This is a genomic window from Micromonospora sp. SD19 (genome assembly GCF_054462275.1).
This window is the reverse complement of record NZ_JBTLMN010000008.1, coordinates 229,714-317,659: the sequence shown is the minus strand read 5'-3', so window position 1 is coordinate 317,659 and position 87,946 is coordinate 229,714. Positions and strand designations below refer to the sequence as shown.

Below are 87,946 nucleotides of genomic sequence, written 5' to 3'. Positions count from 1 at the left end.
GACGACAACCTCTGCCCCGGCATGACCCCTCATCCTGACGAGAATCCACCCCGTTGCAACAACCACTTGAGCCCAAGGTGCGGGAAGCCACTGGATCCAGGATCGAGGGCGATCTTGACGTGCGGAGGCGCGCGACACTCGCGACTGTCTTGTGGTATCGCGATGTATCGCGTTACATTCTTCTCCTGTTCGGCGTGCGTCCGCGCGTCGGCGAGAGGGGGACGCCATGGCCGGATGGACGATTGAGAGCCCGCAGCGGCTCACCGTGGACGATCCCGTCGTCAGGCTGGACGTGCGACTGATCAGTGGGCGGCTCAACGTGGTCGCCACCGACGGACCGACCCGGATCGACGTGACCCAGGTCGGCCGTCGGGCGGTCCTGATCGACCACGTCGACGGCCGGCTCAGCATCCGCCAGGAGCGCGGTCGGGGCTGGTCGGACGTCCTGCGGTGGTTCCGGATGATCCACCGCTATCCCCGGGTGGACGTCTCCATCGCCGTGCCCGCCGACGTCCTCGCCGATCTGGGTCTGGTCGCGGGCTCACTCGTCGCCTCCGGCCTGCGCCGGCAGACCACCGTCGACGTCGTCGCCGGCCAGATCACCCTGATGGGGCTTCGCGGCAGCACCTCCGCGAAGATCACCTCCGGGCCGGTGGAAGCGCTCGGCGTCCGGGGCGACCTCACCCTGGAGACGGTTTCCGGAGAGGTGATCCTCGCCGACAGCGCCGCCGACCGGGTGCGGGCGCAGACCGTCTCCGGCGCGATCACCTGCGATCTGGACAACCCTCGGCGCAGCGAGATCCGGCTGACCACCATCTCGGGCAGCATCACCGTCCGGGTCCGCGAGGACAGCGACCTCGCCGTCCGGCTGAACACCGCTTCCGGCCGCATCACCAGCGGCTTTCCGCAGCTGAGCACCTCGACCTTCCCACTTCCCAGCAGCGAGGGGGTGCTCGGCGCCGGCGACGGTAAGCTCTGGGCTTCCGCGACCTCGGGGAGCATCGCCCTGCTCGCCCGAGCGGTCGACGACGACGGGGAGGAGCAGCCGTGACCGCCGTGTTCAGCCACGGTCGGCTCCGGCTCTACCTGCTCAAGCTGCTCGACGACGGCCCGAAGCACGGCTACGAGCTGATCCGACTGTTGGAGGACCGGTTCCTCGGGCTGTACGCCCCCAGCGCCGGCACCATCTACCCCCGGCTGCAACGGCTGGAGGCCGAAGGGCTGGTCAGCCACACCGCGGCCGGTGGCCGCAAGACGTACGAGATCACCGACGCCGGGCGTGCCGAGCTGCGCCAGCGGGCCGGCGAGCTGACCGCGCTGGAGACGGACATCGCCGCCTCCGTGGCGGACCTCTCCAGCCTGGCCGGCGAGATCCGCAGCGAGGTACGCGGATCGGTGCGCGACCTCAAACGGGAGCTGAGTGAGGCCACCCGGCAGACCCGGCGAGCCCGGTGGGAGGCGCCCGCGCCGCCGCCCCGCCCGACGTCGACCACCGGCCCGCAGGCCGAGCTGTTCGACGAACTCGACCAGCGGTTGACCGCGTTCACCGCCGAGGTGGGCCGGCTGATGCGTGCCCGGCAGTTCAGCGACACCCAGCTGCGCACCGCGATCCGGCTGCTCGACGGCGCCCTCGACGGGCTGCGTCGCCTGCTGCGCTGACCGACGGCGACTCACAGCCTTTTTGCAGGAAGCGTCCAGCGCTGGCGCAGTGACGTCACCGATGATTGGCACATGCCCGCTACCCAGACCGAGGCGCGACTGCTTGTCGTCGAGGACGACCCCAACATCCTCGAACTGCTCTCCGCGAGCCTGCGGTTCGCGGGCTTCGACGTGGCCACCGCGACAAGCGGGAGCGCGGCGCTCAACGCCGCCAAGGACCACCGGCCCGACCTGGTGGTGCTCGACGTGATGCTCCCCGACCTGGATGGTTTCGAGGTCATCCGGATGCTCCGCGAGGGCGGCACGCGTACCCCGGTGGTGTTCCTGACCGCCCGGGACGCCACCGACGACAAGATCCGTGGGCTGACCCTGGGCGGGGACGACTACGTCACGAAGCCGTTCAGCCTGGAGGAGTTGACCGCCCGGATCCGCGCCGTGCTGCGCCGCACCACGACCGGCGAGCAGGCCCCGTCCCGGCTCACCTTCGCCGACCTGGAGTTGGACGAGGAGACCCACGAGGTGCACCGGGCAGGCCAGCGCGTGCAGCTCTCGCCGACCGAGTTCAAGCTGCTGCGGTACCTGATGCTCAACGCCAACCGGGTGCTGTCCAAGGCGCAGATCCTCGACCACGTCTGGAACTACGACTTCCGGGGCGACGACAACATCGTCGAGTCCTACATCTCGTACCTGCGGCGCAAGGTCGACACCACCCAGCCCCGGCTGATCCACACTCTCCGCGGTGTGGGGTACGTGCTGCGCAAGCCGGCGGCGTGAACGCGGTCCAGCAGGCGAAGGGTCGGGTACGCAGCGTCCCGCTGCGGGTGAAGCTGGTCACCTCGGTGCTCGCGCTGGTCGCCGTCGCGCTGCTGGTGATCAGCTCGCTGACCGCCTACTTCCTGCGCAACTACCTGCAGGGGCAGGTCGACGGGCAGGTCAGGTCGACCGCCCAGGGCCTGGGTCAGCTGCTCCCGAAGCTGCGCAGCGGGCAGGTCAACGCCATGCTGCCCAGCGACTACGTGGTGTCGGTGGCTGACGAGCAGCAGGTCTACCCGGCGATCTACGACGACATCAGTCTCGACCCCGCGCAGCTGCCCACCTTCCCCACCAGCCGGGACGGCTTCGAGGACCTGGAGGGGGAGCCGCGGACCGTCGTGTCCCATGACGGCTTCACCAGATGGCGGGTCTACTACGCGGCCCAGCCGGACGGCTCGGTGCTCGCCGTGGGTCAGCCGCTCACCGAGGTGGACCGGGCGGTGAAGCAGCTCGTCTGGATAGACCTACTGGTCGGCGGTGCGGTGTTGATCATGCTGGCCTCGGTCGGTGCGGCGATCGTCCGGACCAGCCTCAAACCGTTGGTGGAGATCGAACGCACCGCCGCCGCGATCGCCGGCGGTGACCTGTCCCGCCGGGTGCCCGACCCGGAGGAGGGGCAGGAGTATCCGACCTCTGAGCTGGGCCGGCTCTCCCGTGCGCTGAACGCGATGCTCACCCAGATCGAGGTGGCGTTCACCGCCCGAGCCGCCTCGGAAACCTCGGCCCGTTGGGCGGAGAGCGCCGCCCGCGACGCCGCCGCGGCCGCTCAGGCGTCCGAGTTGCGGGCCATCCGCTCCGAGGAGCGGATGCGGCAGTTCGTCGCCGACGCCTCCCACGAGTTGCGTACCCCGCTCACCACCATTCGTGGCTTCGCCGAGCTGTACCGGCAGGGTGCGGCCCGCGCGCCGGAGCAGACCGCCGGTCTGCTGCGCCGGATCGAGGACGAGGCGGCCCGGATGGGGCTGCTGGTGGAGGACCTGCTGCTGCTCGCCCGGTTGGACCGGGAACGACCCCTCGCGCTGACCCCGGTGGAGCTGCCGGTGCTCGCCTCTGACGCCGTGCAGGCCGCGCGGGCGATGGCACCGGACCGGCGGATCGAGCTGGAGATCGAGCCCGAATCGGGCCCGCTGGTCGTCTCCGCCGACGACGCGCGGTTGCGGCAGGTGATCGGCAACCTGGTCACCAACGCGCTGACCCACACCCCGCCGGAGGCCGAGATCCGGGTACGGCTGCGCGCCGAGCCGGGTGGCTTCGCCGTCGTGGAGGTGGCCGACACCGGCCCCGGTCTCTCGCCTGAGCAGGCGGAACGGGTCTTCGAGCGGTTCTACCGGGCCGACGCGGCCCGTACCCGGCGGGCCGACGGCAACACCGGCACCGGTCTCGGCCTGGCCATCGTGGCCGCCCTGGTCGCCGCCCACCACGGCTCGGTCGAGGTGACCGAGACACCCGGCGGTGGGGCCACCTTCCGGGTCCGGCTGCCGTTGCTGCCACAGGTCGACGACGCGGCCGAGTGACTTTCAGCCAACTTCCAGGACGGTTCCAGCTTGATTGCAGTGCTGGGGGAGAAGGTAGTGCCATGACCGAGTTCGAGTCCGACCCGCAGCGCCGGCCGGCCCCCACCGACGCCGAGCCGTCGCACCCCACCGCCGAGCTGCCGCGCGACGAGCGCGTGCAGTCCGACTCCCCGACCACCCCCATGCAGGCCGTGTCGACCGACGGTGACCCGACGGTCGTCTCGACCGCCGCTGACCCGGAGACCACGGCCGCCACCCCGGCCGCCGCGCCCGCCGCCACCCCGGCCGCCGCCCCGTCGACCGGGTACGAGCCGTCGACCGGCTACGAGCGCCCGGCCGCCACCCCGTCCGCGCCGCCGTACCCGGTCTCCGGTCACCCGGCGCCCGGCCAGCCCGGCTACCCACAGCCGGCCGCCGGTCACTACCCCGGTGCCCCCTGGTACGCGGGCCAGCAGTCCGGCTGGGCCGGCGGGGGCCAGCCGGGCATGGCGTACGGCCAGCACCAGCAGCACCAGCAGCACCCTCAGCACCAGCAGCACCCCGGTCTGCACGCTCAACACCCGGGCCAGCCGGTCCCGCCGTGGGGCCCGCAGGTCGCGCCGCCCGGCAGCGGTCCCCGACCGGGGCGAATCGCCAAGTTCGCCGGTGCCGGCGTCGCGGTGTTCGCGCTGATGCTCGGTTCCGGCGTGGCCGGTGGGGCGCTCGCGCTCGCCCTCGACGGCGACAGCGGCGGCATCACCCGCACCTACTCCGCGGCCCCCGTGATCAATGGCGCGGACCTGCCGAAGATCGCCGCGTCGGTGCAGGACAGTGTCGTCTCGATCACCACCGACAGCGGTGAGGGCTCCGGAGTGGTGCTCAGCGCCGACGGGTACGTGCTGACCAACAACCACGTTGTCGCGTCCGCCGCCGGTGACGCCGTGCGGGTGGTCTTCGCCGACGGCAAGACCGCCGACGCGAAGATCATCGGCACCGATCCGAAGACCGACCTGGCCGTGGTGAAGGCCAGCGGGGTGAGCGACCTCAAGCCGGCGAAGTTCGGTGACAGCGACGCCATGCAGGTCGGCGACCAGGTGCTCGCCCTGGGCAGTCCGCTCGGCCTGCAGGGTTCGGTGACCTCGGGCATCCTCAGCGCCCGCGACCGCACCATCCGCGCCGGTGAGGGCCAGCCGCAGGACCCGCGCCAGCAGCAGAGCCAGACCGTCAGCTCGATCTCCGGCCTGCTCCAGACCGACGCGCCGATCAACCCCGGCAACTCCGGCGGCGCGCTGGTCAACACCCGGGGCGAGGTGATCGGCGTCAACACCGCCATCGCGACCTCCGGGCAGAGCACCGGCAACATCGGCGTCGGGTTCGCCATCCCCAGCAACAAGGCCAAGGACGTCGCCGGCAAGCTCCAGCGTGGCGAGAAGGTCAGCCACCCGTCGCTCGGGGTCGGCGTCAACCAGGCCGAGGGCGGCGGCGCGCTCGTCGCGTCGGTCACCCCGGGCAGCCCGGCGGAGAAGGCCGGCCTCCAGCGCGGCGACGTCGTCACCCGGTTCGGCGACAAGCCGGTCAACGACTCGGACGACCTGGTCGGCGCGGTGCAGGCCGGCAAGGTCGGCGACCGGGTCGAGGTGCAGTTCAAGCGCAACGGCGCCGAGAAGTCGGTGACCGTCACGCTCGCCGAGACGTCCTGACCACCACCTGAACCTGCTTCCTCCCTCTGGCGGCGGGTGGCGGGGCCGAGGGGGTCGGCTCCGTCACCCGCCGCTTCTTCCGCCGGACGGCGGTTCACCCGGATCGGGTGAACCGCCGTCACCCGTCTGCCCGGCAGATTCAGTGCGCGAGTCTCGGCGACCGGAACCGGGGGTGGGTGCCATGACCGACGTGGTGGGTGTGCGTGACGACCAGCGGATCCAACGCGACGTCCTGGCCGAGCTGGCCTGGGACGCCCAGCTGCAACCGAACGAGATCGGGGTGACCGTCGACCAGGGCGTGGTGACCCTGACCGGATTCGTGGACGGTGCCGCTCGCGGTTGGGCCGCGACCCGCTGTGTGCAGCGGGTTCGCGGCGTACGGGCGGTGGCCGACCAGATGGAGGTGCGGCTGCCCGGCACCACCGGGCGTACCGACGCCGAGGTCGCCATCGCCGCCACCCGCGCCCTGGAGTGGGACAGCTTCGTGCCCGCCGAGCGGCTGGACGTGACAGTGGCCAACGGCTGGCTGATGCTGCGCGGCGAGGTCGAGTTCGGGTGGCAGCGGCGGGCCGCCGAGGGCGAGGTGCGTCGCCTCGACGGCATCCGGGGCATCACCAACCTGATCGAGGTACGACCCCCGGCGCCGCCGGCCGGCGAGCGGCTGCGGCAGGACGTCCAGCGGGCGTTGGCGCGCACCCTCGGCGGCGAGCGGGTGACCGTCGAGGTGGACGGCGACACGCTGGTCCTCGCCGGAGTGGTCCGGTCCTGGTGGGAACGCGACCAGGTGGAGCGGGTGGCGTGGTCCGCCCCCGGGGTGCGCTCGGTCCACGACCAGCTTCTGGTGGGCGGGTGATCGTCCGCCGTGTCCGGTTTACCGGGGACACCACGGGGGAACCCGCCGCCGACCGGCCCGACCGGCTTGACCGGCGGTGCCACCGCACCGGGGACCAACGGGAGGATTCGTGACCGTGAACCACCCGCCTGCGGGCCGCCCCGAGGAGCGGTCGCTGCGCATCGCGATGGTGGTTCCGCCGTGGTTGTCCGTACCTCCGCCCGGTTACGGCGGCCTTGAGCAGGTAGTCGCCGCCCTGGTGGACGCGCTCTGCCGGCAGGGGCACGCGGTGACCCTCTTCGGTGCCGGCGATGACCACGGCACGGCAGCCCGCGGCTTCGTCTCCACCGTCGCCGAGGTCCAGTACGAGCGGCTCGGCGAGTCACTGCCGGAGCTGGCTCACCTGGCCCGGGTGAAACGGCTGATCAGCGCTGCCGACTTCGACGTGATCCACGACCACACCACCATCGGCCCGCTGGTCGCCGGCCGCCGGGCCGTGCCGACGGTCGCGACAGTGCACGGAAACCCCGTGGGGGAGTACGGCGACGTGCTGAGCGACGTCGACGCGGGGGTCGCCCTGGTGGCGATCTCGCACGCCCAGCGCCGGCTGAACCCGAACCTGCAGTGGGCCGGGACGGTGCACAACGCGCTGGACATCCGCGGCTTTCCGCGTAAGCACACACCCGGCGCGGGGCCGGTGCTGTGGCTGGCCCGGTTCAGCCCGGACAAGGGCCCGGACACCGCCATCCAGGCGTGCCGGGCCGCCGGGTTGCCGCTGCTACTGGCCGGCAAGTGCAACGAGCCGGCCGAGCGCCGCTACTACGAGCAGGTCGTCGCGCCGATGGTCGGCGACGATGTGACAGTCGTGCTCAACGCGGACCGCGCGACAACGCTGCGGATGCTGGTCGACGCCCGCTCCCTGATCATGCCGATTCAGTGGGACGAGCCGTTCGGCATGGTGATGCTGGAGGCGATGGCCACCGGCACACCGGTGGTCGCGCTCAACCGGGGTGCGGTGCCGGAGCTGGTCCGGCCGGGGCTGACCGGGCTCGTCGTCGAGCGGTCGGAGGAGCTGCCCGCGGCGTTGCTCGCGGCGGAGCGACTCGACCCGGAGGACTGCGTGGCGCACGTCGCGCAGAACTTCTCGGTCGAGCGGATGGCGAGCGGCTACGCCGAGGTCTATCGGCGCTTCGCCCTCGGTCGGCACGACGTCCGCGCACCGCTCCGGGTGCCGGTGCGCTGACCCGGCCGGGCCGCCCGGTCAGGCCCCGGTCGCGCCCAGCTCGGCGATGGCCGCGTCGAGCCGACCCGCGTACGTCGGACTGATGCCGCCCTCACCGACGCGGACGGTGACCTTCGTGCGCAGCCGGGCCACCGGTGGGGCCAGCTCTTCTCGGCCGGAGCTGACCGCCGCGGTCAGGTTGCGCAGCTCGTTGCGCAGGTCGAGGGCCACGTCCTCGCGGATCTCCCCGGCGCTCAACCCGGCGGTGATCAACCCGTCGACCCGGTTGGCGACCTCGGCCAGGGTGCCCGGGTTCGAGGTGGGCGCACCGGTCGTCGGCTTCGCCGACGGTGGCGCGGTCGGCGGGGTCGGTGTGATCGGCGCGGACGACCCGGGGGCCGGCGGGTCGGCCGACGGGGTCGCCACCGGCGCGGCGGAGGGTTGCGCCCGGCGGGTCGGCTGCTGTTCGGGCAGCAGAGCCACCCCGGCCAGCGTCACCCCGACGGCCAGCACCAGCAACAACACCAGCCGCCGCCGGGACCAGCCGGCCCCGGTCTCCGGCTCGCCCGGGGCGGCGGAGGCTCCGCCGTCCGCTGCCCCGCCGTCCGTTGCCATCCCGGCCTTTGCCACGGCCGGCGTCGCCACGGCGGGAGACGGCGGTGGCGGGGGCTCGGTGGGCACTCGGATGGTCGCGGTCGGAGGCTCGGCCGGCAGCGCGTGGTCGCGGAGCGCGGTGGCGACCTGCCGGGCGGTCGGCCGATCGGCTGGGTTCCGGGCGAGACTGCGCAGACAGATCTGGGCCACTGTCGGGGGCAGGTCCGGCAGGTCGGCCAGCGTCGGCGCAGGACCGCTGGCCAGGGCGGAACTGAGCTGCTCCCAGGTGTCCGCCGGGTACGGAACCCGGCCGGTGAGCGCCTCGTGCAGCAGTACGCCCAGCGAGTAGACGTCGGTGGACGGCTGGGCCGGCGCGCCGTCGAGGCGTTCCGGGGCGACGTACGCGGGGGTGCCGAAGGTCTCGCCGTCCTCATCCTCGTCGGGTGCGCCGATCCGGGTGGCGATGCCGAAGTCGAGCACCTTGGCGCCCGTCCCGGTCATCATCACGTTGGCCGGGGTGATGTCCCGGTGCACGATGCCGAGGCGGTGCGCGGCGGCCAGCGCGTCCGCGACCTGCGCGCCCACCTGGACGGCCTCGGTCCACGGCAACGGCCCCTCGGTGAGCCGGAGCTTCAACTCCTCGCCGCTGAGCAGCTCCATCACCACGAACGAGGTGATCGAGCCGTCCGGGTCGACAGTCTCGCCGTAGTCGTGCACGGAGGTCAGGTGCGGGTGCACCAACTGGGCGGCGGCCCGCGCCTCGTCGCGCACCATGCCCCGGAACCGCGCGTCGGCGGCGAGTGACGGGGCGAGCACCTTGAGCGCCACCACCCGGTCCAGCACCTCGTCCCGGGCACGCCAGATGACCGACATGCCGCCGGCGCCGATCTGGTCCAGAAGTCGGTATCTGCGAGCCAGCAATCGGCCCGGATGCAGTGCTGCCTTCACAGATCGCACCTGCCTCAGGGGTGGGAGCGGTATCAGGTTGCGCGAATGTGTCCGGCCTGTCAACGCCGTCGCCGCCGGCCGTCGGCGGACGGTCCCTGCCGTGCGGTGACCGTCGGCTGACCACGCCCCACCGGGCGGGCGGCGGGCCCGTGCCAGGATGGGAGACATGGCGGGGGGACCGGTGGCGTTCGTGCTCGGCGGCGGGGGAGTGCTCGGCGCGGTCGAGGTCGGCATGTTGCGCGCGCTGTTCCGTGCCGGCATCCAACCCGACATGGTGCTCGGCACCTCGATCGGCGCGGTGAACGGTGCGCTGGTCGCCGCCGACCCGTCGGAGGCGGTGACCGACCGGCTGGTCCGGCTGTGGGCCTCGCCGGAGGCGAGCGAGGTGTACGGCGACTCGGTCGCCCGGCAACTGCGCCGCTTCGCCGCCCGGACCCACCTGCACTCACCCCGGCCGCTGCGCCGCCTGCTCGAAACCGAGCTGGGGGTGGACACCACCTTCGCCGACCTGCGGGTGCCGTTCCGCTGCTGCGCCGCCCACATCGAGCGGGCCGCCGAGCACTGGTTCGACAGCGGTCCGGTGGTCCCGGCGGTGATGGCGTCGGCGTCGGTGCCGGGGCTGCTTCCGCCGATGCAGATCGACGGCGCGCACTACGTGGACGGCGGGATCGTCAACTCCATCCCGATCGGCGAGGCGGTGGCCGTCGGCGCCCGCCGGATCTACGTCCTCCAGGTGGGCCGGATCGAACGGGAGCTGACCCCGCCCCGCCGGCCGTGGGAGATCGCGCAGGTCGCGTTCGAGATCTCCCGCCGGCACCGGTTCTTCCGGGAGATGGCGGCGCTGCCCGAGGGGGTGGAGGTGCACGTCCTGCCGACCGGCGGGCTGAACCCACGCGACGACACGCCGTGGGCGTACCGGGACATGGCGGCGGTGGGACGGCGGATCAGCCGCGCGTACACCGCCTCCCGGCGCTACCTCGCCATCCACGCGGAGCGGTGATGCCGCTGCCTCCCCGGTGGCTGCGTCGGCTGTTGCTGGCCCCCGCCGTCGTGCTGCTCGCCTTTTTCGTGGTCACCACGCTGCCGGTCTGGGCGCTGCTCGCCGCGGCCGCGTCCCCGCTGGTCCCGGGCCGGTTGCGCCCGCTGCGGCTGCTCTGGATCGGCTGCTTCTACCTGGTCTGGGACGCTGCGGCGCTCCTCGCGCTCTTCGTGCTCTGGGCCGTCTCCGGCTTCGGCTGGCGCACCAGGTCGCCGGCCTTCCAGCGCGCCCACTACGTGCTGGCCGGCTGGTTCCTGCGGGTGCTGTTCTGGCAGGCACGTTGGACACTGCGGTTGAGCATCGACGTGGTGGGCACGGACCCGGACACCGCGCTGCCCGGCCGACCCGAGCTGGTGCTCTGTCGGCACGCCGGGCCGGGTGACTCGTTCATCCTGATCCACGGGCTGGTCAACTGGTTCCACCGGGAGCCACGCATCGTCCTCAAGGACAGCCTCCAGTGGGATCCGGCGGTCGACGTGCTGCTCAACCGGCTGCCCAACCGGTTCATCGCACCGACCCCGGAGCGCGGCGAGGAGACGGTCCGTCAGGTCGGTCACCTGGCCAGCGGCCTGGACGACAACGACGCGTTCGTGATCTTCCCCGAGGGTGGCAACTTCACCCCCAAGCGGCGGTTGCGCGCCATCGCCCGACTGCGCTCACTCGGCCTGGAACGAATGGCGCTGCGCGCCGAGCGGATGCGCCACGTGCTCGCCCCGCAGCCCGGTGGGATGCTCGCCGCGCTGGACGCCGCACCGGACGCCGGGGTCATCTTCGTCGCCCACACCGGACTGGACCGGATGCTCACCGTCGCCGACGTGTGGCGGGAACTGCCGATGGACAAGCGGATCGTGATGCGGTTCTGGTCGGTGCCGCCGGAGGAGGTTCCGACCGGGCGGCAGCAGCGCATCGACTGGCTCTTCGACTGGTGGGCGCAGATCGACTCCTGGATCGCCGCAAACCGGTGAGCGCGAGGAGTGCAGCGAAGCGGAGCCCCGCAGTCGCGAGGTAAAGCGGGCTCCGGTGAGCGCGAGGAGTGCAGCGAAGCGGAGCCCCGCAGTCGCGAGGTAAAGCGGGCTCCGGTGAGCGCGAGGAGTGCAGCGAAGCGGAGCCCCGCAGTCGCGAGGTAAAGCGGGCTCCGGTGAGCGCGAGGAGTGCAGCGAAGCGGAGCCCCGCAGTCGCGAGGTAAAGCGGGCTCCGGTAAGCGCGGCGATGCGCAGCGTAGCGGTCGCGGGCGATTGACGGGCTCAGCGGCGTATGGCCGCGTAGGGTGCGGGCGTGGACGAGATCTGCGTGGTGACAACTGTGGTTGACGCGCGTTCGGTCGCCGATGTGCTGGCGGCCGCCGCCGTCGCCGGCAGGCTCGCCGCCTGCGCCCAGGTGGGTGGTCAGGTGGACAGCACCTACTGGTGGCGGTCCGGAATGGAGACGAGCACCGAATGGTCGGTGCAGTTCAAGACCGCACCGGACCGGCTCGCCGCGTTGCTGGACCAGATCCGGGTCAGTCACCCGTACGAGGTGCCGGAGATCCTGGTGTCCAGGGTGGAGAGCGGCAACCCCGACTACGCCACCTGGGTGTACGAGCACACCCGTTCCTGAGTACGCGCACTCTGGGGCGTACCCCGGTGGGCTGTCGATGATGACCGGGTGGACGACACCCGTTACCCCTGCCCCGCCTGCGGTGCGCCGGCCGATCTGAGTGCCGGTTGCTCCGGCTGCCGGCGCGCGCCCGACCCGATCGCCGCCGAGGTGGTCCGGCTGAGCCGGGAGGTCGCCGAGCTGGAGCCGCAGGTGGAGCGGGCCCGCCGCGCGTACACCGAGCTGGCCGGACGCCTGACGGCCGTGTCGCGGCGGCGGGCCGAACTGGCGGCGGTCGTCCGTGCCGGGTTGGCTGCCTCGGTCGTGGCGCGCCCGCCGTCGCTCGTCGGGCCGGCGCCGGCCATCGGCCCGGGCCCTGGCGTCGCGGCGGATTCGCGGCCGGGTGCGGCGGAGACCTCGACGCGGACGGTCCAGGGTCTGCTCTTCGTCCTCGGTGGACTCCTGCTGGGCACCGCGGCGGTGGTGTTCACGGCTGTCGCCTGGGCGGCGGTGGGGGTTGGCGGGCGGGCGTTGATCCTGACCGCGTTCACCGCGCTCGCCCTGGGCGTGCCACTGCTGGCGGTCCGCCGGGGGCTGCGCGGTACGGCGGAGACGTTCGCCGCGGTGGGGTTGCTGCTGGTGGTGCTGGACGGTTACGCGGCCTGGTCGGTGAACCTGGCCGGCGTGGCCGGCTGGCCGGGCAGCCGGTACGCCGCGCTGGTCGGGGGGGCCAGCGCGGCGGTTGCCGTGGCGTACGGCAGGTGGAGCGGGTTGACGGGGCCGTGGTTCGCCGCCCTGGTGGCCGCTCAGCCGGCGTTGCCGCTGCTCGCCGCCGAGACCGGGGCGGGGGCGGCCGGGTGGGCGCTGATCCTGCTCGGGGTGGCGTTGCTGAACCTGGCCGTGCTTGCCGCGCTGCGCGGCCGGGAAGGGGCGGCGCAGCTCGTCGGTCGGGTGCTGGCCGGCATCGCCCATGTCGCCGCGCTGCTGAATGCTGCGGCGTGCGCGCTGGTGCCGCTGGTCAGCGGGCGGGCGGGGGGCTCCGCACTGCTGGCCGGTGTGCCGCTGTTGCTGGTCGCGCTGGTCGGGCTCGGTGCGGCCTGGCTCGTCGGGGGGCGGGCGCTGCGGGCGGTGGCGGCGGGGCTGCTGGTGCCGGTCCTCGCCGGCGCAGTGCTGCGTCCGGTGGCCGAGCTGCGGCCGTCAATGCTGCTGCTCGCCACGGCGGCGGTGGCGCTCGGGTTGGCCGCTGCCGTGCGGCTACTGCCGGCGGCGCGCGGTGGCGATGGTTGGCGGGCCGGTGCGCGGGCCGGTGCGCTGTTCGTCGCGGCGGGCACGGCACAGGTGACAGTGCTGATCACCATCGGGCTGGCGGCCGCCGCCGTCGGCCGGTCACTGCCGCCGTGGGGTGGGGCTGGGCTGGGATCGGACCTGCGCTGGGGTTGGCAGTTGGCGCCCGCCGTGGCGCTGGCGGTCGGCGCGGCGGTGCTCCTGCTGCCCCGCAACGCGTGGGCGGTGCTCGGCACGGCCGGTGCGGTGGCCGTGCTGTTGGCCGTGCCCGCCGGTTGGACGGCCTCCTGGGCTCAGGTGGTCGCCGTCGACCTGGCCGGCGGGGTCGCGCTGCTGCTCGCCGTGCTGGCCCGCCCGGCCACCCCGCCGGTCGCCCTGCTCACCCGTGCGCTCGGCGGTGCCGTCCTGCTCGGGCACGGGCTGCTTGTCGCACTGGCCGCCCCGACCGGCGCCCTGGTGGCGCTCGGCGTTCTCGCCGCGCTCGGGCTGGCACTGGGCGTACGACGGTGGGTCGGGGCGTACCGCGAGGTGGCCGGTGCGGGTCTGCTGGTCGGGCAGCTCACGCTGCCCGCGATCGCGGCGGTGGCGCTGTTCGCCGCGGGCGCCCCGCCGTGGTGGCAGGCCCGGCTCGCGCTGGCGGGGGCCGGGCTGTCGCTGGTCGCGGCGCTCGCGGCGCGTCGTCACCGGGTGGAGCTGATCGGGTACGCGGAGACCGGCGCCGTCGTCGCGGTGGCCGTGCCCGCCCTCGCGCCGCTGGTCGGGGCGGGTGACGAACCGCTCGCGTTGTACGCCGCCCTGGCGGCGCTGGGCGTCGCGGTCGTCGCCTGCTGGGTGCCGTCGGTGAGCGACTCCGGTCAGGCGGCCCTCGGGGACCGGCCTTCGGCAGCCGAGCGCGAGCCGGCCCGGTCGGCGCTGTTGCTGGCTGCGGGCGGAACGCTGGCGGCGGTGGCCGTGCTGGTGGTCCTGCCGACGGTGCTGACCGCGCTCGGGTCGCCGCGCGGCGGGCGGGGCCGGGTGTGGTCGGGGGTTCCGACTGTCGTCGCCGACCCGACGGTGCTCCCCGTGGGGTTCGCGCTGGTCGTGCTGGCGGTGGCCGGGGCGCTGGCCGGTCGGCGGGTGGGGCTGCCGGTGCCGGCCGCCCTGCCGTTCGTCGCGGCGGCGCTGCCGGTGCTGCTCATCGCGATCGGGGCGCCCTGGCCGGTGCTGCCGACCGCCGTTCTGCTCGCCGGGATGGCCGCGCTGCTGTTCACCGCGCTGGCCCCGCCCCGCCCGGTGCTCGCCCCGGTCGCCGTACCGGTGGGCGTGGTGCTGGTGGCATCCGGTGTGGCGGGTCTGCTGGCCACCCGGGCGGCGACGCTCGCGGCCGAGGCGGTGCTGCTGGTGGCGGCGGTCGCGGTCGCCGTCGCGGCGCGCAGGTCCGCGGTACGGGTCGTCGGTTGTCTCGCCGCCGTGGGTGCGGCGTCCGCGTTGGCGGTGACCGCCCCGCTCGCCGGCGGGCTGCCGTTGCGGGCGGCCGCGTACCCACTGTTGGGGGTGGCCGCGGTGGCGCTGGCCGCTGCGGCGCTCACCCCGGCGCGGGCCCGGCTGGCACGGGTGCTGGACGCCGCCGCGCAGGCTGTCGCGCTGGTGGCGGCGGTGTTCGCCGTCGAGGTGGCACGGCATCTCGCCACCGTCTGCGTGCTCTGGGGTGTCGCCGTCGCGCTGCGGCTGCTGCGCCGGGGTGAACCGGCCGGTCGACGGTGGGCGTTCGCCGGGATCGCCGCCGGCAGCGAGTTGCTCGGGGCCTGGGTGCTGCTGGCCGCCGGTGGGGTGACGGTGCTGGAGGCGTACACACTGCCGGCTGCGGCGCTCGCCGTCGGCGCGGGTCTGCTGGCGCTGCGCACCCGGCCGGGGCTGACCAGCTGGCCGGCTCTCGGCCCGGGGCTGGTGGCGGCGTTGCTGCCCAGTCTCGTGTCGGTGCTGGCCGGGCCGGACCCGCAGCCGTGGCGGCGACTGCTCCTCGGCGCGGCGGCGGTCGGCGTGGTGCTCGCCGGCGCGACCCGCCGGTGGCAGGCGCCGGTGCTGCTCGGCGGCGGGGTGCTGACGCTGTTGGCACTGCACGAGGTGGCCCGGGGGTGGGATCTGCTGCCCCGGTGGATCTATCTGGGGGTCGGCGGGCTGGCGCTGGTCGGGCTCGCCGCCACCTACGAGCGACGTCGACGTGACCTGGCTCGACTGCGCGCGGCAGTTGGGCGGCTGAGTTGAGTTTGAAGTCAGGAAGGTAGGGCCTGCCCTACCCCCTATTCGGGGGTTGTCGGGGTTACTCAGCGCTACCGCGATCGGGAGACTTGACATTAAGCCCGAACCACCCTGGTACGGGCGCAAGCGGAACGGGAGCAGCGATGGCGCTCGGAGCGGTGGCGGAACCGCCGGTACGACGGCGAGGCAGTGACTACGCACAGTTGTCCCGACGGATCAGCCAGGCGGGCCTGCTGGAGCGGCGTCCCGGCTGGTATGTCACCCGCATCGTGCTCACCCTCGGTGCCTTCGTGGCCGGCTGGGTGGCCGTGTTCCTGCTCGGCGACTCCTGGTGGCAGCTTCCGCTCGCGGCACTGATGGCGGTGGCCACCACCCAGGTCGCGTTCCTCGGTCACGATGCCGGGCACCGCCAGATGTTCCGTCGGCGGGGCCCCAGCGAGTTGGTGGGGTTGTTCGCCGGCAACGTGGCGGTGGGGATCAGCTACGGCTGGTGGGTCGACAAGCACAACCGGCACCACGCCAACCCGAACCACGAGGACGAGGACCCGGACGTCGGCGCGGGTGCCCTGGTGTGGACCCCCGAGCAGGCGTTGGAGACCCGTGGGATCGGTCGCTGGATGGCCAAGCGGCAGGCGTACCTCTTCTTCCCGATGCTGCTGCTGGAGGGCCTGAACCTGCACGTGGCGAGCATCCGGGCGATCATCGGCCGGGAGTCGAACGGCGGGTACACCGTCCCGATGCGGCACCGGGCGGTCGAGGCGGCGCTGCTCCTCGCGCACACCGTCGGCTACGTCGCGCTGCTGCTGGCTGTCATGTCACCGGTCAAGGCGCTGCTCTTCGCCGTCGTGCACCAGGCGTTGTGGGGCCTCTACATGGGCTGCGCGTTCGCGCCGAACCACAAGGGCATGCCGATGCCGACCGCCGAGGACGAGTTGGACTTCCTGCGTAAGCAGGTGCTGACCTCCCGCAACGTGCGGGGCAGCCGGCTGGTGGACACCGCGCTCGGCGGTCTCAACTACCAGATCGAGCACCACCTGTTCCCGAACATGCCGCGCGCCAACCTGCGCCGGGCCCAGCCGATCGTCCGTGCCTACTGCGTCGAGCAGGGCATCCCGTACGCCGAGACCGGGTTGGTCGAGTCGTACCGGCAGGCACTCGGTCATCTGCACGAGGTGGGGCGGCCGCTGCGCGGCTGAACACACCAGGGGGAAGGCGGGGGCGGTGCCGGGCGGCACCGCCCCCGCCTGCGTACCGGGTCGATCGACACCCTGCTACCGCTGGTCGATGCCGCCCGTCGTCCCCGGTAGGGTCGGCGCATGGCAGACCTGCTCACCGCGGGAGCGGTGCGAGATGAGCTGGGCGGGCTGACGGGCTGGTCCCCGACCCGGCGGATCGACGACATCGTCGGGAGCGTGGCATGAGATTCGAGATCAGCAAGGTGCTGGACGCCATCGAGGGGCGGGTCTGCACCGACCCGTCGCTGGCCCGGGCCGTGGTCGACCTGGCCGAGGTGATCCGCTACCAGGACATTGATGGTGGTCGGCCGGCCAGCCTGCTGCGCCTCGGCATGGTCATCGACGCGCTCTCCCGCGAGTTGGAGGAGGACAGCGTCCAGGTCTACGCGGTGGTGCACCGGGCGTTGCTCTCCGACGCCGACCTCACCTCCAACGAGCGGATGGTGGTCCGCCGCTGGGCCGACGACGGGCTCGTCGAGGTGCTCGACAACCCGGGTGACCGGATGTTGGAGGTCGCCGACCTGCTCGGTCTGCCGGTGCTCAGCCGGGTCCGCTTCGACGGGTTGCGCGGTCGGTTCCCGTGGCTGGTCGAGCAGCCCGGTCGGGTGGTCGCTCCGGTCCCCGGCGCCGGTGGGCCGGTGTTCATCGCGCACGTCGGCGGGGGTCACGCGCCGGTGGCCGGCAAGCGTTCGCCGACCGGCGTGAAGCTGCTGGCCCGCCAGTGGCGCTGCCCGGAGTCGGGCTGCGCGTTGTTCGGCGGCGGTGGTGGGGGCGGCGCGTTCGCCGACCTGGCCGGCGGTGCCGACCGCAGCCCCGCGGCGCAGCCGCCGCCCGCGCTGCGCAACGGCGTGCCGACCTGCCCCCGGCACGGCGCGCGGCTCGGCGACGCCGGGCCGCGCCCGCGTACCGAGGTGCTCGCGGTGCGCGTCGGCGGCCTCGTCCGGCGGCGGTTCGTGCTCAGCGAGGAGCAGCCGGTGGTGGCTGGCCGGGCCCCCGAGCAGGACGGCGGGATCATGCTCGGGCAGTGGCTCAACGACGAGGCCCGACGCTGGATCAGCCGTGGTCACGTCCGCTTCGAGCTGCGCGTCGGCGAGGTCATCGTGACCGACGTCAGCACCAACGGTTCGGGCATCCGCCCGGCCGGTTCGATGGCCGAGTCGGACCGGATCCCGCTGGCCCCGCAGCAGTCCCGGGTGCTCGGTGAGAACGACATGGTGGAGCTGTACCCGGGCGTGCAGATCGGCCGCGCCGAGGAGTTGCCCACCGGCGCTCCGTTCACCCCCACCTCGGTGATGGCCGAGGCCCCGACGATGGCCATGCGCCTACCCCGCCCATAACGCCCCCCAACCGGGTCGGCGCCCCGCGTGAGCGGGGCGCCGACCCGGTTGATCATGAGGTTGTTGCCCGCGGCTCGGCGTGTCGTGGCAACAACTTCATGATCAACGCGGGGTTACCCGGCCAGCACCTCGGCCAGGGCGTTCACCGCCAGGTCGATCTCCTCTTCGGTGATCACCAGCGGTGGGGCGAGCCGGATGGTGGAGCCGTGGGTGTCCTTGGCCAGCACCCCGCGCGCGGCGAGCCGCTCGCACGCCTCCCGGCCGCTCATCAGCGCCGGGTCGATGTCCAGACCGGCCCACAGGCCACGGACGCGTACCCCGACCAGGCCCTTGCCGACCAGCCCTTCCAGGCCGGCCCGCAACCGCTCACCCAGCTCGGCCGAGCGGCGCTGGAACTCGCCGGTGGCCAGCAGCCGGACCACCTCGACCGCCACCGCGCAGGCGAGCGGGTTGCCGCCGAAGGTGGAGCCGTGCTGGCCCGGCTTGAGCACGCCGAGCACGTCCGCGTTCGCGGCCACCGCGGACACCGGCACGATGCCGCCGCCCAGCGCCTTGCCCAGCAGGTACATGTCGGGCACGACGCCCTCGTGGTCACAGGCGAAGGTCGCGCCGGTACGCCCCAGACCGGACTGGATCTCGTCGGCGATGAACAGCACGTCGCGCTCGGTGCAGACCTGCCGTACGCCGGGCAGGTAGCCCTCCGGCGGCACCACCACACCCTGCTCACCCTGGATCGGCTCCAGTAGCACTGCCACCGTGTTCTCGTCGATCGCGGCGGCCAGCGCGTCCAGGTCGCCGTACGGCACGACAGTGAAGCCCGGGGTGTACGGCCCGAAGTCGGCGCGGGCGTCCTCGTCAGTGGAGAAGCTGACGATGGTGGTGGTCCGCCCATGGAAGTTGCCCTCGGCGACCACGATGTTGGCCTGCCCGGGGGCCACGCCCTTGACCTGGTAGCCCCACTTGCGGGCCACCTTGATGCCGGTCTCCACCGCCTCGGCGCCGGTGTTCATCGGCAGCACGAGGTCCTTGCCGCACAGCTCGGCCAGCTCCCGGCAGAAGTCGGCGAACTGGTCGTGGATGAACGCCCGACTGGTCAGCGTGAGCCGGTCCAGCTGGGCGTGCGCGGCGGCGATCAGCTGCGGGTGCCGGTGACCGAAGTTCAGCGCGGAGTAGCCGGCCAGGCAGTCCAGGTAGCGGCGGCCGTCCACATCGGTGAGCCAGGCGCCCTCGGCGGACGAGATCACCACCGGCAGCGGGTGGTAGTTGTGCGCCGTCCAGCGCTCGGCGTCCCGGACCGCTCCCGGCGTCCGCAGGATGTCATCCACGATCACTTGCTTGCCTTTCCCTGACGGAGTCGCAGCGTGCAGCACTTCGGTCCGCCGCCGGCCTTACGCAGCTCGGACAGATCGACACCGATGGTTTCGTAGCCCCGGTCGCGCAGCTTGGCGGCGAGGTCGGTGGCCTGCGCGGGCAGCACCACGTGCCGCCCGTCGCTGACCGCGTTCAGCCCCAGCACCTCAGCGTCGGCCATGGTGGCGTGCACCGCGTCGGGGAAGAGCCGGCGCAGCACCGCCCGGCTGCCCGGGGAGAACGCCTCGGGCAGGTACGCCACGGTCCGCTCGTCGAGCACTGTCAGCGCGGTGTCCAGGTGGTAGAAGCGCGGGTCGACCAGTTGCATGGTGATCACCGGGTAGCCGAAGACCTCCTGCAACTGGGCGTGTGCGGCGTGTGCCGTGCGGAAGCCGGTGCCGGCGAGCAGGTGATCACCGGCCAGCAGGACGTCGCCCTCGCCCTCGTTGACGTGCTTCGGGTCGTACATCTCGAAGCCGGCGGCCTCGAACCAGGCCCGGTACGCCGGCGCCTCGTCGGCGCGCTGCGGGTCACGGAACTGCACCGCCATCGCCTTGCCGTCGATCACGGTGCCGCCGTTGGCGGCGAAGACCATGTCGGGCAGGCCGGGCACCGGAGTGATCTCCTCGACGGTGTGGCCCAGGTCACGGTACGTCTGGCGCAGCTGCTCCCACTGCCGGACGGCCAGCGCGGCGTCGACCGACGCGCTCGGGTCCATCCAGGGGTTGATGGCGTAGTCGACGGCGAAGTACGTCGGCCGGCACATCAACAGGCGCTGGCTGGTGGCGTCCATCGTCATTGTCCTGCTCCCAGGGGTCGGGCGCGCCCGGCCACCGTGGCCCACGGGCTGGCGCCGTGACTCAACGTTATGCGGCGTCAGCGGCAGGATCCACCACCGAGAGTTGCGCAGACCGAAGATTCGTTGCGTCTGGGCGGTTCCCGGATGTGATTCGTTGCGTCACGACGGCGTCCGTCGGAAATCGCGCTTCCGGCCACCCGCCGCCGGGCCGCTCACGCATCCGGCGGCGTCGCTGCGCCGGGGAAGTCGTCGTCGTCCCTGCCGAGGGGACTGCCACCCCCCGGACACACTTCAGGGGCGGCGAACCGCCGCCCCTGAAAGGGTGTCGCCCGGCCGGTGAACCACCGGACTGGTCGGGCTGCCGGCGAACCGCCGGCTGTGCGCCGGTGCATCACCGGCGAGCGGAACAGTGCCCGCTAGAAACGATCGACAAACTGTGAGTCAAGCCACTCGCGGAAGCGCTGCACCCAGTCGCCGTCCGTGGTGGGCCAGTCGAACTGGCCGGTCATCGCGAGCACCCCGATCACGACCGCGGCCAACCCGATCAGCACGCCGAAGAGCGCGTCGGTAGTGCCGGCGACGTGCCGACGGCGGGTGGCCATCAGGCCGAGCACCGCGAGCACCGCACCGAACGCGCCGAGGCCGATGCCGTACCCGGCCAGGGTGCCGGTCAGGACGAACATCGCGCCGGCGACCGAGACGATCAGGCCGAGGGTGGCGAGCAGGCTGGCCCGCGGCTTCGGGCCCCGCGTCGCCGGCGGCTCGGGCGTGGTGACGCCCGGGGCCGGGTCGACGGGGCGGTCCGTGGTGACCCGGTCGGTGGTGTCGGACCGCCGGGTGACGCTGTCGCGCTCGGCGGTGCGTGCCGTGCTCGGGGCGACGGTGGGCCGGGCGTCGGTCTCCGCAGTCTCTGCGGTGCCGGTGCGGACCTCGGAGGCGCCCGGGTGGGTCGTGCCGGACACGGGCTCGGGTGCGACGGGACGGGTGGCCCCGTTCGACGGTTCGGGCGCGACCGGGCGGGCGGTGCCGGCCCGGGGCTCGGGCTCCACCGGCCGCACGGTGGCGGCGCGGGCAACCGCCGCCCGCTCGTTGGCCCGCCGCTCGGCCTCGCTGGTCTGGCCGTCGGTGGCGCCCGCGCTGCGGTACGTCGTCTGGTCGGCGTCGCGGTCGGTGACCACCGGCCGGCCGGCGTTCTCACCGGTCGGGCCGGTCTCGGTGACCGTGGTGTCGCGGCCGTCCACGCGGCCGTCGAGGTTTTCGTCCCGCGTCGGTGCCGGCTCGGACCGGCGGGACAGCGAAGGAATCCTGACCACTACACACCTCCTGATGAATGCGTGGTGGCCGACGGAAAGGGTGGCACCCACGCGGTGTCGCACCTCAAATACCCACCTGGGCGTTTCCTGACACCAATCCTGGGTACGAGCCCCGAGCCCGGCTGATGCGGGCCCTGATCGGCGCGCGGCCCGGTCGGGCGGGACTGGCTATCCTTGGCACCCGTGCCAGAGGGACACACGAACCGCAGGGCAAGGGCTAGCGGGGTGGCCCGCATCTCGGCCGCTACCTGCTCTGATGTCCTCGCCGGCTGATCTTTGACGACGGTCGGACCAACCCGGGGCCAACCACGTCAGCCGTAGTCGCGGCGTGCAGGGCTAGTCCGGTGTGATGTTGTGGGCTCGGAGGATCTGGCGCACACGCTCGCGGGTGTAGCCGGTAACTCGCACGATGTCGACCTGGCGCATACCGTCCCGGGCAGCGTCCACGATGGCGGCGGCGAGCTGATCCCGGGCGGCTGTGATCTTCTCCCGGTCCTCGGCCGCGCGCTGCGCGGAGGCAGCGGCCGTCGCCTGCGCCATGTGAAACGCACGCACAGCATCCGCTAGTCGGTTGGCCACATGGCAGATGATCTCACTAGCCAAAGAGGGGCTCAGCTTCGCGATCACCATTTGGCCTAGCCGCCGTGCGCGATCTCTTGCTTCCGTAGGCCAACTGCGGTTTGCTGATTTGGCCCGCATTCAGGCGGCCCCCGGTCAGCGCAGCCACGCGGACCAGGGGCCTTGATCGCCCCGGGAGGCGACCCATGCGCACCCTACCCACACCGCCCGCCTGCGGAGAACCTGCGACGGTACGGATCGAGCTGTACACAGCAGACTCCCTGGACGCCTGCGCGTACACCTGCCCCGCGCACACGATCCACGTGACCGCCGTGGTGGCCAAGGCCGGGATGAACGCCCACCCGGTCGGCATGGCACCGGACGTAGACCGACCCTGCGGCTATGTGCACGTCTTCCCGACCGGCACCCTTGCCGACCCCGACGACCAGGGCTACCACCCGCGCTGGTGCGACAAGGACGACTGCAAGCGCCGGAGCCAGCACCGCAGCCACGCCCGACACCTGGAAACCAACCGGCAGGAGGCGTTCATCGTGGACGTAGCGCTCGTGCAAGCCCTGCACCCGGCCGCTGAACCGATGGTGGCCCTGACCAGCGCGGCCGGCAGCGCCGCAGGCAGCCTCGTGCTGAGCGTGGGGCAAGCGCGGCTATTGCGGTACCGCCTGGCGCACCTGCTCGACATAGCCAAGGCAACCCGCAACGGCGGGCGCTGGACGTAGCCGCTACACGCAAGCCGGAGCGGGCCGCCTGCCTTGCTGGTGGGCGGCTCGACGCCCGGCAAGCCATAGCGGCCTTACGCCGACTCGCTCTCCTCCGCTTGCTGCCCGGTAGTGGCGCGGCGGCGCGAGAGAGGCAGCCTGGATGGCGCGGGAGAGGATGCGTCCAGCAGTCGCTGAAGATCGGTGGCGGGAACCTTCCAGCGGATCCTGGCCACCAAGGCGATGACGAACAGCAGCAGTCGAAGCGCCGCGTAGACCACGAGCACGCTTGCGCCAACGCCGAGCAGGTTTTCGGGCATGGTTGGACAGACCCCTTCGGGAGCCTGCACCGTGCCCAATCGGCTAGCAGGAAGGCTTCGGCCGCAACGGCTCGGGCGCTTATCGATTTCTCGCCTAGATGGTAGCAGGCATCAACCGTTGTAGACGGCTGTGAGATGGCTGTCTCCCCGCGCCACCGCCGCGTAGACGTCCGCAGACGCCACCACCTGCTGACCGCACCTACAGAGCAGGAAGAACGCGGGGCGGCCCCAGCCCTGTTGCTCCGCCTCCTCTTCCAACTGCCTGTGCCACTCTTCGTTCAAGACAGACAGTCCGCGGATCTCGTAGAAGAAGCCGCCGTCGTCATCGTCGAACGTCTCGATCCAGGGGTCACGGCTGGCCGCCAGCGCCCAGGGGAAGTGCTCGCGCGCTGACGCGAGCGATCTGTTTGATCTGGCCCTGGTCTCGGCGGAAGAGTTGGCGGGCAAGGTCCGCACCGACGGGACGAACACGGGGAAGGCGCAGGTCGGGTACACCAGCCCGAGGACATGCCCCTTGGCTGCGCACCGGACAGTGAGGCTCACCCGCCCGCAGAACCGCCGCTCTTGGTCCGGGTCCAGGCCGCGCCGTATCAGGTCCCAGAGTGACAGCGTCTCGGCCGCCTGCTTCTCCCAGATATCTGCGAAGTGCTTCCAGGTGCTCGTCCCACGGTGCCGCTCCACGCGCCGTCGGTGGCGGGCCACCTCCTTCTCTAACTGTGCTGCCCAGTTATGGACGGCATTCTCCAGCTCGCGGCGTCGGAGGAGGGAGACCACGTGCGGGTCCATCTTCTTGGGCATTCACCGATTGTCCCGCTGCTGTCCAACATGGGCAGCGGGCAGCATTCGAGGCCGCCCACCGGCTAGGCAGACGGCCCCGATACCTGCGGTTCGCGGGCGAGCGGCACCTGTCGCACCGCCTGGATACGGTGTCGGTCATGGTGAATCCAACGTGGGAGGAACGAGACCTCCCGGTGCTCCGGGCGGCCCTCGCGATCATTGAGGAGAGCGACCACGGCCAAGCCCGCATAGAGGAGATCCAGCGGCAGACTGGCTTTGACGAAAAGACAGCCCAGAAGTCCCTTCAAGCGCTGGTCGATGGCGTCTTCTTCACCAGCGTGATCGAGACCGACTGGGGTATTCACGGCGTCGGCAGGCCGACACCTCCGGCTCGGCAGGCTGTCGGGCTGTGGCCTACCCCCGAGGGACTGGCAGACCGCCTGGTGCAGGCGATGTCAGCAGCGGCCGACCGGGAACCAGACGAGGAGAAGCGCGGGTGGTTGAGGCGAACCGCTGATTGGCTCGGTACAGCGGGGCGTGACGTGGCCGTTGACGTTACTGCTGCGGTCATCAATCGTCAGATCAGCGGCGCGGCGTAAAGGCATCCCGTGGACGTCTCAACCTGGGGTGGCTCCGAGTGGCAGGCAGTAGCCGCGTTCATTGCTGTCTTCGTCGCTGGGCCGATCGCACTATGGCAGGTCCTGGAAGCCCGCAGAGTCCGCTTGGAACAGTCTCGTCCCTACGTCATCGTTGATTTCGAGTTCCGTGGCATCGCGATCTACCTGACGATCCGAAACATTGGGATGACCATGGCTCGCGATGTGCGAATCAAGTTCGACTGTCCGCTGGTGTCGACCTTTGCTAACTCCGCCGTGGGAGAATCTCGGGTTTTCCGCGAGCCGATACCGATGGTGGCGCCTGGCCGAACTATTAGCTTTCTCTTCGATTCCTTCCCAGATCGGTATGCCAAGAGGGAAGAATTTCCGATGGAGTATGCGGTCACGATCGAATACGAGGACGCTGAAGGCAAGCCCTACACGGATCCGCCGTATCCACTCGACCTTGGCACCTATGACCAGTCGGCCGTCAGCCCCAAAGGGCTTCCCGAACTGATTCGGGAAGTCGAAAAGATCCGAAAGGAGATGGCGAAGTGGCGCGTCGGAACCCGAGGACTCCTCGTCCATTCCGTTGACCACGAGAAGGAAACGCGCCGCTCTCATCGTCCAGCCTTTCGGAGAAGTGCGGCTCAGATACGTAAGGACAAGGGATTCGCGGCCTACGCGCGATGGCAGATTGATCGCCAACTCCGTAGATATGGTTGGAGGCGTTGAGTGCACCTGGCCGCATGACAGATGACATGCGGCCAGGTGCTCACCAACCCCCGCTTGACCCGTAAACCGGCGGTTCGGGGTCGCCGGCCGCTCGGCTTGCTTCGCGTTCGGCCCTGGCCTGCCGCTCGTAGGGCGTGGGCACGCAGGGGTCGTACTCGCTGGCGTACAGCCGGCCGGACCGTTGCGCGGCGGCTGCGGATAGCTCCTGGTCGCGCTGCGGCTTGATGAGCGCCTCGTACCGTTCGGGGTCGCTGGTCTTGAGGGCTTCCAGTTCCTCCGGGCTCACGACCGGGCCGCCCATCGGCCCTGCTGACCGGCCGTGCCTTGCGGCACGTTCTGGATGAAGTGGTTGGCGGTGCCTCGGAGCTGCACCCGCAGGTCCACCACGTTGCCGCCGTACTCGAACAGGACGACCGCCGGGAGTTTGTCGCCGGCCTTCGGCAGGACGCCGGGCACCTGGCCGCGCGCCCCTCCCGGGTTCCTCAGGCTGACCCAATGCGCCTGAGTCTCGTCGAAGGTGTAGTGCACGATGTCGCCGACCACGGCTTCCTCCTATGTCCTTGTGCTTAGTGCCCCTTATGCGGCACACATAGAAGGCTATGGATGAAGCAGGCCGAGGCGGTGGTCTTTCTGTCCGCAGTGGGTGGCCGTGCTCAAGCCCAGATGTCAGCGGCTCGCCAATACTGCTCGGGGATGCTTCGCACCCAGAGCACTTCCAAGTCGTGATAGATCACGTGGTGGGCCGACCGCATGACGCCCCGAACCCTCTTGAGCGACACATCGAACTGCGTGTACTTGCCGCGCCGCTGCGTGTGACGGCTGAACACCCAATCGTCCCCGTCACGATCTGGCAGCCCGAACTCGCCATACGAGTGCGCGAGGCTGTTCCGCACCTCGAACAACTTCCGCAAGACGGGCAGCACAAAAGGGAAGTCGTCATGCCAGCCCTCGTCCGACATGATCTCGTCTAGATACCGAAGGCGCTGGTTCACAGACTGCGGGCCGATCACCGACCCTGCCAGGTAGGCCACGTCCTTTACTCGACGCCCGAGGTAGGCGGCGACGACATCCGTCAGGAACTGCTCCGCGTGGAATGCCGTGTCCAGAACGGCGCTGCGAGCCATCGCGAACTCGCCTTTCGCCGTCTTCCTGAGAATCGGCTCCAGCATCTCGCGCGTCACGACCGTCGGCTCAGCCACGATTCATGAGTGTGGCAGCTTCGCTGGTCGGCGTCACCCGGGTTGCCTGCCGCTGCACAGCAAGAAGGCCGCCCACCAGCGGCGGAACGGCCTCGATGCCAACCCTTCGGGCGCTACCCGCGCGTCACGGGAAGCCTTCTGCCCCGCTTCTTGAGCGGCGCGATCTCGTCCCAGGACTGTGGGTAGTGCAGAGACCACTCTCCGCCAACCTCTTTCGGCGTGAGCGTCTCTTCCTCCAGCGCATCCAGCGCCGCCTGCCGCACCTTCTCGACCACCCGCCGCATCCGCGCCTCGTTCGCGTGCCCACCGCCTGTCAGGTCAATCCACAGCCGGATGTCCAGGGTCTTCTGCACCGCGTCGTTCGCCATGAGCCCTCCTCCAAAGTTCTGCGAAGAGTCTCACAAACTTCTAAAGTTTTGTCCACAAAAACTTTAGACCGCCCTGCGCCTGCGCCGCTCGGCGGCCAGGTCGACCAGGGCACCCGCAATCGGCCCCGTAGTCGACGCTGCTGGCTGAACGGGTGTCGGCTCGGCGGTGGCTGCCTGTTGGCGACCCTCGGCCCGCAGCGCGGCGAACGCGGCCGACACGTCACGCTTGGCGTGGTCGAGCACGTGGCCGTACACATCAAGCGTGATCGACGGCCGGCTGTGCCCTAGCCGCTTGCTGACGTACTGCACGTCGCCCTTCGTGATGAGCAGCATGGCGGACGCGTGGTAGTGCCGCAGGTCGTGGAACCGCACGCCGACCGTCCCGAGGGAGCGCATCAGGGGCCGCCACACCCGCTCGTTGAAGTCGTTCACCCGGTACGGCTGGCCGCCTACCCCAAAGACGAAGTCGTCCGGGTCCATGCCCTCGACGTGGGCGGCGAGGCGGCGGCACAGGTCCGGGTTCAGGTCATCCACCACGCGCACACCCGCCTTACTCTTCGGCGTGCCAGCCGTCAGCTTGCCGCTGATCTCCTGGCTCGTCTCCTCCACGGAAAGCAGCCGCGCGCTGGTGTCCAATCGACGCACGCGCAGCCCGGCAAGCTCGCCGGCTCGGCAGCCGCTCTCCACGGCCAACTCCACCAACAGCCGCCAGCGGTCGGGCCGGTCGCCAGGCGCATCGGGCACCGCAGCCACAATCCGCTCCACGTCCGGCGGCTGTAGGACGACCTCTGACCGCCTGCTCGTGAGCTTCGGCTTGGCCACCTGGCGGGCCGGGTTCGCCTTGATGTAACCACTCTTCACGGCATGGCCGAACACGCAACGCAGCACGTGCACCGCGTGCCGGACCGTGCTCGGCGAGTGCGTGGCCATCAGCTCACCCACCAGGCGGGCGACTTCGGCGTAGCCGATGCGACCGATGTGCACGTGGTGCAGCGGCGCGCAGTGCTTGCCGTAGATGACGCGGTAGCTGTACTGCGTGCTCGGCTTCAGTCCAAGAACGTGCGGGCTGTTGAGCCACGCGGCGGCCACGTCGGCAAACCGCACCTCACCGGCGCTCTTGGCTACGTACGCCCCGGCTTGCACGTCGGCTCTGGCGGCGACGCTGGCGCGGCGGGCTTCCTCCTTGCTCGGGTAGGTGCCGACCGCCCGCAGCTTGCCTAGCGCGTCCTTGACCTGTACGGCGTACGTGATGACCCTGCGCCCGTCGCCGTACGTGCGGGTCACCTTGCGGACACCCGGTATCTCGGTCCCTTCGCGGGACACCTTCGGTCGTACCATCACTTCTCCTTCGAACGCGATCGGCCACCCGAACGCGATTGGCTGGCTTCGAGGGCGGCTGCGGTGGCCAGGTCGATGGCGTAGCTGTTCAGCAGGCGACGGACGGTGCTGTGCCGCCACGGCCCACCGCCTACGGTCGGCACAGCGCGCCTAGACAGCTCGGCGGCTGCCCGGCGGTGGCTTAGCCCCTCTACGCCCACCAGATCGGCTACCAGGGCCACCACCTCGGCCGGGTACTGCCGGGGCCGCCCCAGCCGTACGCCGTTGGCCCGTGCTGCGGCCAGGGCCTCGCGGGTGCGCTGGGCAATGATCTCCCGCTCCCACTCCGCGATCTGGGCCATCAGGCCGGCGACGAGCTTGCCGTTGGGCGTGCTGGTGTCCACGCCTAGGTCGAGCAGCACCACCGACCAGCCCTGCTTCTTGGCGGTGGCCAGGGTGTCCGCGAAGTCCACGACGCTGCGGCTCAGTCGATCCAGCTTGGCCACGGCGAGCCCGGCGTGGGTGTGGGCGGCGAGCAGGGCCAGGGACTCCCGCAGCGCAGGCCGGTCGAGGGAGGCCGCGGAATAGCCGTCGTCCACCATCCAGGTCAGCGACCAGCCGTGCCGGTCGCCGTGGTCCTATATGCGGTTGCGCTGCGCGTCGAGGCCAAGGCCGCTGTCGGCCTGGCGGTCGGTGCTCACCCGCAGGTAGCCGATCATCGGGAGGCCGCTCACGCGTCGTCCCCGTCCCCGGCGCCGAACACGATCTCGGTCACGTCCTCCGCGTACAGGTCGTCGTGCAGGCCGTCCGTGATCTCGTCCATGAGCGCCAGGGTGGCCAGCGCGCGGCGGACCGTGGCCTTACTGGTCTCGCACTGCTCGGCCACCTGCCGCACGGTCGCGCCCTGGTCGCAGCGCAGCCGGTACCACTCGGCCGCCTCCAGCGCCTCACCGGTCAGCCACGGCAGGCGGCGGGTCGTGCCGGTGCCCCGCAGGCGGAACAGACGGACGGTGCCAGCCGCGCAGGCGGCGGCAAGCGGGCTCGGCTGCTCGTCGTGCCAGGCGTCGATGGCCTCCGCCATCTCCTCGGCCGTGGGCAGGGGCAGGGGCTCGGTGTCCTCGGGCACGGCCACGTCGACGCCGTACGTCGGGTCACCCGGAAGCAGGGCCGCAGCGGGCTCGGCGGGTGCTGGGGTAGCCGTGGGCGCAGCCGGGGCCGGTTCGGGCGTCTGGGTCGGGCTGGGGTCGGTTGCCTCGGTAGCCGGGGCGGTGGTGTGGTCGGTGCTGGTGGACATGCTGGGCTCCTTGGCCTCCGGTGGCGCTTGGTCAGCGCCGTGCATGACCAGTCAATAGACAGTCGTCGATGAAGTTCAGCGTTCGCCGGAGGTTTCTCGCTGGCGCTGCCTGCGGCTGCGGGCGCTTTCAATCCGGCACACCCGGCAGCGAACGCGGCCGGTGGTGGGGCTCCGGTAGACGTTCTCCGCGCGGTACGTGCGTGCCCTCTGCCACAGCTAGCGGTCGTCAGGTCCGGGGCGACGGGAGCCGGCTTGGTCGTGGTCGCCTTCGGCTTGGTCGGGGTGGGGTCAGCTGGCTTCCGCTCGGAGCTGACGTGCCTGTAGTCGAAGCAGGTCCAGCACCACATACGCTCGCCCGCCCGGGGCTTGACCTCCGCGACGAAGTCATGACCGCAGACGAGCGGCGTGGTGCTCATGACCCGGGCCATGCCCCTCCTTACGCTGCGTGTGCGCCCGACCGAACGCGATACGTCCGTCTCGTGGGCGTGGGGTGCAGGGGCGGGCCAGGGATCCACTCGTAACCCGCCCCCGCACGCAGCGTATGGAGGTCAGCCCTAGTCCTCCGGGTCTTCTTCTTCGGGCTGCGCGTAGCGGTTCTTGCGCCAGGCGGGCGGCGCGTCGCCGGGCTCGTTGACGATCGACACTTCTTCGATCACGTCCTCCCACCGCTTCGCTTCAACCTCGACCTTGGAGCTAGGCCCGAGGCCAGCCCGGTCGAGGATGGCGGTAGCCGCCCGGGTGCGGTCGGAGTCTTTGGGCGTGTCCTTGACGACCTTGGCCAGCGCATCGATGGCGGGGTCGGCCAGGGCGAGCAGTCGGAGGGCCGCTGCCTTGCGGGCGTGGGCTGCGCTGCCGCCGTGACTCAGGCAGACACCGCCACCAGGGACCGGCCAGCGGCGGCACGGGTCGGCGGTCTGGGAGCTGTGCGCGTGGCAGCGGCGGCAGGTCGGGCACGGCGTCTCCTTGCTCACCTTGCGGTGGTCGGTGCACATCTCCCGGCCCTTGCTGTCCAAGGGCGGCCCTGACTCATGGGTGTCGTCCACAGTGGCCGATGGATTCTGGGGCGGCGGCACGGCGGCGAGGCGCGTACGCCGCTTCCTTCGTTCGGTGGTCATCTCATCTCTCCTCTATCCGTTTCCCCAGCACGCCCCGCAGCCTGTCTGTGTATAGACACAGACAGACAGGCTTGCGGTGGCTTGTCTGTCTGGTGGGCAGACAGGCCCAGACAGACCAGACAAGCTAGGGGTAGATGCGCGTCTGTCCCGGCTTCAGATCCACCGGATAGTGATGCTTGCTGTTGTTCTTGCCCGGCTCCACGCGGATCAGTTCAAGATCGATTGCCTTCTGGATGGCCTCGTTCCTGTACTTGGTGTCACCGGGCAACCGCTGCCGGAGTTGGCTGCTGTTGATGCCCGGCTCGGCCTCCACGACATTGACCACACTGGACACCAGGCCGTTAGAGCGGCCTTGTGAACGGCTGACCATCGCGGAGACGTGTAGGGAGTTGTCCTCCTGGGAGAACCCGATCTGACGCTCAGCCAGCGCCACGCCCCGGCCGTCCGCCCGCAGGTATCGCTGCCCGTACCTTCGGCCGTCCCCCTGAACCTCGAACTGCTTCGTGTACAGCCATCGCACGTCGGCCCAGTCATCCACCGCGCTAGCGCCCCGGACGTGCTCGCCGCCCTCCTCAGCCTCGCCGCGCCCGGTGTGGGCGGGCAGCCACAGGTCCACGACGCCGGACTCGGCCTTGAGCGTGTCCACGCAGTCCAGCAACCACAGGCGGGCCTCGGAGTTGTCGTTCTCGTTGCGCAGCCGGGCCGCCGCGCCGAACGGGTCCAGGATCAGCCCCGTGCAGTCCCGCTCCGCCAGCCAGTCGGCCGCCCACTCGTGCGTCTTCGGGCTGCGCAGGTCGAACCGCTTGCCGCGCAGGTGCAGCACGCTGATCCGCTCGGGGTGCCGGATGCCCAACGGCCGGGCGTAGTCCAGGAACTGCTGCTCGGTCAGCTCGTAGTTGAAGATGGCCAGGTTGCCGCCGTCCGTGCTCACCTCGAACTCGTCAAGGAACGGTTCGTCATCAGCCCAACTGCGGGCCAGGTTGAGGATCAGCGTGGTCTTGCCGACCTTGTACTGCGCCGCGATCAGCCCGCTACCGCCGCGCGGGTGCAGCTCCTTGATCGTGTACTGCAAGGGCTCCTGCGGCTTGGCCAGCATCTCGGCCAGGGTGCCGCCTGCGTCCGGCGGGGTGAACTCCGCGTCGGCCCGCTTCTCCTCGTGCTTCCGCCGCGCCCACTCCCGCGTCTCCAGTTGCTCCAGAGCGGCCTGCCGCATCTTCCGAACGTGCGCCCGGCGGTCGGTCTTCGGAGTGATGGGCCGGGTCACAGCGCACCGAACCAGCCGTAGCCGTGCTGCGCCGCGACCTGCGCGCTGTGCTGGGCTGCCTGCTCGCGGAGCCACTGCTCGTTGACCACGCGCCAGTCCCGCCGCCCGAGCCCGGCTGCGTAGTGGTCGGCCAGGTCGTTACCGGCAGGGCTTCGCAGGACCTTGACCTGTTCCCGGGCAAGCCCGGCGTACTGCATCAGCCCGTCGAGCCGGCAGGCCGCGTCGTAGTAACCCGGCACGTCTCGGTCCGCCACCACGTACACGCAAGCCGCGCCCGTAAGCCAACGGCACTGCTCGGGGTAGACCTTGCCCGCCCCGCCGTGATGGCTGGTGGCGATGAGCCCGTGCTGGCGCGCTACCTCGGCGTCCTTCTCGCCCTCCACCCACCAGACCGCCCGGCCCTGCCGGACCGCACGCAGCACGTCGGAGAGCCGGTACAGGTAGGCGTCGGCGTTCCACGGCTTGCGCGGCGACCACGAGTACTCCCCGCGCGGCTGCCGGTAGAACAGTTCCTTGTCCCGGCCGTCGCCTTCGACCAGGCGGTACCGCAACTTCTGAAAGATCAGCTCGCCGTGTTCGTTGTGGAAGTCGTAGGCGCAGACGAACTCCAGTAGCCGCCCGCGTCGCTTCATCCTCTGGGGAGGAGCGAGGCGGGGAATTGGACCAGAGCCGCGCCACTCGGCGGCGCTATGCTGTGTCACGGAGAACCTTCTTTCCTGCCAGGGTCGGCTTGTGGCGAGCCGGCCCTGACGCTTACTCGTCGCGGTCTGATGGCGTAGAGCGGTGAGCCCAGCGCGCGGCCTGAGCAGCGCGCATCCGTTCCGCCTGTCGAGCCCGGTCTTCCGGCGTGGCGTTGTCCCAGCGCTTACGCGCCAATGCCCGCGCGGCCTCACTTGCAGCCGAATCAGCGTCACTCTTTTCACGCATGATTGATGCCCTTCTACCAGTTGCGCAACTAACCATAACTGCGCCGCAGCCCCGCTCTTCCGTCTTTCTTTCTGACTACTATTCGCGGGGTTCGTATTCAGATGGCCATTCGGGTTCACTACCCGGTTACGCTGCACCTGCACCTGCACGGCACGCACACCTCCTTCCCTTCCTGCCGTCGAGTCAGGGCGCGGTTTGCTCACAAGCATTCCGCGCCCTGATGACGATTAGCCGCAGGTGCCGCAGCGCTCGACCGGCACTACGACCAGGCCGTTACGCGGGTTGTTCAGGACGTCGCAGATGGAGGCGTCGACCACTTCCCAGCGCCGGTCGTTGTGGCGGGGCAGCTCATCGAAGATGCGCCAGGCGACCTTGAGCCGCAGGCTGTGGAAGGTGAGCACTCGACCCCATCCCTTGCTGCGCTGGTCGTTGATCCAGCGCTGAATGGTCCGGCCGTGGCGGCAGGCGCGGTCGGCCGTGGTGTTTACCGCCACGCCCCACTCGTGCTGCTCGGTGCGGAACTGCTCTGGGATCCATTCCTTCCGGTTGGTGGCCGGGCTCAGGGCTACAATGGACATTGCGTATCTCCTTGGGTGAGAGTCGTGCCGGAAAGGCGGAGGGAGTCGGGTGAGCCAGTCCCGGCCCTCTCCGCCTTTCTGATGTCAGCGGCGACCGCGCACGCGGGGCACTCGCTGTTGCGCCTGCTCTTCGGTCAGCTTGGTAAACCCAGTGGGTGCGGTGGGACCGAAGCCGGTCGCCACCGGCTCGATCTGCATTCCGAACCCCTCGAAGTTCTGGAGCAGACTCGGATAGCGGTCGTACAGCGCGTCGACGAAGGCGATCGGCAGTTCCTTGACCTGCTCGGCCTGTACCCGCACCGCCTCGTGCTGGCTGGCCAGGCGTTCCAGGTTCAACTCCTCGCGGTGCATCCGGTGCAGCTCATCCCGCAGCGCCCGCAGCCGCCCGGGGTCGTCCTCGCCGGCGATCGCCATGCTGATCTCCTTGAGCCGGCCCTCGATGCCCTCGTACCGCTCCACCAGGGACGCCTCGAAGTCCTCGGCCTCCTGGAGCTGCTCGTCGGCGGAGGCTCGCACCAGGTCCTCGTACGGCTTGGCCCGCTCCTTGACCTGGTCCACCAGTTGCTTGTACTGCCGGTCGTTGATGTCGCCGTGCTCGTACGCCGTCTCGATGCGGGCCAGGTGGTCCGCGAAAGGAGTGGCCATGTCAGATCCCCCTCTTCGTGTACCGAGCGGTGAGCCGCTCCGTCTGCTCCGCTTCCGCCGCGCCGTGCAGCAGCCTCTGCCGCCGGTCCGCTGCCTCCAGGGCGTCCATCAGTTCCTGCTCGACCTTCTGCCGCCTGCGCTTCAGGCTGGTCTTGGCGCTGTCGATGTTGCTGCGCCTTAGCGCCCGCCCGTTCTCGTTCAGCATTCCTTCACCTCTGTATCCGTCAATCCCAGCGTTTTCCAGAACAGCGAGAAGATGTCCGCCAGGACGGCCGACTCGGACTTGCCGGTGAGCCGCGTCAGCATCCGCAGCCTGGCTTTCTGCTCGATGGTCAACCGCACCTTTACGGTGTGGTCCACTTCCCTCAACCCACCGCGTCCGGGTCGTGTCCTCACTGTTTCCTCCTTTGGCCGCATGGCCCGTTTGCCTGGGGCCACGTAAACAGCTTGCAGAAGTTGGCGGCCTCTAGCGCATCTTTCTTTCCGGGCCGGAATTGGGCGTGCGTCATCGTCGCCCCACGGCCAATTAGTGACCGTGGGGACGGCGGAGTGGGAATGGGCTACGCGGGCAGTTCTACGGCGCAGAACGGCTAGCACCAAGGCCAGGGGCCGGGCGGCTATCTAGCCCGGTGGCCACGGCCTCACGCGGCCCGTTGGTGGGACACAGACCCGGCGGGTGGCTGGTCTGCCGGTGGCTCGCAGAAGCAGCACGGGTCACCGCTGGCCCGGTGGGTGCAGTGCGCCGGGGCGACCGAGCACTCGGACGCCTGCATCACCTGCGCCCGTTGCTGAAGGATGTAGGCGTCCAGGTCCTCGCGGGCGACTCGGATCTGATAGCCGACCTTGCAGCCGGCCAGGTCCCCGCGCCGGACGAGCCGGCGCACGGTGGAAATGCTGACGTTAAGCTCGTCGGCCACCTGGCCGAGCCTGAGCAGGTTCTGACGCATGATTCTCCTCGCGTGGAGGAGTCCCGGCCACAGAGACACAAAAACACCGAGCACAGGACGCCTCCGTCTAGGTACGACGGATTGGTCCCCGCTCAGTGCTCGCCGCATAAGTTCCGGAGCGGCCCATACCGAGAGGACTCTGACTTCCGTTGCCCTCATGCCGCCGGTGTCGTCCCGCGTGGCGGGTCGGTCAGCGCGCCGAGGGCAGTCACAGAGCCTCGGGGGTGTTGCCCCACGAGGTTAGCCGGGGCCACGGGTGCCGAGCAAGCGAAACCACCAGAGTGGACGCACGCAGGTCACGGGGCCAACCCGGGGCCAACCCGTGTCATTGATAGCCAAGAACGTCAGGGATGGTCAACTACGCCGTTCGAGCAGGTCAGATGGCAGATGTGAGTACGGCTGACTACGCTTGGCACCCGTGCCAGAGGGACACACGATCCACCGCCTGGCGGCCCGGCACGCCGAGCTGTTCGCCGGGGACAAGCTGCACGCCGCGAGCCCGCAGGGTCGTTTCGCCGAGGGTGCGGCCCGGCTCTCCGGGACCATGCTGGACGGCACCGAGGCGTACGGCAAGCACCTGCTGCACCACTACGCCGGCGAGCTGACCCTGCACGTACACCTCGGGCTGTACGGCAAGTTCGCCGACGGGCCGGGGGAGCCGCTGGAGCCGGTCGGCCAGGTGCGGCTGCGGCTGGCCAGCGACCGGCACTGGCTCGACCTGCGTGGCCCCACGGCCTGTGAGCTGCTCACCCCGCCCGAGGTGGCGGCACTGCGGGACCGCCTCGGGCCGGATCCGTTACGCGGCGACGCCGACCCGCAGCGGGCGTACGCCCGGATCTCGCGCAGCGCCACACCCCTCGCCGCGCTGCTGCTGGACCAGTCGGTGGTGGCCGGCACCGGCTTGATCTTCGTGACCGAGGCGCTGTTCCGGGCCGGGCTGCCGCCCACGATGCCCGGCCGACAGCTGACCGCAGCCGGGTGGGACGCGCTCTGGGCGGACCTGGTCGGGCTGATGCGGCTCGCCGTGGAGCACGGCCGCATCGACACGGTCCGCGACGCGCACCTGCCGAAGGCGATGGGCCGCCCGGCCCGGGTGGACCGGCACGGTGGCGAGGTGTACGTCTACCGCCGCCCCGGGGCGCCCTGCCACATCTGCGGCACCGAGATCAGCCGTGGTGAGCTTGCCGGGCGCAACCTCTACTGGTGTCGTACCTGTCAGGTGGGTTGAGCCGCTCGCCGCCGGCGCTGGGCGGCTTCAGTCGGCGTCGAGCAGCCAGCGGACCACCTCGATCGTCTGCGGAAAGACGACGTCGTCGGCGACGCTCCAGGCCAGCGTGTGCCCGATCGTCCAACCCCGGACCCGCTCCCGGTCCAGCCCCAGTTCGGCGCTGAGCCGGTCCAGCCGGTGCCGGACGGCGGCCGGCGAGTGCCCCAACTCCGGGCCGCGCACCATCGGCACCACCGAGAACTCCCGTTCCCCGGTCAGCGGTTTCGGGTCGATCGCCAGCCACGGCCCCCGGTCGCCGGGGAGCGCGTCGGCGGCGAGCACGTTGCCGGCGTGCAGGTCCTGGTTGACCAGCACCTGCTCACCCTGGCTCGACGCCAGGTCGCCGAGCAGGTCGAGCGCCGCGTCGAGCAGCCGCCGCTGGTACGGCCGGCCGGTCCGTTCCCAGGCCCGGGGCATCCGGTCGATCCAGCCGGCGGCCTCCTGCGCCAGCGGGGTGAACGGCGCGCCGGCCGGTCGCCAGAGCCGGGGGAGCAGCCCGATCACCGCGTCGAGCGCCCGGTCCGGCGGAAGGTCGTGCAGGGGAGTGCCGGGCTGGCAGCGTTCCAGCAGCAGGGCGCGCCGCCCGGGGTCGTGGGCGAGCAGGCGGATCGCCGCGTCACCGTCCCAGTGGGCCAACGCGTCGGCCTCGTGCCGGCTCTCCTCGTCGGGGTACTGGAGCTTCAGCACCGCCGCCGTGCCGTCGGGCAGCTGAGCGGGGAGCGCCAGCGAGGCGTACGCGTACCGGAAGGGTGGGTCGAGTCGCAGCGACCACTGCTGCGCGCACTCCGCCAGCCACGTCGGGAGGGTGGCCAGCCAGGCGCGACCGGCGGGTGATCCGCGTACCCAGTCAAGTCCCTCGGGCAGATCCATCTGGTCCTCCTGGGCTGTCACGGCGTTCCTGTGCCGGTCCACAGTGGCTAGCGTGGACGGGTGCAGATTGGCGAGGAGGATCGATGACCCCCGACGACGAGAAGTTTCTCCGCCAGGCCGTGGAGATCGCCAGGCGGGCTGGGGCGTCCGGCGAACGGCCGTTCGGCTCGCTGCTTGTCGACGCGGCCGGCGTGGTCCTGGTCGAGGACCACAACACGGTGGTCTCCGACGCGGACATCAGCGCGCATCCGGAGTTGAAGCTGGCCGTCTGGGCGGCCCGGGAGCTTCCGCCCGAGGTGGCTGCGGGCACCACCATGTTCACCAGTTGCCAGCCCTGCGGGATGTGTGCGACAGCGATCGAGCGGTCTGGCCTCGGCCGGGTGGTGTACGCGCTGTCCAGCGAGCAGTTCGAGGAGGTCAAGCCGCCCACCCCGGCGCTGCCCCCGGTCCGGTACGAGGGGCCGGCGCTGTTCGAGGAGGCACGTCGGCCGATCGACGACTACTACTGACCGAAGCTGTCCCGCTGTGGTGTGACGCAGCCGGAATTGACAGTCGGCCGGCTGCCGGAGCAGGGTTGACCGGTGACAACGATGTCAACGGACAAAAGGGAAGGGATTGTGCATGATCCTCTCCCTGCCGCACCCGGTTCGCGGTGTCCCCTTGACGGTTTCCCGGCGCGGACCCGGTCTGTCCGCCGATCCTGGCCGTATGTCCCTTTCCTACCCAACGGTGACCAGCTGAGATGACCGACGTGCCCCGATCCGACGCCGCAACGACCCCCGCTCCGGCGGGGTCGACAGACCTGCCCGATCTGGACGACTTCCTCGCCGACCAGACCCGGACCTTGCTCGACACCGCCCGCCGCTCGGTACGGGCCGAGGGCGGCTTCTGGTGGTTGACCGACGACCGCACCCCGGATCGGAGCGAACCGATCCACACCTGGATCACCTGCCGGATGACCCACGTGGCAGCCCTCGCCCATCGCAACGGCGACCCGGACGCCGCCGCCCTGGTCGACCACGGGGTCGCCGCGCTCAGCACGCTGCTGCGCGACGACCGGTACGGCGGCTGGTTCAGCGCGGTGGACCAGCAGGGCGCACCCGTCAACGACCGCAAGGCCGGCTACGACCACGCGTTCGTGCTGCTCGCCGCCTCCAGCGCGGCGCGCGCCGGACGGCCCGGCGCGGACCGCTTGCTCGCGGACGTGCTGGCCGTCGTGCGGGACCGGTTCTGGGACGAGGACGCCGGGGCGGTCCGCGAGTCGTGGAACCGCGACTGGACGGTCACCGAGGACTACCGGGGCGCCAACAGCAGCATGCACATGGTCGAGGCGTTCCTCGGCGCTACCGCCGCCACCGGCGACGCGAGCTGGGCCGACCGGGCCCTGCGGATCGCCACCCACCTCGTGCACGGTGAGGCGGCCCGGCACGACTGGCGGCTGCCCGAACACTTCACCACCGACTGGTCGCCGCTGCCCGACTACAACCGGGACCAGCCCGCCGACCCGTTCCGGCCGTACGGCTCCACCATCGGGCACTGGCTGGAGTGGGCCCGGCTGCTGCTGGAGCTGGAGGCGGTGCTGCCGCAGCCACCCCGCTGGCTGCTCGCCGACGCGCGCGCCCTGTTCGCCGCCGCCGTGCGTCGCGGCTGGGCCGTCGACGGCGCGGACGGCTTCGTTTACACGATCGACTGGGACGACCGGCCGGTGGTGCGCTCCCGGATGCACTGGGTGCTCGCCGAGGCCGTCGGTGCGGCGATCACCCTGCACCGGCGCACCGGGGACGCGGTCTACCTCGACTGGTACCGGGCCTTCTGGGCGTACGCCCGCCGCTGCCTCATCGACCAGACCGGATGGCGGCACGAGTTGGACGCGCAGAACCGGCCCGCCGGCACGGTCTGGCACGGCCGACCGGACGTCTACCACGCCTACCAGGCGGTACTGCTGTCCCGCGCGGCCGACGGGCTCGGTGGCCCCGGCCCGCTCGCACCGGGGGAGGTGACCGCGTGATCGTCGTCGCGGGTGAGGCACTGATCGACCTGGTCGTCACCGCCGAGGGTCAGCGGGCGGTGCCGGGTGGCTCCCCGGCGAACGTCGCTGTCACACTGGCCCGGCTCGACCAGCCGGTACGACTGCTGGCCCGGCTCGCCGACGACGAGTACGGTCGGCAGCTCGTCGAGCACCTGAGCGCCAACCGGGTGGACCTGGGGTGGGCGGTGCACGCCGAGGAGCCCACGTCGGTGGCGGTGGCCACGCTGAACGCCGCCGGGCAGGCCAGCTACGAATTCCGGCTGGCCGGTGCGGCGGACTGGCAGTGGACGCCGCGCGAGCTGCCCGAACTGGCCGGAACACCGGCGGTCGCGTTGCACACCGGATCCCTCGCGCTCGCGCTGGCCCCCGGCGCGGAAGTGCTGGAGGGCCTGCTCGCCCGGGAACGCCAGCGGGACGGGCTCACCGTCTCCATCGACCTCAACCTGCGGCCGAGCATCGTCACGGACCGGGCGGCGGAGCAGGAGCGGGTACGCCGGCAGATCCGCCTCGCGCACCTGGTCAAGGCCAGCGACGAGGATCTGGCCTGGCTCTACCCGGACCGGTCGCTGGCCGACGTGATGACCGAGTGGCGGGCGGCCGGGGTGTCCTGCGCCGTGGTGACCCGGGGCGGCGAGGGTGCCTGGCTGCTCGCGCCCGACGGCTCGCTGCACGAGGAGCCGGCGGTGCGGACCACGGTGGTCGACACTGTCGGTGCCGGCGACTCGTTCACCGGTGGCCTGCTGGCCGCGCTGGCCGACCTCGACGCGCTCGGTGACCGGCCGGCCGACCGGCTCGCCGCGGTGACCGGGCCGCAGTGGGGTGTGGTCCTCCGGCAGGCCGCCACGGTGGCCGCGTTGACCTGCGCCCGCCGCGGCGCCAACCCGCCCACCCGCGCCGAGGTCGAAGCCCTCCTCACCACCAACCCCGCCTGACCCTGCCCGCGCCAGCCCTCCCCACCTCCGCGATCTTGCGCTTTCTGTCCCGGCAGAACGGGCGATATGCCGACAAAGCGACAACAGAAACCGCAAGATCGCGCGTGAGGTGGGGTGGGGTGGGGTGGGGGGCCGGGGGAGGGAGGGGGTTAGGGGAGGCCGCGCTTCAGCAGGGTGGTGGGGAGGACCGTTGTGGAGGGCGGGGTGTCGTCGCCGGCTATCCGTTGGAACAGTCGCTCGGTGGCGACCCTCGCCAGCTCCCGGGTGTCGTACGCGACGACGGTCAGCGGCCGGGGCATCAGGTGGGCCAGTTCGAAGTCGTCGAAGCCGACCAGCGCGGCGTCACTGCCCCGCCGGTGCAACTCCTGGAGCGCACCGACGGTGAGCCGGTTGTTGGCGCAGAAGAACGCGGTGGGCGGCTCCGGGAGGTCGAGGAGCGCGGCGACCGCCCGCCCGGCCTCCTCGGGAGCGATGAGCCGTTCGCGGACCAGCGAATCGTCCGGCTCGACTCCGGCGGCGTCCAGCGCCGCCCGGGCCCCGGTCAGCCGCTCACGCATGGTGGGCACACTCGGCGCGCCGAGCAGCAGCCCGACCCGCCGGTGCCCCTCGTCGAGCAGCGCGTTGACCCCGGCCTGACTGCCGCCCCGGTTGTCCAACAGCACGGCGTCGGCTTGCAGCCCCTGCGGCGGCCGGTCCAGGAACACCACCGGCATGCCCAGCTCGACCTCACGCCGCAGGAACGAGTGGTCGAGGCCCGCCGGCACCACCAGCAGACCGTCGACCCGGCGTTGGGTGAAGTCCTGGAGCAGGGCGCGTTCCCGCTCCGGGTCCTCCTCGGAGGACGCGGTGATAAGCATGGTGCCGTGGGCGGCGGCGATCTCGGCGGCGACGCTGGCGATGGTCGCGTAGAACGGGTTGGCGATCTCCTCGATCAGCAGCCCGACGGTGGCGTTGAGCTGCCGGGAGCGCAGGTTACGAGCGATGTCGTTGCGCCGGAAGCCCAGCTCGGCGATGGCGGCCAGCACCCGGCCGACCAACTCCTGCCCCACCGGCTCGTCGTTGACGACCCGGGAGACCGTCTTCAGGCTGACGTCGGCCCGCCGGGCCACGTCGACCATGGTGGGGCGCCGACGCGTCGTCGGCCGGGTCGGGGTCTGGGTCACGGGGTGGTCCTCCACGGCGGGCGCGGGTCAACGGTCGAGCGCGGCGAGCGCGTCGACCGCTTTTCGGGCGGCGATGAGCACCGGATCCCACACCGGCGCGTACGGCGGAGCGTAGCCCAGGTCCAGCTGCGTCATATCGTCCACCGTCATGCCGTTCCACAGCGCCACGGCCAGCGTGTCGATCCGTTTGGCCGCCTCGGACCAACCGACGATCTGCGCGCCGAGCAACCGGCCGCTGGGACGCTCGGCGATCAGCTTGACCGTCATCGGCCGGGAACCGGGGTAGTAGCCGGCCCGATTGGTCGACTCGGCGATCACCGAGACGAACTCGAAGCCGGCAGCCTTGGCGTCGCGTTCGCGCAGACCCGTCCGACCGACCTCGAGGTCGCAGACCTTGGTCACCGCCGTGCCGATCACGCCCGTGAAGGTGGCGTACTCGCCGCCGATGTTGATCCCGGCGACCCGGCCCTGCTTGTTGGCGTGCGTGCCGAGCGGCACGTGCACCGGCAGCCCGCTGACCCGGTGCAGGGTCTCCACGCAGTCGCCGGCCGCCCAGATCCCGGGGAGCCCGGGCACCCGCATCCGGCGGTCGACCCGGATCGCTCCGGTCGGCCCGAGAGGCAGCCCGGCCGCCTCGGCGAGCGCGGTGTTGGGGCGTACGCCGAGACCCAGGACGACGACGTCGGCCGGGATCGACCCCTCTTCGGTGACCACGGCGGACACCCGGCCGTTGTGCTCCTCCAGGCCGGTCACCGGCAGGCTGCCCCGGATCGTGATGCCGAGGCCGCGCATCGCGTCGGCGACCAGCTCGCCCATGTCGCTGTCCACCGTCGACATGGGCTGCTCGCCCGCCTCCACCAGGGTCACCGAGAGGCCGCGTTGGATCATGGCCTCGGCGATCTCGACGCCGATGTATCCGCCGCCGATCACCACCGCCCGGCGCGGCTGAGGGTCGGCGTCGAGCCAGTCGCGCAGCGCCGCCCCGTCGTCGAGGGTCTGCATGCCGAACACCCCGTGCGCGTCGGTGACCGCCCACGGTGGCTTCACCGGCACCGCGCCGGTGGCGTACATCAGGTCGTCGAAGCGTTCACGGACCTCGCCGCCGTCCTCCAGGTTCTGGGCCACCACCTCGCGGCGCTCCAGGTCGATGGTCGTGACCTCGTGGCGCATGCGGACGTCCATCGCGTGCTCCCGGCGGAAGACCTCCGGATCGCGGGCGATCAGCGCATCGGGGTCGGGCACCAGCCCGCTGATCCAGTACGGGATTCCGCACGCCGAGTAGGAGGTGAAGTGGCCGCGCTCGAAGACCACGATCTCCAGGTCGTCGCGACCACGGCGGCGTCGGGCCTGGGACGCCGCCGACATTCCGGCGGCGTCCCCGCCGATGACGATCAGCCGTTGGGCCACGAGTTCATCCTGTCACGCGACGATCAGCCGCGGGTCTGCCGCGCGACGTCCTGCACCACGTCGGTGAGTTGGCCGGTGCGCTCGAACACGGCGCGCTGCCGTGCCGCGCCGCTGCCGTGCCGGCGCAGCCCAGCCAGCAGGTCGGTCACCTCGGCCCAGTCGCCGTGCTCCTCCAGCGCCGGCCGCATCCGCTCGACGAACCGGTCCAGCAGCTCCCAGGCCGGGGCCAGCTCGCCCGTGGTGACGTCGACGCCCTCACCCTCAAGGCCATCGTGGGCGGCCCGCCAGTGCGCGCCGACCAGCAGGTGGTGGTCGGTGGGCAACGCCGGGCGGCCGGCCTCGACATCCGCCATCGCGGTGGCCACCAGCGCCCGGACCAGGGCGGCGACCAGCACCGCGTCGTCCACCGACGGGCAGACGTCGCCGATGCGCAGCTCCACCGTCGGGTACTTCGCCGACAGCCGGGCGTACCAGTAGAGCATCCCCTCGTCCAGCATCACCCCGGTGGAGATCAACTGGCGGATCAGCCGCTGGTAGTGCTCATGCGACTCCAGGAACGGCGTCGGCGCCACCGACGGCCAGCGCTCCCACTCCACCGAGCGCCAACTGGCGTAGCCGGTGTCCTCGCCCCGGGCGAACGGTGAGTTGGTGGTCACCGCCTGCAGCATCGGCAGCCACGGCCGGACGTGGTTGAGCACCTGCACGCCGGTGTCCGGGTCGGGCACCCCCACGTGCACGTGCATCCCGTTGTTGCCGGGGCCGGGAACGAGCAGCCGGAACCGCTCGATCATCCGGTCGAAGCGGGGTTTGTCCACCACCGGTGGCACCGGGCCGTCCACCGGGCCGGTGCCGATGGCGAGCAGGCGTACGCCGGCCCGTTCGGCGGCGTCGGAGAGCGCCCGACGCAGGACGCCGAGGGAGTGCCGGATCGACGAGAGCTCCAGGCCGGGCGGGCTGCCGATCTCGATCTGACTGGTCTGGAACTCCCGCTCCACCTGCCCGCGGAGTTCGGCCGGAACCTGCTCCATGACCAGGTCCACGGCCGGAACGGCAGCCCCGGTGTGCGGGTCGACGAGCAGGAACTCCTCCTCGACGCCCACGGTGAGCAATCCGGTCGCCGCAGCCATGTCGCTGGGCGCCTCCGCCACCTGACCCGTCATCGACATCACCCGTCCGTTTCCACCGTTCGCGGTCCGTCCGCGTCGGTCCGCCGTTGGTTACCCAACGTGGCGATGCCGGGAAACGTGGCGGCGACACGTCGTACTGGGGTCGGGCCGCCGGATTCGGCTGGGCGACGTGACAGCGGGTCCTATGCTGAGCCCGTGCCGGTGCTGCTGGGCTTTGTCGGGGTCGCGTGGATGTCTGCGTTCGCCCAGCTCACCCTGCTCGCGGGCCGCCCGGCCGACCTGCTCGCGGGTGCCGCGTTGACCGCTCTGGTGCTGCTCGCGGTGGTGCTGGCGGCCCGGGTGCGGGACCGGGCGGGCACGCCCGGTGCCGGGCCACGGTGGGCCGGTCTGCGGGCCCGTTCCCGAAGTCGCCGAATGCCCCGCCAGATCGACCCGGATGCGGCCGGTCGCCCTCGTCCCCGTGCTCCGGGGCACCCCTCGGCCGCGTAGCGCCCCGCCGCCGCGCGGCCGATCCCGCCGTCACCGGCCCCCCTCGCTGAGCGGACACCGCCCGGGGGAGGGCCTCACCGGAATCGGACCGAGGGGTTTCCCATGCTTGCCTTCGCACCACTGCACGACGTTGTCGGCGCTGCCGGCAGCGCGCTGTCCTGGCTCACCGAGGTGCTCGAACCGTTGGCCGGCGGCGCGTCGACCGCCGCCGCCATCGTGCTCTTCACCGTCGTCGTCCGGCTGCTGATCTCACCGCTGACCGTCGCGCAGGTCCGCGGCGAGCGGCGTCGCGCGGCGCTTGCCCCGCAGGTGCGCGACCTTCAGCAGCGGTACGCCGACGACCCGGCGACGCTTCAGCGCGAGGTGTTCACGTTGTACCGCGGGGCCGGCGCGAACCCGATCGCCGGCTGTCTGCCGTTGCTCCTCCAGGCGCCGTTCCTGCTGGTGTTGTACCGGTTGTTCAGCACCAGCGAGGGTGGCACCGGGTTGCTGGACGAGCGGTTGGCCGGGGTGCGGCTGGGTCACCATCTCAGCGACGGGCTGACCGGGGCGGCCGGGCCGCTGTTCGGCGTACTGCTCGTGGTGTTGCTGGTGGTGGCCTGGTGGTCGTCGCGGCGGGCCCGCCGGGCGTCGGCGGCGGTGGGCACGGTGGCCGGTACGCCGACCGAGGGGCCGGGTGCGGCCACGCTCGGCCGGTTGCTGCCCCTGCTGCCGTTCACGACGGTGCTGGTGGCGCTGGTGCTGCCGCTCGCCGCGGTGATCTACCTGGTGACCACGAGCGTGTGGTCGGCCATCGAGCAGGCGGTGCTCCGCCGCCCGCAGGCAACTCCGACTGCCGACGTAGATCGACGTTGACAACTGTGTGGACGGGACGTACAACTCTGAGAGAGCGCTCTCTCGATCCGTCCCCCGCAGAGAGGCACGTCCATGCCACCTCCCTCAGCGGCCCCCGCCGCCCCACTCGTCCGACGTCGGCTGCGGCTGGCCTCCGTCCTGCTCGTCGCCACCACCACCGTCCTGGCCGCCGCCACCGTCACCGCGCAGGCGGCCGTGCCGCCACCCCCGGCCGGCTGGAGCACGGTCTGGAGCGACGACTTCACCGGCGCGGCCGGCAGCCTGCCGTCGTCCGCCAACTGGATCATCGACACCGGTCACAGCTATCCCGGTGGCCCGGGCAACTGGGGCACCGGCGAGATCCAGAACTACACCGCCAGCACCGCCAACGTCAGCCACGACGGTGGGGGCAACCTGCGGATCACGCCGCTGCGCGACAGCGGTGGCGGCTGGACCTCCGCCCGGATCGAGACCGTGCGCAGCGACTTCAAGGCCCCGGCCGGCGGCGTGCTGGCCATCGAGGGCCGGATCCAGATGCCGAACGTCACCGGTGCCGCAGCTGCGGGCTACTGGCCGGCGTTCTGGGCGCTCGGCGCGCCCTACCGGGGCAACTACCAGAACTGGCCGGGCATCGGTGAGTTCGACGTGATGGAGAACGTCAACGGCATCAACTCGGTCTGGGGCGTGCTGCATTGCGGCGTCGCACCGGGCGGGCCGTGCAACGAGTCCAACGGCCTCGGCGCGTCCCGGGCCTGCCCGGGCGCGAGCTGCCAGTCCGCGTTCCACACCTATCGGTTCGAGTGGGACGCCTCGATCAGCCCGCAACAACTGCGCTGGTACGTCGACGGGCAGCTCTACCACACCGTCACGTCCAGCCAGGTCGGTGCGTCCGCCTGGTCGCAGATGACCTCGCACGCGGGCTACTTCCTGCTGCTCAACGTCGCGATGGGTGGGGCCTTCCCGAACGGCGTGGCCGGCAGCGGCACGCCGACCCCTGCCACCGTCCCGGGGCGGCCGATGCTCGTCGACTACGTGGCGGTGTACCAGCGCGGCGGCAGCACCCCGCCGCCCACCACGCCGCCACCCGGCGGCACGAGGGACGCGTACGCGCAGATCCAGGCCGAGTCGTTCAACGCGCAGAACGGCGTGATCGTGGAGGCGTGCTCCGAAGGCGGGCAGAACATCGGGGCGCTGCGTAACGGGGACTGGGTTCGCTACGACAACGTCGAGTTCGGCTCCACCTCGGCGCGGGACTTCGTGGCGCGGGTGGCCTCCGGCGCGGGCAGCGGGGTGAGTGGCCTGGTGGAGGTACGGCTGGACAGCCCGACTGCCACGCCGATCGGCAGCTTCGCGATCGGCAACACCGGCGGCTGGCAGAGCTGGCGCTCGGTGCCCGGCAACGTGGGAGCAGTGACCGGTCGGCACTCCGTGTACCTGACCTTCACCAGTGGCCAGCCGAACGACTTCGTCAACGTCAACTGGTTCACCTTCCGCCGCTGACCGGGGTGTCCCGGGCCGCCCGTCGCGATGGTCACGCGACGGGCGGCCCGCGCATCCGTGTCGACCCCTGGACAGAAACAGTTAACTGTCTTAATAATTAGCGCAAACGTTGACGTCCATAAATGCCCGCCCGGGCCCGGAGGGTCGCATGAAACGCTCCAGAACCCTTGTCCTGTCCCTCGTCGCCACCCTGGTGGCGGCACTCGGCGCGGCCTGGGTGGCGCTGCCCGCGTACGCCGCCGGAGTCACCGCCAGCTTCGTCAAGACCGCCGACTGGGGCTCCGGTTGGGAGGGGAAGTACACCATCACCAACGGCGGCGGCTCGACCATCAACGGCTGGAGCCTCACCTTCGACCTGCCGTCCGGCACCACACTCGGCAGCTACTGGGACGCGTTGCTCACCTCCGCGGGCCAACGGCACACCTTCACCAACCGGTCCTGGAACGGCGTCATCGCCCCGGGTGCCTCGGTCTCCTTCGGTTTCCTGGCCGGCGGCTCCGGCTCGCCGAGCGGCTGCCAGCTCAACGGCGCGGCCTGCGGCGGCGGCACCCCGCCCACCACGCCGCCGCCCACCACGCCGCCCCCGACCACCCCACCCCCCACCACCCCGCCGCCGACCGACCCGCCCACCGGTGACCTGCCCAAGCACCTACTCACCGGCTACTGGCACAACTTCGACAACCCGGCCGTCGAGCTGCGGCTGCGTGACGTCCCCGCCGAGTACGACCTGGTGGCGGTCGCCTTCGCCGAGGCCACCGCGACGCCCGGCGCGCTCACCTTCGGCGTCGATCCCGGACTGGCCGCCGCGCTCGGCGGCTACACCGACGCGGACTTCACCGCCGACGTCCGCACCCTGCACAGCCGGGGCAAGCGGGTGATCCTCTCCGTCGGTGGCGAGACCGGCCGGGTCACAGTGAACGACGCCGCCTCGGCCACCGCGTTCGCCGACACCGCGGCCGCGCTGATCGCCCGGTACGGCTTCGACGGGATCGACATCGACCTGGAGAACGGGCTCAACCCGACGTACATGGCGCAGGCGCTGCGCGCGCTACGGGCCAAGGTCGGTTCGGGTCTGATCATCGCAATGGCGCCGCAGACCATCGACATGCAGAACCCGGCCGGCGGCTACTTCAAGCTGGCGCTCGACATCAAGGACATCCTCACCGTCGTCAACACCCAGTACTACAACTCCGGCGCGATGCTCGGCTGCGACCAGAACGCCGCGTACGGCCAGGGCACTGTCAACTTCATCGTCGCGTTGGCCTGCATCCAGTTGGAAGCCGGCCTCCGCCCCGACCAGGTCGGCCTCGGCCTGCCCGCCGGGCCGGGAGCGGCCGGCGGCGGCATCGTCGCGCCCAGCGTCGTCAACGCCGCCCTGGACTGCCTGGCCCGGGGCACCAACTGCGGCAGCTTCCGCCCGCCGCGCACCTACCCCGGCATCCGGGGCGCGATGACCTGGTCGGTGAACTGGGACGTCAGCAACGGCAACGGCTTCGCCAACACGGTGGGCCCACACCTGGACACTCTGCCCTGACAGCCCAGGCTGACGCTTGTTCAAAGTCAGCGGTAACCGGTAGCTCGGATCAGCGGCCGGCGGTCACCGACCGCCGGTCGCCGCGCTCCCGACGCTTGCGGACCTTACGGATCACCCAACTGACCACCATGACGACGAAGACGGCGCCGATCGCGTAGTTGAACCAGTCGCTGTAGCGCGCGACGTCCTGCCAACGGCTCCCGAGCGCGTAACCGGCGCCCACGATGAGACCGTTCCACACCCCGCTGCCGATGGTGGTGAGCAGGATGAATTCGCCCAGCGGCATCCGGTTGGCGCCGGCCGGCACGGAGACCAGGCTGCGGACCACCGGCACCACCCGGCCGATCAGCACCGCCCACCGACCGTGCCGCTCGAACCACCTGTCGGCCCGCTCCAGGTCGTCGCTGTCCACCAACGGGATGCGGTCCAACCAGCGCTTGAGTCGATCCTCGCCGAGCGCCGCGCCCAGCCAGTAGAGCACCAACGCGCCGACCAGCGAGCCGACCGTCGCGGCCAGCACCACCACCACGACGTTGAACTGACCCTCGTGCGCCAGGAAACCGGCGAGCGCCAGCACGACCTCGCTGGGGATCGGCGGGACGATGCTCTCCAACGCCACCAGCAGAGCCACGCCGACCGGGCCCATCGCCTCGATCACCGAAGCCACCCAGCCGGTCAACCCGGTGAACTCGGACGGGTCGCCAGCCTGGGCGTACGCCATTGTCGTCCTTCCGCGTCGGTGCTCGGGATCGTACGGTCATACCCACCGGAGCGGTCGTTACACCTCGGGGTGCAGGGCGGTGTCCGCCGGCCCCTGTCGCCAGCCGGTGAACACCACTGTCAGCCCGGCGCGCGACGGGGCACAGCAGAACGGCCCGGCCACCGCGTCCGCCGCCGGATCCAGCGGGACGAGCCGGACCAGTCGCCACGGCTCGTCGTCGACCCGGGCGCGGACGGTCAGCGCGTCGCCGGCCCGGCTGACCCGGACGGTCACCTCCCGACCCGCCCACTCCGGCACCGGCCCCACCGACCAGTCGGAGAACTCCCTGGTCACCACCGCGCCGAGCTGCACCTCCCCGTCGCTGATCTCGACGCCGGCCTTGGTCCAGGTGCGCTCGTCAACGCGGACGAACGCACCGGCCTGGTCGAACTGCGCCGAGAAGTCGAGCCGGAAGCTCACCTCCATGGCGGTGTCCACCGGCAGCGGTGCCAGCAGGGCCGGTCCGTTGTCGTGGACGAAGCCGTAGCTGGTCCTGCGCCAGAAGTCGCTGTCCGCCGCCGGCACGACGACCAGCTCACCGGCCGGGCCCTCCTCGACGCGTACCGGCGGGTGCAGCCAGGCACCCCGGGACCAGTCCAACGGTTCGCTCGGCGGTACCAGGTCGTTTCCCATGACAGGCACGATAACCACTGGTTTGCCGCGGTGATCGATCGGAGATGTTTCTCCGGCATGGGTGACCGTTGGTATTCCGAAGCCGTCGTCTACTGCCTCGACATCGACACGTACGCCGACTCGGACGGCGACGGGGTCGGTGACATCCGTGGGTTGATCGGGAGGCTGGATTACCTGGCCCGGCTCGGGGTCACCTGCCTGTGGTTGCACCCGATCCACCCGTCACCGAACCGCGACGACGGCTACGACGTCACCGACTTCTACAACGTGGACCCGCGCTTCGGCACCCTCGGCGACTTCGCCGAGCTGCTGCACCAGGCGCAGAACCGGGGCATCCGGGTGATCATCGATCTGGTGGTCAACCACACCTCCGACGAGCACCCGTGGTTCCAGTCAGCCCGCTCGTCGCCGGACTCGCCGTACCGGGACTGGTTCGTCTGGTCCGACACCGAACCGGACGACCGGCACCAGGGCATGGTCTTCCCCGGCGAGCAGAAGGAGACCTGGAGCTACGACCGCACCGCCAAGGCGTGGTTCTACCACCGGTTCTACAAGTTCCAGCCCGACCTCAACTTCGCCAACCCGCAGGTCCGGGCCGAGGTCAAGAAGATCATGTCGTTCTGGCTCCAGCTCGGTGTCTCCGGCTTCCGAATGGACGCGGTGCCGTTCATCATCGAGCTGACCGAGCCCGGCAACCCGAACTCTCCGAAGGACTTCGAGTTCCTCACCGAGCTGCGCCAGCACGTCCAGTGGCGTCGCGGTGACGCCGTCCTGCTGGCCGAGGCGAACGTCGAGCCGGACCAGCTACCGACGTTCTTCGGCGACGCCAGCGGCTCCGGCAACCGGATCCACATGCTCTTCGACTTCATGCTCAACGGCCGACTCATGCTCGCCCTCGCCCGGCAGGACCCGGAGTCGCTGATCGAGGCGTTGCGCGACACCCCGAAGCTGCCGGTCGGCGGGCAGTGGGCCACCTTCCTGCGTAACCACGACGAGATCGACCTGTCCCGGCTCACCACCGAACAACGCAACCAGGTGTACGCGCAGTTCGGCCCGGACGAGAACATGCGCATCTACGACCGGGGCATCCGTCGCCGGTTCGCCCCGATGCTCGGTAACGACCGGCGGCGCATCGAGCTGGCGTACGCCCTGCAGTTCTCGATGCGCGGCACGCCGGTGCTGCGCTACGGCGAGGAGATCGGGATGGGCGAGGACCTGTCGCTGCCCGGTCGGGAGGCGATCCGTACCCCGATGCAGTGGTCGTTCCAGCCGAATGCCGGCTTCTCCACGGCGGACCCGGAGAAGCTGGTCCGTCCGGTGATCGACAAGGGTGAGTTCGGCTACCAGAACGTCAACGTCACCGCCCAGCGGGGCGACCCGAAGTCGCTGCTCGGCTGGTTCGAGCGCATGATCCGTACGCTGCGGGAGGCTCCGGAGATCGGCTCCGGCTCGACGACCCACATCGACGTGGCGATGCCGCCCGGAGTGCTCGCGCACCGGGCCGACGGGTCGACGGGCACGATGGTCTTCGTGCACAACCTGGGCACCGACGACGTGGAGGTCGACCTCAGCAGTCTCGAGCCGGAGGCCGACCAGCCGACCGACGTGCTCGCCGACCGTGGCTACGGCGAGCTGGGCAAGCTCGGCGCGGTGAAGGTCTCCGGCCACGGATACCGGTGGATCCGGCTCTGCCGGGGCCGGGGCTTCTGAGGCACGGGATCCGGTGTGTCGCGGAACCGGTGGACAGCCATGGTCATCACCGATAACTAGCAGTGGAAGGTTAAGCTCCTTCGATCGACCCCACGTTACCCGGAGGTAATCATGTCGGAGGAGCCCCGCGTCGCCATCGTCACCGGAGCCGCACGCGGCATCGGCGCGGCCACCGCCCGGAGGCTGGCCGCCGACGGAATGGCCGTCGCCGTGGTCGACATCGAGGAGGCCGCCACCAAGGAGACGGTGGACGCCATCGCCGCCGCTGGCGGCCGGGCGCTCGGGGTGGGCGCCGACGTCTCCGACCGCGACCAGGTCGAGGCGGCGGTGGCCCGGATCGCCGCCGAGCTGGGCGCGCCCACCGTGCTGGTCAACAACGCCGGAGTGCTGCGCGACAACCTGCTGTTCAAGATGACCAACGCCGACTGGGACACGGTGATGGGAGTGCACCTGCGCGGCGCGTTCCTGTTCAGCCAGGCTGCCCAGAAGCACATGGTGGACCGCAGGTGGGGGCGGATCGTCAACCTCTCCAGCACCTCCGCGCTGGGCAACCGGGGCCAGGCGAACTACGCCGCCGCCAAGGCCGGTCTGCAGGGCTTCACCAAGACACTCGCCATCGAACTGGGTCCGTTCGGGGTGACAGTGAACGCGGTAGCACCCGGTTTCATCGTCACCGACATGACCGCCGCCACCGCCGCCCGGATGAAGGTCGACTTCGACGACTTCCAGAAGCACGCCGCCGCCGAGATCCCGGTCCGTCGCCCGGGTCGGCCGGAGGACGTCGCGCACACCATCTCGTTCCTGGCGAGCGAGGGTGCCGGCTTCGTCTCCGGTCAGGTCATCTACGTCGCGGGCGGCCCCCGGGACTGACCCGCGCTGCCGACGAGGGCGCTCCGCTCGGCGGGACGCCCTCGTCGCCGGGTCAGGCCGGCGCGCGGCGGGTGCGCCAGAGCCAGAGCAGGCCGAGCGCCGGCAGCACCAGCGGGATGTAGCCGTACCCGCTGCCGAACCCCGACCAGACCGTCTCGTCCGGGAACAGCTCCCTGTCGACCAGGCTCAGAATGCCGACCGCGACCACCCCGACCAGTTCCACGGAGCAGCATGCCAGCGCGACCCGCCGGCCGGCGTGCCCGGCGCGGGCCAATCCCACCGCCGCCACGATGTAGATGAGCGCGGCCACCCCGGAGAGCAGGTACGCCACCGGGGCCTCGTCGAACTTGGTGGCGATCTGCAGGCCGGCCCGACTCGTCGCCGCGATCGCGAAGAGCAGGTAGACCGCGATCAACAGCCGACCCGGGCCGGAGTTCGTACGCCGGGGGGCCTGCTCCGTCTCAACCACCGAGCACCTCCCAGGTCTGCTGCAACCGGACCACCACCACCGGGGCCACCAGGCAGACCGCACACACGATCGCCGAGCCCCAGCGGGTTGGTTCCATCCGGGCCAGCACCCAGGCCAGTGGCGGCAGGCACACCAGCGTGACCAGGTAGCCGAAGAAGGCGCCGGGCTCGCCGGGCCGCTCCCCGCCACCGACCGCGACGAGCGCCAGCACCGTCAACACCAGCAACGCCACTTCGAGTACGGCCAGACCGACGAACTGCACCCGGTCCGGCGGCCGGTGGCGTACCGCTGCCACCAGCGCCCACACCGCGACGAGCAGCGACAGCACGATCGGTACGGTCGCGACGAGCCCGTCCACCGGCGAATTCACCGGATCCACCCGGTCGTTGCCTCGGTCACCGGCACAGCCTACTAACCGTCGTAGTAAGCGGGTGCTCTGCCTCTCCGCGTGTGACGAGGGCCCGTCGAGGCGTCTCCCCGGTTCCTGTTCCCACGCCTTCCGGTGGGCGTCAGTCGCCGGCCTGCAGCCAGTAGACGGAGATGGCGACGAGCGGGGCCGGTCCGTCGTTGCGAATCTGGTGCGGCACCCTGCTCTCGAACGCCGTGACGTCCCCGGCCCGCAGCACCGCCGTCTGGTCGGCGAACGTCAACGTCCCGGTTCCGGACACGATGATCCACACCTCGCGGGACCGATGGACATCGAGGTCGTTGGACGTGTTCGGGGCCACCGACCAGCGCGCGACCTCGAACGGCGCGGGCGCCGTCGACGGGAACGGCAGCAGCGCGCGGTGCACGGGGCCGCCCTCGGCGAAGTCGTACCAGTGGTCAAACGTCACGGCGCCGCTGGCCGTCGCTGGATTTGTCGTTGGCATGTCGTCGACACTGCCGCGCCACCCCCGGGGTGTCTGGCGGCAATCGGACCTGACGTCGGCGAGAGCGCGCGGACGGTGTCGTCCGAGAGCGCGCGGGCGGGTGAGTCCGGGAGCGCGCGGACGGTGCCGTCAGGCCACCGGCGTTGTCGGTGCACCGGCGTCTGCCGTCAGCCGGCGGTTGGCGCGACGGCGTCCCCGAAACGAAGGTGGGCTGCTTCGATTGGTCGAACCCGCCGCCGGCATGGGCGCCGGGGCGACTAGCGTGGATCACGTCCGTGGCGTTGCCGCGGTGCGGGGAAACAGCGGAGGTACACGTGCGGTTCGGTTTGTTCGGCACCGGTCACTGGGCGATCGAGACGCACGGGAAGGCACTGCACGCCCATCCCGACGCGGAGTTGGTCGGGGTGTGGGGTCGCAACCCGGAGCGGGCCTCCGCGCTGGCCGAACGGTACGGGGTGCCCGCCTACGCCGACGTCGACGCGCTGATCGAGCAGTGCGAGGCGGTCGCCGTCGCCCTGCCGCCCGACATCCAGGCCGACATCGCGGTCCGGGCGGCCCGCGCCGGCCGGCACCTGCTGCTGGACAAGCCGCTGGCGCTCAGCGTGGCCGACGCCGACCGTGTCGTAGCCGCCGCCGAGGAGTCCGGGGTCGCCTCGGTCGTCTTCTTCACCCAGCGGTTCCAGCCGAACGTGACAGCGTTCCTCGCCGCCACCGCCGCCGCCGGGGGCTGGCAGCACGGTCGGACCACCGCATTCGCCTCGATCTTCCAGGACGGCAGCCCGTACGGCGGCTCGTTGTGGCGTCGGGAGCACGGAGCGCTCTGGGACATCGCCCCGCACGCCCTGTCGATCCTCCTGCCGGTGCTGGGTCGGGTGACGCAGGTGGCGGCGATGAACGGACCGAGCGGGATGGTGCACCTGCTGCTCACCCACGAGGGCGGTGCCACCAGCAGCGCCTCGCTCTCGCTGGATGCCCCGACCGAGTCGATGGCCCGGGAGTTCGTGTTCTACGGCGAGAACGGCATCGAGAACGTCCCGTCCGGGGAGAACGACCCCGCCACCGCGTTCGGCGTCGCCATCGACCAACTGATTGAACAGGTGCGCGCCGGCACCCGGGACCACCGCTGCGACGTTCGCTTCGGCCGCGAGGTCGTGACCATCCTCGCCGCCGCCGAAACCGCCCGCACCGAATCCCGCACCATCCAGATCCCCTAACCGAACCCGAACCCTGCCCTTGCCCCACCCTTGTTGATCAAGAGGTTTGCGTCACGACACGCGGTACGGCATGACGCAAACCTCTTGATCACCGAGGTCGGTGGGGTGGGAGGTCGGTGGGTGGGGCGGGTCAGGTGGGGGTGGGTAGGGCGGCGTTCAGTTCGTCGGGGGAGTTGAACTGCTCTGGGGGCAGCGCCTGCAGCATCTGCAGCAGGGCCGTGCTGGCGCCGTTCTCCTGACCCCAGCGGATCAGATCCTCCCGCGAGACCGGGTAGTCGAGCCCGGCCAGGTACTCCTGCAACTGCACGCCGGTGACGGTCATGTCGGCCGGCTACCCGATCGCGGTGGTCGTACACCGGTGTGGTTGGCACCCACGACGGCCCGGCGGCCGGCGTGTCGGCCCGCGACGCGCCCACGGTTTGCCGCAGCGGCGGCCGGGTAGCCGCTGGCATGCTGGTTCAGCGGCTCGGCGCGCCGAGCGATTTCGACCCGTTGCTGGAGCGCGTTCGCAACGCCCGGGTGGTGATGATCGGTGAGTCCACCCACGGCAGTTACGACTACTACCGGTTGCGTGAGCAGCTCACCCGCCGACTGATCGCGGAGTGCGGGTTCTCCTTCGTCGCCGTGGAGGGTGACTGGCCCGACTGTGATCGGGTGCACCGGTCGGTGACTGCCGCGCCGGGCGGCGCGCTCGAACCGCAGCTCGCGCTCGCCGAGTTCGAGCGATGGCCGACCTGGATGTGGGCCAATGCCGAGGTGGCCCGGTTCGCCAGCTGGCTGCGGGCCTGGAACGTGGAGCGGCCGGAGGAGCAACGGGCCGGGTTCCACGGGCTCGACGTGTACAGCCTCTGGGAGTCGATGCAGGCGATCTTCGACTACCTGGGGGAGGAGGACCCGAAGTCGCTGGAGGCGGCGCAGGACGCGTACCGGTGCTTCGAGCCGTACGGCAAGAGGGTCGAGGAGTACGGCGCGGCCAGCCGGTTCGTCTCGGCCCGCTGCGAGGAGGAGGTCGTCCGGTTGCTCGCCCGGACCCGCGAACACGCCCTCTCCGACGGCCCGGACCGCTTCTCGGCCTGGCAGAACGCGGAGGTGGTGGCCGGCGCGGAGCGCTACTACCGGGCAATGGTGGCCGGCGGGCCGGACTCGTGGAACATCCGCGACACCCACATGCAGGACACCCTGGACCGGCTGCTGGACCGGTACGGCCCGGACTCCCGGGGCATCGTCTGGGCGCACAACACGCACGTCGGGGACGCGCGGGCCACCGACATGACCGCCGACGGGATGGTCAACATCGGTCAGTTGGCTCGGGAGCGGCACGGCGAGGACGCGGTCGCCCTGATCGGCTTCGGCACGTACCGGGGCACGGCGATCGCCGCACCCCGCTGGGGTTCGCCGGCCGAGGCGATGGTGGTGCCACCGGCCCGGGAGGGGTCGATCGAGCGGCGGCTGCACGAGCTGATGCCGGAGCGGGCCGTGTTGATCTTCGGCGGCGACGACCAGCCGGGCTGGGTCACCGACACCGTGGACCACCGGGCGATCGGTGTCGTCTACGACCCGTCGTTCGAGTCCTGGGGCAACTACGTGCCGACCCGGATCGGCGAACGCTACGACGCGTTCATCTGGTGCGACGACACCAGCGCCCTGCACCCGCTACCGGTGCCGGCGGTCCCCGGTGAGATGGAGACCTATCCGGCGGGCGTGTGAGCAGGCGGTCAACGCAGTGGAGGTGTGATGCCCGACGGGCACCACACCTCCACCGTCGGTGGGTCAGACGTGCGTCGGCGTGCGGTCCCCGAGGTGGGTGCGCAGGCCCTCGCCCTCGATGTCCACGTTCGGCAGGGCGCGGTTGAGCCAGCGGGGCAGCCACCAGGCGCGGTCGCCGAGGAGTGACATCACCGCCGGGACGATGGTCATCCGGACCACGAACGCGTCGATGGCGACACCGATGGCGAGCGCGAAGCCCATCGACTTGATGATCGGGTCGTCGAGGAACACGAAACCGCCGAAGACGGAAATCATGATCAGCGCGGCGGCGGTGACCACCCGGGCGCCGTGGCCCATGCCGCTGATCGTGGCCTCACGCGCGGTGTCGCCGTGCACGAAGTCCTCCCGCATCCGGGAGACCAGGAACACCTCGTAGTCCATCGCCAGCCCGAACAGGATGCCGATCAGCAGGATGGGCAGGAAGCTGACCAGCGGGGCCGGGGTGTCCAGGCCAACCAGGCTCGCTAGGTGACCCTGCTGGAAGATCGCCACCGTGATGCCGAACGTGGCGGCCACGGTGAGCAGGAAGCCCAGCGCCGCCTTCAGTGGCACCAGCAGCGAGCGGAACACCAGCATCAGCAGCAGCACCGAGAGCCCGACGACCAGCAGCAGGTAGATCGGCAGCGCGTCGGAGAGCTTCTCCGAGACGTCGATACCGATGGCGGTCGCGCCGGTGAGCAGCACGTCGGCGCCCTGCACCCCGCCGACCGCGTCGCGGACGTCGTGCACCAGGGTCTCGGTGGCCTCGTCGGTCGGGCCGGTCTTCGGTACCACGCCGAGCAGGGCGGTCCGACCGTCCGGGCTCAGCTGCGGCGGAGCCACCGCGAGGACGTTCTCGGTGCGCTGGATCATCGCGGTCACCTGCGGCACCGCGGCCGCGGTCGCCTGCGCGTCGTCGCCCGCCACGACCACCGCGAGCCGGCCGGTGAAGCCCGGACCGAAGCCCTCGGTGGTCAGGTCACTCGCCACCCGGGCCGGTGAGCCCTCCGTCGCCGTACTGGCGTCCGGCAGGGCCAGCCGCATGTCCGGCGTGGGCAGCGCGAGCAGGCCCAGGCCGAGCAGCGAGACCAGGATGACCGGCACCCGGAACCGGGTGACCAGTCGCGCCCAGCGGAAGCCGAACCCGGTGCGGTCCTCGGCCGGGGTCGTGGTCGCGGCCGGCCGGTCGGTGACGTCCGTGTCGTCCTCGTCGGTGCCGACGCCGTCGGCCACGGTCGCGGTGGACACGGCACGCAGCCGGCGCGGGAGCACCCGGTGGCCGGCGAAGCCGAGCAGCGCGGGCTGGAGGGTGATCGCCACGAGCACGGCGATGGTGACCGTCGCGGCGGCGGCGAGACCCATCACGGTCAGGAACGGAATGTTCACCACGGCCAGGCCGGCGAGGGCGATGACAACCGTGGCGCCGGCGAAGACCACCGCGGAGCCGGCAGTGCCCACGGCCCGGCCGACCGCCTCCTCGGGGGACATCCCTTCGAGCAGGTTCTGTCGGTGCCGGGAGGTGATGAACAACGAGTAGTCGATGCCGACGGCGAGGCCGAGCATCAGCGCCAGGATCGGCGCGGTGCTGGTCAACTCGATGACACCGCTCAGCGCGAACAGCCCGGCCATGCCGACGCCCACGCCGATCAGCGCGTTGAGCATGGTCATCCCGGCGGCCACCAGGGAGCCGAACGTGATGATCAGGACGATCGCGGCGACCAGTACGCCGATCGCCTCGGTGGAGCCGATCTCCGGCTCGCCGCCGAGCACCTCGCCACCCGGGGCGACCTGCCAACCCTTCGCCTCGACGGCGGCACCGACCTCCTCGTACGCGGTGCGCTGCTCGTCGGTCACCTCGTCGCCGCCGGTGGCGAACTGGACCTGGACCAGCGCGTACCGGCCGTTGGGCGAGACCGCGCCGACCTGGAGCGGGTTGACCGCGCCGACCACGCCGGGCAGCGCCGAGGCCTCCTGGACCAGTTCCTGCACCACGGCCTGGCCCTCGGGGGTGCCCAGTTGGCCGTCGGCCGGGGCCTTGACCGCGATGGTGCCGGTGGCGCCGCTGGCCGCGGGGAACTGCTCGCTGAGCAGGTCGAGCGCGCGCTGGCTCTCGGTGCCGGGCATGGTGAAGTTGCTCGCCGTCGGGCCGCGCAGGGTCGCCGCGGCCAGGCCGGCGACGACGAGTACGACGAGCCAGAGCGCGACGACGAGCCGTCGCCGGCGCAACGCGCCCCGGCCGAGCCGGTAGAGCAGGGTGGCCATCAGGAGTCCTTGTCCTCGGTCGTGGGTTGTTGGGGCAGGGCCGCGTCGACGGGTTCGACGGCCCGTCGGACGAGGGTGAGCAGGGCGGAGCGCAGGTCGTCGTCGGTGATGTCGGCGAACTCGCCGCACGCCTCGGAGATCCCGGCGAGCAGCACCAGCGCGGCGATCCGCGCGCCCGGCCGGTCGGAGTGACCGGCCAACGCGTCGCGCAGCCGGTCGGAGATCTGCTGGATGTGCGCGAAGGCCGGCTGGCACAGCAACTCCGGGAACTCCCCGCGCAGCACGGCGATCTCCCGCCGGAACCGGACCGCGAGGTCGACGAAGCCCTCTGCGGCGACCTCCTGCGCGGCCGCTCCGGTCAGGCCGGTGAGCCGGTCGTCGAGGTCCCGCAGCACGCCGATCGCCGGAGCCATCAGCTCGGCGAGAAGGGCTTCCTTGTTGGCGAAGTGGTAGAGCACGGTGGCCTTGGAGCAGCCGACCTCACGGGCGATGTCCTGCAGGGAGGTGCCCCGGTAGCCGGTCACCGTGAACTGCCGCGCCGCCGCGGCGAGAATCTCACCGTGCGTGTCGGGTACCGCTCTGGCCATGCCCGGTCCACCTCCCGCAACCCAGCATGCCTGACCGATCGGTCAGACCCTGACCGATCGGTCAGACTGAGGCGGTGGCGTTCACCACACCCCCTGCGGGTTTATCCGGTGTGCTGGGCGTCGTACCTGGTCCGTGCCTCGGCGATGGCCCGGCGGTGCCGCTCGGCCCAGTTGGTCAGCGCGACCAGTGACTCGTAGAGCTCCAGCGCCATCGGGGTGGCGACGTATTCGACCTTGGGCGGGACGGTCGGGTGGACGGTGCGGTGCAGCAGGCCGTCTCGTTCGAGGTTACGCAGTGTGAGCGTGAGCATCCGGCGGCTGATGCCCTCGATGTGCCGCTCCAGTTCGGTGAAACGCACCGGGCCGTGCGAGGCGGACACCAGGATGCTGATGCTCCATTTGCCGCCGACCCGGTCGAGCACCTCGCGGACGGTGCAGGCGCGGGCCTGCCCCTCGGTGAACGGCACGTTCTGGGGTGCGCAGGTCAACTCGGCCTCGACCTGCGCGGACACATCGCTGTTCCTCTGGGACACAACAGTGCCTCCTTCCGCTCCGGTTCATGGTCACAGACGATGACCTCGGTAACAAACCGTGCACCAAGGAGGTTCTCGTGGAACGTGTCGTCCCACCCCGTTGGCCGGCGCTGCTGGTGCTCTGCGCCGGCAGCCTGATGATCATCCTGGATGGCACAGTCGTCGCGGTGGCGCTGCCCGCCGTGCAACGCGACCTGGGCTTCACCGCCGCCGGCCTGGCCTGGGTGGTCAACGCCTACCTGGTCGCGTTCGGCGGACTGCTGCTGCTCGCCGGTCGGCTCGGCGACCTGCTGGGCCGACGGCGGGTCTTCCTGGCCGGCGTCGCGCTGTTCACAGCGGCCTCGCTGGCCTGCGCCGTCGCCACCGGGCCGGCCCTGCTGGTCGGCGCGCGGTTCGGGCAGGGCGTCGGCGGCGCGCTGGCCATGGCGGTCAGCCTCGGCATGATCGTCCGGCTCTACCCCGAACCGGCCGAACGGGCCCGGGCCATCGCCATCTTCAGCTTCACCGGCGCGGCCGGCGCGTCGGTCGGCACCGTCGCTGGAGGGGTGCTCACCCAGGCCGCCGGGTGGCGGACGATCTTCCTGGTCAACGTGCCGATCGGGGCGGTCATCCTCATCGCTGCCCTCCGCCGGCTCCCGGCCGAGCGGGGGATCGGCCTGCGGGCCGGCCTGGACGTGCCCGGCGCGCTGCTCGCCACCGCCGGTCTGATGGCCGCCGTGCTGGGCATCGTGGGAACGGGCGAGCACGGCTGGACCAGCCCTCGGACGCTCGGCGCGGTGGCCCTCGCGGCGCTGCTGCTCGGCGGCTTCACGCTGCGGCAACGGGTGGCGTCGACCCCACTGGTGCCGCCCCGGGTGCTGCGCGTCAGGGGTCTGGTGGCGGCGAACGCCGTGCAGTTCCTGATGGTCTGCGCGTACTTCGGATTCCAGTTCCTGCTCGCCGTGGAACTGCAACTGGTGCTGGGGCTGGACGCCGCCGCGACCGGCTGGGCCTTCCTGCCCACCCCGGTCGTGATCGCCGTGGTCTCGCTCGGTCTGGCCGGTCGGCTGATCGCGCACTGGGGTGCCCGCAGGGTCCTGCTGGTCGGGCTCGTCCTGGCGACCGTCGGCTTCCTCCTGCTCGCCCGGCTGCCCGTCGACGGCGGCTACGTCGCTGACGTACTCCCCGCGATGCTGTTCTTCGGCGTGGCCGGCGGCCTGACCCTGCCGGCGGTCACCACACTGGCCATGGCCGGCGCCACCGACACGGACGCCGGGCTCGCCTCCGGCCTGGCCAACACCACCCAACAGGTCGGCGGCGCGGTCGGCCTGGCCGCGCTGGCCACACTGGCCGCCGCCCGCAGCGACGGGCTGCGGGCGGCCGGCTGGGCCGAGGCCGCCGCGCTCGCCGGCGGCTACCGGACCGCGTTCACCGTGGCCGCCGGTCTGGTTCTCGCCGCGTGGCTGGTGGCGCTGACCGCGGTGCCCCGACCGTCGGCCGGGCCGTCGTCGGCCGCCGATCCGTCCGACCGGGCCGCGGCGGGTACCGGAACCGATCCGTACCGAAGCGCCGCGTCCGGTTGACCGGCGGCGGTCCGGCCGGGAGGGTGGTCGGGTGAGCGAGGCTGACGAGACCCGGGACGGCGTGGCCCTGACCAACCTGGACCAGCCGCTGTCCGACCGCGACGACGCGACAAAGCGTGACCTTGTCGACTACCTCGACGCGGTCGCGGACCGGATCCTCCCGCACCTGCGGGGCCGGCCGCTGTCGGTGATCAGGGTCCGCCCCGGCCAGCCGCCGTTCATGCAGAAGAACCTGCCCCGGTACACCCCGGACTGGGTCCGCCGGGCAGCGGTCTGGGCGGAGGCGTCGCACCGGGAGATCTCGTACGCCCTCTGCGACGACCGCCGCACCCTGCTCTGGTTCGCCAACCAGCGGGCGGTGGAGTTCCACCCGACGCTGGCCACCACGGCGGATCTGCACCGCCCGACACACCTGGTCCTCGACCTCGACCCGCCGGACGGCGACGGGTTCCGCGCGGCTGTCGACGCGGCCCTGCTGGTGCGCCAGGCGCTCGCCGACGCCGGTCTGACCGGTGCCGTCAAGACCAGCGGCGCCAAGGGGGTGCACGTCTTCGTGCCGGTGACCGACGAGCCAACGGCCGAGGAGTTGGCCGCCGCCACCAGGGCGCTCGCCGTCCGCGCCGAGCGGCTCGATCCGGCGCTGGCCACCACGGCGTACATCAGGGAGGACCGGGGTGGCCGGGTCTTCGTGGACGCCACCCGGGCGGGCGGGGCGACAGTGGCCGCCGCGTACAGCCCCCGGCTGCGCCCCGGGATGCCGGTCTCGTTCCCGGTCGACTGGGCCGACCTGCCCGACGTGACGCCCGCCGACTTCACCATCCGCAGCGCGCCCGCACTGCTCGCCGACGGCGACCCGTGGGCCGCGCTGATGCCCGCCCCGCAAGCGCTCCCCGCCGACCTGGTCACCGAGGGTCGGACCATCCCGGTGGCCCGGGTGCAGGCCATGCACGAGGGGAAGCGCCGGGCGCGCGCCCGCCGCGAGGCCGGCTGACCGGCTGGTCGGCCCGCCCGCGTGGCGGCAGCGGCCGATTGTCGGTGGGCTGTGGCACGATTTTCCTGGTGAGCAGCAAATCCGACGCGAGGCAGCGACTCGACGACCTCGCGCGGCTGCGCAAGGTCCGCGACCGGATCGACCGGGAGTACGCACAGCCGCTGAACGTGGAGGCGCTCGCTCGGGGCGCGCACATGTCGGCCGGGCACCTCAGCCGTGAGTTCCGCCTCGCCTATGGCGAATCCCCGTACAGCTACCTGATGACCCGACGCATCGAGCGCGCGATGGCCCTGTTGCGCCGTGGCGACCTGAGCGTCACCGACGTCTGTTTCGCTGTCGGATGCTCCTCGCTGGGCACCTTCAGCACCCGCTTCACCGAGCTGGTCGGCGTGCCGCCGAGCGTCTACCGGCGGCAGGCGGCGCAGGCGACGGCGGGGATGCCGTCGTGCGTGGCCAAGCAGGTGACCAGACCGGTCAGGAATCGAGAAGCGCAGGTCACCGAGCCGCAACTAGCGTGACCAGCATGGACATCACCATTCACTCCAGTTTCCTGCCGCACACCGACCCGGAGGCCTCCCTGGTCTTCTACCGCGACATCCTCGGCTTCGAGGTCCGCCTTGACGTCGGGTACGAGGGGATGCGGTGGATCACGGTCGGGCCGGTCGGTCAGCCCAGCACCGCCATCGTCCTGCACCCGCCCACCGCCAACCCGGGCATCACCGACGACGAGCGGCAGACCATCCTCGAACTGATGGCCAAGGGCAGCTACTTCGGCGTCAACCTGGCCACCACCGACCTCGACGCCACCTTCGCCAAGCTGGAGGCCAGCGACGCCGAAGTGGTCCAGGAGCCGACCGAGCAGCCGTACGGCGTGCGCGACTGTGCCTTCCGCGACCCGGCGGGCAATATGATCCGCATCCAGGAAGCGCGCTGAGTCCCGCGCCCTCGACAGATGGAGACACGATGAGCACGGCCAGCCAGCCGTCCGCGCCGCACGTCGCCGACAGTCACGACCTGATTCGCGTGCAGGGCGCGCGGGTGAACAACCTCAAGGACGTCAGCGTCGAGATCCCGAAGCGCCGGCTGACCGTGTTCACCGGGGTCTCCGGCTCCGGCAAGAGCTCGCTGGTGTTCGGCACCATCGCGGCCGAGTCGCAGCGGATGATCAACGAGACCTACAGCGCCTTCGTGCAGGGCTTCATGCCGACGCTGGCCCGGCCCGAGGTCGACCTGCTGGACGGCCTGACCACCGCGATCATCGTGGACCAGGAGCGGATGGGCGCCAACTCCCGCTCCACCGTCGGCACGGCCACCGATGCCAACGCGATGCTGCGCATCCTGTTCAGCCGGCTCGGGCAGCCGCACATCGGCCCGCCCAACGCGTACTCCTTCAACGTCCCGTCGGTGAAGGCGACCGGTGCGATCACCGTCGAACGCGGTGCCGGCAAGACGAAGACCGAGAAGGCGACCTTCAACCGTCTCGGCGGCATGTGCCCGCGGTGCGAGGGCATGGGCGCGGTGACCGACATCGACCTGTCGGCGCTCTACGACGACAACCTGTCGCTCAACGAGGGCGCGATCACCATCCCGGGCTACAGCATGGAGGGCTGGTACGGCCGGATCTTCCGGGGCTGCGGCTACTTCGACCCGGACAAGCCGATCGCCAAGTTCAGCAAGCGGGAACTGCACGACCTGCTCCACCGGGAGCCAACCAAGATCAAAATCGACGGGATCAACCTGACGTACGCGGGCCTGATCCCGTCGATCCAGAAGTCCTTCCTCGCCAAGGACATTGACGCGTTGCAGCCGCACATCCGCGCCTTCGTGGAACGCGCGGTGACCTTCACGACCTGTCCCGAGTGCGCCGGCACCCGGCTCAGCGCGGAGGCCCGGTCGTCGAAGATCAACGGTAAGAACATCGCCGACGCGTGCGCCATGCAGATCAGCGACCTGGCCGCCTGGGTACGCGAGATCGAGGAACCGTCGGTGGCCCCGCTGCTGGCGGGCCTGCAACACCTCCTCGACTCGTTCGAGGAGATCGGGCTGGGCTACCTGTCACTCGACCGGCCGTCGGGCACCCTCTCCGGCGGCGAGGCGCAACGCACCAAGATGATCCGCCACCTCGGCTCCTCCCTCACCGACGTCACCTACGTCTTCGACGAGCCGACCATCGGGCTGCACCCGCACGACATCCAACGGATGAACGAGCTGCTGCTCCAACTGCGCGACAAGGGCAACACCGTCCTGGTCGTGGAGCACAAGCCGGAGGCCATCGCCATCGCCGACCACGTCGTCGATCTCGGGCCCGGAGCCGGCACCGACGGCGGCACGGTCTGCTACGAGGGCACCGTGGCGGGCCTGCGGGCCAGTGGCACCATCACCGGCCGCCACTTCGACGACCGGGCGACGCTCAAGGAGACGGTGCGCACGCCCACCGGCAAGCTGGAGATCCGGGGCGCCACCGCCAACAACCTCCAGGACGTCAGCGTCGACGTACCCCTCGGGGTGCTCGTCGTCGTGACCGGCGTCGCCGGCTCCGGCAAGAGTTCGCTCGTGCACGGGTCGATCCCGGCCGGCGCCGGCGTGGTGTCGATCGACCAGGGGGCCATCCGCGGCTCACGGCGCAGCAACCCGGCCACGTACACCGGGTTGCTCGACCCGATTCGCAAGGCGTTCGCGAAGGCCAACGGGGTGAAGCCGGCGCTGTTCAGCGCCAACTCCGAGGGCGCCTGCCCGAGCTGCAACGGCGCCGGCGTCATCTACACCGACCTGGGGATGATGGCCGGCGTCGCCGCGCCCTGCGAGGACTGCGAGGGCAAGCGGTTCCAGGCGTCGGTGCTGGAATACCGGCTCGGCGGGCGCGACATCAGCGAGGTGCTCGCGATGTCGGTGACGGAAGCCGAGAAGTTCTTCGGCGCCGGCGACGCCCGTACGCCGGCCGCGCACGCCATCCTCGACCGGCTCGCCGACGTCGGGCTCGGCTACCTGAGCCTGGGCCAGCCGCTCACCACCCTCTCCGGCGGCGAGCGGCAACGGCTCAAGCTGGCCACCCACATGGCCGAGAAGGGCGGCGTCTACGTCCTCGACGAACCGACCACCGGCCTGCACCTGGCCGACGTCGAGCACCTGCTCGGCCTGCTCGACCGCCTCGTCGACGCCGGCAAGTCGGTGATCGTCATCGAGCATCACCAGGCGGTCATGGCGCACGCCGACTGGATCATCGATCTCGGCCCCGGCGCCGGCCACGACGGCGGCCGGGTCGTCTTCGAGGGCACACCGGCCGACCTGGTCGCCGCCCGCTCCACCCTCACCGGCGAGCACCTGGCGGCGTACGTCGGCAGGTGAGCCCGCGGGGGGCGACGCGGCAACGGTCGGCCTCTCCGGGCTACCGGCGACCGGGACCGGTGATCAGCGCTCCGCCCGGCGTGGCCGGCTGATCGGGGCGCTGAGCATTCCGGTGATGGCGTCGACGAGGAAGTCGCCGACCTCGGGCCATCGCGGGTCTTCGCCGTTGCGTTCGGCGCGTGCCTCGACCTCGGCCGTCGTGGTGCTGACGATGCGGGTGATCAGGAGCGCCCGGCCGGCGACCACCTCCGGGTCGAGGTGCCGTAGCCGCGCGGCCAGTGACTCGCGCAGCTCCAGTGCCTGTGGCGTGGTGTCCTGGACTTCCTGCATGATCGGCAAAGTGGTGGGGTTGTGCAGCATGTGTTCCAGGAACCGGGCCCGCCAGCTCGGGCGCGGCAGCCGGTCGAGAACCCGCATGCTCGGCTCCACGAGGCCGCGGATGTCGCCGAGGACGGAGTCCTCGGGTGGGGGCATCCCCTCGCGTTGTTCCGCCACGTCGTGCACGTGGCGGGCCATGAGCGCCTTCAGCAGACCCTCGCGCCCGCCGAAGTAGTAGCGCACCGCCGAGTGATTGGTGTTGCCAGCCGCCTCGGCCACCCTGCGGTCGGAGACCTCGGCGACACCCGACTCGGCGAACAGCCGCTCCGCCGCGTCCAGCAGCGCGGTGCGTGCCGCGTCGGACCGCCTCATGACCGGCCCCCTCGTGTCCTCGCCCGGATGTGACTCAGGTCAACCTAGCCGGATTCCCGGTCCCGACATCCGCCGCCTACAGTTTGTAAGTCAACTGGCGTACGAACTGATCTGGAGCGTGCATGGATACCGAAGCCGTGATCGAGGCTGCCGACGTGGTGGACGGCCGCCCGCCCGGCGCGGACCGCAAGGAACAGATCATCCGAATGGTCGCCCTGTTCGTGATGCCGTTCCTCATGGTCACCATGATGTTCGCGACCTACATGTCGACCATGCACTCACCGCACCCCCGGGACATGCCGGTCGCGGTCGTCGGCAGCGGCGCCACGGCGCAGGCCGTCGTCGACGGGCTCAACGCCGGTGACAGCACCGAAGCCACCCTGGTGGCCACCCGCGACGACGCCGTCGACCTGCTGCACGACCAGGACGCCGCCGGAGCGCTCGTCCTGCCCACCGACGGCGGTGCCAGCGCGACCATCCTCACCGCCTCGGCGGCCGGGGCCTCACAGAACGCCACCGTCCAGCAGTTGCTCGCGCCCGTGGCCGTCCAGAACAGCTGGCAGACCGCCACCGAGGACGTCGCGCCGCTACCCTCCGGTGACTCGGCCGGCATCGCGGTCCTGTTCGCCGCGATGGGCATGATGCTGGCCGGTTACGTGCCACTGAGCATCATGGTGATGGGCGTCCCCCACCTGCTGCGGCTGCGACGGTTCCTGCCCGTGCTGGCCGGCTGGTCCGCGCTCACCAGCTCGATCATCTGGCTCATCCTCGGGCCGGTCGTGGGTGCCGTCGAGGGCCACTACCTCACCTTCCTCGGCGTCGGCATGCTCGCCACCGCAGCCGTCGGCCTGGCCCAGCTGCTGCTCTCCAAACTGATCGGGCCCCTCGCGGTACTGCCCGGCATGCTGCTCTGGGTCGTGTTCGGCATGCCCGCGTCGAACCTGGCCCTCTCCGTTCACAACATGCCCGGTTTCTTCCAGTTCCTGCATGGCGTGCTGCCGCTCCCGGCGGCCGGTGAGGCGCTGCGCTCGGTCCTGTACTTCGACGGCAACGGCCTGGGCACCCACCTGATCGTCCTGGCCGTGTGGATCGTGGCCGCCCTCGCGCTCTGCCTGCTCAAGGAGCGCAGCGCGAGCGGCAACATGATCCCCGGCGTCCCCCCGATCACCGACCCCGACTCGAAGGCCCCCGCTCTGGCCGGCGGGCCGCCGCGCTCCAAGCGATTCCGGTACGTGGCCGCGGCCGGCTTCCCGCTTGCCATCCTCGTGGTCGTCGTGGGCGCCATGGGGTTCTCCATGCACAAACCGCAACCGCACGACATCCCGGTCGTCGTGGTCGCCGCCGCCCCCGGGCAGGCTCAGCAGACCGCCGCCGGTCTTAACGCACAGCTTGACGGCATCCTCGACGTCACAGTCGCCGACACCGTGGACGAAGCCACCGAGCAGATCCGCTCCCGCGACGTGGTCGCCGCCTTCGTCCTCCCGTCGGCACCGGACACTCCCGCGACGCTGTACTCGGCGTCCGCCGCCAACGCCAGCCAGCAGTCCGCGATCCGCGCGATCTTCCAGCCGATCACCGCAGCCCAGGGCCTCCCGCTCACGCTGACCGACGTGCAACCCCTGAGCGAGACCGACACCGGCGGCAGTAACAGCATGTACGTCGGCATGTCCTGGATCATGGCCGGCTTCCTGTTCCTGGCCGTCCTGCGCGGCGGTGCCCCGCACGTACGCCGCCTGCGCCAGTTCCTGCCGCTGCTGGGCGGTTGGGCGATCGGCATGTCCGTCTGGCTGTGGTTCCTCTTCGACGTCCTCATCGGCGCGATCAGCGGCAACGCCCTGGAGATGATCGCCTACGGCACCCTGACCATCTTCTCGGTCTCCCTGGCCACCGGAGTGCTCACCCGCACCGTCGGCCTGGCGGGAATCATCCCGATGATGGTGGTGCTCATGATGGCCGGCGTACCCGCCTCCGGAGGTGGCATGTCGGTGTACCTGGTGCCCGAGGTGTTCCGCCCTCTCCAGGACGTGCTGCCGCTGCCCGCCGCGGTCGACATCGCCCGATCGCTGCGGTACTTCGACGGCGTCGGCGTCGGACAGAACCTGCTGGTCATCGCCATCTGGGGCGCTGTCGGGCTGGTCCTGAACCTCGTGATCGACCGCTGGCTCAAGCGCCGCTCGGACTCCGGCGGCCCGGACGCGGGTACGACACCCGAGGCGCACCCGAGGTTGGTGCCGGCCGAGGCACACTGAGCGGCACCGAGGCCCACCGCCGATCCCTCGCGATCGGCGGTGGGCTGCTCCTTCTGGTCAGGCAGGGTCGTACTCGACGGCGACGTCGAGCACCCAGGTGACGCCGAACGGGTCGGTGAGCATGCCGTAGAGGGGAGCCCAGCCAGCGGGTGCGAGGTCGACCAGGACAGTCGAGCCCTCACTCAGCTTCTTCCAGTAGCCGGTGATCTCGTCGGCGTCGCCGCCCCGGACCGAGACGAAGAACGGGCTCTCTCCCTGGCTCCACGGCCGCGCCGACGGCACGTCGTACGCCATGATCTGGAAGCCCTCGGCGGACGTGACCTGACCCCACATGATCTGGTCGGCCTCGTCCGGGTTCTGCACGTTGTGGGCGTCGGCGTAGGTCACCGCTGCGAGGTCCCCGCCGAAGACGGACCGGTAGAAACCGAGGGCGGCCCGCGCGTTGCCGCGCAGGTTGATGTGCGCGACGGTGTTGATGCTCATTGCTGCTCCTCGTGTGACGTCGCCCGTGGCTGTTGCCCGGGCGTACCGCCGACGATGGCAGGGGTAGCGGTCAGGTTGTGACCGCTACCTGGAGCAGACTCGGATGCATGGCCACGACCTCCGCGAGACTGCTGTCGCTGCTCTCGCTCCTCCAGGCCCGACGTGACTGGCCGGGCGGCCTCCTGGCCGAGAGGCTGGACGTGAGCCCGCGAACGGTGCGACGCGATGTCGACCGGCTGCGCGAGCTCGGCTACCCGATCAGAGCCTTCAAGGGGCCGGACGGCGGGTACCGGCTCGACGCCGGCGCCCGACTGCCACCGCTGCTGTTCGACGACGAGCAGGCCGTCGCGATCGCTGTCGCACTCCAGGTGGCAGCCTTCTCCGGCGCGGACATCCAGGAGGGCGCGGCGCGAGCGCTGAACACCATGCGGCAGGTCATGCCCAGCCGACTGCGGCACCGCATCGACGCCCTCCAGGTCACCGCCGTCGGACAACCCGCCACCGGGTCGGACTCCCCGGTCGACCGCACCGTGCTGACAGCCCTCGGCGCGGCCGTCCACGCCCACGAGGTTCTGCGCTTCGACTACGGCTCGACGAGCGCCACCACCGACGCGCCGCCCCGCCGCGTGGAGCCCCACCACCTCGTCACCTGGAAGGGGCGCTGGTATCTCGTCGCCTGGGACCTCGACCGAGACGACTGGCGAACCTTCCGCTGTGACCGGGTCAGCCCGCGTACCCCGACCGGACCACGCTTCACCCCACGACAACTGCCCAGGGGAGACGTGGCCACGTACGTCACGGGCCGCTTCCGAGGTTCCACCGACACCTCGGCGTGGCCCTGCGTGGGGGAGGTCATCCTCGGCCTTCCCGCCGCCGTCGTCGCCGCGTACACCCGCGACGGGCTTGTCGAAGAACTCGGCCCCGACCGCTGCAAGCTCGTACAGGGCTCCTGGTCCTGGGTCGGCCTCGCCGCCGCGCTCGGCAGGTTCGACGCGGACATCGAGGTGATCGGGCCCGCAGAGCTCAAGGCCGCCTTCGGGGGACTCGCCCGCCGCTACGCCGACGCGGCCCGTCCGAGCTAGACGCTCGGCGGCCGTGCGCGTTGTGTCGTCGCGGCGGCGAAGACCCCACAGCTGGCGGTGATCAGCCCTGACGTACCCGGGCACGGATGAGGTGACGGACGCGCCGCTACCGCTGAGGTGACACTCGAAGCGGAGCGGTACGGGAGGGCGGAGCAGCGAACCGGAAGCGTGGAGCTGGCCGATGCGGTGCTTCCCCTGGTCAGGGGTGGCAGCTGCACCGACGCACGGGCTCACGTCCACCCAGGCGACCCGTTCCGGGCCTCGGCGAGCGGAAACGCAAAACCGGGCGCGTGGAGGCTGTGTGCCCCTGCGCCCGGCAGTTGTCGGGTAAAACTGTTTCCTGGTGCCCCCGGCAGGATTCGAACCTGCGCCCCCGCCTCCGGAGGGCGGTGCTCTATCCCCTGAGCTACGGGGGCTCAGCGACTGGAGAAGACTAGCAAACCTCTTCCGCGTACGCCGAATCGGTATCGGGTGAGCCGATCGTGTCGGCAACCGGCTCACCCGGTGCTCAGGCCGCCGCGATCGCCCGCCCGCAACTAGGCAGCGGGTGCAGGACGATCCGCCGGGGAAGCCGACGTGGCCACTCGTTGCGCGGCCAGGAGCCGTCCACGATCAGGTGCACGGTGCGCTGCTCCTCGCCGCTGAGCCGCAGCACGAAGTCGCGGGGAAGCGGCGGGTCCACCGTCGGCGTGGTGATCATGAAGCGCACCCGGCCACGGGACGAGACCGCGGAGATCACGTCCGCTGCCGGCATGGTGCCACGCAGTCGGACCCGCCCGATCCAGTACACCTCCGCGAGGTGCTCCTGAGCGGCCCGGGTGATCGCCGGGTAGTCACTGCGAACCCACCGCTCGACCGCGCTGACGCAGAGCCCGCAGGCGCGCTCGCGCGGCTCGCGCGGACCCAACCCCCAGGCCCGCAGGTACGCCCCGACCGCACCAGGGTCCAACGGCAGGTCGAAGCGCCGCTGGATGAGCGTGGTGAGGCTCTGTCGCGTCCACAGCTCCTCGTCCAGGCCGAACTCGTCGGGGTGGACGCCCCGCAGTGTGTCGATCAGCTCGAGTTCCTGTTCGCGGCTGAGCATTCCCGGCTCGCCCTGCCGCTGTCCGCGACGGACGGCTGCCACCGCCCCGTCACCACCGATGGTGTGGCGTCGGCACCAACTGGTGACCGAACGCCGTGCGTCTCTGAGTGCAACCCCCACGTCTTGGGCAACGAGCCCGAATCGCAACTGGTCACGATATGTGGGGAGAAAACTCTCTAAGCAACGTAATCGCCCGTGCCTCGCGATAGCCCCACAAGGGACAAAGAGTATCTTTTGGGGCGCAAGCCGCCGAGTGCGCGCCTTGATCGACTCGCGTTTCAGGAAGTCGTGGTGTCCCGCTCACGACGACACCCCAGTTTCCTGAAACCCGAGTCGATCATGGGCGGGGCTGGGCGTGGGTTGGGCGTGGGCAATGGGCCGGGTGCGTGGGCCGAGTACGGGCAGGTATGGGTGGTACGGGTCGGGCCCGCGTCCCGCCATCGTGTGGCGGAGACGCGGGCCCGGTGTGTGCCCGTGGGTCGGTCAGCCCTTGGCTGCCTGCGCCTGGAGTTGCCGGAGGTTGTTCAGTTCGGTCTGCTGGGTGGCCTTCATGGTGTTCGCCACCCGCAGCACCTCGTCGTTGTCGGTAGCGTCGAGCGCCGCGTCGATCATGTGGATGCCGCCCAGGTGGTGGTCGTACATCAGGGCCAGGAACTGCCGGTCGACATCGATGCCCTGAGCCTCGCGCAGGGCGGTCATCTGTTGCGGCGAGGCCATGCCGGGCATCAGACCGTCAGTGACGGTGGCACCGTCGGACATCCACGACATCGGCGGCTTCGACCCGGTCGGGCTGAGACCCCACTCGCGCAGCCAGGTCTGCATGGCGCCGATCTCGCCCTGCTGCCCGGTGGCGATGTCGACAGCGATCTGCCGCACCTCGGGGAGGGTCGCCGACCGGTACGCGATCAGGCTCATCTCCACCGCCTGCGCGTGGTGGGTGGTCATGTCCCGGGCGAAGCCCGCCTCGACCGAGGCGTCACCGGGTTGGGTGAGCCGCGGGGTGAGCAGGCCGCCCGCGTACCCGAGGAGGAGCCCCACCACCAGCATGACGGCGAGCGCCAGCACGCCGTAGCGCGACGCCGGGGCCCGGCCACCCTCGTCCGGGGTGGCCGGGATGTCGTCGTCGTGCTCGCTGTCGGTGGTCGCCGGAGCGGTCATTGCGGTCCTTACTGGGTGGGCTGCTGCTGAAGCTCACGCGGCGTGGTGCCGGTGGCGGTGATGCCGGTGTTGCAGAGCGCCGTCGGGCCCTCGACGGAGGCGTTCACCCGCAGGTCCTTGATGAACTCGTCGATCCGCGAGTCGTCGGCGTTGTCGACCTTGAGCTGGTAGCCCCAGGCCTGCAGCGAGATCGGCTTGTCCAGGCCCTCGTACGGGCTCATGAAGGTCTTCTCGACGCCGCGCACCTTGCCGGCGAGCTTGTCGACCTGGTCCTTCGGCAGGTCGGGGCGGTAGGTGATCCACACCGCGCCGTGCTCCAGGCTGTGCACCGCGTGCTCGTTGGCGATCGGGGCGTCGTACACGTCGCCCATGCAGTTCTGCCAGGCGGCGTTGTGCACCCCACCCACCGGAGGCGAGTAGTTCCAGGTCAGCGGACCCGACTTGTGCGACTCGTACTTCAGGCTGTCCGGGTCGGACTTGCGGATGTTGACGATGCCGTCGATGGCGTTGGCCCGCTTGTCCCACGGCTTGGAGCCCTGGAAGGTCGCCCAGGCGCCGTACCCGACGATCGCCACGAAGAGCACACCCACGGCGACGAAGAGCGCGATCGGACCCCAGGCGCGGCCCTGGCTCACCTTGACCGGGGTGACCGGCTTGCGCGGGCCCTTGCCGCCGGCCCGGGGAGAGCCTGCCGGCTTGCCCGTCGGCTTGCCGGAGCCGGCCTTGGCGCCGGACGCCGGCCGGCCTGCGGCCGGCTTCTTGCCGGTGCTGACCACGGTCGGGCGGCGCTCAGGGCCACCCGGGGTGCTGATGCTCATCGTGCCTCGTCAAGTCGGTCGGTCAGGGGAGTGGCGGGCCGGATGACGCGCAGGGGAGCCGCCGAGTGCCCGAGTCTACCCCCGATAACATGGATGGGTGACTCCTGCAGAACTAGCCTCGGTCGTCCTTGCCGCCGCCCACGCCGTCTTCGACCAGCGTGGCCTCGACCGCGCCGCGTTGCCGGCGAGCACGGTGGTGGAGCGACCGCGCAACCCCGAGCACGGCGACTACGCCTCGACGCTCGCGCTGCAGTTGAGCAAGAAGGTGGGCGTCCCGCCCCGGGAGTTGGCGACGGCCCTGGCCGACGAGCTGGGTCGGGCGGCGGGTGTGAAATCGGTGGAAATCGCCGGGCCGGGCTTCCTGAACATCCGGCTCGACGCCGCTGCCGCCGGTCAACTCGCGCGGATGATCGTCGAGGCCGGCTCGGAGTACGGCCACAGCGACCGGCTCGCCGGCGAGAAGATCAACCTGGAGTTCGTCTCGGCCAACCCGACCGGGCCGGTGCACATCGGCGGGGTCCGTTGGGCGGCCGTCGGTGACGCGCTGAGCCGGCTGCTGCGGGCCACCGGCGCGCAGGTCGGCACGGAGTACTACTTCAACGACGCCGGTTCGCAGATCGACCGGTTCGCCCGGTCGCTGCTCGCCGCGGCCAAGGGCGAGCCTGCTCCGGAGGACGGTTACGGCGGGGCGTACATCGCCGAGATCGCCAGCGAGGTGCAGGCCCGCCGGCCGGAGGCGCGCTCGCTCGACGACGACGCCGCCCAGGAGATCTTCCGGGTCGAGGGCGTCGCGCTGATGTTCGACGAGATCCGCAGCTCGCTGCGCGACTTCGGGGTGGAGTTCGACACCTACTTCAACGAGAAGGACCTGCACGACCGGGGTGAGTTGGACCTCGCCCTGGCCCGGCTGCGCCAGCAGGGGCACCTGTACGAGTCCGAGGGCGCCACCTGGCTCCGCACCACCGAATTCGGCGACGACAAGGACCGGGTACTGCGCAAGTCCAACGGCGAGTGGACGTACTTCGCCGCGGACTGCGCCTACTACCTGGACAAGCGCGAGCGCGGCTTCGAGCGGGTCGTGATCATGCTGGGTGCCGACCACCACGGCTACATCGGCCGGATGAAGGCGATGTCCGCCTGCTTCGGCGACGACCCGGAGCGCAACCTGGAGATTCTCATCGGGCAGCTGGTCAACCTGCTGCGCGACGGCGCCCCGATGCGGATGAGCAAGCGGGCCGGCACGGTGATCACCCTGGAGGACCTGGTCGAGGCGATCGGCGTGGACGCTGCCCGGTACGCGTTGGCCCGTTACTCCAGCGACTCGCCGATCGACATCGACATCGAGCTGTGGACCCGGGCGACCCGCGACAACCCGGTCTACTACGTGCAGTACGTGGCCGCCCGGACGGCGGGCGTGGCCCGCAACGCCGCCGAGGTGGGGCTGGTTCCGGGTGACGCCGAGGCGTTCCGCCCCGAGCTGCTCGACCACGAGAAGGAGAACGAGCTGCTCAAGGCGCTCGCCGAGTTCCCGGCGGTGGTGGCCACCGCCGCCGAGCTGCGCGAGCCGCACCGGGTGGCCCGCTACCTGGAGGAGAACGTCGCTGCCTCCTACCACCGGTTCTACGACAACTGCCGGGTGCTGCCGCTGGGCGACGAGGAGGTCACCGACCTGCACCGCGCCCGGCTCTGGCTCAACAACGCCACCCGCACGGTGATCGCCAACGGTCTGCACCTGCTCGGCGTCTCCGCCCCCGAGAGGATGTGACATGCGCGCTCATGAGGCTGGGGCGCTGCACGCGGACATCAGCAACCAGGGGCCGGCCTGGCTGCGTACCCCTGCCGACGTCAACGCCCTCGTGCCGGCGCTGTGGCCGCGGTCGGTGACGCGTGGCGCGGACGGCGCTGTCGCCGTCGCGGGCCTGAGCGTCCGCGACATCGCTGCCGAGTTCGGCACCCCGGTGTACGTCCTGGACGAGGCCGACCTGCGCTCGCGCTGCCGCGACTTCCGGGCGGCCTTCCCGACCGAGGACGTCTACTACGCCGGCAAGGCGTTCCTCTGCCGGGCGGTGGTCCGGATGATCGCCGAGGAGGGTCTGCACCTGGACGTCTGCACCGGCGGCGAGCTGGCCACCGCGCTGTCGGCCGGGATGCCGCCGGAGCGGATCGGCTTCCACGGCAACAACAAGTCGGTCGCCGAGCTGGGCCGGGCGCTGGACGCCGGGGTGGGCCGCATCATCGTCGACTCGTTCACCGAGATCGACCGGCTCACCGCGCTGGCCCGCGAGCGCGGGGTCCGGCCCCGGGTGCTGGTCCGTGTCACCGTGGGTGTCGAGGCGCACACCCACGAGTTCATCGCCACCGCCCACGAGGACCAGAAGTTCGGCTTCTCGCTGGCTGGCGGGGCCGCCGCCAACGCCGCGTTCAAGATCCTCGACGAGGGTGTGCTGGAGCTGCGCGGTCTGCACTCGCACATCGGCTCGCAGATCTTCGACGCCAGCGGCTTCGAGGTCTCGGCCCGTCGGGTGCTCGCCCTGCAGGCCCAGATCCGCGACGCGCGCGGGGTGGAGCTTCCCGAGCTGGACCTCGGCGGCGGGTTCGGCATCGCGTACACCACCCAGGACGACCCGGCGACACCGCAGGATCTGGCCAAGCGACTTCGCAAGATCGTCGATTCGGAGTGCGCGGTGGAGAACCTGGCAGTGCCGCACCTGTCGATCGAGCCGGGCCGGGCCATCGTCGGGCCGGCCGTGTTCACCCTCTACGAGGTCGGCACGGTCAAGGATCTCGACGGCCTCCGGACGTACGTCAGCGTCGACGGGGGGATGAGCGACAACATCCGCACCGCCCTGTACGACGCGTCCTACTCGGCGACGCTGGCCTCGCGCGCCTCGACCGCGCAGCCGTTGCTCGCCCGCGTGGTGGGAAAGCACTGTGAGTCCGGGGACATCGTGGTGAAGGATGAATTCCTGCCCGCCGACGTGCAGCCCGGAGATCTTGTCGCAGTGCCCGGCACCGGTGCGTACTGCCGAAGCATGGCCAGCAACTACAACCATGTGCCCCGGCCACCGGTGGTCGCGGTGCGCGACGGCCAGGCGCGCCTGATCGTCCGGCGGGAAACCGAAGAGGACCTGCTCGCATTGGATGTTGGATGACGTCACCTGTGCGCTTGGCGCTGCTCGGCTGTGGCACTGTCGGCCAGGAGGTGGTCCGGCTGCTGCACGAGCAGTCGGCCGACCTGGCCGCGCGGATCGGCGCTCCGCTGGAGATCGCCGGCATCGCCGTCCGCCGGCTCGGCCGCGACCGGGGTGACCTGCCGGTCGCCGAGGACCTGTTCACCACCGACGCGCTCGGCCTGATCAAGCGCGACGACGTCGACGTGGTGGTCGAGGTGGTCGGTGGCATCGAGCCGGCCCGCAGCTGGCTGGTCGAGGCGCTGCGCGCCGGCAAGAGCGTGGTCACCGCCAACAAGGCGCTGCTCGCCGAGGACGGGGTGGCCCTGCACGAGGCGGCCGCCGAGGGCGGCGGCGACCTCTACTACGAGGCGTCGGTGGCCGGGGCCATCCCGCTGCTGCGCCCGCTGCGCGAGTCGCTGCACGGCGACCGGATCAACCGGGTCACCGGCATCGTCAACGGCACCACCAACTTCATCCTCTCCGCGATGGACGCGACCGGCGCCGGCTTCGCCGAGGCCCTCGACGAGGCCACCGCGCTGGGGTACGCGGAGGCCGACCCGACCGCCGACGTGGAGGGCTTCGACGCGGCGGCGAAGGCGGCGATCCTCGCCTCGTTGGCGTTCCACACCCGGGTCGGCGCCGCCGACGTGCATCGCGAGGGCATCACCGAGGTGACCGCCGCGGACATGGCCAGCGCCCAGGCGATGGGCTGCACGATCAAGCTGCTCTGCATCGCGGCCCGGGGCGTGGACCCCACCGGCCGGGAGACGGTCAGCGTCCGGGTGCACCCGGCGATGATCCCCCGCAGCCACCCGCTGGCCAGCGTCGGTGACGCGTTCAACGCGGTCTTCGTGGAGGCGGACGCCGCCGGGCAGCTGATGTTCTACGGTCGGGGCGCCGGCGGGGCGCCCACCGCCAGCGCGGTGCTCGGCGACGTGGTCGCGGTGTCCCGTAACCGGCTCGCCGGGGTGCGCGCGGCCAGCGAGAGCGCGTACGCGGACCTGGCGGTCCGGCCGATGGGTGAGGCGTTGACCCGCTACCACGTGAGCCTCGACGTGGCCGACCGCCCGGGTGTGCTGGCGTCGGTGGCGAGCGTGTTCGCCCGGCACGACGTGTCGATCGCGACGGTGCGGCAGGGCTCGGCCGGCGGACCGGCGGGCCGCGACGGCGACGCCGAGCTGGTCATCGTCACGCATGTGGCCCCGGACGCCGCGCTCGCGGCGACCGTCGGCGAGCTGCGCGGGCTGGACATTGTCCGGTCGGTGACCAGTGTGCTGCGGGTCGAGGGCGACGCCTGAGTCGTTGCATCATCGACGGCACGGCTCGCGCGTCCCGTCAGGTGGGTACGCCGGGGTGTGCCATCGACCGCTCCGGCAGGCTGGTCCAAGGTGGCCGTGACGCTCGGGTGGGCGCGGCGGTAGAGGCGAGGAGAAACGACATGTGGCGGGGTCTGATCGAGGCGTACCGGGATCGGCTGCCGGTCACCGCGGCCACGCCGGTCGTCACGCTGCACGAGGGGAACACCCCGTTGTTGCCGGCGCCGGTGCTGTCCGCCCGGCTCGGTTGCGACGTGTACCTGAAGGTGGAGGGTGCCAACCCGACCGGCTCCTTCAAGGACCGGGGGATGACCCTCGCGGTGTCCAAGGCGGTCGAGGCCGGCAACAAGGCCATCATCTGCGCCTCCACTGGCAACACCAGCGCCTCCGCCGCGGCGTACGCGGCTCGGGCCGGGTTGACCTGTGCCGTGCTGGTGCCGCAGGGCAAGATCGCGTTGGGCAAGTTGGCCCAGGCGCTGGTGCACGGCGCGAAGCTGTTGCAGGTCAACGGCAACTTCGACGACTGCCTCGCGACGGCCGCCAAGCTCGCCCAGGACTACCCGGTCGCGTTGGTCAACTCGGTCAACATCGACCGTCTGCACGGGCAGAAGACCGCCGCCTTCGAGATCGTCGAGGCGCTCGGTGACGCGCCCGACATCCACTGCCTGCCGGTCGGCAACGCCGGCAACATCTCCGCGTACTGGATGGGATATTCGGAGGAGACGGCGGCCGGTGCCACCACCCGGACGCCGAAGATGTACGGGTTCCAGGCCGCCGGGGCGGCCCCGATCGTGACCGGCCAGGTGGTGCCGGAGCCGTCGACGATCGCCACCGCGATCCGGATCGGCAACCCGGCGAGCTGGACCAAGGCGTTGGATGCCCGGGACGCCTCCGGTGGCCTGATCGCGTCGGTGACCGACCGCGAGATCCTGTCCGCGTACCGCCTGCTCGCCCGCGAGGTGGGGGTCTTCGTCGAGCTGGGCAGCGCGGCCAGCGTGGCCGGTCTGCTCCAGCAGGGTGCGGCGGGCGCGGTGCCGCCCGGTTCCACTGTCGTGTGCACGGTGACCGGTCACGGGTTGAAGGACCCGGAATGGGCGATTTCCACCGCACCGGCGCCGGTGACCATCGGGAACGACCCGCTGGCGGCGGCTCGCGCCCTCGACCTCGCCTGAGCGCGCCACCGTCCTGGTGGTGATCGACGGCGGGCGGGCGGCCCGGGGGCGGCGGGGGTCGAGGTAGGCGAGTCCGGCACACTTTCGGGTATCCCCGCCCGCATTCTCGTTCAGGAGTGAGCCAGGCCGATGTCGCTGCTCGCCAGATTCAGCCTCGCCAACCGAGGGCTGATCGCCCTCATCGCGGTGGTGACCACGGTGTTCGGAGCGTTCGCCGTGCCGTCGCTGAAGCAGCAACTGCTGCCGTCGCTCGAGTTCCCGGCCGCGTTCATCGTGGCCCCCTACCCCGGCGCCGGCCCCGAGATCGTCGAGTCCCAGGTGACCGAGCCGATCGAGAACGCCCTGCAGGGCATCCCCGGGCTGGACAAGATCACCTCCACGTCCCGTGAGGGGGCGGCCACCGTCCAGGTGATGTACGAGTTCGGCACCGACCTGGACGACGTGGTCAACAAGATGCAGACCGCGTTGAGCCGTATCGACGCCCAGCTGCCGGAGGGCGTGGACCCGCAGGTCATCGCGGGTAGCACCGACGACCTCCCGGCGGTGGTGCTGGCCGCGGCCGGCACCGGGGACGAGCGGGCGCTCGCCGAGAAGCTGCGCGCCACAGTGGTGCCGGAGCTGGAGGGCATCGAGGGGGTACGCACCGTCGAGGTGACCGGCGACCGGGACGACGTGGTGGTGGTCACCCCGGACCCGGCGAAGCTGGCCGCCGCGAAGATCCAACCGACGGCGATCGGCGCGGCGTTGAAGACCAACGGCGTGGCGGTGCCGGCCGGCGCGGTGACCGACGGCACGCTGGCCCTCCCGGTGCAGGTCGGTACGCCGATCGCCACCCTGGAGGAGCTGCGCGGCATCGTGGTCGCCCCGGCTGCGGCACCGGTCCGACTCGGTGACGTCGCGACCGTCGAGCAGCAGCTCGCTCCGGCCACCGCGATCACCCGTACCAACGGGAAGGACAGCCTCGGTGTCGCGGTCACCGCGGCCCCGGACGGCAACGCCGTGCAGATCTCGCACGAGATCCGTGACCGGCTCGACGACCTGAAGGACGCCTCCGGCGCGGAGCTGACGGTGGTCTTCGACCAGGCGCCGTTCGTCGAGAAGTCGATCGAGTCGCTGACCACCGAGGGCCTGTTGGGCCTGGTGATGGCGGTCATCGTCATCCTGGTCTTCCTGCTGTCGGTGCGCTCGACGGTGGTCACCGCGGTCTCCATCCCGCTCTCCGTGCTGGTGGCGCTGATCGCCCTGTGGATCGGTGACTACTCGCTCAACCTGCTCACCCTCGGCGCGTTGACAATCGCTGTCGGTCGGGTGGTAGACGACTCGATCGTGGTGTTGGAGAACATCAAACGACACCTGGAGTACGGCGAGGAGAAGCGGCACGCCATCATCACCGGGGTCCGGGAGGTGGCCGGTGCGGTGACCGCGTCCACCCTCACCACGGTGGCGGTGTTCGCGCCCATCGCGCTGGTCGGCGGGTTCGTGGGCCAGCTCTTCGCGCCGTTCGCGATCACCGTGACGGTGGCCCTGGTCGCCTCGCTGCTGGTATCGCTGACCGTGATCCCGGTCCTCGCGTACTGGTTCCTCAAGCCGCCCAGCGGCACCGCCGACGACGAGGCGGTACGGCGCGGCGCGGAGGAGAAGGAGCTGCGCAACCCGTTGCAGCGGGGCTACCTGCCGGTGATCGGCTTCGCCACCCGCAAGCGGTCCACCCGCTGGATCACCGTCGGGCTCGGCCTGCTGGTGCTCTTCGGCACCTTCGGCCTGTCGCAGAAGTTGGAGACCAACTTCCTGGACGACTCCGGCCAGGACACCCTCAACATGAGCCAGGAGCTGCCGGCCGGCAGCGGTCTGGCGGCCACCGACGCGGCGGCCAAGCAGATCGAGTCGGTGCTGTCCCGCACCAAGGGCGTCAAGACGTACCAGGTGACCGCCGGCGGCGGGGACAACCCGTTCGGGGGTGGCGGCAACAACGTCGCCAACTGGTCGTTGGCGCTCGACGGTGACACCGACGCGAAGCAGATGCGTGAGGTGCTGCGCGAGGAGTTCGACAAGCTCGGCAGCGGGCTGGGCGAGATCAGCTTCGGTGGCGGGCAGGAGGCGTCGACCAGCCAGCTGGAGGTGATCGTCCAGGCCAGCGACCCGGAGGTGCTGGCCCGGGCCGCCGAGGAGGCCCGCACGGCGATGGCCGGGGTGCCGGACGTCGAGGACGTCACCACCAGCCTGGCCGCGCAGGTGCCGCGAGTCGACGTGACGGTCGACCGGGTCGCCGCCGGTCGGGTCGGGCTCACCGAGGCCGCCGTGGGGCAGTTGGTGTCGCAGGCGTTCCGGGGAGCGCCGCTGGGGCAGGTCACGCTCGACGGCCGGCAGCAGAACGTGGTGCTGCGGCTGGGCACGCAGCCGCCGACGACGGTGGAGGCGCTGCGGGCGCTGCCGGTGGGTCCGGTCACCTTGGGCGACATCGCGAAGGTCACCCAGGGCGAGGGGCCGCAGCAGGTCAGTCGGATCGACGGTGAGCGCAGCGTGTCGGTGACCGGCTCGGCGACCGGCTCGAACCTGGGCGCGACCAGCACTGAGTTGCAGAAGCGGTTGGACAGCATCAACGTGCCGGGTGCGAGCTTCACCATCGGTGGTGTCAGCGCGGATCAGGCGGACGCCTTCGCGGACCTGGGCCTGGCGGTGCTGGCCGCGATCGCGATCGTCTTCCTGATCATGGTGGCGACGTTCCGCAGCCTGACCCAGTCGCTGATCCTGCTGATCTCCATCCCGTTCGCGGCGACCGGTGCGATCGGCCTGCTGTTGGTCACCGGAACGCCGCTCGGCGTGCCGGCGCTGATCGGTGTGCTGATGCTGGTCGGCATCGTGGTGACCAACGCGATCGTGTTGCTCGACCTGATCAACCAGTACCGGGCGCAGGGCATGGGGGTTCAGGAGGCGGTGGTCGAAGGTGGCCGTCGCCGGCTGCGCCCGATCCTGATGACGGCGGTGGCGACCATCTTCGCGCTGCTGCCGATGGCGCTCGGGTTGACCGGTGAGGGCGGCTTCATCTCCCAGCCGCTGGCGGTCGTGGTGATCGGTGGTCTGCTCAGCTCGACGTTGCTCACGCTGATCCTGGTGCCGACGCTGTACACGATGGTGGAGCACACCAAGGAGTCGCTGCGCGCTCGGCGCGCACGGCGGCGCTCCGGGGGGTCGGCGGTGACCACCGTGGAGGCGGACGAGTCGCCAGCCCCGAACCAGGTCGCGGTGCCGAGCGGCGCGCCCGCGCCGGCCCCGGCCACGGCCACGGCCACCGCCGAAGGTGCGCAGCTGGCCGGGCGACCGGCGCCGTCGGCCGCGCTGGTGGAGGGCACGGACCAGTTCGAGGTGCTGCGGCTGCCCCGTAGCCGCACCTCGCCGCTGCCCCCGGCGGAGCCGACCGAGTAGGTCGCAGCGAGGTTCGGAACGCCCCCGGTGGATTTCTGCCGGGGGCGTTCCAGTTGTTTGAGCCGAAACACTCCGACCCGACCGCTCCGCACTTTGTGTAACTTCTTGCATACTCCTCGTAGATGGATGGGGGTGTGGGTGGAGCGGGGCGGGCGGATGGCCGAGGACGCGCGCGGGTGGGGGCGACGCGACCTGCTGCGCCGTGGCCTGCTGGTGGTGAGCGGTGTGGCCGTCGGCGCGGGGACGTCCGAGGCGTGGTGGAGCGGCCATCGCAAACTGCCGATCGCCGGTGGCCCCGCCAGCGCCACCCTCGGCAACGGTCAGCAGGATGTCGGCTCCGGCGCGCTGGAGGTCATCTGGTCGGCACCGACCAACCAGCGCCTGGTGGCGCTCACCTTCGACGACGGCCCCGCACCACAGTGGACTCCGATGGTGCTCGACACCCTGGCCGAGCACCGGGTTCCGGCCACCTTCTTCATGGTCGGGGCGCAGGTCCATCGGCACGCCGACGTCGTCCGCGACCGGCTCGACGGGCACGAGGTGGGCAACCACAGCTGGCAGCACCGGGACCTGGCCGAACTGGACGCCGACGAGGCGTACGACGACCTGCGCCGCAGCCACGACGTGATCGCCGAGCTGACCGGGTCGCCGCCGGTGCTGCTCCGTCCGCCGTACGGCCACCTGGGCGGTGCGGTGCTGCACGCGGCGGCCCGACTGGACTACCGACTGGTGCTCTGGTCGCTGCAGATGGTGGAGCGTGAGTTCCCCGACGATCCGGCTGGCCACGCCCGGCGGATCGTGGCGGGCGTCCGGCCGGGAACGATCGTGCTCGGCCACGACGTGGGGGCGCGGCGGCGGCTTGTCGCACTGCGGGGCCTGACCGACATGATCAACGGGTTACGGTCGCGCGGCTACACCTTCGTCACGGTCTCGGCGCTGCTGGGAGCGGGTGTCGCGCCGCCACCGACCAGGTAGGGTCGCGCTCCGTGGCGTCCACCCTCTCCGTTCTGACCGGCAATCGGAGCTTCCGCAACCTCTTCCTCGCCGAGTTGGTGGTCTTCGGCGCCGACTGGTTCGTCATGGTGCCGCTGTTGGTGCTGCTGCCGCAGCTGACCGGCAGCGGCGTCTGGGGCGCGCTGGTGTTGGCGGTGGACACCGGCATCGTGGCGCTGCTGCTGCCGTACACCGGCACGATCGCCGACCGCTTCGACCGCCGGAAGATCATGATCGCCGCGAACGTGGCGGCGCTGGCGGGCGTGCTGCTGCTGCTCGGCGTGCGCACCGCGGCAACGGCGTGGCTGGCGCTGGTGGCGATCGGCGCGGTGGCGGTGGCCAAGGCGTTCTACTCGCCGGCGGCCCAGGCCGCGCTGCCCAACGTGCTGGAGCCGCACGAACTCGCCGCCGGCAACGCCGTCGCCGGCTCGGCCTGGGGCACCATGACCGTGGTCGGTGCCTCGCTCGGCGGCGTGCTGAGCACCGCTGCCGGCCCGTACGTCTGCTTCTGGGTGGCGGCGGCGGGCCTGGCGGTCGCCGCGGCCCTCGCCACCCGGATCCGCCGGCCGCTGCAGGTGCCCCGGGACGCCGACCAACCGCCCCAGCGGACCTGGTCCGCCGTCCGCGAGGCACTCGGCTACATCGGTCACCGCCCCCGGGTGCTGGCGCTGGTCACCGTGAAGTCGGCGGTGGGCCTGGGCAACGGCGTGCTGACCGTGTTCCCGCTGTTGGCCGGTGTCTACGGTGTCGGCCCGCTCGGCGCCGGCCTGCTCTTCGCGGTACGCGGCGCGGGAGCGTTGGTGGGGCCGATCCTGATGCGCCGGGTGCTGACCAACCGGGCCTGGCTGCTGCCCGGGCTGGCGTTGTCCATGTCGCTGTACGGCCTGTCCTACCTGGGCACCTCCGTCGTGCGCTGGTTTCCGTTGGTGCTGTTGCTGGTCTTCGTGGCGCACTTCGCGGGTGGCAGTAACTGGGTGATGTCGAACTTCGCTCTGCAGGGCGAGGTCCCGGACCGGCTGCGGGGCCGCGTCTTCGCCACCGACATGATGCTGGCGACGTTGGCGATCTCGGTGAGCCAACTGGCGGTGGCCCTGGTGGTGGACGTGGTCGACGAACGGGTGGTGCTCGCCGGCTGCGGTCTGATCACCCTCGTGTACGCGGTCGGTTGGCGGATCGCCACCCGCCGGCTCTCGCTCACCGATCCGGCCGCCGAGCCGGTCCCGGACCCGGCCGGCTGAGCTCGGCGATCCCAGGCAGCGGGCGCGGGCCCGGTTCGTCGGTCCCGGGCCCTAGCATGAGCGCGTGCCGACGAACTTCACCGCCGAGTCGGTCCGGGTCCGCGTCCCGGCGACCAGCGCCAACCTGGGCCCGGGCTTCGACGCGCTGGGCCTCGCCCTCGGGCTCTACGACGACCTGGCCGCCGAGGTCGCGCCGAGCGGTGTCCGGGTGACAGTGACCGGGCAGGGCGCCGGTGAGCTGCCCGACGACGACAGACACCTGGTGGTGCGGGCCATGCGCGCCGCGTTCGACGTGCTGGGGGCCCAACCCGGCGGGCTGAGCGTGCAGTGCGTCAACCGGATCCCGCAGGCGCGTGGGCTGGGCTCCTCGTCCGCCGCGATCGTCGCCGGTGTGCTGCTGGCCCGGGCCCTCGTCGTCGACGGGGAGCACCGCCTCGACGACGCCGGCACGCTGCGGCTGGCCGCCGAGATCGAGGGTCACCCCGACAACGTGGCACCGTGCCTGCTCGGCGGTTTCACGGTGGCCTGGTCCGAGCCGGGCGGTGCCCGGGCGGTGTCCCTGCCGGTCGCCGACGCGGTGCGGCCCACTGTTTTCGTCCCGGCGGAACGCGGACTGACAGCGACCGCGCGGGCGGCCCTGCCGGCCACCGTGCCGCATGGTGACGCCGCGTTGACGGCAGGGCGGGCGGCCCTGCTGGTGCACGCGCTCACCACGGACCCGGCCCTGCTGCTGCCGGCCACCGTCGACCGGCTCCACCAGGACTATCGCGCAGCCGGGATGCAGGGCACGTCTTCGCTGGTCAACGCGTTGCGCGCGGCGGGTGTGGCAGCTGTGGTCAGTGGGGCGGGGCCGACTGTCCTGGCGCTCAGCGAGCCGCCAGCGGACTTCCCGCTGGGAACAGACTGGGAGATCTGGCAGTTACCGATAGACGTCAGCGGCGCGCGGGTCGCCCGGGGTACACTTGGACACGCCGAGCGGGACCCTGTTGCCGCAGGTCGGAAGAGTTGATTACGCTCTAGACCTAGCACAGCCGCGAAGCACGCGATCTCCTGCGGGGCGGCGCACCCCCGAAGCTCTCGGCGGTCAGCCCGTCTACCCCTGCCCAAGGCCCACGCCGCGCCGCAGTTTCCACAGGTCGCCGCAGACGGCGAGACCTGCTCACCGACGTTGGTGAGTCGGGATACCGACCGGCTGCTGTGTCACAGACTCCCGCGACGCGTCCTTGCGAGGCGGGTGCACCGAGGCCGCCCGGCCACCTGAGTTCCGACTCCGGGCAGTCCCGGCCTATCGAGGGAAGGAATCCATTGAGCGACACCACCGACGTGACGTCGGATGTTTCCAACGTCGCTGGCGATGCCACCGCCGCCGCTCCCGCCCGTCGTCGGCGTAGCGGCACCGGTCTGTCGGCGATGCTGCTGCCAGAGCTGCAGAGCCTGGCTGCGTCGCTCGGCATCTCCGGCACGGCTCGCATGCGCAAGGGCGAGCTGATCGCCGCGATTTCCGAGCGGCAGGGCGGCAACGCCGCCGGGACCCCTCGACCACGGGCCGAGGTCGCGGCCGCAGCCGCGCCGACCCGTGAGGGGGTGCGGGCCGAGGTGCGGGAGACCGCCGACCGGCCGGCAGCCGAGGGTCGACGCGGTGCCGAAGAGGCGCCGGCCGAGCCGGCCGCCGAGACCGAGGGCCGTAGTCGCACCCGGCGCAGCCGGACCGCGGCGGCGGAGGCCCGTGCCACCGAGGCGCGCCCCGCCGAGGCGCGGGCGACCGAGGCACGTCCCGCTGAGGCGCGGGCGACCGAGGCGCGGGCGACCGAAACCCGTGGCGACGAGGCGGAAGCCGGCGAGCGTGCCGACCGCGGCGAGACCCGTCGCGACCGGGCCGAGCGTCCGGAGCGCGGTGAGCGTGCCGAGCGCGGTGAGCGTGCCGAGCGCGGTGAGCGTGCCGACCGGGGCGAGCGTGCCGACCGGGGCGAGCGTGCCGAGCGTGCCGAGCGCGGTGAGCGTGTCGACCGGGGCGAGCGTGTCGACCGGGGCGAGCGGGCCGACCGGGGCGAGCGCAACGACCGGAGCGAGCGGGCCGAGCGTACCGACCGGGGCGAGCGCAACGATCGTGGTGAGCGTGCCGACCGGGGTGAGCGGGCCGAGCGCAACGACCGCCAAGACCGCGGTGACCGCAACGACCGCAACGACCGTGGTCAGCGGGCCGAGCGGGACAGCGACGACGACGACGGCGAGGGCGGCGGCCGGCGCGGCCGGCGCAGTCGTTTCCGGGACCGTCGCCGCGGGCGCGGCGAGCGCGCCGAGACCGGTGCCGACACCGGCGGGCGTGAGCCGCAGGTCAGCGAGGACGACGTGCTCGTCCCGGTGGCCGGCATCATCGACGTGCTCGACAACTACGCCTTCGTGCGGACGACCGGTTACCTGGCCGGCCCGAACGACGTGTACGTCTCGATGTCCCAGATCAAGAAGTACGGCCTGCGCCGTGGTGACGCGATCACCGGTGCGGTGCGGGCGGCCCGTGAGGGTGGCAACAGCGGTGACCAGCGGCGCGACAAGTACAACCCGCTGATGCGGCTGGACACGATCAACGGGATGGAGCCGGAGGAGGCGCGGCGTCGTCCGGAGTTCTACAAGCTCACTCCGCTCTACCCGCAGGAGCGCCTGCGGTTGGAGACCGAGCCGCACATCCTGACCACCCGGGTCATCGACCTGGTCATGCCGATCGGCAAGGGCCAGCGGGCACTCATCCAGTCTCCGCCCAAGGCGGGTAAGACGATGGTGCTGCAGGCGATCGCGAACGCGATCACCCGCAACAACCCGGAGTGCCACCTGATGGTGGTGCTGGTCGACGAGCGGCCCGAAGAGGTCACCGACATGCAGCGGTCGATCAAGGGCGAGGTCATCGCGGCCACGTTCGACCGTCCGCCGCAGGACCACACCACGGTGGCGGAGCTGGCCATCGAGCGGGCCAAGCGCCTCGTCGAGCTGGGGCACGACGTCGTCGTGCTGCTCGACTCGGTGACCCGGCTCGGTCGGTCGTACAACCTGGCGGCACCGGCCAGCGGCCGGATCATGTCGGGTGGTATCGACTCCACCGCGCTGTACCCGCCGAAGCGCTTCCTCGGCGCGGCCCGCAACATCGAGAACGGCGGGTCGCTGACCATCATCGCCACGGCGCTGGTGGAGACCGGTTCCATGGCGGACACGGTCATCTTCGAGGAGTTCAAGGGCACGGGCAACGCCGAGTTGAAGCTGGACCGGAAGATCGCCGACAAGCGGACCTTCCCGGCCATCGACATCAACCCGTCCGGTACGCGTAAGGAAGAGGTCCTGCTCGCACCGGAAGAGCTGGCCATCATCCACAAGCTCCGGAAGGTGCTGCACTCGCTGGATTCGCAGGCGGCGATGGATCTCCTGCTGGACCGGCTCAAGCAGTCCCGCACGAACATCGAGTTCCTGATGCAGATCGCGAAGTCGACGCCGGGGGAGTGATCCTCCTGCGCTGACCGACGAAGGGGCACGGCCGTTGTGGTCGTGCCCCTTCGTCATGTCCCCAGCCCGATCCCCCCGATGATGT

General features: G+C 71.2%; 84 protein-coding genes, 1 tRNA gene and 1 pseudogene. 44 read left to right on the top strand and 42 right to left on the bottom strand.

All coding sequences use genetic code 11. The annotated features are described in order from the left end of the window. Positions 1-226: 226 nt before the first annotated feature. The 7 genes from ACX27O_RS25090 (at position 227) to ACX27O_RS25060 (ending at position 7,740) form a co-directional block, all read left to right on the top strand. Positions 227-1,051 (top strand): DUF4097 family beta strand repeat-containing protein, encoded by an 825-nt coding sequence (locus ACX27O_RS25090; RefSeq protein ID WP_458940163.1) that lies wholly within the window; start codon positions 227-229, stop codon positions 1,049-1,051. Next, the gene (locus tag ACX27O_RS25085) at positions 1,048-1,659 is read left to right on the top strand and encodes a PadR family transcriptional regulator (protein WP_030336719.1); all 612 of its coding nucleotides are present in this window, start codon (positions 1,048-1,050) and stop codon (positions 1,657-1,659) included. The genes ACX27O_RS25090 and ACX27O_RS25085 overlap by 4 nt, the downstream gene beginning before the upstream one ends. A 72-nt stretch (positions 1,660-1,731) precedes the next feature. Next, a complete protein-coding gene (locus ACX27O_RS25080; protein ID WP_030336721.1) occupies positions 1,732-2,433 on the top strand; it encodes a response regulator transcription factor in 702 nt (233 codons plus the stop codon). Beyond that, the gene (locus ACX27O_RS25075) at positions 2,430-3,986 is read left to right on the top strand and encodes a sensor histidine kinase (protein WP_358125248.1); all 1,557 of its coding nucleotides are present in this window, start codon (positions 2,430-2,432) and stop codon (positions 3,984-3,986) included. Before ACX27O_RS25080 ends, ACX27O_RS25075 begins: the two co-directional genes overlap by 4 nt. A 62-nt stretch (positions 3,987-4,048) precedes the next feature. Then, positions 4,049-5,665, top strand: coding sequence for a S1C family serine protease (locus ACX27O_RS25070; RefSeq protein WP_458940162.1), 1,617 nt, complete (start codon positions 4,049-4,051; stop codon positions 5,663-5,665). 181 nt (positions 5,666-5,846) lie between these two features. After that, complete coding sequence (locus tag ACX27O_RS25065) at positions 5,847-6,518, top strand: BON domain-containing protein (RefSeq protein ID WP_458940161.1); 672 nt, start codon at positions 5,847-5,849, stop codon at positions 6,516-6,518. Positions 6,519-6,684: 166 nt separating this feature from the next. Beyond that, complete coding sequence (locus ACX27O_RS25060; RefSeq protein ID WP_458940170.1) at positions 6,685-7,740, top strand: glycosyltransferase family 4 protein; 1,056 nt, start codon at positions 6,685-6,687, stop codon at positions 7,738-7,740. Positions 7,741-7,758: 18 nt separating this feature from the next. Here ACX27O_RS25060 and ACX27O_RS25055 read toward each other — a convergent pair whose 3' ends face one another. Next, on the bottom strand, positions 7,759-9,261 hold the full coding sequence (locus ACX27O_RS25055) for a serine/threonine-protein kinase (protein ID WP_210866750.1): 1,503 nt from the start codon (positions 9,259-9,261) through the stop codon (positions 7,759-7,761). 166 nt (positions 9,262-9,427) lie between these two features. Between ACX27O_RS25055 and ACX27O_RS25050 the strand changes: the two genes are divergently transcribed. From ACX27O_RS25050 to ACX27O_RS25025, 6 genes are all read left to right on the top strand, one after another. Next, the gene (locus tag ACX27O_RS25050; RefSeq protein WP_458940160.1) at positions 9,428-10,261 is read left to right on the top strand and encodes a patatin-like phospholipase family protein; all 834 of its coding nucleotides are present in this window, start codon (positions 9,428-9,430) and stop codon (positions 10,259-10,261) included. Next, positions 10,261-11,265 (top strand): 1-acyl-sn-glycerol-3-phosphate acyltransferase, encoded by a 1,005-nt coding sequence (locus ACX27O_RS25045; protein WP_357638854.1) that lies wholly within the window; start codon positions 10,261-10,263, stop codon positions 11,263-11,265. The genes ACX27O_RS25050 and ACX27O_RS25045 overlap by 1 nt, the downstream gene beginning before the upstream one ends. 310 nt (positions 11,266-11,575) lie before the next feature. Next, complete coding sequence (cutA, locus tag ACX27O_RS25040) at positions 11,576-11,896, top strand: divalent-cation tolerance protein CutA (RefSeq protein WP_030336735.1); 321 nt, start codon at positions 11,576-11,578, stop codon at positions 11,894-11,896. Positions 11,897-11,944: 48 nt separating this feature from the next. After that, positions 11,945-15,403 carry an SCO7613 C-terminal domain-containing membrane protein gene (locus tag ACX27O_RS25035; RefSeq protein ID WP_458940159.1) on the top strand — a complete coding sequence of 1,153 codons (3,459 nt, stop codon included), beginning with the start codon at positions 11,945-11,947 and terminating at the stop codon, positions 15,401-15,403. Positions 15,404-15,540: 137 nt separating this feature from the next. Beyond that, positions 15,541-16,593, top strand: coding sequence for a fatty acid desaturase family protein (locus ACX27O_RS25030; RefSeq protein WP_458940158.1), 1,053 nt, complete (start codon positions 15,541-15,543; stop codon positions 16,591-16,593). A 221-nt stretch (positions 16,594-16,814) separates the two neighbouring features. Beyond that, positions 16,815-17,969 carry an FHA domain-containing protein gene (locus ACX27O_RS25025; protein WP_030333055.1) on the top strand — a complete coding sequence of 385 codons (1,155 nt, stop codon included), beginning with the start codon at positions 16,815-16,817 and terminating at the stop codon, positions 17,967-17,969. 113 nt (positions 17,970-18,082) lie between these two features. On the opposite strand, the gene rocD is transcribed toward ACX27O_RS25025, so the two are convergent. The 4 genes from rocD to ACX27O_RS25005 form a co-directional block, all read right to left on the bottom strand. Next, complete coding sequence (gene rocD / locus ACX27O_RS25020) at positions 18,083-19,297, bottom strand: ornithine--oxo-acid transaminase (protein WP_396818236.1); 1,215 nt, start codon at positions 19,295-19,297, stop codon at positions 18,083-18,085. Beyond that, complete coding sequence (ddaH, locus tag ACX27O_RS25015; RefSeq protein WP_458940169.1) at positions 19,297-20,112, bottom strand: dimethylargininase; 816 nt, start codon at positions 20,110-20,112, stop codon at positions 19,297-19,299. Before ddaH ends, rocD begins: the two co-directional genes overlap by 1 nt. A 422-nt stretch (positions 20,113-20,534) precedes the next feature. Next, positions 20,535-21,431: a thrombospondin gene (locus tag ACX27O_RS25010; protein WP_458940157.1), complete on the bottom strand. Its 897-nt coding sequence runs from the start codon at positions 21,429-21,431 to the stop codon at positions 20,535-20,537. Positions 21,432-21,767: 336 nt separating this feature from the next. Continuing rightward, entirely contained in the window at positions 21,768-22,061 is a 294-nt protein-coding gene (locus ACX27O_RS25005) for a hypothetical protein (RefSeq protein WP_458940156.1), read from the bottom strand. 134 nt (positions 22,062-22,195) lie between these two features. Between ACX27O_RS25005 and ACX27O_RS25000 the strand changes: the two genes are divergently transcribed. Continuing rightward, complete coding sequence (locus tag ACX27O_RS25000; protein ID WP_458940155.1) at positions 22,196-22,726, top strand: hypothetical protein; 531 nt, start codon at positions 22,196-22,198, stop codon at positions 22,724-22,726. Between the two features lie 74 nt (positions 22,727-22,800). On the opposite strand, the gene ACX27O_RS24995 is transcribed toward ACX27O_RS25000, so the two are convergent. Both ACX27O_RS24995 and ACX27O_RS24990 read right to left on the bottom strand, forming a co-directional pair. Continuing rightward, positions 22,801-23,025 (bottom strand): hypothetical protein, encoded by a 225-nt coding sequence (locus ACX27O_RS24995; RefSeq protein ID WP_458940154.1) that lies wholly within the window; start codon positions 23,023-23,025, stop codon positions 22,801-22,803. 111 nt (positions 23,026-23,136) lie between these two features. After that, a complete protein-coding gene (locus ACX27O_RS24990) occupies positions 23,137-23,823 on the bottom strand; it encodes a hypothetical protein (protein WP_458940153.1) in 687 nt (228 codons plus the stop codon). 137 nt (positions 23,824-23,960) lie between these two features. On the opposite strand from ACX27O_RS24990, the gene ACX27O_RS24985 reads away from it, so the two are divergent. Both ACX27O_RS24985 and ACX27O_RS24980 read left to right on the top strand, forming a co-directional pair. Next, on the top strand, positions 23,961-24,401 hold the full coding sequence (locus ACX27O_RS24985; RefSeq protein ID WP_458940152.1) for a hypothetical protein: 441 nt from the start codon (positions 23,961-23,963) through the stop codon (positions 24,399-24,401). Between the two features lie 9 nt (positions 24,402-24,410). Further along, the gene (locus tag ACX27O_RS24980; RefSeq protein WP_458940151.1) at positions 24,411-25,133 is read left to right on the top strand and encodes a hypothetical protein; all 723 of its coding nucleotides are present in this window, start codon (positions 24,411-24,413) and stop codon (positions 25,131-25,133) included. A gap of 40 nt (positions 25,134-25,173) precedes the next feature. Here ACX27O_RS24980 and ACX27O_RS24975 read toward each other — a convergent pair whose 3' ends face one another. The 16 genes and pseudogenes from ACX27O_RS24975 to ACX27O_RS24900 form a co-directional block, all read right to left on the bottom strand. Then, positions 25,174-25,434: a hypothetical protein gene (locus tag ACX27O_RS24975; protein ID WP_458940150.1), complete on the bottom strand. Its 261-nt coding sequence runs from the start codon at positions 25,432-25,434 to the stop codon at positions 25,174-25,176. Further along, a complete protein-coding gene (locus ACX27O_RS24970; RefSeq protein WP_458940149.1) occupies positions 25,416-25,676 on the bottom strand; it encodes a hypothetical protein in 261 nt (86 codons plus the stop codon). Before ACX27O_RS24970 ends, ACX27O_RS24975 begins: the two co-directional genes overlap by 19 nt. Positions 25,677-25,786: 110 nt before the next feature. Further along, positions 25,787-26,332: a hypothetical protein gene (locus tag ACX27O_RS24965; protein ID WP_458940148.1), complete on the bottom strand. Its 546-nt coding sequence runs from the start codon at positions 26,330-26,332 to the stop codon at positions 25,787-25,789. A gap of 113 nt (positions 26,333-26,445) precedes the next feature. Beyond that, positions 26,446-26,700 (bottom strand): hypothetical protein, encoded by a 255-nt coding sequence (locus ACX27O_RS24960; RefSeq protein ID WP_458940147.1) that lies wholly within the window; start codon positions 26,698-26,700, stop codon positions 26,446-26,448. A gap of 63 nt (positions 26,701-26,763) precedes the next feature. Beyond that, positions 26,764-27,984: a tyrosine-type recombinase/integrase gene (locus ACX27O_RS24955; RefSeq protein ID WP_458940146.1), complete on the bottom strand. Its 1,221-nt coding sequence runs from the start codon at positions 27,982-27,984 to the stop codon at positions 26,764-26,766. 53 nt (positions 27,985-28,037) lie between these two features. Next, entirely contained in the window at positions 28,038-28,259 is a 222-nt protein-coding gene (locus tag ACX27O_RS24950) for a recombinase family protein (RefSeq protein ID WP_458940168.1), read from the bottom strand. A 48-nt stretch (positions 28,260-28,307) separates the two neighbouring features. Beyond that, positions 28,308-28,637, bottom strand: a pseudogene (locus ACX27O_RS24945) (recombinase family protein); the annotation flags it as partial. A gap of 110 nt (positions 28,638-28,747) precedes the next feature. After that, entirely contained in the window at positions 28,748-29,311 is a 564-nt protein-coding gene (locus ACX27O_RS24940; RefSeq protein ID WP_458940145.1) for a helix-turn-helix domain-containing protein, read from the bottom strand. Between the two features lie 554 nt (positions 29,312-29,865). After that, positions 29,866-30,426 (bottom strand): hypothetical protein, encoded by a 561-nt coding sequence (locus ACX27O_RS24935; RefSeq protein ID WP_458940144.1) that lies wholly within the window; start codon positions 30,424-30,426, stop codon positions 29,866-29,868. Between the two features lie 124 nt (positions 30,427-30,550). Beyond that, positions 30,551-31,639 carry an AAA family ATPase gene (locus tag ACX27O_RS24930; RefSeq protein WP_458940143.1) on the bottom strand — a complete coding sequence of 363 codons (1,089 nt, stop codon included), beginning with the start codon at positions 31,637-31,639 and terminating at the stop codon, positions 30,551-30,553. A gap of 47 nt (positions 31,640-31,686) precedes the next feature. Then, positions 31,687-32,322 carry a hypothetical protein gene (locus ACX27O_RS24925; RefSeq protein ID WP_458940142.1) on the bottom strand — a complete coding sequence of 212 codons (636 nt, stop codon included), beginning with the start codon at positions 32,320-32,322 and terminating at the stop codon, positions 31,687-31,689. Positions 32,323-32,844: 522 nt separating this feature from the next. Further along, positions 32,845-33,195, bottom strand: a complete 351-nt coding sequence (locus tag ACX27O_RS24920; protein WP_458940141.1) for a hypothetical protein — start codon at positions 33,193-33,195, stop codon at positions 32,845-32,847. 84 nt (positions 33,196-33,279) lie between these two features. Next, a complete protein-coding gene (locus ACX27O_RS24915) occupies positions 33,280-33,840 on the bottom strand; it encodes a hypothetical protein (protein WP_458940140.1) in 561 nt (186 codons plus the stop codon). Position 33,841: 1 nt separating this feature from the next. Beyond that, entirely contained in the window at positions 33,842-34,045 is a 204-nt protein-coding gene (locus ACX27O_RS24910) for a hypothetical protein (RefSeq protein ID WP_458940139.1), read from the bottom strand. Further along, positions 34,039-34,176 carry a hypothetical protein gene (locus ACX27O_RS24905; protein ID WP_458940138.1) on the bottom strand — a complete coding sequence of 46 codons (138 nt, stop codon included), beginning with the start codon at positions 34,174-34,176 and terminating at the stop codon, positions 34,039-34,041. The genes ACX27O_RS24910 and ACX27O_RS24905 overlap by 7 nt, the downstream gene beginning before the upstream one ends. A gap of 305 nt (positions 34,177-34,481) precedes the next feature. Beyond that, on the bottom strand, positions 34,482-34,787 hold the full coding sequence (locus ACX27O_RS24900) for a helix-turn-helix domain-containing protein (RefSeq protein ID WP_458940137.1): 306 nt from the start codon (positions 34,785-34,787) through the stop codon (positions 34,482-34,484). 418 nt (positions 34,788-35,205) lie between these two features. Here ACX27O_RS24900 and ACX27O_RS24895 point away from each other — a divergent pair, with 418 nt between their 5' ends. Beyond that, complete coding sequence (locus ACX27O_RS24895; protein ID WP_458940136.1) at positions 35,206-36,015, top strand: Fpg/Nei family DNA glycosylase; 810 nt, start codon at positions 35,206-35,208, stop codon at positions 36,013-36,015. A 27-nt stretch (positions 36,016-36,042) separates the two neighbouring features. On the opposite strand, the gene ACX27O_RS24890 is transcribed toward ACX27O_RS24895, so the two are convergent. Further along, positions 36,043-36,924, bottom strand: coding sequence for an aminoglycoside phosphotransferase family protein (locus tag ACX27O_RS24890; protein WP_458940135.1), 882 nt, complete (start codon positions 36,922-36,924; stop codon positions 36,043-36,045). 83 nt (positions 36,925-37,007) lie between these two features. Between ACX27O_RS24890 and ACX27O_RS24885 the strand changes: the two genes are divergently transcribed. The 3 genes from ACX27O_RS24885 to ACX27O_RS24875 all read left to right on the top strand — a co-directional run bounded on the left by ACX27O_RS24885 (position 37,008) and on the right by ACX27O_RS24875 (position 39,885). Next, positions 37,008-37,433, top strand: coding sequence for a nucleoside deaminase (locus tag ACX27O_RS24885; RefSeq protein WP_030333066.1), 426 nt, complete (start codon positions 37,008-37,010; stop codon positions 37,431-37,433). A gap of 233 nt (positions 37,434-37,666) precedes the next feature. Beyond that, positions 37,667-38,932: an AGE family epimerase/isomerase gene (locus ACX27O_RS24880; RefSeq protein ID WP_458940134.1), complete on the top strand. Its 1,266-nt coding sequence runs from the start codon at positions 37,667-37,669 to the stop codon at positions 38,930-38,932. Continuing rightward, positions 38,929-39,885, top strand: coding sequence for a carbohydrate kinase family protein (locus ACX27O_RS24875; RefSeq protein ID WP_357638846.1), 957 nt, complete (start codon positions 38,929-38,931; stop codon positions 39,883-39,885). The genes ACX27O_RS24880 and ACX27O_RS24875 overlap by 4 nt, the downstream gene beginning before the upstream one ends. Before the next feature lie 149 nt (positions 39,886-40,034). Here the strand turns inward: ACX27O_RS24875 and ACX27O_RS24870 are convergent, their stop codons facing one another. Genes ACX27O_RS24870 through ACX27O_RS24860 form a run of 3 tightly spaced genes read right to left on the bottom strand, consistent with a single transcriptional unit; the run spans position 40,035 to position 43,621 of the window. Next, positions 40,035-41,048 (bottom strand): LacI family DNA-binding transcriptional regulator, encoded by a 1,014-nt coding sequence (locus tag ACX27O_RS24870; protein WP_030333071.1) that lies wholly within the window; start codon positions 41,046-41,048, stop codon positions 40,035-40,037. Between the two features lie 27 nt (positions 41,049-41,075). Next, positions 41,076-42,455 carry an FAD-dependent oxidoreductase gene (locus ACX27O_RS24865; RefSeq protein ID WP_458940133.1) on the bottom strand — a complete coding sequence of 460 codons (1,380 nt, stop codon included), beginning with the start codon at positions 42,453-42,455 and terminating at the stop codon, positions 41,076-41,078. Between the two features lie 23 nt (positions 42,456-42,478). Continuing rightward, the gene (locus tag ACX27O_RS24860) at positions 42,479-43,621 is read right to left on the bottom strand and encodes a carboxylate-amine ligase (RefSeq protein WP_458940132.1); all 1,143 of its coding nucleotides are present in this window, start codon (positions 43,619-43,621) and stop codon (positions 42,479-42,481) included. Positions 43,622-43,777: 156 nt separating this feature from the next. Between ACX27O_RS24860 and ACX27O_RS24855 the strand changes: the two genes are divergently transcribed. From ACX27O_RS24855 to ACX27O_RS24840, 4 genes are all read left to right on the top strand, one after another. Further along, on the top strand, positions 43,778-44,071 hold the full coding sequence (locus ACX27O_RS24855; RefSeq protein ID WP_458940131.1) for a DUF6412 domain-containing protein: 294 nt from the start codon (positions 43,778-43,780) through the stop codon (positions 44,069-44,071). Between the two features lie 102 nt (positions 44,072-44,173). After that, the gene (locus ACX27O_RS24850; protein WP_458940130.1) at positions 44,174-44,926 is read left to right on the top strand and encodes a YidC/Oxa1 family membrane protein insertase; all 753 of its coding nucleotides are present in this window, start codon (positions 44,174-44,176) and stop codon (positions 44,924-44,926) included. 72 nt (positions 44,927-44,998) lie between these two features. After that, positions 44,999-46,405, top strand: coding sequence for a carbohydrate-binding protein (locus tag ACX27O_RS24845; RefSeq protein WP_458940129.1), 1,407 nt, complete (start codon positions 44,999-45,001; stop codon positions 46,403-46,405). A 148-nt stretch (positions 46,406-46,553) separates the two neighbouring features. Next, the gene (locus tag ACX27O_RS24840) at positions 46,554-47,939 is read left to right on the top strand and encodes a chitinase (RefSeq protein ID WP_458940128.1); all 1,386 of its coding nucleotides are present in this window, start codon (positions 46,554-46,556) and stop codon (positions 47,937-47,939) included. Positions 47,940-47,988: 49 nt separating this feature from the next. Here the strand turns inward: ACX27O_RS24840 and ACX27O_RS24835 are convergent, their stop codons facing one another. Together ACX27O_RS24835 and ACX27O_RS24830 are read right to left on the bottom strand one after the other, a co-directional pair. Beyond that, the gene (locus tag ACX27O_RS24835; RefSeq protein ID WP_030333084.1) at positions 47,989-48,660 is read right to left on the bottom strand and encodes a DedA family protein; all 672 of its coding nucleotides are present in this window, start codon (positions 48,658-48,660) and stop codon (positions 47,989-47,991) included. Between the two features lie 57 nt (positions 48,661-48,717). Beyond that, positions 48,718-49,332: a DUF1349 domain-containing protein gene (locus ACX27O_RS24830; protein ID WP_458940127.1), complete on the bottom strand. Its 615-nt coding sequence runs from the start codon at positions 49,330-49,332 to the stop codon at positions 48,718-48,720. 57 nt (positions 49,333-49,389) lie between these two features. Between ACX27O_RS24830 and ACX27O_RS24825 the strand changes: the two genes are divergently transcribed. Both ACX27O_RS24825 and fabG read left to right on the top strand, forming a co-directional pair. Beyond that, a complete protein-coding gene (locus ACX27O_RS24825; protein WP_030333087.1) occupies positions 49,390-51,042 on the top strand; it encodes an alpha-amylase family protein in 1,653 nt (550 codons plus the stop codon). Positions 51,043-51,153: 111 nt separating this feature from the next. Then, positions 51,154-51,912: a 3-oxoacyl-ACP reductase FabG gene (fabG, locus tag ACX27O_RS24820; protein WP_210866414.1), complete on the top strand. Its 759-nt coding sequence runs from the start codon at positions 51,154-51,156 to the stop codon at positions 51,910-51,912. A 52-nt stretch (positions 51,913-51,964) separates the two neighbouring features. On the opposite strand, the gene ACX27O_RS24815 is transcribed toward fabG, so the two are convergent. From ACX27O_RS24815 to ACX27O_RS24805, 3 genes are all read right to left on the bottom strand, one after another. Next, positions 51,965-52,381 carry a hypothetical protein gene (locus tag ACX27O_RS24815; protein WP_458940126.1) on the bottom strand — a complete coding sequence of 139 codons (417 nt, stop codon included), beginning with the start codon at positions 52,379-52,381 and terminating at the stop codon, positions 51,965-51,967. Then, complete coding sequence (locus ACX27O_RS24810) at positions 52,374-52,751, bottom strand: hypothetical protein (RefSeq protein WP_374224321.1); 378 nt, start codon at positions 52,749-52,751, stop codon at positions 52,374-52,376. Before ACX27O_RS24810 ends, ACX27O_RS24815 begins: the two co-directional genes overlap by 8 nt. Before the next feature lie 139 nt (positions 52,752-52,890). Next, positions 52,891-53,253, bottom strand: coding sequence for a cupin domain-containing protein (locus ACX27O_RS24805; RefSeq protein WP_458940125.1), 363 nt, complete (start codon positions 53,251-53,253; stop codon positions 52,891-52,893). Between the two features lie 314 nt (positions 53,254-53,567). Between ACX27O_RS24805 and ACX27O_RS24800 the strand changes: the two genes are divergently transcribed. Then, entirely contained in the window at positions 53,568-54,467 is a 900-nt protein-coding gene (locus ACX27O_RS24800; protein WP_458940124.1) for a Gfo/Idh/MocA family protein, read from the top strand. Between the two features lie 130 nt (positions 54,468-54,597). Here ACX27O_RS24800 and ACX27O_RS24795 read toward each other — a convergent pair whose 3' ends face one another. After that, positions 54,598-54,789, bottom strand: a complete 192-nt coding sequence (locus ACX27O_RS24795) for a DUF2795 domain-containing protein (RefSeq protein WP_030333097.1) — start codon at positions 54,787-54,789, stop codon at positions 54,598-54,600. A 128-nt stretch (positions 54,790-54,917) separates the two neighbouring features. Between ACX27O_RS24795 and ACX27O_RS24790 the strand changes: the two genes are divergently transcribed. Then, positions 54,918-56,174 carry an erythromycin esterase family protein gene (locus tag ACX27O_RS24790; protein ID WP_279520463.1) on the top strand — a complete coding sequence of 419 codons (1,257 nt, stop codon included), beginning with the start codon at positions 54,918-54,920 and terminating at the stop codon, positions 56,172-56,174. 63 nt (positions 56,175-56,237) lie between these two features. Here the strand turns inward: ACX27O_RS24790 and ACX27O_RS24785 are convergent, their stop codons facing one another. From ACX27O_RS24785 to ACX27O_RS24775, 3 genes are all read right to left on the bottom strand, one after another. Next, entirely contained in the window at positions 56,238-58,475 is a 2,238-nt protein-coding gene (locus ACX27O_RS24785; RefSeq protein ID WP_458940123.1) for an MMPL family transporter, read from the bottom strand. Continuing rightward, positions 58,475-59,062 carry a TetR/AcrR family transcriptional regulator gene (locus ACX27O_RS24780; protein ID WP_458940122.1) on the bottom strand — a complete coding sequence of 196 codons (588 nt, stop codon included), beginning with the start codon at positions 59,060-59,062 and terminating at the stop codon, positions 58,475-58,477. The genes ACX27O_RS24785 and ACX27O_RS24780 overlap by 1 nt, the downstream gene beginning before the upstream one ends. A gap of 101 nt (positions 59,063-59,163) precedes the next feature. Further along, a complete protein-coding gene (locus tag ACX27O_RS24775; RefSeq protein ID WP_051708596.1) occupies positions 59,164-59,550 on the bottom strand; it encodes a winged helix-turn-helix transcriptional regulator in 387 nt (128 codons plus the stop codon). A 122-nt stretch (positions 59,551-59,672) separates the two neighbouring features. Between ACX27O_RS24775 and ACX27O_RS24770 the strand changes: the two genes are divergently transcribed. From ACX27O_RS24770 to ACX27O_RS24750, 5 genes are all read left to right on the top strand, one after another. Beyond that, positions 59,673-61,157, top strand: a complete 1,485-nt coding sequence (locus ACX27O_RS24770) for an MFS transporter (RefSeq protein WP_458940121.1) — start codon at positions 59,673-59,675, stop codon at positions 61,155-61,157. 31 nt (positions 61,158-61,188) lie between these two features. Next, complete coding sequence (gene ligD / locus ACX27O_RS24765) at positions 61,189-62,148, top strand: non-homologous end-joining DNA ligase (protein WP_030333109.1); 960 nt, start codon at positions 61,189-61,191, stop codon at positions 62,146-62,148. A gap of 68 nt (positions 62,149-62,216) precedes the next feature. Continuing rightward, positions 62,217-62,666, top strand: coding sequence for a helix-turn-helix transcriptional regulator (locus ACX27O_RS24760; RefSeq protein ID WP_458940120.1), 450 nt, complete (start codon positions 62,217-62,219; stop codon positions 62,664-62,666). A gap of 5 nt (positions 62,667-62,671) precedes the next feature. Next, positions 62,672-63,082 (top strand): VOC family protein, encoded by a 411-nt coding sequence (locus tag ACX27O_RS24755; RefSeq protein ID WP_458940119.1) that lies wholly within the window; start codon positions 62,672-62,674, stop codon positions 63,080-63,082. A 29-nt stretch (positions 63,083-63,111) separates the two neighbouring features. Further along, on the top strand, positions 63,112-65,493 hold the full coding sequence (locus tag ACX27O_RS24750) for an ATP-binding cassette domain-containing protein (protein WP_458940118.1): 2,382 nt from the start codon (positions 63,112-63,114) through the stop codon (positions 65,491-65,493). Positions 65,494-65,556: 63 nt separating this feature from the next. On the opposite strand, the gene ACX27O_RS24745 is transcribed toward ACX27O_RS24750, so the two are convergent. Beyond that, positions 65,557-66,183: a TetR/AcrR family transcriptional regulator gene (locus ACX27O_RS24745; protein WP_030333116.1), complete on the bottom strand. Its 627-nt coding sequence runs from the start codon at positions 66,181-66,183 to the stop codon at positions 65,557-65,559. A 122-nt stretch (positions 66,184-66,305) separates the two neighbouring features. Here ACX27O_RS24745 and ACX27O_RS24740 point away from each other — a divergent pair, with 122 nt between their 5' ends. After that, entirely contained in the window at positions 66,306-68,432 is a 2,127-nt protein-coding gene (locus ACX27O_RS24740; protein ID WP_458940117.1) for an ABC transporter permease, read from the top strand. 57 nt (positions 68,433-68,489) lie between these two features. Here ACX27O_RS24740 and ACX27O_RS24735 read toward each other — a convergent pair whose 3' ends face one another. After that, positions 68,490-68,915 (bottom strand): VOC family protein, encoded by a 426-nt coding sequence (locus ACX27O_RS24735; RefSeq protein ID WP_458940116.1) that lies wholly within the window; start codon positions 68,913-68,915, stop codon positions 68,490-68,492. A gap of 107 nt (positions 68,916-69,022) precedes the next feature. Between ACX27O_RS24735 and ACX27O_RS24730 the strand changes: the two genes are divergently transcribed. Continuing rightward, positions 69,023-69,997: a helix-turn-helix transcriptional regulator gene (locus ACX27O_RS24730; protein WP_458940115.1), complete on the top strand. Its 975-nt coding sequence runs from the start codon at positions 69,023-69,025 to the stop codon at positions 69,995-69,997. Between the two features lie 341 nt (positions 69,998-70,338). Here the strand turns inward: ACX27O_RS24730 and ACX27O_RS24725 are convergent. The 4 genes from ACX27O_RS24725 to ACX27O_RS24710 form a co-directional block, all read right to left on the bottom strand. Then, a tRNA-Arg gene (locus ACX27O_RS24725) sits at positions 70,339-70,413 on the bottom strand. Between the two features lie 92 nt (positions 70,414-70,505). Then, positions 70,506-71,201 carry a winged helix-turn-helix domain-containing protein gene (locus ACX27O_RS24720; protein WP_030333124.1) on the bottom strand — a complete coding sequence of 232 codons (696 nt, stop codon included), beginning with the start codon at positions 71,199-71,201 and terminating at the stop codon, positions 70,506-70,508. Between the two features lie 363 nt (positions 71,202-71,564). Beyond that, entirely contained in the window at positions 71,565-72,239 is a 675-nt protein-coding gene (locus ACX27O_RS24715; RefSeq protein ID WP_458940114.1) for a DUF305 domain-containing protein, read from the bottom strand. An 8-nt stretch (positions 72,240-72,247) separates the two neighbouring features. After that, a complete protein-coding gene (locus ACX27O_RS24710; RefSeq protein WP_030333127.1) occupies positions 72,248-73,057 on the bottom strand; it encodes a DUF3105 domain-containing protein in 810 nt (269 codons plus the stop codon). A gap of 97 nt (positions 73,058-73,154) precedes the next feature. On the opposite strand from ACX27O_RS24710, the gene argS reads away from it, so the two are divergent. The 9 genes from argS to rho all read left to right on the top strand — a co-directional run bounded on the left by argS (position 73,155) and on the right by rho (position 87,861). Next, on the top strand, positions 73,155-74,822 hold the full coding sequence (argS, locus tag ACX27O_RS24705) for an arginine--tRNA ligase (protein ID WP_030333129.1): 1,668 nt from the start codon (positions 73,155-73,157) through the stop codon (positions 74,820-74,822). A gap of 1 nt (position 74,823) precedes the next feature. Then, positions 74,824-76,209: a diaminopimelate decarboxylase gene (gene lysA / locus ACX27O_RS24700; protein ID WP_210858010.1), complete on the top strand. Its 1,386-nt coding sequence runs from the start codon at positions 74,824-74,826 to the stop codon at positions 76,207-76,209. 8 nt (positions 76,210-76,217) lie between these two features. After that, the gene (locus tag ACX27O_RS24695; RefSeq protein ID WP_030333133.1) at positions 76,218-77,528 is read left to right on the top strand and encodes a homoserine dehydrogenase; all 1,311 of its coding nucleotides are present in this window, start codon (positions 76,218-76,220) and stop codon (positions 77,526-77,528) included. 140 nt (positions 77,529-77,668) lie between these two features. Further along, the gene (gene thrC, locus ACX27O_RS24690) at positions 77,669-78,718 is read left to right on the top strand and encodes a threonine synthase (RefSeq protein WP_030333136.1); all 1,050 of its coding nucleotides are present in this window, start codon (positions 77,669-77,671) and stop codon (positions 78,716-78,718) included. A 129-nt stretch (positions 78,719-78,847) separates the two neighbouring features. Continuing rightward, positions 78,848-82,141, top strand: coding sequence for an efflux RND transporter permease subunit (locus ACX27O_RS24685; RefSeq protein WP_458940113.1), 3,294 nt, complete (start codon positions 78,848-78,850; stop codon positions 82,139-82,141). Positions 82,142-82,267: 126 nt separating this feature from the next. Further along, a complete protein-coding gene (locus tag ACX27O_RS24680; RefSeq protein WP_458940112.1) occupies positions 82,268-83,116 on the top strand; it encodes a polysaccharide deacetylase family protein in 849 nt (282 codons plus the stop codon). 11 nt (positions 83,117-83,127) lie between these two features. Beyond that, positions 83,128-84,372 (top strand): MFS transporter, encoded by a 1,245-nt coding sequence (locus ACX27O_RS24675; RefSeq protein WP_458940111.1) that lies wholly within the window; start codon positions 83,128-83,130, stop codon positions 84,370-84,372. A gap of 64 nt (positions 84,373-84,436) precedes the next feature. Next, a complete protein-coding gene (gene thrB / locus ACX27O_RS24670) occupies positions 84,437-85,381 on the top strand; it encodes a homoserine kinase (RefSeq protein WP_030333142.1) in 945 nt (314 codons plus the stop codon). A gap of 296 nt (positions 85,382-85,677) precedes the next feature. Then, positions 85,678-87,861: a transcription termination factor Rho gene (rho, locus tag ACX27O_RS24665; RefSeq protein ID WP_458940110.1), complete on the top strand. Its 2,184-nt coding sequence runs from the start codon at positions 85,678-85,680 to the stop codon at positions 87,859-87,861. Positions 87,862-87,946 lie beyond the last annotated feature (85 nt).

Coding starts and splice junctions, on each gene's coding strand:
- ACX27O_RS25090 (WP_458940163.1), top strand. CDS start 227: ATGGCCGGATGGACGATTGAGAGCCCGCAGCGGCTCACCGTGGACGAT.
- ACX27O_RS25080 (WP_030336721.1), top strand. CDS start 1,732: ATGCCCGCTACCCAGACCGAGGCGCGACTGCTTGTCGTCGAGGACGAC.
- ACX27O_RS25070 (WP_458940162.1), top strand. CDS start 4,049: ATGACCGAGTTCGAGTCCGACCCGCAGCGCCGGCCGGCCCCCACCGAC.
- ACX27O_RS25065 (WP_458940161.1), top strand. CDS start 5,847: ATGACCGACGTGGTGGGTGTGCGTGACGACCAGCGGATCCAACGCGAC.
- ACX27O_RS25060 (WP_458940170.1), top strand. CDS start 6,685: ATGGTGGTTCCGCCGTGGTTGTCCGTACCTCCGCCCGGTTACGGCGGC.
- ACX27O_RS25050 (WP_458940160.1), top strand. CDS start 9,428: ATGGCGGGGGGACCGGTGGCGTTCGTGCTCGGCGGCGGGGGAGTGCTC.
- ACX27O_RS25045 (WP_357638854.1), top strand. CDS start 10,261: ATGCCGCTGCCTCCCCGGTGGCTGCGTCGGCTGTTGCTGGCCCCCGCC.
- ACX27O_RS25030 (WP_458940158.1), top strand. CDS start 15,541: ATGGCGCTCGGAGCGGTGGCGGAACCGCCGGTACGACGGCGAGGCAGT.
- ACX27O_RS25025 (WP_030333055.1), top strand. CDS start 16,815: ATGAGATTCGAGATCAGCAAGGTGCTGGACGCCATCGAGGGGCGGGTC.
- ddaH (WP_458940169.1), bottom strand. CDS start 20,112: ATGGACGCCACCAGCCAGCGCCTGTTGATGTGCCGGCCGACGTACTTC.
- ACX27O_RS25005 (WP_458940156.1), bottom strand. CDS start 22,061: ATGGTGATCGCGAAGCTGAGCCCCTCTTTGGCTAGTGAGATCATCTGC.
- ACX27O_RS25000 (WP_458940155.1), top strand. CDS start 22,196: ATGCGCACCCTACCCACACCGCCCGCCTGCGGAGAACCTGCGACGGTA.
- ACX27O_RS24995 (WP_458940154.1), bottom strand. CDS start 23,025: ATGCCCGAAAACCTGCTCGGCGTTGGCGCAAGCGTGCTCGTGGTCTAC.
- ACX27O_RS24990 (WP_458940153.1), bottom strand. CDS start 23,823: ATGCCCAAGAAGATGGACCCGCACGTGGTCTCCCTCCTCCGACGCCGC.
- ACX27O_RS24985 (WP_458940152.1), top strand. CDS start 23,961: ATGGTGAATCCAACGTGGGAGGAACGAGACCTCCCGGTGCTCCGGGCG.
- ACX27O_RS24975 (WP_458940150.1), bottom strand. CDS start 25,434: ATGGGCGGCCCGGTCGTGAGCCCGGAGGAACTGGAAGCCCTCAAGACC.
- ACX27O_RS24960 (WP_458940147.1), bottom strand. CDS start 26,700: ATGGCGAACGACGCGGTGCAGAAGACCCTGGACATCCGGCTGTGGATT.
- ACX27O_RS24940 (WP_458940145.1), bottom strand. CDS start 29,311: ATGTCCACCAGCACCGACCACACCACCGCCCCGGCTACCGAGGCAACC.
- ACX27O_RS24935 (WP_458940144.1), bottom strand. CDS start 30,426: ATGACCACCGAACGAAGGAAGCGGCGTACGCGCCTCGCCGCCGTGCCG.
- ACX27O_RS24930 (WP_458940143.1), bottom strand. CDS start 31,639: ATGCGGCAGGCCGCTCTGGAGCAACTGGAGACGCGGGAGTGGGCGCGG.
- ACX27O_RS24925 (WP_458940142.1), bottom strand. CDS start 32,322: ATGAAGCGACGCGGGCGGCTACTGGAGTTCGTCTGCGCCTACGACTTC.
- ACX27O_RS24920 (WP_458940141.1), bottom strand. CDS start 33,195: ATGTCCATTGTAGCCCTGAGCCCGGCCACCAACCGGAAGGAATGGATC.
- ACX27O_RS24915 (WP_458940140.1), bottom strand. CDS start 33,840: ATGGCCACTCCTTTCGCGGACCACCTGGCCCGCATCGAGACGGCGTAC.
- ACX27O_RS24910 (WP_458940139.1), bottom strand. CDS start 34,045: ATGCTGAACGAGAACGGGCGGGCGCTAAGGCGCAGCAACATCGACAGC.
- ACX27O_RS24900 (WP_458940137.1), bottom strand. CDS start 34,787: ATGCGTCAGAACCTGCTCAGGCTCGGCCAGGTGGCCGACGAGCTTAAC.
- ACX27O_RS24890 (WP_458940135.1), bottom strand. CDS start 36,924: ATGGATCTGCCCGAGGGACTTGACTGGGTACGCGGATCACCCGCCGGT.
- ACX27O_RS24885 (WP_030333066.1), top strand. CDS start 37,008: ATGACCCCCGACGACGAGAAGTTTCTCCGCCAGGCCGTGGAGATCGCC.
- ACX27O_RS24880 (WP_458940134.1), top strand. CDS start 37,667: ATGACCGACGTGCCCCGATCCGACGCCGCAACGACCCCCGCTCCGGCG.
- ACX27O_RS24860 (WP_458940132.1), bottom strand. CDS start 43,621: ATGTCGATGACGGGTCAGGTGGCGGAGGCGCCCAGCGACATGGCTGCG.
- ACX27O_RS24850 (WP_458940130.1), top strand. CDS start 44,174: ATGCTTGCCTTCGCACCACTGCACGACGTTGTCGGCGCTGCCGGCAGC.
- ACX27O_RS24845 (WP_458940129.1), top strand. CDS start 44,999: ATGCCACCTCCCTCAGCGGCCCCCGCCGCCCCACTCGTCCGACGTCGG.
- ACX27O_RS24840 (WP_458940128.1), top strand. CDS start 46,554: ATGAAACGCTCCAGAACCCTTGTCCTGTCCCTCGTCGCCACCCTGGTG.
- ACX27O_RS24835 (WP_030333084.1), bottom strand. CDS start 48,660: ATGGCGTACGCCCAGGCTGGCGACCCGTCCGAGTTCACCGGGTTGACC.
- ACX27O_RS24830 (WP_458940127.1), bottom strand. CDS start 49,332: ATGGGAAACGACCTGGTACCGCCGAGCGAACCGTTGGACTGGTCCCGG.
- ACX27O_RS24825 (WP_030333087.1), top strand. CDS start 49,390: ATGGGTGACCGTTGGTATTCCGAAGCCGTCGTCTACTGCCTCGACATC.
- fabG (WP_210866414.1), top strand. CDS start 51,154: ATGTCGGAGGAGCCCCGCGTCGCCATCGTCACCGGAGCCGCACGCGGC.
- ACX27O_RS24805 (WP_458940125.1), bottom strand. CDS start 53,253: ATGCCAACGACAAATCCAGCGACGGCCAGCGGCGCCGTGACGTTTGAC.
- ACX27O_RS24795 (WP_030333097.1), bottom strand. CDS start 54,789: ATGACCGTCACCGGCGTGCAGTTGCAGGAGTACCTGGCCGGGCTCGAC.
- ACX27O_RS24790 (WP_279520463.1), top strand. CDS start 54,918: ATGCTGGTTCAGCGGCTCGGCGCGCCGAGCGATTTCGACCCGTTGCTG.
- ACX27O_RS24785 (WP_458940123.1), bottom strand. CDS start 58,475: ATGGCCACCCTGCTCTACCGGCTCGGCCGGGGCGCGTTGCGCCGGCGA.
- ACX27O_RS24780 (WP_458940122.1), bottom strand. CDS start 59,062: ATGGCCAGAGCGGTACCCGACACGCACGGTGAGATTCTCGCCGCGGCG.
- ACX27O_RS24755 (WP_458940119.1), top strand. CDS start 62,672: ATGGACATCACCATTCACTCCAGTTTCCTGCCGCACACCGACCCGGAG.
- ACX27O_RS24750 (WP_458940118.1), top strand. CDS start 63,112: ATGAGCACGGCCAGCCAGCCGTCCGCGCCGCACGTCGCCGACAGTCAC.
- ACX27O_RS24745 (WP_030333116.1), bottom strand. CDS start 66,183: ATGAGGCGGTCCGACGCGGCACGCACCGCGCTGCTGGACGCGGCGGAG.
- ACX27O_RS24740 (WP_458940117.1), top strand. CDS start 66,306: ATGGATACCGAAGCCGTGATCGAGGCTGCCGACGTGGTGGACGGCCGC.
- ACX27O_RS24735 (WP_458940116.1), bottom strand. CDS start 68,915: ATGAGCATCAACACCGTCGCGCACATCAACCTGCGCGGCAACGCGCGG.
- ACX27O_RS24730 (WP_458940115.1), top strand. CDS start 69,023: ATGGCCACGACCTCCGCGAGACTGCTGTCGCTGCTCTCGCTCCTCCAG.
- ACX27O_RS24715 (WP_458940114.1), bottom strand. CDS start 72,239: ATGACCGCTCCGGCGACCACCGACAGCGAGCACGACGACGACATCCCG.
- ACX27O_RS24710 (WP_030333127.1), bottom strand. CDS start 73,057: ATGAGCATCAGCACCCCGGGTGGCCCTGAGCGCCGCCCGACCGTGGTC.
- lysA (WP_210858010.1), top strand. CDS start 74,824: ATGCGCGCTCATGAGGCTGGGGCGCTGCACGCGGACATCAGCAACCAG.
- thrC (WP_030333136.1), top strand. CDS start 77,669: ATGTGGCGGGGTCTGATCGAGGCGTACCGGGATCGGCTGCCGGTCACC.
- ACX27O_RS24685 (WP_458940113.1), top strand. CDS start 78,848: ATGTCGCTGCTCGCCAGATTCAGCCTCGCCAACCGAGGGCTGATCGCC.
- ACX27O_RS24680 (WP_458940112.1), top strand. CDS start 82,268: ATGGGGGTGTGGGTGGAGCGGGGCGGGCGGATGGCCGAGGACGCGCGC.